The 115,343-nt window shown below is 44.1% G+C and carries 93 protein-coding genes, 1 tRNA gene and 1 pseudogene (2 of these 95 cut by a window edge); 74 read left to right on the top strand and 21 right to left on the bottom strand.

Features of this window, described 5'->3' with window-relative positions; all coding sequences use genetic code 11:
* Positions 1-1,292 carry the beginning of a leucine--tRNA ligase gene (gene leuS, locus GVO63_RS09025; RefSeq protein ID WP_159579250.1) on the bottom strand. 1,312 nt of this gene lie to the left of the window's left edge, so only the first 1,292 of its 2,604 coding nucleotides appear in the window; its start codon is at positions 1,290-1,292; its stop codon lies off the left edge, out of view.
* Positions 1,293-1,612: 320 nt separating this feature from the next.
* Positions 1,613-2,203, bottom strand: coding sequence for a hypothetical protein (locus GVO63_RS09020; RefSeq protein WP_236552101.1), 591 nt, complete (start codon positions 2,201-2,203; stop codon positions 1,613-1,615).
* A gap of 258 nt (positions 2,204-2,461) precedes the next feature.
* On the opposite strand from GVO63_RS09020, the gene GVO63_RS09015 reads away from it, so the two are divergent.
* Positions 2,462-4,858, top strand: a complete 2,397-nt coding sequence (locus GVO63_RS09015; RefSeq protein ID WP_159579248.1) for a Lon protease family protein — start codon at positions 2,462-2,464, stop codon at positions 4,856-4,858.
* Between the two features lie 27 nt (positions 4,859-4,885).
* Positions 4,886-5,269 carry a GGDEF domain-containing protein gene (locus GVO63_RS09010; protein ID WP_159579296.1) on the top strand — a complete coding sequence of 128 codons (384 nt, stop codon included), beginning with the start codon at positions 4,886-4,888 and terminating at the stop codon, positions 5,267-5,269.
* Between the two features lie 109 nt (positions 5,270-5,378).
* On the opposite strand, the gene GVO63_RS09005 is transcribed toward GVO63_RS09010, so the two are convergent.
* Both GVO63_RS09005 and yhbY read right to left on the bottom strand, forming a co-directional pair.
* Complete coding sequence (locus GVO63_RS09005) at positions 5,379-6,155, bottom strand: 3-hydroxyacyl-CoA dehydrogenase (protein ID WP_159579246.1); 777 nt, start codon at positions 6,153-6,155, stop codon at positions 5,379-5,381.
* Positions 6,156-6,259: 104 nt separating this feature from the next.
* Positions 6,260-6,553 (bottom strand): ribosome assembly RNA-binding protein YhbY, encoded by a 294-nt coding sequence (gene yhbY, locus GVO63_RS09000; protein WP_159494797.1) that lies wholly within the window; start codon positions 6,551-6,553, stop codon positions 6,260-6,262.
* A gap of 95 nt (positions 6,554-6,648) precedes the next feature.
* On the opposite strand from yhbY, the gene rlmE reads away from it, so the two are divergent.
* From rlmE to GVO63_RS08955, 9 genes are all read left to right on the top strand, one after another.
* A complete protein-coding gene (gene rlmE, locus GVO63_RS08995) occupies positions 6,649-7,278 on the top strand; it encodes a 23S rRNA (uridine(2552)-2'-O)-methyltransferase RlmE (protein ID WP_159579244.1) in 630 nt (209 codons plus the stop codon).
* Between the two features lie 101 nt (positions 7,279-7,379).
* A complete protein-coding gene (gene ftsH, locus GVO63_RS08990) occupies positions 7,380-9,326 on the top strand; it encodes an ATP-dependent zinc metalloprotease FtsH (RefSeq protein WP_159494799.1) in 1,947 nt (648 codons plus the stop codon).
* Between the two features lie 186 nt (positions 9,327-9,512).
* Complete coding sequence (gene folP, locus GVO63_RS08985) at positions 9,513-10,337, top strand: dihydropteroate synthase (RefSeq protein WP_159579242.1); 825 nt, start codon at positions 9,513-9,515, stop codon at positions 10,335-10,337.
* Between the two features lie 9 nt (positions 10,338-10,346).
* A complete protein-coding gene (glmM, locus tag GVO63_RS08980) occupies positions 10,347-11,690 on the top strand; it encodes a phosphoglucosamine mutase (protein ID WP_159579240.1) in 1,344 nt (447 codons plus the stop codon).
* A gap of 96 nt (positions 11,691-11,786) precedes the next feature.
* On the top strand, positions 11,787-12,530 hold the full coding sequence (gene tpiA / locus GVO63_RS08975; RefSeq protein ID WP_159579238.1) for a triose-phosphate isomerase: 744 nt from the start codon (positions 11,787-11,789) through the stop codon (positions 12,528-12,530).
* A 10-nt stretch (positions 12,531-12,540) separates the two neighbouring features.
* Positions 12,541-12,954, top strand: a complete 414-nt coding sequence (secG, locus tag GVO63_RS08970) for a preprotein translocase subunit SecG (protein ID WP_159579236.1) — start codon at positions 12,541-12,543, stop codon at positions 12,952-12,954.
* Between the two features lie 9 nt (positions 12,955-12,963).
* Positions 12,964-13,049, top strand: a tRNA-Leu gene (locus GVO63_RS08965).
* A gap of 226 nt (positions 13,050-13,275) precedes the next feature.
* The gene (locus GVO63_RS08960) at positions 13,276-15,570 is read left to right on the top strand and encodes a bifunctional diguanylate cyclase/phosphodiesterase (RefSeq protein WP_159579234.1); all 2,295 of its coding nucleotides are present in this window, start codon (positions 13,276-13,278) and stop codon (positions 15,568-15,570) included.
* 212 nt (positions 15,571-15,782) lie between these two features.
* Positions 15,783-15,941 (top strand): YqaE/Pmp3 family membrane protein, encoded by a 159-nt coding sequence (locus GVO63_RS08955; RefSeq protein ID WP_014949371.1) that lies wholly within the window; start codon positions 15,783-15,785, stop codon positions 15,939-15,941.
* Between the two features lie 121 nt (positions 15,942-16,062).
* Here GVO63_RS08955 and GVO63_RS08950 read toward each other — a convergent pair whose 3' ends face one another.
* The 3 genes from GVO63_RS08950 to GVO63_RS08940 form a co-directional block, all read right to left on the bottom strand.
* Positions 16,063-16,518 (bottom strand): hemerythrin domain-containing protein, encoded by a 456-nt coding sequence (locus tag GVO63_RS08950; protein WP_159494805.1) that lies wholly within the window; start codon positions 16,516-16,518, stop codon positions 16,063-16,065.
* A 245-nt stretch (positions 16,519-16,763) separates the two neighbouring features.
* Positions 16,764-18,107 (bottom strand): NADP-specific glutamate dehydrogenase, encoded by a 1,344-nt coding sequence (gdhA, locus tag GVO63_RS08945; protein ID WP_159579232.1) that lies wholly within the window; start codon positions 18,105-18,107, stop codon positions 16,764-16,766.
* Positions 18,108-18,114: 7 nt separating this feature from the next.
* Positions 18,115-19,743, bottom strand: coding sequence for a diacylglycerol kinase family protein (locus GVO63_RS08940; RefSeq protein WP_159579230.1), 1,629 nt, complete (start codon positions 19,741-19,743; stop codon positions 18,115-18,117).
* 149 nt (positions 19,744-19,892) lie between these two features.
* On the opposite strand from GVO63_RS08940, the gene GVO63_RS08935 reads away from it, so the two are divergent.
* Both GVO63_RS08935 and GVO63_RS08930 read left to right on the top strand, forming a co-directional pair.
* Positions 19,893-20,423 carry a DUF2878 domain-containing protein gene (locus tag GVO63_RS08935; RefSeq protein WP_159579228.1) on the top strand — a complete coding sequence of 177 codons (531 nt, stop codon included), beginning with the start codon at positions 19,893-19,895 and terminating at the stop codon, positions 20,421-20,423.
* A gap of 20 nt (positions 20,424-20,443) precedes the next feature.
* Positions 20,444-21,148 carry an SDR family NAD(P)-dependent oxidoreductase gene (locus tag GVO63_RS08930; RefSeq protein WP_159579226.1) on the top strand — a complete coding sequence of 235 codons (705 nt, stop codon included), beginning with the start codon at positions 20,444-20,446 and terminating at the stop codon, positions 21,146-21,148.
* 53 nt (positions 21,149-21,201) lie between these two features.
* Here GVO63_RS08930 and GVO63_RS08925 read toward each other — a convergent pair whose 3' ends face one another.
* Positions 21,202-22,032 (bottom strand): HAD family hydrolase, encoded by an 831-nt coding sequence (locus tag GVO63_RS08925; protein WP_159579224.1) that lies wholly within the window; start codon positions 22,030-22,032, stop codon positions 21,202-21,204.
* Positions 22,033-22,208: 176 nt separating this feature from the next.
* Positions 22,209-22,793: a hypothetical protein gene (locus GVO63_RS08920; protein ID WP_159579222.1), complete on the bottom strand. Its 585-nt coding sequence runs from the start codon at positions 22,791-22,793 to the stop codon at positions 22,209-22,211.
* A 624-nt stretch (positions 22,794-23,417) separates the two neighbouring features.
* Here GVO63_RS08920 and GVO63_RS08915 point away from each other — a divergent pair.
* The 5 genes from GVO63_RS08915 to GVO63_RS08895 all read left to right on the top strand — a co-directional run bounded on the left by GVO63_RS08915 (position 23,418) and on the right by GVO63_RS08895 (position 29,894).
* Positions 23,418-24,467, top strand: a complete 1,050-nt coding sequence (locus tag GVO63_RS08915; RefSeq protein WP_236552100.1) for a DNA topoisomerase IB — start codon at positions 23,418-23,420, stop codon at positions 24,465-24,467.
* Between the two features lie 461 nt (positions 24,468-24,928).
* Entirely contained in the window at positions 24,929-26,443 is a 1,515-nt protein-coding gene (gene putP, locus GVO63_RS08910) for a sodium/proline symporter PutP (protein ID WP_159579220.1), read from the top strand.
* Positions 26,444-26,459: 16 nt separating this feature from the next.
* A complete protein-coding gene (proB, locus tag GVO63_RS08905; protein WP_159579218.1) occupies positions 26,460-27,569 on the top strand; it encodes a glutamate 5-kinase in 1,110 nt (369 codons plus the stop codon).
* The gene (locus GVO63_RS08900; protein WP_159579216.1) at positions 27,566-28,813 is read left to right on the top strand and encodes a glutamate-5-semialdehyde dehydrogenase; all 1,248 of its coding nucleotides are present in this window, start codon (positions 27,566-27,568) and stop codon (positions 28,811-28,813) included. Before proB ends, GVO63_RS08900 begins: the two co-directional genes overlap by 4 nt.
* A 130-nt stretch (positions 28,814-28,943) precedes the next feature.
* Positions 28,944-29,894 (top strand): mechanosensitive ion channel family protein, encoded by a 951-nt coding sequence (locus tag GVO63_RS08895; RefSeq protein ID WP_159494818.1) that lies wholly within the window; start codon positions 28,944-28,946, stop codon positions 29,892-29,894.
* 53 nt (positions 29,895-29,947) lie between these two features.
* Here GVO63_RS08895 and GVO63_RS08890 read toward each other — a convergent pair whose 3' ends face one another.
* The gene (locus GVO63_RS08890) at positions 29,948-30,502 is read right to left on the bottom strand and encodes an HNH endonuclease (protein WP_159494819.1); all 555 of its coding nucleotides are present in this window, start codon (positions 30,500-30,502) and stop codon (positions 29,948-29,950) included.
* A gap of 338 nt (positions 30,503-30,840) precedes the next feature.
* On the opposite strand from GVO63_RS08890, the gene pnp reads away from it, so the two are divergent.
* The 5 genes from pnp to GVO63_RS08865 all read left to right on the top strand — a co-directional run bounded on the left by pnp (position 30,841) and on the right by GVO63_RS08865 (position 35,148).
* Positions 30,841-32,952, top strand: a complete 2,112-nt coding sequence (gene pnp / locus GVO63_RS08885; RefSeq protein ID WP_120959449.1) for a polyribonucleotide nucleotidyltransferase — start codon at positions 30,841-30,843, stop codon at positions 32,950-32,952.
* 173 nt (positions 32,953-33,125) lie between these two features.
* The gene (locus GVO63_RS08880) at positions 33,126-33,419 is read left to right on the top strand and encodes a DUF1244 domain-containing protein (RefSeq protein ID WP_061485818.1); all 294 of its coding nucleotides are present in this window, start codon (positions 33,126-33,128) and stop codon (positions 33,417-33,419) included.
* A gap of 200 nt (positions 33,420-33,619) precedes the next feature.
* On the top strand, positions 33,620-34,270 hold the full coding sequence (locus GVO63_RS08875) for a DUF3885 domain-containing protein (protein ID WP_236552099.1): 651 nt from the start codon (positions 33,620-33,622) through the stop codon (positions 34,268-34,270).
* Positions 34,271-34,394: 124 nt separating this feature from the next.
* Complete coding sequence (locus tag GVO63_RS08870; RefSeq protein ID WP_159579214.1) at positions 34,395-34,685, top strand: hypothetical protein; 291 nt, start codon at positions 34,395-34,397, stop codon at positions 34,683-34,685.
* Positions 34,686-34,818: 133 nt separating this feature from the next.
* Positions 34,819-35,148, top strand: coding sequence for a hypothetical protein (locus GVO63_RS08865; protein WP_159579212.1), 330 nt, complete (start codon positions 34,819-34,821; stop codon positions 35,146-35,148).
* A gap of 109 nt (positions 35,149-35,257) precedes the next feature.
* On the opposite strand, the gene GVO63_RS08860 is transcribed toward GVO63_RS08865, so the two are convergent.
* Both GVO63_RS08860 and GVO63_RS08855 read right to left on the bottom strand, forming a co-directional pair.
* On the bottom strand, positions 35,258-35,575 hold the full coding sequence (locus GVO63_RS08860) for a CcdB family protein (protein WP_159579210.1): 318 nt from the start codon (positions 35,573-35,575) through the stop codon (positions 35,258-35,260).
* Positions 35,575-35,820, bottom strand: coding sequence for a type II toxin-antitoxin system CcdA family antitoxin (locus GVO63_RS08855; RefSeq protein ID WP_039220515.1), 246 nt, complete (start codon positions 35,818-35,820; stop codon positions 35,575-35,577). Before GVO63_RS08855 ends, GVO63_RS08860 begins: the two co-directional genes overlap by 1 nt.
* Before the next feature lie 821 nt (positions 35,821-36,641).
* On the opposite strand from GVO63_RS08855, the gene GVO63_RS08850 reads away from it, so the two are divergent.
* The 15 genes from GVO63_RS08850 to GVO63_RS08785 all read left to right on the top strand — a co-directional run bounded on the left by GVO63_RS08850 (position 36,642) and on the right by GVO63_RS08785 (position 47,029).
* A complete protein-coding gene (locus GVO63_RS08850; protein ID WP_159579208.1) occupies positions 36,642-37,430 on the top strand; it encodes a PhzF family phenazine biosynthesis protein in 789 nt (262 codons plus the stop codon).
* 743 nt (positions 37,431-38,173) lie between these two features.
* Entirely contained in the window at positions 38,174-38,566 is a 393-nt protein-coding gene (locus tag GVO63_RS08845; protein WP_159579206.1) for a TonB family protein, read from the top strand.
* Positions 38,567-38,725: 159 nt separating this feature from the next.
* Positions 38,726-39,175 (top strand): MBOAT family O-acyltransferase, encoded by a 450-nt coding sequence (locus GVO63_RS08840; protein WP_159579204.1) that lies wholly within the window; start codon positions 38,726-38,728, stop codon positions 39,173-39,175.
* Between the two features lie 228 nt (positions 39,176-39,403).
* Positions 39,404-39,898, top strand: coding sequence for a shikimate kinase (locus GVO63_RS08835; protein ID WP_159579202.1), 495 nt, complete (start codon positions 39,404-39,406; stop codon positions 39,896-39,898).
* Between the two features lie 71 nt (positions 39,899-39,969).
* The gene (locus tag GVO63_RS08830; RefSeq protein ID WP_159579200.1) at positions 39,970-40,566 is read left to right on the top strand and encodes a DUF998 domain-containing protein; all 597 of its coding nucleotides are present in this window, start codon (positions 39,970-39,972) and stop codon (positions 40,564-40,566) included.
* Between the two features lie 134 nt (positions 40,567-40,700).
* The gene (locus GVO63_RS08825; protein ID WP_159579198.1) at positions 40,701-41,156 is read left to right on the top strand and encodes a nuclear transport factor 2 family protein; all 456 of its coding nucleotides are present in this window, start codon (positions 40,701-40,703) and stop codon (positions 41,154-41,156) included.
* 162 nt (positions 41,157-41,318) lie between these two features.
* Positions 41,319-41,777 carry a hypothetical protein gene (locus GVO63_RS08820; RefSeq protein ID WP_159492543.1) on the top strand — a complete coding sequence of 153 codons (459 nt, stop codon included), beginning with the start codon at positions 41,319-41,321 and terminating at the stop codon, positions 41,775-41,777.
* Between the two features lie 22 nt (positions 41,778-41,799).
* Positions 41,800-42,198, top strand: a complete 399-nt coding sequence (locus tag GVO63_RS08815) for an MAPEG family protein (protein WP_159579196.1) — start codon at positions 41,800-41,802, stop codon at positions 42,196-42,198.
* A gap of 266 nt (positions 42,199-42,464) precedes the next feature.
* The gene (locus tag GVO63_RS08810) at positions 42,465-42,722 is read left to right on the top strand and encodes a hypothetical protein (RefSeq protein WP_159492546.1); all 258 of its coding nucleotides are present in this window, start codon (positions 42,465-42,467) and stop codon (positions 42,720-42,722) included.
* A 77-nt stretch (positions 42,723-42,799) separates the two neighbouring features.
* Entirely contained in the window at positions 42,800-43,849 is a 1,050-nt protein-coding gene (locus GVO63_RS08805; protein ID WP_159579194.1) for a DUF2157 domain-containing protein, read from the top strand.
* 133 nt (positions 43,850-43,982) lie between these two features.
* The gene (locus GVO63_RS08800; protein WP_236552098.1) at positions 43,983-44,705 is read left to right on the top strand and encodes a DUF4328 domain-containing protein; all 723 of its coding nucleotides are present in this window, start codon (positions 43,983-43,985) and stop codon (positions 44,703-44,705) included.
* 90 nt (positions 44,706-44,795) lie between these two features.
* Positions 44,796-44,966, top strand: coding sequence for a hypothetical protein (locus tag GVO63_RS19510; protein ID WP_201281891.1), 171 nt, complete (start codon positions 44,796-44,798; stop codon positions 44,964-44,966).
* Between the two features lie 99 nt (positions 44,967-45,065).
* The gene (locus tag GVO63_RS08795; RefSeq protein WP_159579192.1) at positions 45,066-45,758 is read left to right on the top strand and encodes an energy transducer TonB; all 693 of its coding nucleotides are present in this window, start codon (positions 45,066-45,068) and stop codon (positions 45,756-45,758) included.
* A gap of 9 nt (positions 45,759-45,767) precedes the next feature.
* Positions 45,768-46,370 carry an RNA polymerase sigma factor gene (locus tag GVO63_RS08790; protein ID WP_159579190.1) on the top strand — a complete coding sequence of 201 codons (603 nt, stop codon included), beginning with the start codon at positions 45,768-45,770 and terminating at the stop codon, positions 46,368-46,370.
* A 2-nt stretch (positions 46,371-46,372) separates the two neighbouring features.
* Positions 46,373-47,029: a hypothetical protein gene (locus tag GVO63_RS08785; protein WP_159579188.1), complete on the top strand. Its 657-nt coding sequence runs from the start codon at positions 46,373-46,375 to the stop codon at positions 47,027-47,029.
* Positions 47,030-47,297: 268 nt separating this feature from the next.
* On the opposite strand, the gene cdd is transcribed toward GVO63_RS08785, so the two are convergent.
* Positions 47,298-47,747: a cytidine deaminase gene (cdd, locus tag GVO63_RS08780; RefSeq protein ID WP_369008761.1), complete on the bottom strand. Its 450-nt coding sequence runs from the start codon at positions 47,745-47,747 to the stop codon at positions 47,298-47,300.
* A 93-nt stretch (positions 47,748-47,840) separates the two neighbouring features.
* Between cdd and nlpI the strand changes: the two genes are divergently transcribed.
* On the top strand, positions 47,841-48,743 hold the full coding sequence (gene nlpI / locus GVO63_RS08775) for a lipoprotein NlpI (RefSeq protein WP_159579184.1): 903 nt from the start codon (positions 47,841-47,843) through the stop codon (positions 48,741-48,743).
* Positions 48,744-48,755: 12 nt separating this feature from the next.
* Positions 48,756-50,357, top strand: coding sequence for a sel1 repeat family protein (locus GVO63_RS08770; protein ID WP_159579182.1), 1,602 nt, complete (start codon positions 48,756-48,758; stop codon positions 50,355-50,357).
* A gap of 127 nt (positions 50,358-50,484) precedes the next feature.
* Here GVO63_RS08770 and cysZ read toward each other — a convergent pair whose 3' ends face one another.
* Positions 50,485-51,222 (bottom strand): sulfate transporter CysZ, encoded by a 738-nt coding sequence (gene cysZ / locus GVO63_RS08765; protein ID WP_159579180.1) that lies wholly within the window; start codon positions 51,220-51,222, stop codon positions 50,485-50,487.
* 242 nt (positions 51,223-51,464) lie between these two features.
* Between cysZ and smc the strand changes: the two genes are divergently transcribed.
* The 3 genes from smc to ligA all read left to right on the top strand — a co-directional run bounded on the left by smc (position 51,465) and on the right by ligA (position 58,866).
* Positions 51,465-55,016: a chromosome segregation protein SMC gene (gene smc, locus GVO63_RS08760; protein WP_159579178.1), complete on the top strand. Its 3,552-nt coding sequence runs from the start codon at positions 51,465-51,467 to the stop codon at positions 55,014-55,016.
* Between the two features lie 20 nt (positions 55,017-55,036).
* Positions 55,037-56,587 carry a cell division protein ZipA gene (gene zipA / locus GVO63_RS08755; RefSeq protein WP_159579176.1) on the top strand — a complete coding sequence of 517 codons (1,551 nt, stop codon included), beginning with the start codon at positions 55,037-55,039 and terminating at the stop codon, positions 56,585-56,587.
* A 245-nt stretch (positions 56,588-56,832) separates the two neighbouring features.
* Entirely contained in the window at positions 56,833-58,866 is a 2,034-nt protein-coding gene (gene ligA / locus GVO63_RS08750) for an NAD-dependent DNA ligase LigA (RefSeq protein WP_159579174.1), read from the top strand.
* Between the two features lie 188 nt (positions 58,867-59,054).
* On the opposite strand, the gene GVO63_RS08745 is transcribed toward ligA, so the two are convergent.
* Positions 59,055-59,579 carry a DUF2062 domain-containing protein gene (locus GVO63_RS08745; protein WP_159579172.1) on the bottom strand — a complete coding sequence of 175 codons (525 nt, stop codon included), beginning with the start codon at positions 59,577-59,579 and terminating at the stop codon, positions 59,055-59,057.
* Positions 59,580-59,786: 207 nt separating this feature from the next.
* On the opposite strand from GVO63_RS08745, the gene GVO63_RS08740 reads away from it, so the two are divergent.
* From GVO63_RS08740 to GVO63_RS08715, 6 genes are all read left to right on the top strand, one after another.
* Positions 59,787-62,288: a DNA internalization-related competence protein ComEC/Rec2 gene (locus GVO63_RS08740; RefSeq protein ID WP_236552097.1), complete on the top strand. Its 2,502-nt coding sequence runs from the start codon at positions 59,787-59,789 to the stop codon at positions 62,286-62,288.
* 181 nt (positions 62,289-62,469) lie between these two features.
* Positions 62,470-64,218, top strand: coding sequence for a lipid A export permease/ATP-binding protein MsbA (gene msbA / locus GVO63_RS08735; RefSeq protein WP_159579170.1), 1,749 nt, complete (start codon positions 62,470-62,472; stop codon positions 64,216-64,218).
* Positions 64,215-65,246, top strand: a complete 1,032-nt coding sequence (gene lpxK / locus GVO63_RS08730) for a tetraacyldisaccharide 4'-kinase (RefSeq protein WP_159579168.1) — start codon at positions 64,215-64,217, stop codon at positions 65,244-65,246. The genes msbA and lpxK overlap by 4 nt, the downstream gene beginning before the upstream one ends.
* A gap of 5 nt (positions 65,247-65,251) precedes the next feature.
* On the top strand, positions 65,252-65,446 hold the full coding sequence (locus GVO63_RS08725) for a Trm112 family protein (protein ID WP_159492562.1): 195 nt from the start codon (positions 65,252-65,254) through the stop codon (positions 65,444-65,446).
* 41 nt (positions 65,447-65,487) lie between these two features.
* Positions 65,488-66,237 (top strand): 3-deoxy-manno-octulosonate cytidylyltransferase, encoded by a 750-nt coding sequence (gene kdsB / locus GVO63_RS08720; protein ID WP_159579166.1) that lies wholly within the window; start codon positions 65,488-65,490, stop codon positions 66,235-66,237.
* 124 nt (positions 66,238-66,361) lie between these two features.
* The gene (locus GVO63_RS08715; protein WP_159579164.1) at positions 66,362-67,021 is read left to right on the top strand and encodes an SDR family oxidoreductase; all 660 of its coding nucleotides are present in this window, start codon (positions 66,362-66,364) and stop codon (positions 67,019-67,021) included.
* Between the two features lie 144 nt (positions 67,022-67,165).
* Here GVO63_RS08715 and rimO read toward each other — a convergent pair whose 3' ends face one another.
* A complete protein-coding gene (gene rimO / locus GVO63_RS08710; protein ID WP_159579162.1) occupies positions 67,166-68,611 on the bottom strand; it encodes a 30S ribosomal protein S12 methylthiotransferase RimO in 1,446 nt (481 codons plus the stop codon).
* A 362-nt stretch (positions 68,612-68,973) separates the two neighbouring features.
* On the opposite strand from rimO, the gene GVO63_RS08705 reads away from it, so the two are divergent.
* Positions 68,974-69,444, top strand: coding sequence for a DUF2919 family protein (locus GVO63_RS08705; protein WP_159579160.1), 471 nt, complete (start codon positions 68,974-68,976; stop codon positions 69,442-69,444).
* Positions 69,445-69,482: 38 nt separating this feature from the next.
* On the opposite strand, the gene GVO63_RS08700 is transcribed toward GVO63_RS08705, so the two are convergent.
* Together GVO63_RS08700 and tcdA are read right to left on the bottom strand one after the other, a co-directional pair.
* Complete coding sequence (locus GVO63_RS08700) at positions 69,483-69,896, bottom strand: hypothetical protein (RefSeq protein ID WP_159492567.1); 414 nt, start codon at positions 69,894-69,896, stop codon at positions 69,483-69,485.
* A 272-nt stretch (positions 69,897-70,168) separates the two neighbouring features.
* Positions 70,169-70,945, bottom strand: coding sequence for a tRNA cyclic N6-threonylcarbamoyladenosine(37) synthase TcdA (tcdA, locus tag GVO63_RS08695; RefSeq protein ID WP_159492568.1), 777 nt, complete (start codon positions 70,943-70,945; stop codon positions 70,169-70,171).
* Between the two features lie 219 nt (positions 70,946-71,164).
* Here tcdA and GVO63_RS08690 point away from each other — a divergent pair, with 219 nt between their 5' ends.
* The 3 genes and pseudogenes from GVO63_RS08690 to GVO63_RS08680 all read left to right on the top strand — a co-directional run bounded on the left by GVO63_RS08690 (position 71,165) and on the right by GVO63_RS08680 (position 75,002).
* Positions 71,165-72,130: a glutathione S-transferase family protein gene (locus tag GVO63_RS08690; RefSeq protein ID WP_159579288.1), complete on the top strand. Its 966-nt coding sequence runs from the start codon at positions 71,165-71,167 to the stop codon at positions 72,128-72,130.
* Positions 72,131-72,209: 79 nt separating this feature from the next.
* On the top strand, positions 72,210-73,073 hold the full coding sequence (locus GVO63_RS08685; protein WP_159579158.1) for a pirin family protein: 864 nt from the start codon (positions 72,210-72,212) through the stop codon (positions 73,071-73,073).
* Positions 73,074-73,503: 430 nt separating this feature from the next.
* Positions 73,504-75,002, top strand: a pseudogene (locus GVO63_RS08680) (phosphomannomutase CpsG).
* A 266-nt stretch (positions 75,003-75,268) separates the two neighbouring features.
* Here the strand turns inward: GVO63_RS08680 and GVO63_RS08675 are convergent.
* Positions 75,269-75,691 carry a DUF3429 domain-containing protein gene (locus tag GVO63_RS08675; protein ID WP_159492572.1) on the bottom strand — a complete coding sequence of 141 codons (423 nt, stop codon included), beginning with the start codon at positions 75,689-75,691 and terminating at the stop codon, positions 75,269-75,271.
* 100 nt (positions 75,692-75,791) lie between these two features.
* Positions 75,792-77,069: a citrate synthase gene (locus tag GVO63_RS08670; protein ID WP_159492573.1), complete on the bottom strand. Its 1,278-nt coding sequence runs from the start codon at positions 77,067-77,069 to the stop codon at positions 75,792-75,794.
* A 705-nt stretch (positions 77,070-77,774) separates the two neighbouring features.
* Between GVO63_RS08670 and sdhC the strand changes: the two genes are divergently transcribed.
* From sdhC to GVO63_RS08565, 21 genes are all read left to right on the top strand, one after another.
* Positions 77,775-78,149 (top strand): succinate dehydrogenase, cytochrome b556 subunit, encoded by a 375-nt coding sequence (gene sdhC / locus GVO63_RS08665; RefSeq protein ID WP_159492574.1) that lies wholly within the window; start codon positions 77,775-77,777, stop codon positions 78,147-78,149.
* Positions 78,143-78,490: a succinate dehydrogenase, hydrophobic membrane anchor protein gene (sdhD, locus tag GVO63_RS08660; protein ID WP_159579156.1), complete on the top strand. Its 348-nt coding sequence runs from the start codon at positions 78,143-78,145 to the stop codon at positions 78,488-78,490. Before sdhC ends, sdhD begins: the two co-directional genes overlap by 7 nt.
* Position 78,491: 1 nt before the next feature.
* Positions 78,492-80,264, top strand: a complete 1,773-nt coding sequence (sdhA, locus tag GVO63_RS08655) for a succinate dehydrogenase flavoprotein subunit (RefSeq protein WP_159492576.1) — start codon at positions 78,492-78,494, stop codon at positions 80,262-80,264.
* A 14-nt stretch (positions 80,265-80,278) separates the two neighbouring features.
* The gene (locus tag GVO63_RS08650) at positions 80,279-80,989 is read left to right on the top strand and encodes a succinate dehydrogenase iron-sulfur subunit (protein WP_012518362.1); all 711 of its coding nucleotides are present in this window, start codon (positions 80,279-80,281) and stop codon (positions 80,987-80,989) included.
* A 174-nt stretch (positions 80,990-81,163) separates the two neighbouring features.
* The gene (gene sucA, locus GVO63_RS08645; protein ID WP_159579154.1) at positions 81,164-83,983 is read left to right on the top strand and encodes a 2-oxoglutarate dehydrogenase E1 component; all 2,820 of its coding nucleotides are present in this window, start codon (positions 81,164-81,166) and stop codon (positions 83,981-83,983) included.
* A 9-nt stretch (positions 83,984-83,992) separates the two neighbouring features.
* Positions 83,993-85,498 (top strand): 2-oxoglutarate dehydrogenase complex dihydrolipoyllysine-residue succinyltransferase, encoded by a 1,506-nt coding sequence (gene odhB / locus GVO63_RS08640; protein ID WP_159579152.1) that lies wholly within the window; start codon positions 83,993-83,995, stop codon positions 85,496-85,498.
* A 152-nt stretch (positions 85,499-85,650) separates the two neighbouring features.
* Positions 85,651-86,817 (top strand): ADP-forming succinate--CoA ligase subunit beta, encoded by a 1,167-nt coding sequence (sucC, locus tag GVO63_RS08635; protein ID WP_159492579.1) that lies wholly within the window; start codon positions 85,651-85,653, stop codon positions 86,815-86,817.
* Positions 86,817-87,689 carry a succinate--CoA ligase subunit alpha gene (gene sucD, locus GVO63_RS08630; protein ID WP_131093261.1) on the top strand — a complete coding sequence of 291 codons (873 nt, stop codon included), beginning with the start codon at positions 86,817-86,819 and terminating at the stop codon, positions 87,687-87,689. Before sucC ends, sucD begins: the two co-directional genes overlap by 1 nt.
* Before the next feature lie 139 nt (positions 87,690-87,828).
* Positions 87,829-89,823 (top strand): methyl-accepting chemotaxis protein, encoded by a 1,995-nt coding sequence (locus GVO63_RS19785; RefSeq protein ID WP_159492580.1) that lies wholly within the window; start codon positions 87,829-87,831, stop codon positions 89,821-89,823.
* Between the two features lie 471 nt (positions 89,824-90,294).
* Positions 90,295-93,162, top strand: a complete 2,868-nt coding sequence (locus GVO63_RS08620) for a TonB-dependent receptor (protein ID WP_159579150.1) — start codon at positions 90,295-90,297, stop codon at positions 93,160-93,162.
* A 170-nt stretch (positions 93,163-93,332) separates the two neighbouring features.
* A complete protein-coding gene (locus tag GVO63_RS08615; RefSeq protein ID WP_201281894.1) occupies positions 93,333-94,820 on the top strand; it encodes a tryptophan halogenase family protein in 1,488 nt (495 codons plus the stop codon).
* 9 nt (positions 94,821-94,829) lie between these two features.
* Positions 94,830-96,326, top strand: a complete 1,497-nt coding sequence (locus GVO63_RS08610; RefSeq protein WP_159579146.1) for a tryptophan halogenase family protein — start codon at positions 94,830-94,832, stop codon at positions 96,324-96,326.
* A gap of 277 nt (positions 96,327-96,603) precedes the next feature.
* Entirely contained in the window at positions 96,604-99,654 is a 3,051-nt protein-coding gene (locus tag GVO63_RS08605) for a TonB-dependent receptor (protein ID WP_159579144.1), read from the top strand.
* 83 nt (positions 99,655-99,737) lie between these two features.
* Positions 99,738-104,069, top strand: coding sequence for an alpha-1,6-glucosidase domain-containing protein (locus GVO63_RS08600; protein WP_159579142.1), 4,332 nt, complete (start codon positions 99,738-99,740; stop codon positions 104,067-104,069).
* A gap of 167 nt (positions 104,070-104,236) precedes the next feature.
* The gene (locus GVO63_RS08595) at positions 104,237-105,097 is read left to right on the top strand and encodes a patatin family protein (protein WP_159579140.1); all 861 of its coding nucleotides are present in this window, start codon (positions 104,237-104,239) and stop codon (positions 105,095-105,097) included.
* A gap of 705 nt (positions 105,098-105,802) precedes the next feature.
* Entirely contained in the window at positions 105,803-106,312 is a 510-nt protein-coding gene (locus tag GVO63_RS08590) for an RNA methyltransferase (protein WP_159492587.1), read from the top strand.
* Positions 106,313-106,404: 92 nt separating this feature from the next.
* Positions 106,405-107,313, top strand: coding sequence for a PEP-CTERM/exosortase system-associated acyltransferase (locus GVO63_RS08585; RefSeq protein ID WP_236552096.1), 909 nt, complete (start codon positions 106,405-106,407; stop codon positions 107,311-107,313).
* Between the two features lie 124 nt (positions 107,314-107,437).
* A complete protein-coding gene (locus GVO63_RS08580) occupies positions 107,438-109,390 on the top strand; it encodes an alpha-amylase family protein (protein WP_236552095.1) in 1,953 nt (650 codons plus the stop codon).
* A 258-nt stretch (positions 109,391-109,648) separates the two neighbouring features.
* Entirely contained in the window at positions 109,649-111,493 is a 1,845-nt protein-coding gene (locus GVO63_RS08575; RefSeq protein ID WP_159579284.1) for a glycoside hydrolase family 13 protein, read from the top strand.
* A 38-nt stretch (positions 111,494-111,531) separates the two neighbouring features.
* The gene (locus GVO63_RS08570; RefSeq protein WP_159579136.1) at positions 111,532-113,013 is read left to right on the top strand and encodes an MFS transporter; all 1,482 of its coding nucleotides are present in this window, start codon (positions 111,532-111,534) and stop codon (positions 113,011-113,013) included.
* Position 113,014: 1 nt separating this feature from the next.
* Positions 113,015-114,706 (top strand): alpha-amylase family glycosyl hydrolase, encoded by a 1,692-nt coding sequence (locus tag GVO63_RS08565; RefSeq protein WP_159579134.1) that lies wholly within the window; start codon positions 113,015-113,017, stop codon positions 114,704-114,706.
* A gap of 105 nt (positions 114,707-114,811) precedes the next feature.
* Here GVO63_RS08565 and GVO63_RS08560 read toward each other — a convergent pair whose 3' ends face one another.
* Positions 114,812-115,343, bottom strand: the 3' portion of a protein-coding gene (locus GVO63_RS08560; protein WP_159579132.1) for a LacI family DNA-binding transcriptional regulator. 491 nt of this gene lie beyond the right edge of the window; the window shows 532 of its 1,023 coding nt (coding positions 492-1,023); its start codon lies beyond the right edge, outside the window; its stop codon occupies positions 114,812-114,814.

Below are 115,343 nucleotides of genomic sequence, written 5' to 3'. Positions count from 1 at the left end.
TGACGGCTTACACCCCAATCACGTAGACGATAGTTAACTTTTCGCTTACCACAGCCTTTGCGTTCAAGTTCATCAGCAATGCCATTAAATGCAGCATCAAACTCAAGACCATTGAATGTTTCTGAGTTGATCAAGCTGCCTTTTTCAGTAAAGGCAGAGGCAGAAAGGTCGCATTTGTCCTCATCACCCGGTTTCGGTGCAATGACCTGCTTAATGGGTAGGTCATATTTAGTCGCAAATTCCCAATCCCGTTGGTCGTGACCGGGAACAGCCATTACCGCGCCTGAACCATAATCCATCAATACAAAGTTGGCGACCCAAATTGGCAGCTTTTCACCTGTTAGTGGGTGAATAACTTCAAAGCCGGTAGCGAAACCTTTCTTTTCCATGGTTGCCAATTCAGCTTCTGCAACCTTAGTGTTTTTACAATCTTCGATAAAGGCCGCTAAATCAGGGTTTGACGTTGCTGCGAATTCGGCAAGCGGGTGCTGCGCTGCTACCGCAACATATGTCACCCCGTAGAATGTGTCTGGACGCGTGGTATAAACCGTTAAATCCGCAATGTCGTTAACTGCTGTCGCTAAATCAAACGTGATTTCGACACCTTCAGAACGGCCAATCCAGTTAGCCTGCATGGCGCGAACCTGATCTGGCCACTCTTCAAGCTGGTCCAAATCTCGCAGCAGTTCTTCAGCGTAGTCAGTGATTTTGATAAACCATTGTGGAATTTCTTTTTGCTCTACAAGCGCACCCGAACGCCATCCGCGACCGTCGATCACCTGCTCGTTAGCCAAAACAGTTTGGTCTACAGGGTCCCAGTTCACGGTAGAATTTTTCTTATACACAAGTCCTTTTTCGAAAAGGCGTGTGAAGAACCACTGTTCCCAGCGATAGTAATCTGATTTACATGTGGTTACTTCGCGGTCCCAATCGTAACCAAAACCCAACGAGCGAAGCTGGTTTTTCATGTAATCAATATTTGAGTACGTCCACTTTGCCGGTGCAGTGTTGTTGTTAATCGCCGCGTTTTCTGCCGGTAGACCGAAAGCATCCCATCCCATGGGCTGCAGTACATTTTTACCCTGCATGCGCTGGAAACGGCTGATAACGTCACCAATCGTGTAGTTGCGCACATGACCCATGTGAAGTCGACCACTTGGATAGGGGAACATAGACAGACAGTAGAATTTTTCTTTTTCTACGTCGTCGTTTGCTTTGAAAGATTGGTTCTCTTCCCAGTATTGTTGAACACGTTGTTCAATGTCTTTCGGATTGTACTGATTATCGGCCATGAAACTTAGGCTTCCGCATTAAAAGTTAAAACGTTTATGGGTGGGTATGATGCGCATTTTTTGCATATTTGCCACTTTGCCGCGCATGGGACGTTCCCACTTAACATACATATAGCCCAATAGAATAACCCAGCGTTAAGCCATGCCTCAATAGCTTAACACTGAACTCGTCGATATTTATTGCTGCTTGCATGAAAAGTGAGCGTTAATAGGGCAGTTTTCCTAATCTAAAAGTGTTCAACTTCCCAGTCTGATGCTCTTCCCGCGTGAAGTGTTGTTTTTTAATAAAAGCGCATAGCTTTGATGATGTAATTTGCCCTTTAGTTTTTGTCGCTAAATGCAATGAGCGCGTTAAGTTGTTGCGCTTGGACCTTATCGACTACGTTGACTAAATTAACCGCCTCTTCGTTCGACGCTTTTTTGCCATTGAAGTGGATGTTGCCAGAAGCATGGTAGGTAAGGGTAACTTTGGTCTTTGGTACACGCTTGTCATTTTCTTTATCGGCTGAAGGGGGCGCTGTTTCAATATCGCTAAATTCCCAGATGAGTGCGCCCGTAACCCCCATTTCTTGAAGGGGGCCTAAGCCACCAATCATAACCACTTTCTTATTGGGTTCAACATAGCTTACTCGCATATGAACTGCGCTCGCGGTGTCGGTGGATTCACAGAAACAGCCGCCTGCTTGCTCATCGATGCGTAGGGCACCTTCCCACCACGTATGGTCTTTCGGCCACCACATGTCTACATGCTGAATAAAGTGAGAGTACACCACTTCGATAGACGCCTGGCTTTCACTGTTATTCGTAATAGAAAACCCCGAGTTGTCTGCATAGTTTACGTCAGCAATACTGGTTGATGAGTATGCTGTGGCAAAAAGACACGTAAATAGAAGGGTTGGGCAAGTCTTCAATTTTATTCTCACTCTTTTTTGGGTTTTGCGATCGTATTTTTACGAACCGCTTCGCTATTATGTTTCAAATGTAGTGTACCTCAATGACAAATACTCGTGGTAGAGAGTGAGAGGTTAAACACAAAAATTGCTATATGTACCACAAAGGTGGTTGTTTGTTGTGCAATTAATAAGACAAAGCTGTGTTATTGAGGATAAGCGTTTGACACTAATGTTAATTAGGGTTTCACTTAAGTAAAGAAACGAAGATAGAACAACATGTCTGTAGACAGTAAATTATATGCGTTAGATGTAGACGCCCTTTCACCTACCATCAATCGCCGAGCGATAAACAGTGCCTTAAAAGATGAGGAAGCGCTTAAAGCAACCTTTATTGGGCAGGAGCGCGCGCGTGAGGCGTTGACATTTGGATTGGGCATTAACACCAAAGGCTACAACCTTTACGTGATGGGTGAGCCTGCTACTGGGCGCTTCACGTTGGTGAAAGATTACATTGAACGCCAGGTTGCTCAGCTTCCTGCGCCCGATGATTGCTGTTACATCAACAACTTCGATGAAGAGCGAGAGCCCGTTGCACTAAAATTTCCTCCCGGCGGAGGAAAAGCATTCCACAAGGATATGGCAGCGCTCATCGACGATGTTTTAGACTCTTTGCCGATTGCTTTTGACAATCCTGGATATCAGCGCCGCCGCGCTTCTATATCTAGAGAGTTTGAGCAAAAGTATGATGCCGCTATCGACGCAGTAGAGCGTTACGCACAAGCTAACGATGTAGCACTCTATGAAGAGGGGGGGGCGATTACGTTTTCGCCTATCGTTGACGGTAAGCCAATCAGTGATACTGAGTTTGCATCGTTGACTGACGAGCAACGGGAAGGGTTTTACGCTCTTATCGACGAGTTAGAAAACAGATTGAGCGAAAGCTTGTTAAGCCTGCCTGCATGGAAACGCGAAAATTCGGAGCGTTTGCGAGAGCTTGACAAAAAGACCGCTGAGCATGGGATTAAGCCGCTGCTCAAAGTGCTTGAGCATAAATATGCGTCTGAGTTTGGGGTGATGAAGTATCTCAAACAGCTTAAAACCGCTTTGGTAAATGCCATTTTGGTGATTCATAGCGAAGAGCAAAAAGAAGAAAAAAGCGATGACTTCGACAAAAAGATATTCTTAGAAGAGCAGTTTCTTCCTAATGTATTAGTATCGAACAAACTTGATGATGCGGCTCCTGTGATCTACGAGCCAAACCCAACTTATCAGAACTTGTTTGGTAAAATTGAGTACACCAACATACATGGTAGTGTGTTCACTAACTATCGAATGATACAACCCGGGGCGCTTCACCGCGCAAATGGCGGTTATCTTTTGTTGGATGTCGATCAACTAATTGAACAGCCTTTTGTGTGGGACACCCTCAAACTTGCTATTAAGTCGCAACGCCTGCGTATGGACTTGCCCCAGCAAGACGTGGGAATGGTAAATAATATTACGCTAAACCCGCAGCCAATTGATTTAAATGTGAAAATCGTGTTACTCGGCTCTCGTGACTTGTATTACACGCTACAAGATTATGATGATGAGTTCGACGAACTGTTCAGAGTGCTGGTGGATTTCGACTTGGAAATTCCCGTTACGCGACAAGCGCTTTTTGATTTTGTGGGCAAAGTACGTGCGCATCTTATACAGCTAGGACTCAAAGGTATAACCGCCAATGCTATGTGCAGGCTGGTAGAATACTCGCTGAGAATGGCCGAACACAAAGAGAAACTTTCTGCGCATTTTGCTGAAGTTATTGAACTGGTAAATGAAGCCTTTTATTTCTGTCAGAAATCTAATGCTGACACTTTAGAGCTTGATCATTTAAAGACAGCATTGAGTGCTAAGAAACGTCGTACCGGTCGAGTAAGTCAAACCCTTTTAAACGATATTAAAGAAGGGCACGTGCTTATTGCCACTGAAGGCAAAGCGGTGGGTAAAGTTAACGGGTTGACGGTACTTGATATTGGCGACACCGCCTTTGGTACGCCCGCACGCATTACCTCTACTGTATTTGCTGGGGCAAGCGGTGTTGTTGACATAGAGCGAGAAGTAGAGCTTGGTCAGCCTATTCACTCGAAAGGCGTCATGCTACTTAACGGGTATTTGGGTAACAAGTATGCTCAGCATTTCCCGTTAACGCTCTCAGCGAATATTGCGCTAGAGCAGTCGTACGGGCATATCGACGGTGACAGTGCGTCTCTTGGTGAACTGGTTGCCCTCATTTCAGCGCTTACTGAGATTCCTTGTCTACAAACCTTGGCGATAACAGGCTCAATAAACCAGTATGGTGAAGTGCAAGCCGTTGGCGGGGTGAACGAGAAGATAGAAGGCTTTTTCGACTTGTGTCAACATCGTGGCCTAACCGGTACACAGGGCGTGATTATTCCTAAATCGAATGCGATTAATTTGGTACTGGATGCGACAGTAATCGACGCTGTGAAAAAAGGGCTTTTCCATATATATACGGTTGAAACCGTTGACGACGCTCTCACTATCTTGATGGAACAGGAAGCGGGTAAGATCAGTAGTAAAGGGCGCTATCCCAAAAACTCTATTAACTACCACGCTGTCAATCGTTTATACAATATTGCGTTAATTGTGAACGGCGGGGAAGGTGAGTAAAATAAATGTTAACCTTTTTTTGAAAATATCAACGACTCCTTTGGGCACGAAGTAGGCGATAGAGTACTCATCAAACTATCAAAGGTTATCCTTGAGCATGTGCGCGAGACAGACGTCGTAGCGAGGTGGGGAGGAGAAGAGTTTTTGATCGTGCTCTACAACGCAACGATTGAATCCATTAAGTGTTTTAGTGAAAGACTGCATAGCGCAATTAGCACAATTTTACTGCCCTATGATAAGCCGATAGCGGTGAGTATAGGTGGAGCGGTGCTAGATCAGAATGGGTTAGCGCATTCTGATGTGATTGCCTCTCAACTGTTAAAAGCGGATGAGGCGCTGTATTCTGCAAAGGAAAATCAAAAAGGGCACACACGGATAATTGACGAGTCTGGCGAGTTTCTCGTTCTCTGAAACGCTGCAGCAAATTGCTTCGTCTGTGAGCGTAGAATCAAAGCATCGATTCAACAATACAATAATTAAAAAGGGAGCGATTAGCTCCCTTAACTACAAAATCTTGCGATTATTTAGGTGGCATGCGTAATCCACCATCTAACCGAATTGTTTCACCGTTTAAATAACGGTTGTTGGCCATATGAATGACCAACTGTGCAAACTCTTCTGGCAGGCCAAGACGTTTTGGGAATTGAACGTTAGCCGAAAGCGCATCCTGCACTTTTTCAGGCATGGCAAGTAACATAGGCGTTCCCATTACGCCTGGTGCAATGGTATTAACACGAATGCCTAATGGCGCTAAATCTCGTGCCATAGGAAGTGTCAGTCCGATAATACCACCTTTACTCGCTGCATAAGCGGTTTGTCCAATTTGCCCCTCGTATCCGGCAACTGATGCAGTATTAACGATAAGGCCACGTTCACCTTCATCATTCAAAGGCGGTTGTTTCGCCATAGCGGCAGCAACTAAGCGAGACACGTTAAAGCTGCCCACTAAATTGATGTCTATGGTTTTCTGGAAATCACCCAACGGCGCTGGGTTGCCTTCTTTATCGAGCAGACGCTTTGCAGGGGCAATCCCAGCACAGTTAACGACTAAGTAGATAGGGCCAAATTTAGCGGTTGTCGCGTCAATAGCGGCCTGAACCGATGCTTCATCGCGAACATCCACTTTAGTGAAAAGCGTGTTGTCTTTACCTAACTCACTAACGCGCTCTGCGCCAACTTCCTCGTTAAGGTCGAAAAGACTGACGTTGGCGCCCGCTTCACGAAGCGCTATCGCTGTCGCATGGCCAAGTCCGGAGCATCCACCAGTGACAATAGCAGTAAGATTTTTTAACGTCATAGATTTCCCTTAAATCCTGTTTTTTCACTAATATTAATGTGATGTTAACGAGAAGTAAGAAGAAAAACTACGGTGCCGAGCGAGGATCGGCACCTTATGGACAGTTATTTTGGCAACTGAATTTTACAGTCTTCACTTTGACGGTAAATAATTAGCGTATGGCCGATTACCTGAAGCTTTACTGCATTGGTTTCACGAACAATGGCGTCCATGATGAGCGCTTTTTCTTCACGATCATCAGTTGGCACCTTAACTTTAATTAATTCGTGGTGATTTAGAGCATTGTCAATTTCTGCAACCACCCCTTCAGTAAGGCCGTTTGCGCCTAGCTGCACTACGGGTTTTAACGGGTGTGCTAGGCCTTTAAGAAATTGTTTCTGTTTGTTTGAAAGTTTCATGTATTAATAATTCTTACAATTAATCTGTTAGTTTATGCTTGAAATAACGTATTCTAACGCCATCTTCTCTACAATCCTAATGACATTGTATTGGAATGACAAAAAAGAAACACTCCGCCAGCAGTAAACGCTGGCTCACAGAACACGTTAACGACCATTATGTGCAAAAAGCGCAGAAGGAAGGTTGGCGATCGCGAGCTATCTATAAATTGGAAGAAATCCATAAAAAAGATAAGCTTATTAAACCAGGAATGACACTTGTAGACCTCGGCGCGGCGCCCGGTGGCTGGTCACAATTGGCCGCACAGCTTGTCGGCGAAAATGGTCAAGTTATTGCGTGCGATATTTTGCCCATGGATCCAATAGTTGGAGTCGATTTTCTACAAGGTGATTTTAGAGAGGACGCGGTTCTTGACGCACTATTGAACAGAATCGGTGGGAACACCGTAGATATAGTGTTGTCTGATATGGCACCGAACCTTGCAGGTAATGCAGCTGTTGACCAGTCGCGCTCTATGTACCTTTGTGAATTAGCGCTCGATATGTGTCATCAAGTTTTAAAGCCTGGTGGTTCCTTTGTTATAAAGGTGTTCCAAGGCGAAGGATTTGTGGAGTTCATGAACGCACTCAAACAATCTTTCACCACTATTAAGACACGTAAACCCGACTCGTCCAGATCGCGTTCTCGTGAGGTGTATTTGGTGGCTTGTGGGTATAAAGTGTAGTACGCTTTGGCTTAAGCGGTTTTCGTTGCGGGTTGTGTCGTTTATTCAATAAACAACTTGTTGAATATACACGCAACTCGGGTTTATAGAGGTTAGTAGCATTGAGCGATATGGCAAAAAATTTAATCTTATGGTTAGTCATCGCCGTTGTTTTAATGTCGGTTTTCCAGAGCTTTTCACCGAGTGAATCGTCTCGTTCGCAAACTGACTATACAACGTTTTTGAGAGAAGCAGAGCAGGGAAATATTCGTGAAGTTCGCATTAATAATAGTGGCGAAATTCGCGGTACTAAGCGTTCAGGCGAAACTTTCCAAACTTTCGTACCTTACTTCGACGACAAGTTAGTCTCTGACTTAGTTAAGAACGATGTAAGGGTTTATGGCGAACCACCAGAAGAACAATCTCTTCTTACTTCAATCTTTATCTCATGGTTCCCCATGCTTCTACTTATTGGTGTATGGATTTTCTTCATGCGTCAAATGCAGGGTGGCGGCGGCCGTGGCGCTATGTCTTTCGGAAAAAGCAAAGCACGCTTATTGGGTGAAGACCAAATCAAGACGACATTTGCTGACGTGGCGGGCTGTGACGAAGCAAAAGAAGATGTATCTGAATTGGTAGACTTCTTACGCGACCCATCTAAGTTCCAAAAGCTAGGCGGTAAAATTCCGAAGGGCGTATTGATGGTAGGTCCTCCTGGTACGGGTAAAACGTTGCTTGCAAAAGCCATCGCGGGCGAAGCAAAAGTACCGTTCTTCACCATATCAGGTTCTGACTTCGTTGAAATGTTTGTAGGTGTTGGCGCATCCCGTGTGCGTGACATGTTCGAACAAGCGAAAAAAGCAGCGCCGTGTATCATCTTCATCGATGAGATTGATGCAGTGGGCCGTCAACGTGGCGCCGGTTTAGGCGGTGGTCACGACGAACGTGAGCAAACCCTCAACCAGATGCTTGTTGAAATGGACGGCTTTGAAGGTCATGAAGGTATCATCGTTATTGCGGCAACTAACCGCCCTGACGTACTAGATCCTGCGTTGCTTCGTCCAGGCCGTTTTGACCGCCAGGTTGTTGTTGGTCTGCCAGATATTCGCGGTCGTGAACAAATTCTTAAGGTTCACATTCGTAAAGTGCCAGTAGCTGATAACGTAGAACCGTCAGTTATTGCTCGCGGTACACCAGGCTTCTCAGGTGCTGATCTGGCCAACCTCGTAAACGAAGCTGCATTATTCGCTGCTCGCGGCAATAAGCGCCTTGTTTCGATGGAAGAGTTTGAGAAAGCGAAAGACAAAATCATGATGGGCTCTGAGCGTAAGTCAATGGTAATGTCTGAATCTGAAAAAGAGATGACGGCTTATCATGAAGCGGGCCATGCTATTGTTGGCCGCTTGGTGCCAGAGCACGATCCTGTTTACAAAGTGTCGATTATTCCGCGCGGTAGAGCGTTGGGTGTGACAATGTACTTGCCTGAACAGGACCGTGTGAGCCATTCTAAACAGCATCTAGAAAGCATGATTTCTAGCTTGTTTGGTGGACGAATTGCTGAAGCAATTATTTACGGTGACGACAAAGTAACAACGGGCGCGTCTAACGACATCGAACGTGCTACTGAAATTGCACGCAAGATGGTGACACAGTGGGGCTTGTCGAGCAAAATGGGCCCGATGCTCTATGCTGAAGACGAAGGTGAAGTGTTCTTGGGCAAATCGATGTCGAAGGCGACAAATATGTCTGACGACACAGCACGAGCAATTGATGCCGAAATCAAGTCACTGATCGACCGCAACTATGAGCGCGCTCAGAAAATTCTTGAAGAAAACATCGATATATTGCATTCGATGAAGGATGCGTTGATGAAGTACGAGACCATTGATGCCAAGCAAATCGATGATCTGATGAATCGCACTGACGTTCGTCCTCCTGCCGATTGGGATGACAGCAAACCGTCTGGTGGTGACAAGCCGAGTGGTGGTGCCCCAGTTCGTGAGGGCGAAATTAAGAACGACGGTGTAGATAAGCCGTCTGTCGGCAAGCCGGGCGATATCCCGAGCTAAGCGCATAGCCTGATTTAAAAAACGCCAGTAAACCTGGCGTTTTTTTTATTGCAGCGCAGCGATTTAAATTCAAAAAATTTAGTTAGTGTAAAGTCTCACTATACTGCTCAATTTTAAAAATCGAGTAAGGTACATATCAGTACGCTCTAACGCTTTAAATAAGTAAAACGATAACGCAGGTAACTCATGCAGTTTGGTAACCAATTTATTGATCTTTCACAGCCCCATGTGATGGGTATTTTAAATGTCACGCCGGATTCTTTTTCCGATGGAGGAAAGCATGCAGATGTAAATCAGGCACTCGAACATGCTCTGCGGATGGTGGACGAAGGTGCGAGCTTTATTGACATTGGTGGCGAATCTACGCGGCCTGGAGCGCCTGAAGTCTCATTACAGGAAGAGTTAGATCGCACAATACCGGTTATAGAGGCGGTAGCAAAGAGGGCGAAATGCGTTATTTCAATTGATACCAGTAAAGCTGATGTTATGCGAGAAGCAGTAAACGCAGGTGCAGCTTTAATAAATGATGTTCGAGCCTTACAAGAGCCTGGTGCGTTAGATGCAGCAACTAAAGCTGGCGTGCCTGTATGTCTTATGCATATGCAAGGTCAACCACGCACAATGCAAAACAACCCTCACTATAACAATGTGGTCGAAGATGTTGCGCAGTTTTTGTTAGAAAGGGCAGCAGTATGTGAAGCGTCAGGCATTTCAAAAGGAAAGATACTGTTCGACCCAGGATATGGTTTTGGGAAGTCACTAGAACACAACTTTGCGTTGGTGAAGTATTTACCTGAACTGATGGCCCTTGGTTATCCTGTACTGGTTGGCATGTCACGTAAATCCATGATTGGCAATTTACTCAACAGAAAAGTGGATGAGCGCTTGGCGGGAAGCATAAGCCTCGCTACAATTGTCGCACAAATGGGCGCACAGATTATTCGGGTTCACGACGTGAGAGAAACAGCAGATGCTGTCAACATTGTGAAAATGCTGAATACAATAAAATAAGGAATAATAATGACTCAGCGCAAGTATTTTGGAACAGATGGCATTCGCGGAAAGGTGGGTGAGAGTAATATTAACCCTGAATTTGTTATCAAGTTAGGATGGGCTGCTGGTAAAGTCTTGGCGGGTCGTGGCACCAACAAAGTACTTATAGGCAAAGACACGCGTATTTCAGGCTATATGCTTGAGTCTTCGCTTGAGGCAGGTTTGTCTGCGGCTGGCATCGATATCGGTTTACTTGGCCCAATGCCTACGCCAGCAATCGCTTATCTGACTAAAACGTTTCGTTCTGAAGCGGGTATTGTGATTAGTGCGTCGCACAACCCCTTTTACGATAACGGTATTAAGTTTTTCTCTGCGCAAGGGTTTAAACTTGACGATGACATTGAACTAGCCATTGAGCATATGCTAGAGCAACCAATGACGTGCGTAGCTTCAGACAAGCTAGGAAAGGCAACCAGAATCAATGATGCAGCAGGCCGTTACATTGAATTTTGTAAAGGAACGTTCCCCTCTGAGCTGTCGCTTACCGGTTTGAAAATTGTTGTCGACTGTGCACACGGTGCAACCTATCACATTGCGCCTAATGTCCTGCGTGAACTCGGGGCTACAGTCATCGAACTTGGAACTGCGCCGAATGGGTTAAATATCAACGACGGTGTTGGTGCTACTTCCATGAATGCAATTGTTGAAAAAGTGAAGGAAGTGGGTGCAGACCTTGGCTTCGCGTTGGACGGCGATGGCGACCGATTAATGATGGTCGACCACCTCGGTAATGTGCTTGATGGCGATCAAATTGTCTATATTATTGCGCGCGACGCGCTGAAAAATGGCAAAATGCAGGGTGGGGTTGTTGGTACATTAATGAGTAACCTTGGTCTGGAAAACGCATTGTCTAAGTTGGGTGTTCCTTTTGCACGAAGTAACGTAGGCGACAGATATGTGATGGAGCTATTGCAGCAGAAAGGCTGGTCTATTGGTGGCGAGAACTCCGGGCACGTGCTGAACTTGAACATGAGTTCAACTGGCGACGGCATTGTCGCTGGCTTACAAGTGTTGGCCGCGATGCTGCGTTCTCACATGGACCTGCACGATTTAGCAAGTGGTTTTGACATGTACCCACAAACCTTAATCAATGTTCGCTATGCTAACCAAGATGTTGAATATCTTGCACACAGTGATGTGCAAGACGCGAAAAAAGAAGCCGAGGCAGCGTTAGGAAAAACGGGGAGAGTGCTGTTACGAAAAAGCGGTACCGAACCACTCATTCGTGTAATGGTTGAGTCTAATGATGAAGGCCAATCGCATAAATGGGCAGAGCATATCGCTGAAACTGTTCGTAAACTCGCCAATTAGTTGGCATAGCAGGAAATTTTGCTTTTTGTGCTTGTATCTTTTTAATTAAATAGTTAATATCACGCCCGCTTTGAAGACAGGGCTAAGGTCTACGTTGTGAGTGATAATCTAAGAAAGCCTCTTGTGGCTGGTAATTGGAAAATGAACGGTAATTTGGCGCTTGTCGCTGAATTTAACCATGCGTTAGCAAGCTTAAATGTTAATGCTGAGGTCGTAGTTTGCGCACCTTCTTCGCTGTTACATGGGTTTGAAACGGGTTCATTTTCGATCGGCGCTCAAAACGTAAGTCACCTTGATAATGGTGCACATACCGGTGAATTATCGGTTGACCTACTCAAAGAAGCGGGCTGTGGCTATGCGATTGTTGGGCACTCAGAAAGACGCGAAGACCAAAACGAGTCGAGCGAACTTGTAGCCCTTAAGGCAAAAAAATGTGTTTCTGCTGGTATCGTTCCTATCATTTGCGTGGGCGAGCCTCTCGAGGTAAGAGAAGCAGATAGCGTTGAAGCATTCGTAAGCAAGCAGTTAGCCGCGCTTGTCGATACGTTGTCGGTTGATGAGCTGAGCAAAACAGTAATTGCCTATGAGCCAATTTGGGCGATAGGAACTGGGAAAACGGCTAGCCCAGAACAAGCGCAAGACGTGCATGAATTTATTCGCAGCTACTTTTCAAAAGTTGATGCGCAGCTGGCTCAGGGCCTTCGTATTTTGTACGGTGGTAGTGTGAAGCCGGATAACGCCGAAACATTGTTTGCTCAGAAAGATGTAGACGGTGGCTTAATCGGCGGGGCCAGTTTAAAAGCTGAAGATTTTATTTCAATTTGCCAAGCGGCAAACTGACGAGGTATTTATGATTTACGAAGTGCTTTTAGTAGCATACCTAATTGTTGCCCTTTTATTGATTGGATTTGTTTTAATCCAGCAAGGTAAAGGTGCGGATATGGGCGCTTCATTCGGTTCAGGTGGTTCAAATACCGTGTTTGGTTCATCAGGTTCTGGTAACTTTATGACGCGTACCACAGGCATTTTAGCTGGACTATTTTTTGTTATCAGCTTAACGTTAGGCGCAATTACTGCGAATCGTGAAAGTGCAGATGACGAGTGGAACAATTTAGACGTTCCAGCTGCCGTAGATCAGCAAGTTGAGCGTCCAGCGGATCAGGATGTACCTGTAGTTGAGAATGCAGCGGGTAGCGATGTACCAGCAGCTGTTGTCGAAGGTACAGATGTACCAGCGTCAGATGAAGGCGAAGGTTCAAATTAAACAAGTTTTGCGGAAGTGGTGGAATTGGTAGACACGCCATCTTGAGGGGGTGGTGAGCATTGCTCGTGCGGGTTCAAGTCCCGCTTTCCGCACCAATTAGTTGAAAAGCCAGCATTATGCTGGCTTTTTTGCTTTAACGGTTGGAGATATTTTGAGACCAAGGGTCTTTTTAATAAATTCTGCATTCAATTGTAACAATGCGTTAAATTCTAAAATATACAGCGTGTTAACCCTGTTCCTCGCTCTCTTCTTCGGCTATTCTTTCACTCTGCGGTTGTACGCGCCGCCACTTAATCACAGACACCATCACGGGGCACCCTAGTGCAAAAAACACTGAGTCAGAGTTTATTTCAAACCTTGTTTATAGGAATTGTAATAGCATCACTTCTGATAGTTGGCGCTGTTTGGCGGTCAGCCAGTTCGCTTGTTGTGCAAAATATTGACCATGATGTTTCTCTTGCTGAAAAAGTATTCGATAAGGTGGTTGCCGATAGGCAAACTGTCATTTTAAGTGTTTCTAAGGTGTTATCTCGGTCTTTTGATTTTAGACGTGCGGTTGGAACCAAAAACATCCCCTCTATTGAAGCGGCATTTAGCAGTTATGCAGAGAGACTCAATACTGACATAATTGCATTAGTAAGCTTGGATCATAAAGTTCTCGCTTCACATAGTGCGTTGTTTGAGGTCGGCCAACATCTTGAAAGTAGCGTGGCATTAGCGGCGAATCAGCGTGATAGCGGCTTGTTTGTGGTAAATGATTATCTAGTCCAGCTCAGTCTGATTCGCGTAGAAATTCCCACTCTCAGATATTACATGATAATAGGCATTGAGTTCGACGATGCGCTTTTACATGAGTTAAAGCAACTTGTTGATGCTGAAATTATTATTTCGAAAACTGGTTCAAATGAAATTCTCACAACAACCCTCAATCCTAACGATGCGCAGGAAATTTTAAATGCTGAGCAAGACCCATCGTGGTTTGATGTTACGTTTAAAAATGAGCTGACGTACTTTACTCGCCAAGTAAACATAGGGGCGACGGATAGACTTCCAGTGACGATTACTTTGGCGGTTGATACGACTTCCGCATTCAAGGCTTTTTCCAGAATTCAGATTACTATTCTAGCGTTTTGTCTAGTGGCAATATTTATCGCGCTAGCGTTTTCTTTAATGTTGGCTCGAAATGTAACCAGGCCTGTTTCTAACCTAGTGAAAGCGGTAAATAGAGTAGCGTCGGGCTCTTATGGTGCGACATTAAATGAGCCGTCAAAACTACGAGAAATTGCTGAACTGGCTAATGCAGTTGATAGCATGCAAGCAAATATAAAAAACCGTGAGTTAGATATTCGCTATCAAGCTGAACATGATGTGCTTACCGGGCTTTTCAATCGCAATTACGTCGAGGGATATTTTGAGTCTGAGTTAGAAGCGGGGCGAACATTACAGGTAGTGGCTATCACTGTTATTGGCTTTAGAACCATAAATGATCTGTACGGATATTCTAACGGTGATAATACGTTAAAGGCTCTTGCATACAGGTTGCAGCGCTGGCCCGGCATTTCGGCGCGACTCGCTGGCGGAGAGGTGCTTTACATCTCACATGAGCCTCTCAATGATGACCAGCTTGAAACGCTAAAGCATATACTAGAGCAACCCGTTGAAAGTAATTTAATTGCAATACCGGTTAAGGTCGCAATGGCAGTGATCGAATGCCCGCAAGATGCGTTTACCTCAGAAGAATTGTTTAGAAAGATGAATATCGTTACCGATGAAGCCATTCATAGCGATAACTGGTGTGTACGATATCGTGCTGAGCTAGAGGATAAGTATAATCGTAGGTTAGCGATAACCACGGAGCTTAAGCGCGCGCTAGTGAGTCAGCAAAATGAACTCTCTATGGTGTATCAGCCTAAAATTGACCTGGTAACGATGAAAGTATGCAGTATGGAAGCGCTGATACGGTGGAACAGCAGCGTACTAGGTTTTGTACCTCCGGATGAGTTTATCACTATTGCTGAACAAGCGGGATTGATCGAGCAGGTGACGTCATGGGTAATGAAACAAACCATTTCAGATTTGGCCTATTTTCGTGAAAAAGGCTATGGATTTACTGTAGCCATGAACCTGTCTACTCAAGATATCCAGAACAAAGTGCTGTTGAGCAACTTAGTGTCGCTTCTTACAGAGAAAGGGCTCTCTCCCGATGCACTCGAACTTGAAATCACGGAAAGTGATTTAGTTGCCGATGCATCATTAGCAATTGAAAATCTGAACGAGTTAACCGCGCGTGGCTTCCATTTTGCTATTGATGATTTTGGTACGGGTTATTCTTCCCTCGCATATTTAAAGAATTTGCCGGTGAAAACCATCAAAATTGACAAAAGCTTTATTCTTTCTCTCGCGACTGATGAAAACGACCAGCAAATTGTCCATACCGTTCTTAGCCTTGCCGCAGTCTTTAATTTAAAAGTGGTCGCTGAAGGGGTGGAAGATGTCGTCTCACTGAATATCCTAAAAGATTGGGGGTGCGACGTTGCGCAAGGATATTATATAAGTCGCCCTCTTAACCGTGGTACTTTAGAGGAATGGCTACAAAATACGCCTTTCGGAGAATAGCTATTTCATTAGATAATATTTATTGTTTCTTTGAGTTTATTAAATAGCAATACTCGCTGTCTCGAGATTGCACTGTAAATGCAAGATGGCACCGTAAATGCACGTACATACGGTGAAGCGTGTAAGGCCCTCTTTGGGAACGTTTATCACGACAAGACGTGAGATTTTTACCCATTGAGATGTGAAATTACTTCAATAACAAGGAATTTATTATGGATATTATTCGTATACTACTGTCAATTTTGTTACCACCACTGGGCGTATTTCTACAAGTAGGTATTGGCGCACACTTTTGGATAAATATTCTATTGACTATTTTGGGCTATTTCCCGGGCGTTATTCACGCTGTTTATATTATTGCTAAAAAGTAGGTCAGTACAAAGCGTTTACAGTAATAGAACGTTTTACTACAAAAATAAGCCAGCTAAGTAAGCTGGCTTTTTATTGGTTGTAGCGCAATTGAAATTTGTTTGCCCGCAAATCTCCATGACATTACACCGTTAGTTTCTCGGCCTTCAGTTCTTTATTCATCTCTTCTCGATATTCGTTGGCTAGTTTAGTTTTTTGACTGTCATTCAGTACATTTCCCGCAACTTGAAAAAACTCTTGTTCCTCATCGGCTAGGTGATGTTCAACTTTTTCTTGTAAGTTCTTCAAGTGACGCAACCACGCGGGCGAACTCATATCTGTATCATCAAGTTTAGCGAGAAGTTCATCAATTTCGTGGTGCTCTGCTATTCCATGACGAGTGAGATCGACAGTGGCGTCTTTTTCTAAAAGGTGGGTGTAGAAATGTCGTTCTTCCGCTATTGCATGACTTTCAAGCTGTGTTTTAAGCTCTTGATAGTATTCTCTTCTCGCTGCCGTATTACCGCTCGTTTCTGCAAGAATTTTTAATAGAAGACGTTGTTTCTCGTGATCTTGGCGAAGTGCTTCGAAAATTTTCATGGATATTTCCCTAGATAGTTAATTACTAACTGAAGTAATGCTATTTTTATTCCATGAATTATTCGTTCGTTAGATTATGATTTTTATCAATTTTTTTGTTCTGATTAGGCGGTGACGTGATACTTAACCCGTTGCGAGCGAAAATTTTACACAAAATTTGCCTATAAATTCACGTCGTCGGGCAGTAAGCAAAGCCGATAAAATCACATAGCAAGCAAGGTGAAATCATCGGCTAAATTAGTAAGCTAAACGCCTTGCGCAACCATTGCATCGGCGAGACGACGAAACGACGCTATGTTTGCTCCCTTCATATAGTTTACGAAGCCGCTCTCTATTTTTCCTTCAGAGACGCAGCGTTCGTGAATATTCGCCATAATGGTGTAGAGTTGCTCGTCTAATACACTGGCTTCGCGTTGGTTAAACATGGCATTTTGTCCCATTTCTAAACCCGATAGGGCAACGCCACCGGCGTTAGATGCTTTTCCAGGCACATAGGTAATCTTTTCATCTATAAACATCGCTTGCGCTTTGTTTGTGCATGGCATATTCGCGCCTTCTAGCACCATGCGGCATCCGTTGTTCAGCAATGTACGTGCATCTTTTTCTCCCAGTTCATTTTGCGTTGCACAGGGGAGGGCGATATCACATTCGATGTGCCAAGGCGTCTTATTTTCTTCCCAGGTTCCCATGTCATCTTTCGCCATTTCTTCAAGTATGTTACCGCTAGATGAACGGTTCTCAATTGCCCATTTAATCGCTGTGTCGGTCAGCCCGGAAGCGTTGTAAAGCAATCCACGACTGTTTGACAGCGTTACCACTTTGCCTCCTTTTTCTACGGCTTTTAGTGCAGCATGGAGTGCTACGTTGCCCGCGCCCGACACAACAATTGTTTTACCGTCAATCTGTGTGTTTTGGTGTTGACACACGGCCTGTAAAAAATAGATGAGCCCGAACCCCGTTGCTTCGGTGCGCACGTAGCTTCCCCCGAACTCTAATCCTTTACCGGTCAATACGCCTTCAAATCTATTATTTAAACGTCGATATTCACCATACAGATAGCCGATCTCTCTTGCCCCGACGTTAATGTCGCCGGCGGGAACGTCGGTATTAGCGCCTATATGCCTCTGTAATTCGCGCATGAAGGATTGACAGAACAGCATAATGTCTCGGTCTGAACGACCTTTAGGGTCAAAGTCAGAACCGCCTTTACCTCCTCCCATAGGGAGGCCGGTCAGTGCATTCTTAAAGCACTGCTCAAACGCTAAAAACTTTAACACGGAGAGGTTTACGGTTGGGTGAAAACGCAATCCACCCTTGTAAGGCCCCATTGCAGAATTATGTTGAACACGCCATCCTTGGTTAACCTCAATTTCACCGCTGCTGTTCATCCATGAAACAGTAAAATAAATAATTCGCTCAGGTAAGCATAGCCGCCTAACGATATCGAAGGCTTTGTAATCACTATTGGCGTTATAGATAGGGATAATGTCTTCAAGTACTTCATGTACGGCTTGAAGGTACTCACTTTCATTTTCAAATTTTTCGTTGAGAAATGAGTATATCTCGTCGAAATTGCTTTGTTGTGCCATTTACTACTCAATCCTTTTGTTGACTATTTACCAGCACAGTAAGACTGCGGGGAATTGTTTTGATGAAGAGGGATTCACTCTCATAAATTTCGCCATCGACTGCGTAAGCGATAGGTTTGTCGAATGTTAATGTAAGGCTAGATACGCGCGCGTGTCGGATAGTGTCAGAGTTTTTCTTTGACGATACCGGACTGAAAACAAGTTCTGCGAGAGATTGAAATTGTTTATCTGATGAGGCTTGTGGTGACAACCAGGTTATATCTAATTGTCCGTCTGTGATATCAGGTTGCTCCCCGCCTTGGGCGAGCGCTGTTGTCATAGGCGCGGCGTTGGCAATGACAAAGCTCGGCGTCTCCAAACGCTCTGTCTCGTTGTCCCCAAATGCAACATCAAAGCTCATGTTTTCATTATTTGAAATTGCATTCCATAATCCCTTCAAGTAGGCGAACTGCCCACCCACATTTTTTTCTTCTCTATCGGCAGCTGAAATCATCTTTTCTTCAAACCCGACAGCAGCAACTAAAAGCATGACATTGTCGTTGCAGGTAGCCGTGTCTATTTTCAACGTGGCCCCTTCAATGATGATGTCGCACGCGGTGCTTATGGGCATCATTTTACTTATGTAGCCGTGGAGCACTTGGCTGAGTGCATTTGCAGTCCCAAATGGAATAATCCCCATGGTAACAGGCGTGTTGATCAAAGCAGATGCAACCTCCGTTAGTGTGCCGTCACCTCCGCAAGCCACGATAATATCTACACCACTGTCTCTCGCTTCTTCCGCCAATGCCCTCCCACTAATCTCGGGCGTTGTTTCTTTAACGGTAACGCGGAATTTCTCATTGAGGCGAGACAATACATCTTCTTTGTATTGAGACCATTTTCCTCCGCCAGCGACAGGGTTTACGATCAGCGTTAGCCTTTTTTGAAGCGAAAGCATTCCCCCATCCCTAATCTGTTGTAAAGAACCTAGTTGACGTTTGTTGAGGCGAGCGGTTTGACGTATGTTGTTTATTTTTTTGAGTGCTTCATCGACGCTCAGCTTAGGGTCTTTAGCTAGCAAGTAGGCTGCGACGACTAATACAGAACGGCCCCGACCTAGGGCGCAGTGGACGACTACGTTTTTGTCCTCAGAAATCTGCTGGTTGAGCCAATTTATAGCGAGCACTAATTGCTCGGAAGTGGGACTGGTGTGGTCTAGCACGGGTACATTCAGATACCGATAGTCTTCTTGGTATGCAGTCCAATCGAGACCGTCAAATTCGGCAGTGACATCACAAATCGCGTCAATGTTGTTCTCGTTAAGCAGAGCAACATGCTTATTTGACATGCGGCATCCCAAAAATAAATGAGGTTCGATTTTTTGGAGTGGCGGGACGGTATCATTCCTACGCGCGTATTCATTGTAGAGCCATGAACCAAAAAGGAAAGGTACAAAAATCCAGCGTATATAGAATGGAATCGAGCCGTCTTCCCGCTTGCGAAATAAACTGGGGTAGTTAAGTAGGTAAGCGCTACTTACCGCGATGAGTGAAAATGCTGTCCATCCGAACAGGAGTTTCAATAAGATGAAAGGCACACTTACCGCTAACACCAACGCGATAATTGCTCCAAGCACGTAATACTTTACCATTTTCACGGTTAACACATCCTTTGCAGTTAGAAAAAGCGAATAATCTATGCATCTATACTTACAGCGGTTTGTTTTCGTTTACTTTTACGAATGCAAATTGAACTTACACGTAACGGACCACGTATGTTTTTTCATAGAAACGATGAGCATAAGTAATGAAAAACAGTGCAGTATTGAAAGTTGTTAATTTTGCGTGGTTTCAAGGAATTTGGTGGTTAGTGATATTGTTTCAAAACCAGGCTGTTATTCCTGTACTGGGCTTAATTATAGTGTGGTTTTTCCTTTCGCCAAGGCGTGTAGAGGACGCAAAGCTAATGGGAACCGTATTTCTGCTGGGAACGTTAGTAGATGCAGCGCTAACGCAAAGCGGCTTGTTTATTTTCAATGAGTCAGAGTCATTAATTAGCTTTTGGCCCATTCCGATTTGGCTAAGTTTACTTTGGGCCGCTTTTGCAGGAACTCTATACCACAGTATGACCGTGTTCAAAGGTAAAATGTTACTTGCAGCGGGCGCAGGCGCCGTCTTCGCGCCGCTCAGCTATATTGCGGGCGCTAAGTTCGGGGCTGTAGAGTTTGGCGTTGATCTGCTTCCAGCTTATATTTTCATCGCAATAGTATGGTGCATGGTGTTTCCACTATGCTTTTATTTATCAAACCGTTTTGAGGCACCACAGACTGAAGCGTAAATGCAAGGAGTGAATTGGTCATGACTAAGAATGTACTAGTTACCGGCGGTAATCGTGGCATTGGTTTTGAAATAGTAAAAGGAATGTTGGCTAAAGGGTATAAAGTATTGATGGGCTGCCGTGATGAAGAATCTGGGCTGGACGCTAAAAAAGAGCTTGTTGGTGGAGATTTACATGTTATCGAGATGCCACTTGATAATGAAGCAGCCATTATAGATGCTTATGTCCGTGCTGAGGCCGTATTTGGGCCGATTGATATTCTGATTAACAATGCCGGCGTATTGGATGATACGTCATGGCAAGAGGTCAATGCCGAGTCGATGGCGAAGTCAATGCAAGTAAATGTCTACGCACCGTTGACGCTTATTCAGCAAGCGCTACCGCAAATGATCGAACGCGGTTATGGACGGATCATTAACGTGAGTTCAAGCTACGGTAGCTTTGCCGAAGAGCTAAAGGGCCCATTCAGCTACGCAATTTCTAAAGCAGCGCTTAACGCGCTTACGGTTAAGATGGCGGCTGTGGTCGATGAAGCTGCAACTGACAAAGCTATAGACGTTACCATCAACAGTATGACACCAGGTTGGGTTCATACCAGGATGGGAGGGAGTGATGCGCCAAAAACACCGGAAGAAGGGGCCGACACGGCTATCTGGCTGGCAACTATGGAAGAAGGCGGCCCTCATGGACAGTTTTTGAAAGATAGAAAGTCTATTGCTTGGTAGGTGACTTAATCACAAAGATGAGGCTACAGCACGTAGCCTCGTTGTTTTTCAGGCTAAAGCGAAAAGCGTTCTCGTAGAAATTTAGCAATGCCGTCTTCGTCGTGGTGGCCGATAACAGAAGTGGCTGCCTCTTTGACGTAAGATTTTGCGTTTGAAGGCGCATAGGCTTCATCGGCCAGCTCGAACATACTCAGATCATTATCACTGTCACCGAAACAAATGACATTACTCGCGCCTAATTGGTTGCGTAAAAGCTCAACTGCGCTTCCTTTGCTAGCGAGTTTATGGTGGACGTCCATCCAACGGTACTCGTCCCCTTCGATTGCCGGGCCGGAATATGCGATGAGTTCATCGTGAACATTCAATTGTTGGTAGATATCGTAAACTAGGGAGGCATCGCCAATCATACTAATATTGGTAATGTGGGCTGCAGCGGGCAGTGCTTCAATAGGAGCAAGTTTGGCTTTTGTTCTAGAGAAGTATTTGTCGATTAAGTTTCGTTCTATTTGATGTTTCGGCGTTGAATAATAAATGACATGTTCGTGCTCAGGGCTGTCCATATTAACCGTATTAATGAACGGCGTGATGTTATTTTTGACAGCATGCTCCACGATAAGATTAACTTCACTCGGCGCAAGGAGATTCTCTAAGGTCAAAGCATTTCCCGTCGGATCCCATATCGCCACCCCGTTGTTGTATATGTGAGGGAGAACGAACGATTGGCCATTAAGTACAAATTGCGCTGAATGCATAGTACGTCCAGTCGCCACAGTAAACGCAATGTCGTTCTTACGAAGTAAATCTAAGGTGTCTCTGGTAAATGATGAGATTTGGGAAGACTTATCGAGAAGCGTCCCATCCAAATCAAAAAAAATTAAGTCCATACAATTTGTACTCGGTGTCTTAAAACAATAAGGTGAATACGAAACGCGAAAGGGCAATACACATAAAACTATGTCTATTGCCTCTCAGAATGGTTTGCTGACCACGTTCGTTTTAATGCTCAGTAAACTATCATACTCTAAGTATCTACACCTGCTTATTACAGGTATTTTACTTTCTAACGAATTGACTCGACAACTTTGTCAGAGTGTTGATTAAGTAGTTGTGACAGGTTAGCGGCAGACTGCGATTCTTTTAAGTTGATAATCAGCGCTACTTTTCCATATCTCACAGCATGCCTAACGGTTTGTACAACTTCGTTTCGGTCAGGGCGTAAGCCTATTAAACCAGCGACAAACAAACCGATGAAAAGACCCGGGCTGATAAGAGCAATGTAAGTAAACAAAGGGTTTTGCTTTGTTAAAGCCGGTCCAAACTGAGTGAGTAAGAAGGCGGTTAGCAAGCCTACCGCGAGACCAACAGAACCTAAAAGTAAGTGAGACGTCCACATGCTCTTACCAATAGACTCGCTATTGCGCTCCAGCTTCTTACTCATATCGGGATCACTTGCTTCTATTACTTCAATCTGAGACCCCTCTATGTTCGTATTATCTGTAACAATCTGAATGACTTCTTGCACTTTTTGGTTTGAAGAGAAAATCGCGGCGACTTGAAGCTCTTTGTCAGGAACAACGCGAGTTCTAAAATTTTCGTTGCTGTTAGCGTTATCTGAGTTGCTTTTTGCTGAATTTTCGATAGCCATTTTATCATCCTCTTATTCAGTTAATGGACACACAAGGCACTCGTGCTGTCCTACCGCATAACTTAAAGACTCAATGCTGTGTTCGTTTCAATTTGAAGCACAAATTTGTCATATGTTTTGAGAATAATTATTCAAATAGTATTCCGGGTGATTTAAAACCGGTCGTATTCTTCGGCTTTCGAGCCTTTCTTGAGTTACTATCCCTTTGAAAAGGCTATAGTTTTACGGAGTATTACAAGCGTGTTAGGTAAGGTTAAATCAACCTTTTACCCTTTATTTTGCTGCGTAACTTATCGTTCCCGTCTGCCATTTACAGTTAAACATACCGAGAGTGTGACAATCTTACACAGTAGTGAAAAAACGTTACATGACGACCCCCTCGGGCAGCGCTTGTGCGCCATTTACACTGCGTTGACTGTTTTTGATTTAGGCCCACTACACCTTTAAACAGTCGCCTTGCCTTATTGGCGTACAAACTGCTGCAAAAGTGCACAGCAAAGATCAACACGCCCTAGGGTGAGGTGATCATTTGTTTTGTTTTTTCTGTAGTTTTAATCATCTAGGCGATAAACGCTTCAAATTTTTGAATGTTGTGAGTCTTGGAAAAACAAGATGGAGAGTGATTTGACAATACGGACCAGCGGTTACTGCAATGTTTATTCAGATGATCGTCACCTGTCTATCAGGCGAGTTGCGTGTGGTAACAAGCGCTTTTACTACCGATATGCAAGTGGAAGAAAGGTATCGGGTAAACGCGTTTTGAAAAGAATTAAAAAGCTGGTAATTCCACCTAATTGGCGCGACACCTTCGTGAGTCGAGACAGCAAAGCGAGTGTTCAGGCTACCGGCTATGATGAAAAAGGGCGAAAGCAATATATTTACCACGAGAAATGGCACGAACAACAACAAATCGTGAAATTTAATAGATTAGTTGAGTTTGGAAACGCGTTGCCCATGTTTCGAGAACATTGTTTAACCTTGGTTGAACAACCTTCGTGGACATTGGAAAGAGCTTGTGCGCTCGTTTGTTTGCTACTGGACTATACAGGGGCCAGGGTGGGGAACAGTCAATACAGTAAAGAGAACAACACATATGGCTTAACAACGTTAAGACGAAAACACATACAAGCGCAGTGCGATGATAGCGTAGAGCTTGCCTATGTGGGAAAGCATGGCAAACCACGAACATTAAAAGTCAATGACCCTGAACTGGCCTCGTTAGTTTGTGACTGTGCGCAACAACAAGGTTACTGTCTATTCCGCTATCAGAGTTCAGATCAACAATGGCACGATGTCTCCAGCGAAGATGTTAATGCGTTTATTCATCGCGAGTTAGGTGAACAATTTAGTTGTAAAGATTTCAGAACTTGGGCATCCAGTCGTTTCGCGCTAACAGCAATGCCAGCCGTATTTGAACAAACAGCAAATTCGAAAACTAAGAAGTGGGAAAGTACATTAAGTAAAACGGTGTCTAAAGAACTTGGGAACACGCCTGCGGTTTGCAGGAAATATTATATTCACCCGAAGCTATTTACCGTACATGACGACCCTCACATGCTTCAAAAACTCCTGAAACAAGTCAACGCGCTTTACAACGAAAATTGTAATCAGCTTGCTCACCTACTGCCCATAGAGAAGCTTCTTTTGAATGTTATTTCTACTGATAGCGTTTAGTGGTGGGTTTTTAGTAAAAATGTTTTAGTTGGAACTAAAGTAGGTTGAATATCGTCATATAGCGACAAGGTTAAATTGTTTCATGTTTTTTGTGTCGCATTTAACTAGTTGATAAATAGACTTTAAATGTGATTTAATTTTTTATCCTTCCTGTGAAACATAATTCGTTTAAAAAAGGTGATAAGTGCGTCTTAAATCAATTTGTTTAAAATTCAAACTTGATATTTTTCTATAAATCCTTATATTATTTGAACTCTAATGATTACTGATCTATTTAAATTGCAATTGTTTGTGTTCGTTAAAGACAGCAACATTTTTTTGATAGACACCTTGAAGCGCGCGAAAGCTATCGTTCAAACCGTAGTGACATCAGCTATTTGAAGCTTGTTCTACCGCTGTCTACAAATTAGTTCTAAATCATTAAAGATTTTTCGTAAGTAAAAGAGGAAACAACATACATTATGCCAATGGAAAGTTACCTGTCGCTAGCCGTTTATTTTCTGGCGATGTTGGGAATTGGGCTATTCGCCTACCGACAATCCACGAGTGATATATCAGGTTATATTTTGGGTGGTCGACAAGTGAGCCCCCAGGTTACTGCACTTTCAGCGGGTGCGTCTGATATGTCAGGTTGGATGTTAATGGGTTTGCCAGGTGCCATGTATTTAACGGGCTTTGATGCGGTGTACATAGCAATCGGTTTGGTCGCTGGTGCACTTGCTAATTATTTACTGGTCGCGCCCAAGCTTCGTGTTTACACCGAGGTTGCGGACGATTCGCTTACCGTGCCTGAATTTTTTGCTAAGCGTTTCAATACGCCAAATTCGAGTTTGCGCATTGTTTCTGCGGTCATCATTGTGTTGTTTTTTACACTGTATACGTCTGCCGGCTTGGTAGCAGGTGGGAAACTTTTTGAAAGTGCTTTTTCGGTTGACTATCAGTTGGGGTTATTTATTACGCTAGGCGTAGTAGTGTCTTATACCCTGTTGGGCGGCTTTTTAGCAGTAAGTCTCACGGATTTTGTGCAAGGGTGCATTATGTTCGTGGCTTTAATTCTGGTGCCAATTGTCGCGTTCACTGAGTTCGATAGTGTATCGCAAATGACAAATGCGGCTTATCAATCCGTACCTAATTTTTCGGAATCGTTGGAAACACTAACGATTGTAGGCTTGTTATCAAGTTTAGGGTGGGGCTTAGGTTACTTTGGTCAGCCACATATTATCGTACGTTTTATGGCGATCCGGTCTGTCAAAGCTATCGGGGCCGCGAGAAATATTGGTATGTCGTGGATGACAGTGACCATTATTGGCGCCCTAGCAACGGGTTTTGTGGGTATTGCCTATGCTAATCAATTTGGTTTGGCGGTAGACGACCCTGAAACGATATTTATTATTTTTTCTCAATTGCTGTTTCACCCACTCGTCAGTGGTTTTTTAATGGCCGCTATTTTAGCCGCTATTATGAGTACTATTTCGTCACAATTACTGGTGAGCGCAAGCTCACTAACTGAAGATATCTACCGCGTGATAGTGAATAAGCGGTCACCGGATAAATCGTTAAGCGAAAAACAAACGGTCACAATTGGTCGTTATGGTGTAGCAGGTGTGGCTGTGGTAGCACTACTGTTAGCCATGGACGCGTCGAATACAATTTTGTCTTTAGTAAGTAACGCATGGGCAGGTTTTGGTGCTGCTTTTGGTCCGTTAGTCCTGTTTTGTCTGTATAAAAAGGACCTAACAGCGAGAGCGGCAATGGCAGGCATGATAAGCGGTGCGATAACCGTACTGTTTTGGATTTATGTTCCGGTCCTCGCTGATGGTCAAACGTTAAGCAGCGTTATTTACGAAATTATTCCAGGGTTTGCGGTAAGTACGCTAACACTCTTTTTGGTCAGTCACTTTGGTGAAGACCCATCTAGAAGCGTACAGTCTGCATTTGCGCAAGCCGGTGAAGAATTAGCAAATCAACAATCTTAAGGTTAAAAAGTTTATTATGAGTCATCCTAATTGGAAACGCGTAGTCATAAAAGTAGGTAGTGCATTAATATCGCCCAACCAGCAGGGTTGTAGCAGTCACTACTTACTGAGCATTGCACAATTCATCGTGCGATGCCGAGCTAACGGAACACAAGTTGTGCTTGTGTCTTCTGGTTCAGTGGCAGCGGGTTCACATCTGTTTCCAGAACAAGAAAAGTCGAATATTGCGGTTAAGAAAGCCATGGCAGCGGCAGGTCAGACAGAAATGATTGCCACGTGGGATAGGTTGTTTGATTTTCCCTCTGCCCAAATGCTTCTTACGCACGCTGACCTCAGAGACAGAGAGCGTTATGTAAGCATTCGCGAAACAATCTTCAGTTTATTGGAAAACAATATTCTGCCGATAGTAAACGAAAACGACACCGTTACCACTGATAAGCTTAAAGTAGGTGATAACGACAACTTATCGGCCATGGTAGCGTCTGCGGCTGAAGCTGATGCATTGATCATTTGTTCAGATATCGATGGGTTGTACGATAAAAACCCACATGAATTTGACGATGCAAAGTTGCTGAAGTCTGTTGAAACGATTGATCAAAGCATTTATGACATGGCGGGCGGTGCAGTTAAAGGCGGTGTAGGTACCGGCGGTATGCGCACTAAAATAGAGGCGGCAGAAAAAGCAGTTTCGCATGGTATAGATACATATATTATTAACGGCTTTACTGAGCTGTCATTTAATATGCTATTGGCCGGTGAAAACCCTGGTACGCATTTTAAACCACACGCCAAACCAATGCAGGAAAACGTGCATTGGATGCGTCATACGTCTAACGCGCAAGGCGAGGTAATTGTGGAAGGGGACTTTGACGCCTCTTTAGCTGGCGACGCTGAGCAACTTACCAGCAGCGAAATCATCGATGTAAAAGGTGAATTTTCTGTAGGCGATACAATTTTAGTGCGTAAAGAGGACGGCACTAAGCTGGTAAAAGCAAAATCGAATTACAGCAGTTGTTTATTGAATTTTATTGCTAATCAGGAAAATGAAGACTTCGCCCACGAATTTGAAGAGAAAACTGGGCCTATCATTTCTGATCAGCACATAGCAAATTTGGAGAAAGAATGAGTATTATTACAGAGTTAGCACAACAGGCTAAAAAAGCTGCACGTACATTGGCTATTCTAAGTGAGAGTCAAAAGAACGCAGTACTAACAGACATGGCCGCAGCAATTCGTGCGAACAAAAGCAAGATTATTGACGTAAACGAAAAGGAAGTGGCGCGCGCCAAGGAGAATAATTTGGATGCCGCAATGGTAGATCGCTTAATTCTGAACGATGAGCGTATTGAGGCCATGGCTGAAGGTATCGAAGTTATCGTTGAACTCGATGACCCTGTAGGAAAAGAGCGCATTATCGGTACACGTCCTAACGGCATCGAGATTAAGAAAATGCGTATTCCGTTGGGTGTTGTGTGCATGATCTATGAAGCACGACCTAATGTTACTGCCGATGCAGGTGCACTTTGCTTTAAATCGGGCAATGCAGTGATATTACGTGGTGGTAAAGAAGCACTTGATACAAGTTTAGCCATTGCAGAGCTTATGCAGGATGTGTTGGAAAAGCATAATCTTCCCAAAGCGTTGGTGACGGTTGTGCCAAACCCTGACCGTGCCCTTATGCAAGAGTTAATGGAACAGCGTGACTATATTGACGTCATTATCCCTCGCGGTGGCGAAGGGCTGATTAATTATGTGACAGATAACTCAAAAGTACCGGTTATTCAGCACTTTAAAGGCGTGTGTCACCTATATGTTGATAAGGATGCTGATCTAGATAAAGCGTTAGCAATCCTCTTAAACGGCAAGACACAGCGTACAGGTGTATGTAATGCGCTAGAAGGCCTAGTGGTTCATCAAGCTGTTGCAGGCGATTTTTTACCCCAAGTTGCTCATGCTTTTAAAGAGAAAGGCGTTAAGGTTCATGTGAATGAAGCTGGCAGTCAGTATTTTGAGGGAGCCGACGTAATCGCTGAAGATGCGTATGGCGAAGAATATCTTGGTTTAGAAATTGCCATTCGCGTAGTTGATGATTTCGACGCTGCAATTGAGCACATCGCCCAGTTTGGTAGTAATCACACTGAGGTTATTGTTACCGAGGACGCTGAGAAAGGTAAGCTTTTCCAGCGTGCCGTAGACGCCAGTGTTGTGATGGTAAATGCCTCTTCGCGCTTCTCAGACGGCAGTCAGTTAGGTTTAGGTGCAGAAATTGGTATTGCAACAACTAAGCTCCACGCTTACGGTCCAATGGGCTTGGAATCTCTGACATCTGAGAAATATCTTGTGAATGGCGAAGGCCAGATTCGCGAATAATAGAGATAAGCAATAACTGGTCGGCATTGTGCCACGAGTTTACATGCTTCATAATGACAAGCGCTGACATTCGTCGGCGCTTTTTTTCGCCTATTCAAAGATTTACCTTCACAGTACAAATGGAGCTTACATGGAGATAGTGATAGACCCAGCGCAGATATGGCAACAACTTATCGTTTTTGCGAGCGATTACAAGCTGCTGACGTCTTTAGTGCTCTTAATCGTACTGCACTTCATTAAGAAGGGGTTATTGCTACTCATTAGACGGATCAGCTCTCAACGTGGAGAAGACCGTCGAAATCAAATAAATATCTTAGAGCAGCTAGGCAATGCGTTCATCATCATTGTACTGATGATGGTGTGGAGTTCAGAGATACAGACCCTGGCGATCTCTATCGCTGCCTTCATGGTTGCCATTGTGCTAGCCACCCGTGAGTTTATTCAGTGTTTTATGGGGTTTATTTACTACCTTGGCGCGAGGCCATTCAGAGTAGGTGACTGGATCCAAATGAATAATATCATTGGTGAAGTGGTAGAGATGGACTGGGCAAAAACCGCCTTGCTCGAAGTAGATCCAGAAAGTTTTAATTACACCGGTAAGCACGTATATGTGCCGAACAGCCAGTTAGTTACTCAGACAGTACGTAACTTAAACTTTATGCGTCGTTACCGTTTACATTCTTTTGAGATTGTTAATGAGCCCACTGTGAACGCTTATAGCTTGCTGCCTGCTTTTCATGCTAGAGCGCAAGCACATTGCGAATATTTCCGCGATGTTGCAGAGCGTTACAAGGGGTTAATTGAACGGCATCTTGACCAAGAGTTTATTCGCATTGACCCAGAAGTTGAGATAAAAACCAACGAACTTGCAAAAGTTGTGGTTAAAGTGAGTTTGTTTTGCCCCACGGCAGAAGCGCATGAATTAGAGCATAAAATGTGTTCAGACTGGCTGAGTTTGTGGTTTAGAGCGCAAAAAGAAGAGCAGGCGTCGCTTATGCAACAGCAAAGTGATTTAAATGCCAACAGCACGCAACATGCGGTCAATACAGATCAACAAACGTCGACAAGCACCGGACTGTAGTAAGAGATAATAGAGCACGACGTAGCCAACGTTTTACAAACGTGGGGGCTGTGCTAATCCAGACACGTCCAATTTCTTTTATGCGAAAAATGTCCTTTAAGAAAAGCCATCTGATCTGACAATATACGCCGATTCATCAAATAAAAGCGTTCATAAATATTTGGCCTAAAAGGAACGGCTAAAAGGGGCATATTAGCCTCTTCCGGCGTTTTCGCTGCCTTTGCATGATTACATCGTTGACACGCGGTCGCGACGTTTGTCCAAGTGTCTTTACCGCCGCGTGAGCGGGGAATGATATGGTCGCGGGTGAGTTGCTTTGGCGAAAATTTTTGACCGCAGTATAAACACAAGTAGCTATCGCGCCGGAACAAGAAGCGGTTCGTTAGGGCGACTTTACCGGACATGTCAGTGACCTTGCCGTCACAAGCAATGATGCTTGAAAGAGTAAGTTGACTTTGGAGCCCTTCATGATTCCAGCCTCCTTTCAGCGTAATGGCATCGCTGCCTAGTTCAAAAAGGACCTTTTCTTGACTGTAAAGCTTTGCGGCGTGTTCAACATCTATCCACTCTTGTGGCATGCCTGCTTTGTTAAGTCGAAGTACCAACATGGTGATCTCCTCTAGCGCACGTAAATCGGTCGTTCTTGTTTTAATAAGCGCCAAATTTTCTGTCAGCGCTTAAGGTGGGCGTGAATAGTAAGGTTTAGGTTGTTTTCTGTTCTAGCATACGCTGTTTTATGTCAATATGATGAAAATATAGTCAATAATTGAAGTTTCACAGATATTTCATATAGTCATGGTGTGATGAAAGTCGACGAATACACAAAAAATAACGAGACAAATTCCTCATGGCGCTGAATTTGGGAATGGTATTAACGCCACTTCAAAGCTATACTATGCGCCGCGTTTAAAAGCGATAAATAAAGATTGAAATTAAAGGACAAATAGTGACTCCTATTACTAAATCATTTCAGTATGGACAGCATACTGTAACTCTAGAGACGGGTGTAATTGCTCGTCAGGCAACAGCTGCGGTTCTTGCGAGCATGGACGATACGTCTGTACTGGTAACAGTAGTTGGTAAAAAAGAAGCCAAGCCAGATCAAGACTTCTTCCCTCTAACAGTTAATTACCAAGAAAAAGCATACGCTGCGGGTAAAATCCCAGGTGGTTTCTTCAAGCGTGAAGGCCGTCCATCTGAAGGCGAAACATTGACTGCGCGTCTTATCGACCGCCCAATTCGCCCATTATTCCCAGAAGGTTTCAAAAACGAAGTACAGGTTGTTGTTACTGTAATGTCTGCTAACCCAGATATCCCTACAGACATCATCTCTATGATTGGTACTTCAGCAGCCCTTGCTATCTCTGGTATTCCTTTCAACGGCCCAATTGGTGCGGCTCGTGTAGGTTATAGCAACGGTGAATACATTCTAAATACACGCGCAGAAGAGCAAGCTGAAAGCCAGCTTGACCTTGTTGTTGCGGGTACTGAAGGTGCAGTACTTATGGTTGAATCAGAAGCTGACGTGCTTTCTGAAGATACTATGCTAGGTGCGGTAATGTTCGGTCACGAGCAACTTCAAACGGTTGTTAAAGCGGTGAACGAATTTGCTGCTGAAGTTGGCACTGAGAAGTGGGACTGGGCACCAGAAGCAGAAAACACGGCACTTAAAGATAAAGTCAAAGCACTTGCTGAAGCTGAAATGACAGCGGCTTACCAGATTTCTGACAAGTTAGAGCGTAAAGACGCGGTAACTGCAGCAACTGAAAAAGCGCTAGAAGCTATCCTGGCTGAAGACGAAGAACAAGATAAAAAAGAAGTACTAGATCTTCTTCACGAACTTGAGTCTGACGTTGTACGTTCACGCATCCTTTCTGGCGCGCCACGTATCGACGGTCGTGAGCCTGCAATGATTCGTGCGCTAGACGTAGCAACAGGTATTCTTCCTCGTACTCACGGTTCTGCACTATTCACCCGTGGTGAAACGCAGGCAATTGTTGCTGCTACTTTAGGTACAGAGCGTGACGCACAGATGATTGACGAGCTTCAAGGTAAGCGCGACAGCCGTTTCATGCTTCACTACAACTTCCCTCCATACTGTGTTGGTGAAACTGGTATGATTGGTTCGCCTAAGCGTCGTGAAATTGGTCACGGTCGTCTAGCGAAGCGTGGTATTCAAGCAGTAATGCCAAGTGAAGAAGAATTCCCGTACGTAGTACGTGTGGTTTCTGAAATCACAGAATCAAACGGTTCATCTTCAATGGCGTCGGTATGTGGTACTTCACTAGCGCTTATGGATGCAGGTGTTCCAATTAAAGCGTCTGTTGCGGGTATCGCAATGGGTCTAGTTAAGAGTGACGACAACTTTGTTGTACTTTCAGACATCCTTGGTGACGAAGACCACCTTGGCGACATGGACTTTAAAGTAGCGGGTACTACCGACGGTATTACTGCACTTCAAATGGACATTAAGATTGAAGGTATTACTAAAGAAATCATGCAAATTGCGCTTAAACAAGCAAAAGAAGCACGTTTGCACATTCTTAAGGTAATGGACGAAGCCATTGGCGGTCACCGTGAAGAGCTAAGTGAATTTGCTCCACGCATCTACACAATGAAGATTGACCAAGACAAGATCCGTGACGTTATCGGTAAAGGCGGCGCAATGATCCGTCAAATTACTGAAGAGTCTGACACTAACATTGAGATTGAAGACGACGGTACTATCAAAATCTTCGCGACAGAGCGTGCGAAAGCAGACATCGCTATTAGCAAGATTGAGCAAGTAACGGCTGAAATTGAAGTGGGTAAGACTTACAACGGTAAGATTACACGTATTGTAGACTTCGGTGCGTTTGTAGAAGTACTTCCAGGTAAAGAAGGTCTTGTTCACATTTCACAAATCGCTCACGAGCGTGTGAACAAGGTTACTGACTACCTTAAAGAAGGTGAAATGGTTGACGTTAAGGTTATGGAAATCGACCGCCAGAACCGTGTACGTTTAAGCATTAAAGAGCTTCTAGAAAAGCCTGCGCCTAAGTCTGACGACGCAGAGTAATACCAGCTAGGTTTTAAACTTAGTTAGTTATGTTTAAGTAAAAAGGGAGCTTGGCTCCCTTTTTTCGTTTTAGGTTTTAAAAGTAATAACGGGTTGGGTTTTACCCGATAACCCACACATTTAAGCCATACATTTAGGCCATAACGAAAAGCGCTTTTTAGAGGTATTTGATAATGGATAAGCAAACGCAAACTGAAGTAGAAGCAGCGGTATTCCGCCGCTTAGTAGAACACCTAGACGCGAACAAAGACGTTCAGAACATTGACCTGATGATTTTGGCGGATTTCTGCCGTAACTGCTTAGCTAAATGGTATTCGGCTGCTGCAAGCGAGCAGGGCGCTGATATCGACTATGAAGCCGCACGCGAAGTGGTTTATAAAATGCCGTATTCAGAGTGGAAAGAGAAGCATCAGCTTCCAGCTACCGATGAGCAGTTGGAAAAGCTGGCTGCTAGACAGAAAAAGTAACAGTTGAAATGTGTTTAAGAAGCCAGCGAAAGCTGGCTTTTTTGTTTTTGGTTTGAATGAAATGCACTAAAAGCACTTGCACGCTGATTTAGTGTTTTTAATAAATGAACGAAAAGCGACATTACGGTTTTTTCTTTATTTCTCTGTTGGTTGTGGTTTAGAGTAGTAAGGAGAAAAAAGGAGAACTGCCCCAAAGTGGTGTGGAAAAGCATGACGGTATGGGGACGAGTAAATTGTTAGAGAGCACAGGAATGATCGAGGAAGCTTTTAAAACCTTTGGAAAACATTCATTCCAACATGCCATATTTTATTCAAACCAAGATTGCTTGAGATTTGAGCTTTCAGAAGGTGCAGAATTTGATTCTAGAATCTCGATGTTTCAGACGGCTTTAACTAGAACAACTGATGTTCTTAATACTGTTTTTGAAAAATCTGACGAAGTATCAATATGTTTTGCATTTGCAGGAGATTCGTTCATTGAAAACTTATCTCAGTTCAAAGAAATCAAAAGCCTTGGGTTCAATATACCCAAGAAGCGTTACGTATTCAGTGAATGGGACGAAGACGAAGAGTGGCATCGCAACTATATCTTCTTCACTATCGACAAATCAGAACTGCACAAACTACTGTTTGGCTGCCTTGCGAATGAATTAGGTATAAGTCCGTCATTTTGGTTCAGTATGTATGTTTTCGATGTCAAACTTGGTGTCTTAGCTCATCCATATGACGATAGAGGTATGGATTTGGTAGGGCCCAATAAATTTATCTTACGAAGAATTTATAAGCATTATAATAGTTGGCTTCTAAACTACGATTTGCCTGTTATGCGTCAGTGGTTTGGTGCTCTCTAACAAAACACTAAAGGCGCTCGCGCTGCTCGCTGGGACGCTAACACATGGGCTGCGTCACTTCGTTCCTAATTTTAGCCCATGTATTATCGCCCCTTAGTGGGGTGTTATACGCAAAAGGAAACCTGTGAGTAAAAAGGAATTTATTGGTCTTGTTGTATTAGTTTGCCTACTCAATTTTTTACTTCAAATTTGGTATGTAGGTAATGCAGGTGATTTCATTGCAAATTATGTTGGTTATCCAATAAGCGTTTTCATCATTCCTATTTTCTTATCACAATTGCTCCCTTATATTGCTCTTTCAGCTAGCTCAAAGTCTCTGGCGCTAAAACAAAAACTGCAGTTATTTGGTATTCCTTGCTTTGTTTCGGTATGTTTAGTTTGTGGCTTTTACTTAGTAATGCAATATGGCGGTTGATTTTGGCTATTGCGTATAACAAATTATGTCACTCGCTGCCGCTCGCTGGGACGCAAACACGTGCGCGGCTTCGCCATTATGCCCCACGTGTCTGCGTCCCTTATTTAAAAGTTAGGTACTCAAAAGGAATACTATGAAAACTTTTGTTGTTTCATTCTTGTCTTTTATCGCAGGCATCGCGGTTATGTTTATACTTCACTTAGAAGACACAGTAAGAGATTCAAAAATCAAAGTAACTCAAGACCTTGAGTCATTTACTTACATTACTGAAAACCTAAACCAAAATGACTTAGAGGCCGTTTCTAGGTTAAGTTGTAATAGGCTAAATGGTGCAATGTTAGCAGCAAATACGATTACAGAAACACCTCATAGAAGCCTTGGCGACTTTGACGAAAAAAGGTTTATTTCTTTCCAAGAAAAGGCTCAGAAGCTCCTAAAAACAAGGGTGTGTGCACGTACCTAAAATTAACAAGCGGTTCCTTGGAGAGGACTAAACAAGACAGGCTCATTTGTGCACTTCTCTAGGCACATTACGTCGTCATTCCCACCTGTCTGAGTCTCTTATAGAAAGGCTATATTCCAGTAATAGCAAAGTCTATTGCACTTAGTAGCAATTCCCGGGATTGCGCTAAAGAACCGATGCAGTCCTTGAGCACATCTTCGGGTATGGAGCTAAGTTGTTGAGTCAGGAATAGGTATGTCTCGCCTTCAAATTCTATCTCCGGCGTAAGGTTTTTCATATAAAGACTATTTTTAGTCTTACTCTTTGTCAGCGGTACAACTAGCCTTGTTACTAATTGGTCAATTACAGAGTTTTGAACATCTACAAGAAAGGGGTAAGCTTTATTTGTTTTTGAGCTTGGGTTTCTGTAAACATCAAACTGTGCCATTAGAAGTTCCTGTACTCATCACCTATACAGCCGTTCTCAGCAACAAACTCATTGTACGCAGCTATGGCAGCTTTGTTTTCTTTTTTCCACCTTTCTTCTTCAACACTTTTCAACTTGTCTTTAAGTGCCTGTTCTAAGGTTGCAGACAGGTTAACTTTTAAGTCTCTAGCTTTTTGTAATAAGTCGCTGTTTAAGCTTAAATTAGTCGCTTTTTTTGGGGCATGGATGTCATATAAATCTTGCATGCTATCACTCCAAATTGTTCTACATGTTAAGTATACGCATAGGGATGCGCATTGCAAAAAATAGGTTCTTAACAAACCCGGAATTGTTATGTAGAGATGTATACATATAGTGCCTGTCTTACTATCTATTAAAATGCAAAGTTAACCGAGTAATCGCATCGCAATGTGTCGTCCTTGAACCCGCTACTGATGTTGATTCTGCGCGTATTGCTCTAGGTGAGTTACTTTGCCGGCGGCGTGCTTAAAGCAGGTTTCAAACTGCGTGGTTAAAGTTATCCAATGTTCTTGTTCAATATTGAGGCGCTCTAAAATAGAGGGTAGGTTATGCTCAACCATGCCGCTCTAGTTTTTGTGAATATATCGGCTGGTTATATCTACAAGCTGTAAGTAGTCTGGAAGAGTAAAAGGTAAACCGTGTGGTATCTCTAGTCTTGGGTTGTCTGCAAAAGGCATAAGTCGTTTAGGTGTTTTACCTAACTTAGCAGCGTTAATACGGTATTGAATACTGGTATAAATGAAACAAGACAGGCATCCTTGTGCCTATTGCCCGTTGTGTCATGCATTTAAAAGGAGAGTTTAAATGAAAGGTATTTATCGAATTCTTATGGCTCTGGCTCTTCTAGTCGCAGCTATAACATCTTACAGTATGGGAGTTCATTCAGGTGTGTTCCTGTTCATCATTTTGGGCTTTGTTCTAGAAGGAGCATTTTGGTTCGGCTTGTTTTCAATTAAAAGACGAAAAGAGGCCTAGCGATATGTACCAGCACTTGAATAGCCGTAACTGCTTCGCGTTGGGTTTTCAGCATACATAAGGAAGATAGATGAAGCTTAAGATGTTTCAGGTTGATGCTTTTGCAAATCATGTTTTTGAAGGTAATCCCGCTGCAGTATGTCCATTAGAAGCTTGGCTTGATGATAGTTTGTTACAAGCCATTGCCGAAGAGAACAACCTCTCTGAAACCGCATTTTTTGTTCCGGCGGGGAATGCTTATGAGTTGAGATGGTTTACACCAGCTGAGGAAGTTGACCTTTGTGGGCATGCGACTCTTGCTGCGGCTCATGTACTCTATACCCATTTACACTACACCAAACAGGATATAGTGTTCCTTACCCGCAGTGGGCCTCTCTCTGTCACGCGCAGAGGCCCTGGTTTTTGTATGGATTTTCCGGCTGCATCACTAGTCGTCACTGAAGCACCATTAGCGCTAGCTAAAGCGCTCGGCAAAACTCCTAAAGAAGTACTATCCGGGTTTGACTATATAGTTGTTTTTGATTCTGAAGAAGAAATCAAATCGCTAAAGCCGGATTTTGAAAAGCTCAAAGAACTTGGGTTACGAGGCGTGGTTGTTACTGCGCCAGGACAAGAGGTCGATTTTGTTAGCCGCTGTTTCTTTCCTAAACTTCGAGTGAACGAGGATCCAGTCACAGGTTCTGCTCACTGTGAACTTGCACCATATTGGGCTAGCCGTTTCGGTCGCAACAAGCTTAGTGCTCGACAGCTGTCTAAGCGGTCGGGCAGCGTGGAATGTGAAGTCAAAGATGATCGAGTATTCCTATCGGGGAACAACGTGGACTATATGAGCGCAGAGATTAATATCCCGCAAAACTAACTAAAGAAGACAGGCACTTTATATTCCATAAATAGTAATGGACTTGCCGTCGTATTATTGGCCTTTTTCTGTGCATGGTGGCAAAAACAAGCGGCGGCTAACACGTAAGCTCCCGTCATCTCGTTCCTTATTTTAGTCTACGTGTTATTGCCCCTGCTTTGAGGTGTTAGCTATTTTGGTAAACATGCTATTTTCATTCGCTATTTTCTTACTCTATTTGTCACCAATTGCCTTTGTATTCTTATACTCTAAATATGAATATCAGCATTCATTAGCAGACAGTTTTAAGAGATGGAGAAACTCCAAAATAATCGGCATTGTATATTTCGCTGTGTTGACTTTTTTCATAGTTACGACTGAAGGTAGGAGTTGGAGACTATCAACTTATTGGTATTTGCTATGGGAACCGGGTTTAAGTGTCAGCCTTATCGTATTCTCAAAACCTGCCAGTGAGATTATAGAAGGCTTCTCCTCACTAGATCATTTCGGTGAGGACTTTGGACATATTTTAGGGTGGTTCGGCTTGTTGTACGTATCATATATACTCGGGGTTGAAGTTTTAAGACATAGCTAACACTCGCTCCGCGGGCTGAGACGCTAATATTTAAGCGACTCGCTTAGTTCGTGGGAGCAAAAAATACGTAGGCTCCTAGCGGTTCACTTGTTATGGTAGTTTATGTATCTCTGCCCGTCCTTCGGGTAAGGCTAACACTCAGTAAAATTAACTACAAAAAGGGAAATTTATGAAAAACGGAATTCTCACAGCACTTATTTTCACGATAGTCGGTTGCTCTGCAAACGCGACGATTTCTCCTCATCTCTCATCAGAGCCTATTGAAGTTACAAATGACGAGCTTGTTCAATATTGGACAATGAAATTTAATTCGTTTTCTTTTAATTCTGAACCCAAGGGCAAAGTTGCTTCTATGCCAAAAGGCTATGTAAAAATCCGCTATTTGATTGATTCAGACGGAAATACATTTAATGCTAGTGTAGTGGAATCAAAGCCGGTAGGTGTGTGGGACGAGCAAGGTTTGCTTGCTATTAAGCAAATGCAATTTGCTCCAACCACCAATAATGATGCTCGTGTACCTGTTTATGCGACTACTGTTTTTAAATTTGAGCAGGGCAACTGATGCAAGTCAACGCTATAAGCGCGCCTAAAAAAATACGATTGTCATTGGTAGACGCTCACCGGAGAGCAAACACGCGGGCTAAAATATGAGTAGTAGGCTAGGTTGTTCAGTTAACTTTAATTACCCCTATTATTTGTGTGTTCGTTACACGGAATCATTATGAAAAGTACTGTGTCACTTGCACAATTTGTTAAAAAACGAAATGGGGTTCCATTAGGGGCAAGTGGCTCCATGAGAAACATGCTTTTCCGTGCTTTCGGAGCAAGGTCCTTTCAGGTGTTTTGGCGGCATTGGAATCCTATTTGGGGTTACTATTTATCGCGCGATATCATGCGACCGCTTGCGAATTTTCTACCCATTTCTTTAGCTACACTTATTACATTTCTTGTGAGCGGTGCACTTCATGATATTGCAGTATCAATTGTCAAATGGAAAACCGTTCTATTTTTCACGCCTTGGTTTGGGTTAATGGGCTTGATAGTTATCGTTTCGCAAGGGGCGGGGATATCGTACGGGAAGGTGAGTTGGCCTGCTCGTGCATTGATAAATGCATCGTTTATTTTAGTCTCGTTAGGCCTAACGTACTTCGTGGAAACGATGTATTCTTAACAGAAAACAAACAGGCATACATGGAAAGTAAAATGTGGTTTAAAGACGCAGAGTTAGATTTAGAGACTATAAATTTCACGCCGTTAATAATGGAACATGCAGACGCTTTAGTGAATGCGCAAACGATACTCAATACTTCGATGTGCTAATAAAAGAAAAGTATGGGGAATAAATACTCGCTAACTTTCTACTAGCGAGTGCTAAAGGGCTTTAAGAAGGGACAAAGATTTGACTAAAATTTTAATATTCGGAAATTCCGGTTCAGGCAAATCTACGCTAGCGCGCCGCTTGTGCGATACTCACGGTTTAGCACATTTAGATCTCGATACCCTTGCATGGAAACCCACAAGCCCGCCAGAAAGAAAGCCGGTTAAAGACTCTCTTGAGGACATACAGGCATTTATTTCTTCTCATGAGAATTGGGCCATTGAAGGGTGTTACACGGACCTGCTTAAGCTTGTAGAGGCGCAGTCTACTGAAATAGTATTTATGAATTTACCCATTGAGTTGTGTATCGCTAACGCGAAATCAAGACCTTGGGAGCCACATAAATACAAGACCAAACAAGCCCAAGATGATAATTTACCCATGTTGATAGACTGGATTGGCCAATATTCAAAAAGAAACGATACGTTTTCTTATACTGCACACAAGCAGTTCTATGAAAAATATAGCGGCAGTAAAAAAATAATTACTCAAAATATCCCGCATCAATTCATTTAAAACGTTATCGGGCTTGAAATAGGCCTTCGAATAATTATTGTAAGCACCGCACAATCAAGGAGGACATTAATTTGGATAGCTTTATATCTTTTACAGGGATAGCTGCGTCAGTTTGGATAGTTTTCGGCATTTACATCGCTTCTCGTTTCTATCCAAATTATAGCCATACGAAGCAGTTTTGTAGTGAACTTGGTGCATTTGGTAGCCCAACACAGAAACTCTCTCCTGCAATCAATAATTACCCGTTGGGCTTATTATTCACTCTGTTTGGGTATTACCTCATTAACTCACATCCAGACCATATGCCAACAATGGTTATCGGTGCAATGACAATAATACATGGCATCTGTACTTGGGTTTGTGGCTATTTCCCAATGGACGCCGACCCTTATACAACAACTCCTTCGAAAAGTTGCAAAATCCACACGTGGTCAGGGCTAATAATGTTAGTGTCGTTTATCGTAGCACCGCTGATTGTTACTTTTTCTAGCTATTATAATTTGCCACTACGTTTTTTCTCTACACTGAGCGTTGTTGGCTGTATTTACTTTTCTTATAAACTAGCAAAGTCTCTTGAACGAAAAACTGTTCCAGGACTTTATCAACGCCTTAGTTACGGCTGCCAAATTCTATGGTTGCTTATCTACTCAATATTCATGGTTTTATAGTGCCCAGGGTAATGTTAATTATGCTATTTTCAACTAACGTTTACGAGCTATCGAAGCTTTGAAACTCAAATGTTAGCAAGGCGATAAGTGAAACCTAGCTTAGCGTTTATGCAAAAATCAACAGGGAGGTTTTCATGAAAATCGTTTTACTTTCAGCGCTTATTTATTTGTGGTCGATACAAGTATTTGCACAAACTGATTTAGAAGAACTTGGTAGAAAATATTTTACGGCGTGGTCAGCAACGCAATCTCCAAAAGCTACAGAGCATGATTTAGATAAATATCTGTCGCTGCTTAGTAGTGATGTTGCACATCAGCATTTACCGTACGATTCTGACGATTCCCGCATGCCAGATGGTAAAGCGCGCATTCGCGAGGGGATGCTTTATTACTTGGGTGCACACGTCTCTTATACCGCCCAACTCAACCATATAATACCTGCACACAATGCCATTGCTATTTCATACACTGCAACGAGTAAGGGCATTCACCCGCAAACCAAAGAACTTATTGAACTAGAGTACCAAACATTAGAGGTGCTAGAGATTGAAGATGGTAAAGTAGCTGTGATAAGAAAATACGAAGAGTAATGGTAACCCATCAATCATAGTGTTATTTTTTACTTTAACGAGATGTTGGCCTAGTGCGCATTCATGAGGAGGTTAGGTTTGCGCTAATCTTCGATAATTTGTGGGTTAATTGCGAACCTATTGATGTTTAGGCTATTCAATACCGTGCTTATATGGAAAATTATGTTTAAGAAAATTTTAAAGGGATTTGGAATCGCGATACTCTCCCTTGTTGTTTTGTTTACCCTAGTCGCTGTATGGTCAGGCTATAAATCGTCTCAGTATGAAGAAACTGCCATTCCCTATATGGATACTGCAATAGCAGATATTTCTACGTGGGAATTAGAAACGTTTAAAAGATATCTTACTGAATCTGAGCTTGAAAATATTAATGAGAGCGATCTAGAAAGGCTCATAAGGGCTTTATCAAAAATGGGTAAGTTAGTTGAAATTGGTGAGTATCAGTTCAACACGGTGACATCACGAGCGCTTGTAGGGGGAGGTTCGGGAACCTTTGTTACCTATACAGTACCTACTGTATATGAGAATGGAGACGCTATGCTAACTATAACTCTAAAAGAAGAAGATACTTCCTTTTCTGTTTATCACTTCAAATTAAATTCGCTGGCGCTGTTTGACTAACGAGTATGTGTAGCTCATTAATATGTCCAGTTTAATACTTCCACTGTTTACGCATGTACTCCTTTGTACTGTGCTTTACGCATTACTCACTTTAGCTCGCGCACCGGTTGTGTGGGGAGTGGGGCAAAACAAAGATGGTTCAAACCCGTTCAGCAATATTCAGCCTAAAATTAGCGCAAACCTAAGTAATCAGTTCGAGTGGCCAATATTCTTTTACATTGCCTGCGTGTTGCTAATCGCAATGGATGAGCCAATAGACAGTGTGCAAATCTACTTGGCTTGGGTATTTGTAATTGGCAGAGTGTTGCACAGCATTGTTCAAATATTTACCGACAATATCAGATTGCGTGGTATGGTGTTTACCATCAATTTTGTTGCTGTTTTGACAATGTGGGTGTTACTTGTAATTGAGCATCTATAAGAATTCAGGGCATTAAAGTTATGGAAGACGTTTTAGAACCTCTGGGCCGGTTTATACTTCGAATACTTAAGTGGATAGTCGTAGAAGTTATCATTGAATTGGTTTTAAAAAGTACAGGCCATATGGTGCTTAAGCTCTTAACCTTTGGCAAATATCCGCGAGCGGGTAGAGATGAGGGAAGAACTTTCGCTGTTGGTTTTGTTAGCTTAATAGTTATTTTTGTTTGCCTTGTATTGATTGCTTAATATTGAAAAAGGGTATTTACAATGAACATGGATAAGTGGGCCAAAATACGGGAGAAGGGCAAACAGCGCTTCGTTTTAGTTAACGGTGTTTTAGGGTGGGGCGTACCTACAGCCATCCTCTGGGCCGTACTAATGGAACTTCTTGATCCATCAGAAAATATTTGGGTGCGTCCAATCATTGCTTTGATCATCTTTCCCATTGCAGGTATCGCTTTTGGTCACTCAATGTGGAACAAATCTGAGAAAGCTTTCGAAAAACAGACAAGTAATAATCTGTAACTTATCCGGGCTGGCTTTTTACCTATAAACCAGTAGAGTAAAAGCTCTAACCCCTACAAGCGAATTCAGAGAAGTACATGGAAGTAACGAAAGCAAGTATTCAAAAAGCAGTAGCAAAGAGTATCATCTCTGAACAGCAGGGCGTTGAACTTTACAATTTCTTTCAAGCAGAAAGCCAGCATTCTCCCGCTTTCACCTTTACCCATATTCTTTATTACCTAGGCGGCCTTATTGCCATAGGCGCCATGACCTTGTTTATGAATTTGGGGTGGGAACAGTTTGGCGGGCTAGGGATTATCTTCATATCATTGCTCTACGCAGGTGTAGGGTTAAAGCTAGCGAACTCTTTAGCAAGCAAAAACTTAATTATTCCCGCGGGTATTTGCGCGACCTTTGTCGTATGTCTAACGCCGCTTGCTATCTATGGTTTTCAGCAATGGCTTGGCCTTTGGCCTGAAGAGGATACCGTCTATCGTCAGTTTCATACACGCGTTAAATGGCTGTGGTTGTATATGGAACTTGGCACATTGGCGACCGGCTTGATCGTAGCTTGGCGCTATAAGTATCCGTTCTTGATAATGCCCATTGCAGTAACACTGTGGTACATCAGTATGGATGCTGTCGAGCTCATCATTGACCAAGACGATATGTGGAATTCATACACATGGGAATTTCGGGCACAAGTGTCCATGTACTTTGGCCTAGTTATGACCTTGCTGGCTTTTTGGGTTGATTTGCGGTCAAGGCACACCGCTGACTACGCATTTTGGTTGTATTTATTCGGCGTTATTGCTTTTTGGGGTGGGCTTACCAGCCAACACTCTGACAGTGAACTCTCAAAGTTTTTCTATTTCTGTATAAACCTTGTCATGGTCGGGCTAGGCGCATTATTGGTTCGAAAAGTATTTGTAATATTTGGTGCGCTGGGCAGTTGTTTCTATTTAGGCCACTTAGCCTCTAATGTGTTTAAAGACAGTTGGCTTTTCCCTGTTGCGTTAACGGCTATTGGTTTGGGCGTGGTGTATCTAGGTATATGGTGGCAAAAAAATGAAGTTAAGATTACGCGCAAAACCCGTAACGTTATGCCAAAGCCGTTTCAAGAGCTCTTGGAGAATAAGCTCAGGTAAAAGCCAGGTAGTGAATAAACCCGCTTTGGGCATGATAAAAGAAGCTCTCGAATAATAAACATAAACAACAGCCTCGATAAAAGCACAGAGATAAGCTTGGCAGCGCGGCAAAGATGTAAGGTAGTAAATAGAAATGTCAGACAAACAAGTAGAGTTCAAAGACCCCAGTCGCCTTATGCCATGGATAAAGTATTTTCTGAGTTTTCAGGTTCTTCTGGCATTCGTCGCTATCGGCTCTAATTTAATGGAATATCAGCTTTTAACCGATTTTCAAAACGGTGTTTACTTTAGCCAAGAAATGGCGGTGGCCGATGCAGAAGCTAATGACATGAGGCAAGCCGTTATTGCTTTTTCTTACCTTGGCGTGTTTATCGTTTCTGGCGTATTAATTTTAAGATGGATTTATCAATCAAATCAAAATGTGCGGTATTTAGGCGCTAAAGACATGGCTTTCACGCCAGCGTGGTCGATAGGTTTTTATTTTATTCCCATTCTATCGCTATTTAAGCCCTACCAAGCGATGAAAGAAATTTGGCAGGCTAGCCAAGACCCAACGAATTGGCAGACAGAAAAAGTCAGTGTAATTTTAGGCATTTGGTGGTTTTTCTGGATTGCAAACAGCATGCTTGGCCAGGCCGTTTTTCGGATGTCCAGAAAGGCTGAAGAAATATCAGAAATAATGAATGTAAACTTAGTCTCACAGGCCTCAGAAGTTATTTCCATTCCTTTGGCTCTGGTCACATGGTTATTAATTAAAAATGTATCTAATGCTCAGATCACATTACAAGAACACAAAATATCGCTTCACGAAATGAGTGAAGAAACAGAAATAAAGGCTGCAGATGCAACGGCTTAATTATATGGGTGACTGACTTGTTGATCCATTTAGTTTGCTTCATCAAATAAATGTTACAGTTATTTCACGAAAATGTGATTAGGGAATGATATGGACTTTCTTTTTAATGTTTTGATTTGGGTTGGCGTGGTTATTTTCGCCATTTTTATTATTGGCTTTATGGCAGCAGCCAAATTAAATAAACGTCAGGACGATAGCAACAAACACACTTCTGCCAAACATGTGCGAGAAGGCGAAAAACCGAGTAATCAAAATAGATAGACGTTTTTGCTACCACTATTGATGGAAAGCGTAAAACGTCGAATTTTTTTCACCCCTTTCTCTGAGTTCGCCCGTTTAGTAGAAAAAAGGGGGAACATTATGTCAACAGTAATTCTACCAAGCTCACGTCCACAGGACCTGGTTCAACAGGTTGCGCTACCATTTGAGAAAGCGCCCATACTACAACGCGCTATTAACGCTGCCACCATTGCTATCGCAGGTGGCGTCGTTACGGTGGGGCTGTTCGTATTGATGGCTGCGCTTATCAAGCAAGACAGGGTATTGATAAGTGATGCACCGCCGGTACTCTTCGACCCCATTATTTACCAGCCTGAAGATGAGCGAACCATCACTAAAAAGCCCATCGAGCCGATAAAGCAGGTAATTAAAACGCCTCCTCAAAAGGTTGTCGATATTGACCCCGAGCCCAACGATGGCCCGGGTGATTTCAACATTCAAAACCACGTCCCTAACACGGCACTCAACCTGTCTATTAACCTTAATGGTGCGCAAGGTGACATGCAGGCAACACCGCAGTTCCGGGTTGACCCCACGTATCCTCCTGAAGCAAGTCGCGATGGCGTAGAGGGATGGGTGAAACTTGGATTCACGGTAAGTGCAAGTGGGGCGGTATCCGATGTTACAATTCTTGATTCAGAGCCTAAACGGGTGTTTGATAGAGCTGCCCGCAAAGCACTTAAAAAGTGGAAGTACAAACCAAAGCTTGACGGCGGTAAACCTGTTAGTCAACCAGGTATGGTTGTAGTATTAGATTTCAAACTAGAACAATAAGGACAGCCTATGAGTATAGGCGCAAGCTTGCAAAGCCTGATTCAAGGGAAGCGCACAACTGCGTTAGGCGTGAGTGAGAGACTAATGCTGCAGTACGGTAAAAAGGGTGATGACGCATCGTTAGCCGCGCTCTTTGATTTACACAGCAACAAGCTCTTTTATTTTTTGAGAATGTTAAGCGATAGCACTATGGCGGAAGATGTATGCCAGCGTACATGGATTAAGGTTATTGAAAGGCGCCATTTATTCAAAAGTGGCGAGAATTTTCAGGCATGGCTGTTTACTATTGCTAGGCGAACGCTCATTGATGAATGTCGTAAAAATAGCAAAATTGAATATAACAGCGAAGCAGTAGAAGCGTTATCGTTATCTGAACAACTCAAACACGTACAGATTTCAGTAGAAAACGATGTAGCAAAAGGATTAGAAAAAGACGCGTTTAAAGCCTGTATGCAGTTGTTGCCCTACAAGCAAAAAGAGGCGCTCTCTCTTCAATTTGAGGGTTTTACTGTTGAGCAAATAGCCAACATCTGTAGCGCTGAAAAAGAAACGGTGAAAACACGCATACGTTACGCGAAAGACGCTCTTAGAACGATGCTGGAGAAATTGTAATTATGTCTATAACAGATAAAGAACTACAAGAGGCGTTTAGGCGCAGCCAGCAGGTCCAAAAGCAAAATGACATTATGGCCGAACAGGTCAATAGTAAGCTACGTGCAGCCGTGCTTGCGCACAATAACGGGATAGCGAAGAGCAGTGCAACCGAACGAGCATTTACATCAGCGACTTCACACATTCGCGCCTATTTCGCTTCGTCAACATTGAGGCTAACGGCAGTGGCGTTTTCTCTTGTTGCAATGTTAGGGGTATATCACATTGGATTGCGCCACGAATATAACCCAGGGGCGGCACACCAAATAGATATTGTGCACTACCATGGTTTCGTGGGCGAAGACAAACTGTTGGCTAACAAGACTGGTTATGATTATAACGCGCGTTTTAATGCCTATACTCAACAGTATATTGAAAGCAATTTAGTGGCTAGAGCGGTATCGTTAGAACCAGCAACCCTTAAAGCGCAAGACGGATACTGGCTTTTGGTAAACTGTAGTAATCAGCAGGTCGTGGTTTCTGAAAACCTAATAGCATCGCTAAACACTCACGGTCGCATTGAAGGAGATATTGATATCGGCACTCGCGTTGCGCTAGCCTTCGATGCACAAGGGAGAATACTCGCGATTAAACAATCCGCAAAAGCATTGATGTGTTGATGCGCTCATTTTTAATAATACTGAACTAGGACGTGTTGATCTTTGCTGTGCACTTTTGCAGCGAATAGTGCATAGCGAATAGCGCGCCATTTAGGCAAGGCGACTGTTTACGGGTCTAGTGGGTCTAAATCAAAAACAGTCAACGCCGTATAAATGGCGGCCCCTTCGGGCAGCTAATTTCGACAAGCCCTAAGATAAATGTCTAAACGAGGCAAGTACAACTAACGTTTGCATTAGCCTCATTTACGAACGGTTTTCCATTGAAGATTTATTTATCTAAATCGTGCGCCCTGAAGGCATGTGGGAGTAATTCACCAATCGTGGTTGCGAACGTGTTGCCGCTTTGACTCACCATGGTTACAGGGGTTTCATCCGGCGCGAATTCAGCAATCTTTTGCCTACATCCACCGCATGGAAAACAAAACTCGTCATTTGGACTTGCGATAACGATATGTGCGATACGATTATGGCCTTGTGTAACCATATTGCCGATAGCGGTGGCCTCTGCGCATTGGCCTAGCGGGAATGCAGCACTTTCTACATTACAACCTGAATAGGTTTCTCCGCTGGGGGTAAGCACTGCAGCGCCAACTTTAAAGTTGGAGTAAGGTGAGTGAGAGTTTTTCTGTGCGTCAAAAGCAAGTTGTGATAGTTGTTCTAAATTATTTTTCTTCATAGCTACCTGTGTTAACCACCCATTACGCTTTACTTTTATCATCAAATGCGAGAAGGTTGGCGGCATTAACGCCGCAACAAGCGTATACTTAATGCGCAGGCGGTTTTTTCTTTTTTTATAGAATGCTTTTTTACCATGTGCAGAAACGTTAGTCTCATCTTTTTTTCTTTATTCGTTGCTATTTTAAGCGGTTGTGCGCAAACAACATCGGTTTCAGAAAGACCTCAAATGGGAAACTTGCTCTTAGCCGAGCCAGCACCGATAAACCCGCGTTCTGAAATGGCTATTGCGCGCTATAACCAAGTCTTAACAAGTCCAGCGCTTTCAGATGAAGACAAAGCCGAGCTTCACTTTCAACGAGGTATGCTTTACGACAGCGTTGGTTTAGGAGGCCTTGCCCAATTTGATTATTCTCAGGCAATTAATTTAAAACCTGACTTAGCTGAGGCCCATAACTCGATGGGTATTCACTATATTCAGCAAAACGATTTCATTCAAGCGTATGACGCTTTCGACTCTACCTTAGAGATCAACCCTGATTACGATTTTGCATTTTTAAATCGAGGGATCGCGCTGTACTACGGTGGAAGAGCTGAACTGGCTATCACTGATCTAAATCGCTTTTTTGAAAAAGACGACAGCGACCCGTTCCGAGCACTGTGGGCTTATTTTGCTCACCATGACCTATCACAGGCTGACGGGCAAACATACCTCGCTTCAATTCGACCTAACTTAAACAATGACCACTGGGCAACCACGCTGGTGGATTTATTCTTAGGTACGGTGAGTGAAAACGCGGTGCTGAACTCGTTACTAGATGGAGTGAAAAGTCAAAAAGAACTGACAGACAGGCTGTGCGAGGCATATTTCTACCTAGGCAAGTTTCATAGTCATCGAGGAAACAGCGGCGTAGCGTCTAACTATTTTAAGCTAGCATTAAGCACTAATGTATTTGATTACGTTGAACACCGATACGCTAGAATGGAATTAAACCGTTTGCGCGAACAGGCCGCTAGCACGCCAGTAAACGAAGAGTAACCGACTTACGTTATGCGAGGCTTATTTCTAGCAGTGTTCGCACTGCTCATTGTTGCGGGCGACAGCGGGCGTTATATTCCTCAACTCATCGCTAACGCGCAAAGGGTTCTTCAGTTTCACTCTGAAAATGTTCCATTAACAGAGAAGGCAAGCAAGCTGAATGATGAGTTGTCTTCTTCATCTTATTCGCCACATACTGATATTGACGAGGCGCTGGCTTTTTTGTGGTTAGCGTCTAAACAAGGCAGTGAAGTGGCGCAATCTATACTTTTAGAGCAATTTGAGTCTGCTTACGAAAAGCAGTTTCTCGCCATTGGCGCTATCGATAAATCAAACACGGTCCACTACCTCGAAAAGCTCGTTAATCTTGAAAACGCAGATGCAGCATGGTTGCTTTACCAAATTCTTGGAGAAGAGGGCGCTTCTAAGCGCTTTATGCGTTTGGCAGCATTAGGCAACGTTGCAGAGGCACAGCTCGCTTTTGCTATGTCAACGGACTCGCCAGAAAAGCGTGAAAAGTGGTTGGTGCGGGCAGCCTCTCAAGACTATTTACCTGCTCAAGCTGCGCTGGCAGATTGGTATTTGCTGCATGGCCAGCAGGCGCTAGCAAAGCCTCTATTAGCGAAAACTGCCACGCTAGATATGCAAAGCGCGTTTAAATATGGCCGATTGCTGTGGGGTGAAGGAGAGCATGCGAAAGCGAGAGAGCACTTTAAAGTAGCTGCTGAAAAAGGCCATGCGCAAGCAAAACAAGCGCTGGACGCTACCGAACGATACACGTCATATTCAGAGCAGCAAGCGATAAAGTACTCGGGTTCATTTGATTGGGAAAAGGAAAAAGATTGCCTTCAACGAATACAGCCGTTTGCGACAAGTTTAGCTACCATCATGCGTGCGCATACCCTTTATGAAACGTTTAAAAATGATGACCGGTTGCAAGGGCTGTCTATATGCTTAGCCCCTCCAATCTGGTTAAACGCCGAAGTATTAAGCTGTGAGTCAAACTTCAAAAATACCGGGGTTTTGGGGTGCGGGATCGCGCCGTTGGCGAGTATTGCGAAAAAGCGCAAGTTTAGTCATGCGATTGTTGTGGCAGAACAAGGTAAAGCGAATGTCCAAAACGGGGTGATGTATTTAGATATCAGTGATGCATACTCGGTTTTTGTTCATGAGTTGGCCCACTTTTCTGGCTTTGCAGATGAATATCCCATGGGCAAAGGCATGGCGAACAAACTATGTGATGAAAATGGCATCGGTGATTTTTTACCGCCCAATCTTATTGTCGATACTGATTATTGGTATGCGCCACACACGACCGTTAGTAATTGGCTAGATATAGATCCATCGACCATTATTGCTCGCGCAAAGACCTGCGCCGTATTAGGCGTGAACAGTTATAAGCCTAGCCGCAGGATTACCTTTATGGAACATCACGATAGCGGGGTAATTCCTCCTTTGTATCTGGTACTTTGGGAGCAACAGCTAAAAAAACAGAATGCGCAGCGACCCATATCGATGAATTTCTTTCAAGTGTTCCACAATAATGGCAATCAAAAAGAAGCCGCACATTGGCTAGCAGAATATGAAGCCTTCGCGAGCGCGCAAGGCCAATAATAAGGTCTGAGTCTTTAAGCAGATAGAGTTTTATACTCGCTTTACCAAGTGAGTATAAAACGGAAAATTGCTCATTAACGAGTTATGTCGTTTCTCCTGTGACTGTCTTGCAGGTGAGTAGTGCGCCTTAATCATGAAGTGTATGTTTGAGCTCGCGAACCCACATTGACGTCGCGCCGCAAATTGCTACCGGCATAACAATGAAGTTAACCACGGGGATAAGAGAAAATACGTTAACCATCATTCCAAACGTCATAGCTTTGCCTTTATGTTCACCTAGATGCAAACGCATACGAGTAAAATCTATTTTGTGGTTATCATAAGGGTAATCGCAATATTGAATAGCCATCATCCAAGCGTTGAATAAAAACCAAAGCACTTGACCGATAACAGGAAGAAAGAAAAACAATAGTAAAAAGCCGATGGCGCGAGGCACATACCAAATGAGTTTAGTGAGTTCACGGCTAATCGTGCGTGGAATGTCTTTGACCAAAGACATGACGCCTTCATCGCCTAAGTCCTGCCCCGTTAAGTGACGCTCTACTTTTTCTGATAGCACGCCATTGAAAGGCGCGGCTATCCAATTAGCTAAAGTACCGAAAATAAGGGCGAAAATTAACAGTACGCTAATCACCGCCAAGGGCCACAAGAAAAAGCTTATAGCGGTTTTTATCCAACCTAACCATTCAGGGACGAGATCGATAACATACGCAATGCCCATCTCTATCTGTCCAAAAAGGAAATAAAAAGCCACGGAAAAAAGCACCACGTTGATGGTTAGCGGCACAAACACAAAACGCTTTAACCCTTTGGTTTTGATAAGCGAAAAGCCTTCGAAAAAATAATGCACACCACCTGAACTCATTCGTACTCCTTTTGCGTGTTTAACGCCATGTTTACTGACTCTAAGCTTTATCATACGCGTAAGTGGCATTCTCTGCCTAACTCACTGAAATGGTAATTGTTACAAGCTGTTAGATTTGGTAGAGTCGAAATATAATAACAAAAGAATCTTCCGTGTGATTGTATCATTCCTAATTCGTCAGCTTGTTCAGTCGTCCTACTCGCGCTATAGGTCGCTGACTCTGTATTGCAGAGAGACGAAACATGCGGCTTAAAAAGATAAAACTTGCCGGTTTTAAATCCTTCGTTGAGCCCACTTCCATTCCTTTTCCCGGCGAGATGACGGCTATAGTAGGGCCTAACGGCTGCGGAAAATCGAATGTCATTGATGCTATTCGCTGGGTCTTAGGAGAAAGTTCCGCAAAAAACTTACGCGGTGACGCTATGACGGATGTCATCTTCAACGGTTCATCTTCTCGTAAGCCTGTTGGGCAGTGCAGTGTCGAATTAGTTTTTGATAATAGTTCGGGGCGTATAGCGGGTGAGTTTGCCAATTATAATGAATTGTCTGTAAAGCGTTTGGTCACCCGCGATGCTACATCGACGTATTTTCTCAATGGAACCAAGTGTCGCAGACGCGATGTTACCGATTTGTTTTTGGGAACAGGATTAGGCCCGCGCTCTTATGCCATTATAGAGCAGGGAATGATCTCACGGCTAATTGAATCAAAGCCACAAGAACTTCGCGTTTTTATAGAAGAAGCGGCGGGCATTTCAAAATACAAAGAGCGTCGAAGAGAAACTGAAAACCGCATTAGGCATACACAAGACAATCTTGAACGCCTGAATGATGTTCGCGATGAGCTAGGAAAGCAGATAGAAAAGTTACAGCGGCAAGCCGCTGCAGCAACTCGTTATAAAACCTTAAGAGCACAAGTTAGAGAGTTAAAAGGTCAGCTGGCAGCCATTCGGTTTCTTAAAAATAGCGAGCACATAGAAGCCTTGCAAAAGCAGCAGCAAGCGCTTCAGCTAGAAGTAGACGACTTAGCAGCAAGGCTACAGGGTGATGAGGCCGGGCTTGAATCGTATAAAACTAAGCAAGTGGAAACTAAACAGCATATTGACGACTTACAGCAACAGCTTTTCACTATCAGTAACGCAATAACGCGACTAGAGCAAAACGCGCTCCATGCTAAACAGCGTAAAGGGCAGGTTGAGCAAGAGTTAGCCCGAATGAGTGAGCAGCTCGAGGTACTCAACCATTCAATCGAAGAAGCACAAGAGGCACTCGCAATATCAAGCGGCGCGCTTGACGATATTGAGCCAGCAATCGCGTTGAAAGAAGCGGAACTAGACAGCACGAAAGAACGCTTCGAAGATGCTGAACAAACGCTGAGAGAATTTAACGCAAAAGCGCGGGAACAAGAACAGACCTATAATCAACTTCGCCATAATGTACAGCAGTGCCACAGCCAAATTCAGTCGACGATGAGTATGCAGTTACGCACGTCGCAGCGAATTAGTGAAATAAATGATGAGCTTGCACAACTGAGTAACGAAGATTATACGGGCCAGATAGCGATGCTAAACGGCCAGTGCGAAGAGATTGACTTTGAAATTAGTGAAATTCAAGACGCGCTTACCGCTGTAAATGATTCGGCCACAAATCAAGAACATCAGGTAAAAGCTTTAGAGATCAAGCTTCGCGAGGCCCAAGGGAGCTTGCAAGCTAAGCGCTCTACCATGGCTGCGCTTGAAGCGCTGCAACAAGACGCCACTAACAATGATGAAACAAGCCTTGAGAATATCGAAAAGCTTTGGCAGCAATTTCAATCGAAAGAGGCGCTAGCGCCCTGTGTTGAAGCTCTGTTACAACACATAAAAGACCCCGTTGTTGCGAAAAGCCATAGCATCGACGCGCTAATCGGGCAGAAAGAAAACTTACCCAACGGAATAAAGGTCTTTTCGAGCACAGCGTTTATAACTGAAGCTAGGTCAGGATCACTGGCAGCGGCATTGCTTGTTGACGCGAGTGATTCCGGCTCGCACTCTCAAGAAAATGCGCCCACTAACGCGCGCGTGCCCGCATTTTTTAACGACATCTACTTATGCGAAGACGATAATGAGCTTGCCTATCTCATCGAAAACCGCACACATAACACTGAAACGATGCATGCATATCACGCGGCGGGGTTTACCAGTTTAATATCGCCGTCAGGGCTATGGGCGAGCGAACAGTGGGTAGTGAAACCAGGTGAAGTCAGCGATGGTGCATTACAGCGAGCGAATAAAATACATGCGCTCAGTGAGTCGATTACCGTTGCCGAGCATGATATTGCAGAAGTCGATGTTTCATTGGCAAATGCTCAACAGGCACTTGCTGAAATTGATGCAAAAAAGCAATCACTAGTAGGCAAACTTAGCGACAAAGAAAATCAACGGACACAATTAAAAAACAAGTTGTCACTGCTTGAAATGCAGCAAGAGCAGCAGTCTTCACGCACGTCTAAACTCAACGATGAACTCGCCAAGCAAGAAAGTATGTTAGGTAAAGAAGAGGAGCAACTTGCGCAACTTTCTGAAAAGTTGGAAGTGTATGAGGCACAAATTCTCGAGCATGAAGTGCATATAGATGAAGTGAATTTAAAACGTGATGCTAACGAGCGGAATGTGTCAGATTTGCGGGCGTTGGTTGACGCTTTAACTTCGCAAAATCATGAACTTGCGCTTAAAAAACAGCAGTTGGAAAATCATCAGAATTTGTATAGTCAGCAGGTTACGCGTAATCTGCAGCAGCGTGAAGAATACGTCCGGAATAAAGAGAGACTCATACAAGAACTGACCCAACTCACTTCTCCACAGGAAGTGCAAGAGGCTGAACTACAGTCACTGTTGGAAAACAAGTCGGAACTCGAGCAATTAAAGCGTGAAAAACAAGCGGCCCTTGAAGATATAGAGCAATGGTTACGAGAAGCTGAAAAAGGTCACCAAGCGCTAAGTAAAGATATTCACGCTCGCCAAACCAATATCGATAAGCTCAGCATCGACATTGAAGGGTATCGTGTTCGCGCAAACACTATTTTAGAGCAGCTTAACGATACACAACAATCACTGAAAAGCATCATAGAAACCCTGCCAGACGATGCAGAAGAAAAGCGTTGGCAAGAAGACCTTGAAAAAACACAGGCAAATTTGCAGCGTTTGGGTGCGGTCAATTTAGCGGCAGTTGAAGAGTACGAAACGCAGTTTGAAAGGAAGTCTCATTTAGATACGCAGCATAACGACTTAGTCGAAGCATTAGAGACCTTGCAGTCAGCCATTCGAAAAATTGATAAAGAAACACGGAGCCGTTTCTCCACTACGTTTGAACAAGTCAACGAAGACTTAAAATTGCTTTTCCCGAAAGTATTTGGGGGAGGTTCGGCTTATCTTGCGCTTACCGATGACGACTTACTTGAAACTGGCGTTACTATTATGGCTCGCCCACCCGGTAAGAAAAATAGTACGATTCACCTTTTAAGCGGTGGAGAAAAAGCATTAACCGCTTTATCATTGGTGTTTGCTATTTTTAGATTAAATCCAGCACCATTTTGTTTGTTGGATGAAGTAGATGCACCATTGGATGATGCAAATGTAGGGCGCTTTTGTAATCTAGTGTCAGAAATGTCGCAAACAGTGCAGTTTATTTATATCACCCATAATAAAATAGCGATGGAAATGGCAAGTCACCTTACCGGTGTTACTATGGCGGAACCAGGCGTTTCTCGCATGGTAGCGGTAGATATCGACGAAGCTGTAGCCTTCGCAGAAGCATAACAAAGGGCGAAAGAAATTAAATGGAAGATCAATTACGTCTATTTTTACTCCTAGGGGGCACGGTATTTATCATCGCGGTGCTTGCCCACGGCATTTGGAAAATTCGTAAGAACGGTAAACCTTCAGAAAAAGAGCGTTTGGAACCTCGACAATGGCAGGACACCGACGAAAACGATGGTGACGTAGAGAGTCAGGAAGGGTTTGATGAGCTAGGTATCGGTGCAGTACGGATTGTTGGAGCATCGCAAAATGCCAATGAAGGAGCACCTGACACAAATGTAGACCGCGAAGGTTTAGACGAAGAAGTTGACTCTAATGTTGTTGGTGACGGCACGAGAATACCGCAGTCTGGAGCATCAGCCGCCCATACGGCAGACAACATTGGCGAATCCTCCGTAAAAGTGCCGAGTTCGGATGATGAGGACGAACGCACAAACAGCAGTAAAAAAGCGTCTCAGCCAACTGAACCCAAGCTGTATGGATCGGTGGTGTCTAACCCTAAACCGCACATGAAAGGTCATTCTCGTTCAGTAGATACGGCGTCCGGTAGTGGTAATAGTATTGACGCTGCATTTCCAGAACCTCCAGGCTTTTTGCTTCGAGAGGGCGCTGATGAAGAGGTGTCGACACCTTCCCAAGAAGAGACATTGGCAGTACGAGATCAAAATCAAGTGCAATCAGGCCAAGTTTCTAAAACTTCAGGCAACGAATATCAGCATAGACAGGATAACGCTGCTTCGTCAGCGAAACACTATGATGCGAACGCTGAAATAACGGGTGAAGAACCAAAGAGACCAGCGCAAAAATTCTACATTGACCCTACGTTTGAAGAAAACTCAGGAGAATCTGAGCCGCTGGCTAAAGACGAAAGGGAAGTCGCTGACTTCAGTTTAGATGCACCTAAAGAGCCTTTTGCGTCGAATGAGCCGTCGGATGAAAATGAACAACCAAGACGTTTCTCTCGCGGAAAGCGCAGTAAAACGCCAATAAGAAGGCGAGAAGAACCAAACTTTGGTGACGATCAGATGCGAATAGATTTCGATACCAGCGATGCCAATGTAGCGGGATACGAAGAAGAAAGCTTCAGTGCGAATGGCACTGAAAAGGTAGGTAGCAAGCAAGAAAAATCATCGAATATGGATCCTGAAGTGCTGGTGTTGAATGTTAGAACGCCAGAGGGAGAGCCTATCTCTGGTGCTGCGCTACTGCCTATGCTTCTTACCCTTGGATTTAAATTTGGTGACCAAGATATATTCCATCGACACGTCAATTCTAATGGCAAGGGGCCAGTATTGTTCAGTTTAGCGAATATGTTTAAACCCGGCGTATTTGATATTGATAATCTTGAAACCTTTGAAACGCAAGGCGTCTCGTTATTCATGATTTTGCCTATTGAAGGTGATCCGCATCAAGTGTTCAATATGATGCATAATGCGGCACGTAAATTAGCCGATGAGTTTGGTGCTCAAGTGCTAGATGGGCGGAGAAGCGTCTTGACTAAGCAAGGATTGCAGCAGTACGTAGAGAAAATTCGCGAGTTTGAACGCAAACGTATGATATCGCGTAATTAACAAGGCTAAGTGCTCATAAGGGTTACGGACTGAGCACGCGTCACCAACATTCTTAAGGACTTGGCTGATACCCAAGTCCTTTTCTATTACATTGCGCAGTGAATTAGTGAAACGATCCGTTTTTTGCTGAATTGCGCTTAACGATATTTTTAATAGTTATTTTGATATTTATAGTTGCCTGCAGCGATGCTCTTGTGGCAACACTCTGTGAAACCTTCAATTTTTAATGCGTGACAACAATTTCCATGTCTGACACTTTAGAAAAAGCAAAACAAGAGGTTGCGAAACTGCGTGACACCTTGAACGAATATAATTATCAGTACTATGTACTTGATAACCCTTCCGTTCCAGATGCGGTTTACGACCGTGATATGCAAGCGCTAATTGCGCTCGAAAAGCAATATCCAACACTTCAAAGTCCAAATTCGCCTAGCCAGAAAGTGGGGGGCGCGGCGCTCTCATCCTTCGAGCAGGTTGTTCATGATGTGCCTATGTTGTCGTTAGACAATGCATTTGATGAGGAATCATTACTGGCTTTTGAAAAGCGTCTGAAAGACCGTTTAAAGGACTCATCAAGTTTAGGCTTTAGCTGTGAGCCTAAGTTAGACGGTCTTGCTGTGAGCATTCTGTACGAAAATGGTGAACTAGTGCGCGCAGCAACACGAGGAGACGGTCAGGTAGGCGAGAATATTACTGCAAATGTTCGCACTATCTCTAATGTCCCTTTAACGCTCCGTGTTGATCAATATCCTGCGCGTGTTGAGGTGCGTGGTGAGGTATTCATGCCAAGGGAAGGCTTCGCAAAGCTGAATGAGCATCAAAAAGAAACTGGTGGAAAGGTTTTCGCTAATCCCCGTAATGCTGCGGCGGGAAGTCTGCGTCAGCTCGATTCAAAAATTACGGCTAAGCGACCACTCATGTTTTACGCCTATTCATTGGGTGTAGTGCAGCCAGAGAGTTTTACTTTGCCCTCTACACATAGCGAACGCCTTGAACAACTTGGAAAATGGGGACTCCCCCTTTGCCCTGACATTGATACTGCCGAAGGCGGTAAGGGATGCCTTGATTACTACAATCATATCTTAGCAAAGCGGGATAACTTGCCCTATGACATTGATGGCGTGGTTTTTAAAGTTAACCGCATCGAACTCCAAGTTGCCTTAGGCTTTGTGGCGAGAGCACCGCGCTGGGCCATAGCACAGAAGTTCCCTGCACAAGAAGAAGTAACGACGCTGATTGATGTTGAATTTCAGGTGGGTAGAACAGGTGCAATTACGCCCGTTGCGCGACTAGAGCCTGTGTTTGTCGGCGGAGTAACGGTATCTAACGCGACGCTTCACAATCAAGATGAGATAGCGCGTTTAGGCGTGAAAATTGGTGATACTGTTGTCATCCGTCGAGCGGGTGATGTTATCCCGCAAGTGGTCTCCGTGGTGCAAGCGAATCGAACCGGTAATGAAACCGACATCATTTTTCCTGATCAATGCCCTGTGTGCAACTCACAGGTGGAAAAGCTAGCAGATGAGGCAGTCGCCCGCTGCACGGGTGGTTTAATCTGTGCAGCGCAGCGCAAACAAGCACTCAAGCACTTTGCATCGCGCAAGGCATTCGATATCGACGGCTTGGGCGATAAGTTGGTTGATCAGCTGGTTGACGCCGATCTTGTCCATAGCCCCGCGGATTTTTTCACACTTTCATTAGGTGATGTAATTGGCCTTGAGAGAATGGCTGAGAAGTCAGCCAGCAAGTTACTATCATCGTTGGAAGCGTCTAAAAAAACCACCCTCGCTAAATTTCTTTATGCATTAGGCATACGGGAAGTTGGCGAGGCAACGGCCGCTAACCTGGCTACACATTTTGAAACCTTTGACGCAATTCGTGCTGCATCCCTAGAAGCGCTCGTTGAAGTGCAGGATGTGGGTGAGGTAGTCGCTACGCACATTTATAATTTCTTTAATGAGTCTCACAACATGGATGTGATTGACGCATTGTTAAAAGAAGGCGTGCACTGGCCAGCTATAGAAAAGCCTGATGCTGACAACCTGCCTTTGGAAGGAAAGACCTGTGTGATTACTGGTACACTTAGCGAGATGGGGCGCTCTGATGCGAAAGCGCGACTTCAGTTATTAGGTGCTAAGGTAGCGGGTTCAGTGAGTAAGAACACTGACTTTTTGGTGGCTGGAGAAAAAGCAGGCTCTAAGCTAACGAAAGCACAGGAATTAGATATTGAGGTTTGGGATGAAGCTGCGCTTATTGCCTTTCTATCTGAGCACGAATAGTGCAGCTTGTTTCCTTTAGACTTTTTCTTCTGCTTGCGTAAAGAAAATAGGGCCATTCAAAGTCTGGTCAATTATGCTGACTTGATAAAAAATGCCACTTCAAGTGAAGTGGCATTTTTATCTAACCTTTTCTGAAGTAAAACGCTTAACGCTTAAACGCAATAGCGCTTCATAAGGGGGCGCATCTGTTAAGCTTTCTGATTGCGCATTTGTCGGCGTCTTTCCCAGGCTTTTTTAACTTGAAAACGCCACACCCAATTTAACGAAAAGTACCCAGCCAATCCAAATACCACCGAGCAAATACCGCAGCCGACAAGAAACGCAGGGCCTATGGTATTAATACTCTCAACGACCCAGTGCCAGCTAAACTGAAATTCGAAGTGCTCAGGTTTAGTCCCTAGTACAGTAGTGCCGACTTTGTAAGCGCCGTAAAATATAGGAGGAATAGTAAATGGGTTAGTCACCCAAACGGTTGCCACGGAGAGCGGCAAGTTAACGCGGCAAGGTATGGCTAAACCAGCAGATAACCACATCTGAAAGGGCACAGGCCAAAATGCAAAGAAAAGTCCTATACCAAACGCACCAGCCGCTGAACGGCGGTTTAAGTGCCATAAATTAGGTTCGTGTAAAACGCTTCCGAATATTCGTAAGGCTTTGTTTTGCTTGATGCTTTGATGGCTTGGCAAAAAACGTCGAATAAATTTCTTAGGCATAAATATCAATGCATCTCGAAAAAAAAATCAAAAGTGACAGAACATGGACCAAAACAGCATGCTTTTTTGCTAACCACATCCCTGAGCTTAACGTTCCTACGTAAAAACATGGTCAATAGTATCACAATTTGGCTAAGCTGTTTTTGCGTTAGCGCAACAAGTGCTGTTTTTTGGCAAAAACTTCCTGCTCAACAAAGTATGGCAGTAATGCTTGCCATAGTTCTTATTGCTAACGTAGTGATCGTGCTTTTCTGGTTCCACTGTCGCACTAATAAACAAACACTCATAGAGGCCCAGTTGTGTTTGGCATTAAGTGGTTTGCTTGTGGGTGTGCTATGGGTGGCGAGTTTAGGGCATTTTTACCATGCTTGGCAACTGCCCCCGGACAAAATTCAACAAGATGTCACAATTTTAGGGCGCGTCATTTCTGGTGGATGTGTATCAAAGAGCGCGACCGATGCGAACGCACATCGACACTATATTGTGGCTATTCAAGCTATAGATGAACAACGCGCCAATGATTTTTTAAACCCGTCTGCGTTCAACAGCTTGCTTTCTTTTGGCTTTGAGTTCAGGGCCAGACTCAGTCAAACGCAGGTCGAGTTTGCAAATACTAAGGCATTCGGCCACTCAGACACGCCTTATGAATACAACAGTACTTCTCTATCATATACAACACCTTTGGAAGGTGTTGTTTGTTTGCATGATGGCGACGTATTTACTGCCCTAGTTAAGCTCAAGCCCGCTTATGGCTTTGCAAATCCTGTTGGCTTCAATCGACAGCAGCATCTGGTGAGCCAGTTTATTCAGACCACCGGTTACATTAAGCAGGTAGACGCGAAAACTATTAACCACCACCATAACCATCGCTATGCACTCGGGGCTTGGCTGTCCAGTTTGGAACTATTTCATCATTCTTGGTGGAGTGCATTGTTGCTCGGCAACAAAACCCTCTTTACTGATGACGACTGGACGATTTTGCAACGAACGGGTACCGGGCATTTGTTTAGTATCTCTGGCATGCACCTTTCAATAGTGGCTGGCGTTTGCTTTCTTTTGCTTATGCCTTTTATCTTTGTCTTCGGACAGGGAATAATCTTATTGAGCCCGCTAAAGCGTTTCACCTTATCTTACTCTACATTTATGTCGCAGCAAAAAGGGCTACGCTTTCGCTTTACACACGCACGTCTACGCATATTGGTTTTGTTAAGCGTTATTATTGCTTGCTGCTTTTATGCGTTGCTAAGTGGCATGGCACTCCCCGTGGTCCGTGCCTTACTTTTGCTCGCTATTGCTTCTTGGGTCACGATATCCAAGGTGGCGTGGAGGCCAGTTAATATCGGTTTGGCCATGTTAGCCTTATGCTTAGTGCTCTTTCCTTTCTCTATTTTAAACGCAAGTTTTTATTTAAGTATTGGGGCCGTAATTTGCATCTGGTTTTTTGTCAGTACGCTGAGCATACAACACGGGCGATGGTATTTCGCAGCGGCAAAGCTTCAAATCGCGCTGACATTTATCATGATGCCGCTGACGACTATCTGGTTTAGTAATGTTAGCGTTATATCGCTTGTTGCCAATTTAGCGGCAATGCCTATCGTTACAGTGTTGTTGCCGATTTGTTTGATATCGCTACTGATCAGCTACTTTTTTAGCCACGCTGCGATTGGCCAGATTGGTACCGAAATTATTAAATACAGCGATCATCTTTTTGGTTATTTGCTCTCACTTTTAACGTTTCTAAGCGAGTTGAATTACAGTGCTTTTAATCTCTTTGTCAGCACATCAAGTGCTCTGTGTTTTTTAGGCGCCATCATTTTGTTTTGCCTGCCTAAATGGCGCTTTAAATACTTTTGTATCCTATTACTCTTGCTGCCTTTGGTGACTTCGCTTGGAAAATGGCTCCCCCCAAATGATGAACACTGGGCGCTTCATGTGCTTGATGCCGGTCAAGCAAGTGCCATTGCCGTTTCCAAAGGCGACAGAGCAATCATAATCGACTCAGGTGCAATTTATCGTGGCAATGCGACAACTGCTACACAGGCGTTATTCCCACTGCTTGACAGTATCAAAGTGCAGCACGTTGACCACGTTATTCATACGCATAGTGACAACGACCATGCCGGAGGACTTGCTGCAGTAATGGCACACCCTTTTGCTAAGAACGCTAAATTTTACTCGCCAACGTTGGGTTGCGAGAGAAATGCGTACGTCGATTGGCAGGGCTTAAGCATTCGTTTTTTGTGGCCCCTCAAGGGTAATGAGCAAGACAATAATGCCATGTCATGCGTGGTGAAAATTTCCGGTCGCTCAGGTAGTGTGCTTATACCCGGCGATATAGAGAAGGAAAGTGAGTACGCCTTGATTACCAAAACGCTGAATGAAGAAACTTCAACGCTAAAGGCGGATATATTGATTGCGCCACACCATGGTAGTGATACCTCATCTACTGATATATTTATAAAACATGTATCACCGAAGGCCGTGATTTATACCCAAGGGTATGAAAATAGATGGAAATTCCCGGCAGTAAATGTGGTTGAGAGATACAAACGCAATAAAGTAGTACAGTTTTTCACAAGCTATGACGGCTATACAATTGTGAGCTTCGAGAAGGATGACTACCATGTTAATACGCAACGAGGCGGTCTAAAAAAACGATGGTATTTGAAGGCGAGGGCACCACGCCATCTTGAGTGGCCGATACAATAACTAGGTGAGTTGTCTTTTTATAAAAGAAGCAAAACCTTTTAATAGGGTATATCTGGCCACACATTATTCATTTAGTAGGTAGAGTAATCAATTTTATCGCTATATTAGTGAATTAAAGCGAGAACGAGTACAATAGTGAGTGCGCGTTTTGCTAACGTTTCAAACAGGTTAAGATAACTACATGCAACAAACCGACAATTCGGATTATCAAATCAAACGCTTTTTACAGTATTTAAAAGCGTACAAAGTGCCTTTCGTTTTTGCCATTATCGGTATGATTGGCTATTCCGCGGTAGACACCTTTGTGTTCTCTCAGCTTCAGCCGATGATTGATGAATCACTTGGAAAAAACGACCACGACTATCTTCGCTTAGCGGCCTTCGCAATTGTGCCACTGTTTTTGCTTCGTGGAGTGTTCAATTTTTTAGGAAGCTACACGCTGAGCTGGATCGGAGCGCAAGTTGTGATGCGTATGCGCCAACAATTGTTTGAAAAATACATTCATTTACCTGTTGCTTTTCATGACCATCACGCAGTTGGTGGATTGATCAGCAAAGTTACCTACGATACCGAGCAGGTCGCGAACGCTTCTGGTAAAGCGCTCTTAACGCTAGTGCGAGAAGGAGCACTAGTGATAGGCCTACTCTGTGTTATGTTTTATTACTCGTGGCAGTTATCGCTAATTTTTCTTCTTATCGGTCCAGTAGTTGCGATTATAGTGTCCATCGTTAGCAAACGTTTCCGTGTTGTAAGTAAGAACATTCAGCAATCTATGGGAAATCTTACCTCCTCTGTAGAGCAGGCGGTAAAAGGACACAAGGTTGTGATCATGTTTGGCGGGCAAGAAATTGAGCAAGAGCGCTTCAAACAGAAAAACAACCACAATCGTCAGCAATCAATGAAGCTAAACGTTACGTCTATTTTAAGTGTATCGTCCATTCAAGTTATTGCATCCATTGCTCTTGCTGTCGTTTTGTTTATTGCCAGCACACCAGGCATGCTAGAAAAACTCACAGCAGGCGTTTTCATTAACGTTGTGTTTTGTATGGTCATGCTGCTTAAGCCGCTTAAACAGCTAACCACGATAAACAATCAATTTCAAAAAGGTATGGCTGCGTGTGCGAGTATCTTCGAGATTCTCGATGAAGCTGATGAAGAAGATAAAGGCCAAACAAAAATCAAGCGCGCTACGGGAAAAATAGAATTTGACGACGTTACGTTTTACTACCCAGGAAAGCAGACTCCAGCGTTGTCTAACGTAAGTTTTACCGCTAACCCCGGTCAGTCGATAGCGTTGGTAGGGCGTTCTGGCAGTGGTAAATCTACTATATCTTCCTTACTTACTCGGTTTTATGTCCCTCAAGAAGGTCAGATTCGTTTAGATGATGTCGGGCTTAATGATATTGATTTGAAAGACTTACGTGCACAATTTGCCGTGGTTTCACAAAATGTCACATTATTTAACGACACCATTGCAAACAATATCGCCTATGGCGCTCGCCAGAATGTTTCTCGCAAAGAAATCGAAAACGCCGCCCAAATTGCACATGTCGAAGAGTTTTTAGCAAATCTACCTGACGGCTTGGATACGGTGATAGGCGAAAATGGTCTTATGCTCTCGGGCGGACAACGTCAGCGTATCGCTATTGCACGGGCAATACTGGCTGATGCCCCTATCCTTATTCTCGATGAAGCAACGTCTGCACTTGATACTGAGTCAGAGCGTTTGATTCAAGATGCGTTAGAGACATTGCAAAAGCGTTGCACCAGTATAGTAGTGGCACACCGGTTATCGACCATAGAAAATGCCGACAGCATTATGGTAGTGGAGCAGGGCCAAATTATTGAAAAAGGCAAGCATGATGAGTTGCTTGAAAAAAGCGGTCACTATGCGCAATTGCATGCTTTGCAGTTTGGTGAGACCAAGTGAGCCAAAGGCAGAACGTAACACTCCATGATAAGTGGTATTCTGGCCATGGTTTTGTGTGGTTGCTGGCTCCGTTCGCACTCATATTCTATTTCGTTAGCGCTATTCGTCGACTGCTCTTCAAAGTGGGGATTAAAAAGGCATTTAAAGCTGATGTGCCCGTCATCGTAGTTGGAAACATTTCTGTTGGCGGAAACGGCAAAACGCCTGTGGTGCTCGCCCTAGCAAGTTATTATCAAGCGCGAGGCATAAAAGTGGGTATTCTTAGTCGCGGTTATGGCGCAAAGTCTCAGGTTTACCCAAGATTAGTCTGCGGTGATGACAATGCAGACGAGGTCGGGGACGAACCTAGACTGTTAGCTATCAGAAGTCAGTGTGATGTGGTTATCGACCCTGTCAGGGCGAGGGGCGCTGCTTATCTCACTAACGAATTAAAGTGTGAGTTAATCATTTGCGATGATGGCCTGCAGCATTATGCGCTGCATCGAGATGTCGAAATTGTTGTAATGGACGACAGAAAACTGGGCAGCGGATACTTGCTTCCTATGGGGCCGTTGCGCGAAGGGCAGTGGCGACTAGAAACGGTAGATGCGCTCGTTCACAACAGTCGCTCTATGCCGACGTTTGACAGTGCCGTATCGCCACAATTTCTAATGACTTTGGTTCCAGGGGAATTCACGTCTGTTTTAAACAGAATGAAAACCACAACGCTTGAAGAGATTAAAGCGTTGCCCTGCAGCGCCATAGCTGGAATAGGTGCGCCACAGCGCTTTTTTAATCAGCTTAAAGGTATGGGGATAAATGTGTCTCATACTTATCCTCTGAATGACCACCACGCTATTTCATCGTCTGATATTCCCGATGGAAGGGTTCTAATGACAGAAAAAGACGCGGTAAAAGCTGCGCCGTTCGCGCATCATGACTGTTGGTTTTTACCTGTAAGCGCGCACATGGCCCCAGACTTTTTTAATTTAATTAACGTGAAACTTGCTAATGCAGGTTTAACCATTCACCAAAACGGACAGGAATAATAACAATGGCGTTCGACAAAAAGCTTTTAGAAGTTTTAGCTTGCCCAGTATGTAAAGGAAAACTGGTGCTAAACGAGGATAACACTCGCTTAGTGTGTCGGTTTGATCGGTTAGCTTACGAAATTAAAGATGGAATTCCTGTATTAATTGAGAGTAAAGCAACATCACTGTCGCTGGACGAAGTTGACGCTACGCGGTAATAAAGTAGTAGCTCAGTTGTTAGTAAAACCAAGAGAAGAGTATGTCATTTACAGTTGTGATACCCGCACGATACGGCTCTAGCCGCTTCCCCGGTAAACCACTCGCGCTTATCGGTGGAAAACCCATGATAAAGCATGTGGTCGAACGCGCTCAAGAAGCTGGCGCCGATAACATTATTGTAGCTACAGATGATGAAAGGATTAAAAATGTTGTTGTTGGTTTCGCCCAAGTTTGCATGACTTCTGAGGCTCATCAGTCTGGTACCGAGCGTATTGCTGAGGTTGTAGAAAAATTGGGGATTGCGAGCGAGACTATTGTCGTCAATGTTCAGGGTGATGAGCCCTTTATTCCTGCTGAAAATATCAATCAGGTTGCTACCAATTTAGCGAATGCGCCGCAATGTCAGATGGCGACGTTATCAACGCCCATTACGCGAGTAGAGGATGTTTTTAACCCGAATATCGTCAAAGTGTTGGTTAATCAAAAAGGCGAGTCGATTTACTTTTCACGCTCGGCTATCCCATTTGAGCGGGACTTCATGATGGCCAACCCTACATCTGCAAATACTGCACTGTATAACCGTCATATCGGTATCTATGCCTATCGAGCTGATTACATTAAGCAGTACGTTGGCTATTCACCGAGCGCTCTTGAACAAATTGAGTCATTAGAGCAGCTTCGCGCACTTTGGTATGGCGATAAAATTCATTGTGAAGTTGCATCTGCGCCTCCTCCAGTTGGAATTGATACCCCTGAAGATCTAGAGCGCCTTTTAAAGACTATAAATTAATGAAATGACGTGTTCAGTCGAAAAGCGTTGCTTCCATTTATTCTTGGCAATGCGCTTAGTGACACAGGCATTTTTTCAATCATAAGACCGAGTGAAGCACAAAGAAAATAACAAGGGACGCGTTATGAACGTAGTTATTACTGGTGGTAACCGAGGCATAGGTCTCGCGCTTACTAAGCAATATAAAGCAAGAGGCGCGAAGGTTTATGCAACGTGCCGCAATAGTTGCGACGAGTTAAACAGTGCCGGCGTCAACATTATTAGTGGTGTAGATGTATCACAGCCTGACATGCTGGCTGAAAAACTGGCACCGCTAATGGATATAAAAATTGACGTGCTTATTAATAACGCTGGCGTGCTTGGTCGCGAAAGCATTGATGATTGGGATCCAAACACCATTGACTATCAGTTTCGCGTCAACGCATTAGGGCCGCTGTTAGTTTCTCAAACGCTGTTACCCGCAATGGCTGAGAACGCAAAAATCGCATTGATAACCAGTCGCATGGGATCTATGTCTGACAATGGGTCTGGTGGATACTATGGCTACCGTATGTCCAAGGCCGCCTTGAATGCAGCTGGCGTGTCGATGGCACATGATCTTAGACTCAAGGGCATTGCCGTGGGCATTTTTCATCCGGGGTTTGTGCAGACTGAGATGGTTAATGGGGCGGGTGATATTGACGCTGACACCTGTGCAGAACGCTTGGCCAATCGTATTGATGAACTCAACGTAGATAATGCGGGACGCTTTATCCACTCAAATGGTGACGAATTGCCCTGGTAGGTAATCAAGTGCTTTACAAAAAAACCTATTGACCGATAACAGCCAATAGGTTTTTTTATTCAAAGTTTTTGAAGGCAAGTGATAACTTTGCCTTATACCAGACCTTATGAGTGGGCAATTATCTATGCGGATTGGTACAAATTTTTATTCTGTGAAATCGAGGTCTTCGTCCTGATCTTCAGATAGCACTGCCCACACATCGTGCTCGTTAGCGTGGATGACTTCCGCCCACACTCTATCGCCAGGTTTTACATCATAAACGCCGTTCAAATGAACTAAACCATCAACTTCAGGGGCATCTGCGTACGTGCGGCCCACAGCGCCTTCGGCATCGACACTATCAATAACGACTTGATATTCGTTTCCAATCCTTGCTTGTAATCGTGCAGCACTTATCTCGCCCTGTACTTCCATAAAGCGGGCAAGGCGAGCTTGTTTCACATCTTCTGGAATCGGGTCAGGTAAGTCATTTGCCCGCGCACCTTCAACCGGTGAATAGGCAAATGCGCCAACACGGTCCAGCTGAGCTTCTCGCAAAAAGTCGAGTAATTCTTCAAATTCTTCTTCGGTTTCGCCAGGGAATCCGACAATGAAGGTTGAACGAATAACTAACGACGGACATTGCTCACGCCACTTCTTAACACGCTCCAGCACGCGTTCAGCACTACCTGGACGCTTCATTAATTTTAGAATACGTCTGTTTGCGTGCTGGAATGGAATATCTAAATAAGGAAGAATTTTACCCTCATTCATTAGCGGAATAAGGTCGTCTACATGAGGATAAGGATATACGTAATGAAGACGTACCCAAATGCCCATTTCGCCTAGTTTTTCACAGAGCTGTTGCATATGCGCTTTCACCGGCATGCCGTTCCAGAAGCCGGTTCTGTGCTTAACATCTACACCATAGGCGCTGGTGTCTTGAGAAATAACCAGCAGCTCCTTAACACCTGCATCTTTTAAACGCTTGGCTTCATCAAGTATGTTGCCGACCGGGCGGCTCACTAGGTCACCTCGCATTGAAGGAATTATGCAAAAGGTACAGCGGTGATTGCAGCCTTCTGATATTTTCAAATAAGCGTAGTGACGAGGGGTTAATTTAACGCCGTGATCGGGAATTAAATCTGCAAAAGGATTATGCTGAGGCTTAGGCAGATGGTCGTGCACTTGTTCAACAACGGTTTCGTACGCATGAGGACCAGTAATGGCGAGTACGTTTGGATGAAGCTCTCGAATTTCATCTTCCTTAACGCCCAGACAGCCTGTTACGATCACTTTACCGTTTTCTTTGAGTGCTTCTCCAATCGTGTCTAAAGACTCTTCAACGGCCGCGTCGATAAAACCGCAGGTGTTAACGATAACTAAGTCGGCATCGTTGTAGGATGGAACAACATCATATCCTTCGGTACGCAGTTGAGTAAGAATACGCTCAGAATCAACCAAGTTCTTAGGGCAACCTAAGCTAACAAAACCAATTCTGCTGCCTGTACTTTGATCTGAAGGCTTATTTTCGCTAAGCACCTTCACTGGCGTTTCTAACGTTGTGGTCTTGTTTACTACTTTGTTTGGATCAAACGTTTCTACTGTCATCTAAAATATCACCTGGAAAATGACTGTGTCTAAAATGGCCGCGGATTATACAGTAAGTCTTACTGGTACGCAGTAGTTTTAACCTACTAATCGTCGCTTGTTAATCATTTAGCGTTACCCATCACTGTTCAGCCACCCGTTTTTGCATGGTATTGCCTGTGGTGTTTCTTCGCAGTTCTTTACAAAGAGCACGTTGTAAACCGTGCTATAAAGATAATAGCTAACGTGAAAGATGTTTTTGAAAAAAAATAATGCTTTAAAAATATGGGTTCAGCCCCACTTTCAAAGATTCGGAATATGAATTCCGTTTATGTAGGACCTAAACGACAAAGGCTTAATGTTGCAATGGTAAAAGAAAACGCATGCTAAGGCTCCCACTTTCCTGTTACGATGAATCAGGACGAATATTACCGCCTCGTTGGCTATACGCAGTGTTTATTCTTTTATGCAGTGACTGGCTGGCGTTCATTTTCTCTCTTGCTTCTCGCACACAAACCGATGGTTTACTCACGTTTTTCTACCCACAGATAGAAACTTTAGCTCTTGGCCTGGCCGCAAGTTTCCCCGTGTTTTTATCACTTTTATTGGTTAGCCAAAGAGATAGGTTGTGGAAAAAAGGGGTTCTGGGTTGGCGCCGTGCAGTTATTCCTTTGGCACAGTTTGGCGTATTACTGCTGCTGAGCGTGCAGCTTTACTATGCTATGCATCATCATTGGGACTTTGAAGTCATTACCGGCGTTAAGATAGTTTTCTACAGCATAGCGCTCTACGCTATATCCAAAAGCCGACATTTAAAGTGGATGGTAGAAGATTGGGAAGCGCCCAACCCTTGAGGGCGCTCTAATGAGCCGTATCGGCGAGTTAAATAGGCTTAATGATTTAACTTGTGATTAGAAAGTGCTTGTTCGTAATAAGCAAACACGCTGACTTGACTATCGTTCACTAGACGCTCGTAACAAATACCCGCTAATGCGTAAGTGTTTTCGCCGACTTTTAAAAACACGGTGGGTGCTTGAGGATTTGACTGGTCATATATCCATTCACCGTCTAATTGTACTCTTAGAATTTCGCCAATATATGCACCAAAGATATTGCATATTGTGAATACTGCTTCGTCTTCTAACGCTAAATCATGATATTTGTCGACAAAGCTAAGCAAGACGTCGTCGACCAGCGCGACACTCTCGGGGGATTTGTCCAGTACAATATTGAACTCATCGGCTGCGGTTACTACTGCGTCATTCGCGCAATCGGACATTAATTTACTGAGTTCATCAGGTGACATATTGTTCTCCTTCTCACCGAGAATGGCATTGGCATAAATACCAATATGATATTTTTCAAACAGTATTGTGTTGCTAGAGCCTGTTTACCTTGGATGTACAAAAAAGAACGACAGGCCCTAGACCCCAGAGTGGTTAATCATATTGTTCAAATCATTTTCTAGTTAAATGTTACTGAGTATGATTAACGACCGAACTATCAATGTTATTAAAAGTATATTAAGTCGGCAGGGTATCGCTTACACACTATTGTGCGTAAGTTATCGGCCAAAGTCTATTTTTGTCCAGTTAATCTGTTAATGACACTAGCGGCAGCGAACATGCCAAAGGTAGCTGTTACGGTCACCACTGCGCCAAAACCGCCTGCACAATCAAGTCGGGTGCCACCTTCCATTGCTGATTTGTTGTAACAAACCGAGCCGTCTGGTTGTGGATAGCGCAATTGTTCTGTTGAATAGATACATTCAACACCGAAGCGGCGTTTGGGGTTTTTGCTGAAGTTGTAGTTACGTCTAAGCTCACTGCGTAGCTTAGCAGCAAGGGGATCCTGCGTTGTTTTGGATAAATCACCTTTCGTAACTTGTGTTGGGTCTATCTGACCGCCCGCACCGCCAACCGTAACGATGGGAATTTTATTGCGTTTGCAGTGTGCAATCATTGCCGCTTTAGCTCGTATACTGTCGGTGGCATCGACCACAGCGTGCATTTCTCGAGTTAACAGCGTGGCAGTATTTTCGGGCGTAACGAAATCTTCAATACAGTTAACTTTGCAAGCTGGGTTTATCAAGTTGATTCGCGCTGCAATAGCGTCGACTTTTGCTTCGCCTATGGTATTTGAAAGCGCGTGTATTTGGCGGTTTGTATTAGTTACGCAGACATCGTCTAAATCAATCAGCGTAATTGTGCCAATGCCCGAGCGCGCCAGTGCTTCAGCTGTCCAACTGCCTACACCGCCAATGCCCACAACGGCCACATGACTGTTGGCTAAATTATTGGTTTGCTGTGCACCGTACAAACGCACGATACCGCCTAAACGAGGGTCATCAGACATGCTTTACTTCACTTATCAAATAAACTTACAAAGGTGTACGTTAGCGTTAAAACTCATAATCACGCTAGCGGGGCGCGCATCATCTCAAAATTGAACACTAAAGATCAATACACGCCAGTTTTTTCGAATAATAAATCCGTTTTTAACCAACATACGTTCTACCCAATACATGTTTAAATGCAATCATTATTGAATGAAGTATCGAAAAGGGGCGAACCTATGGGGTTACTTGTTGATGGAAAGTGGCAGGACAAGTGGTACGACACTAGCAAGAATGGTGGTAAATTTGAGCGACAAGCGTCTAAATTTCGCGACACGATCAGTAATCAAGTAGATGCCACTTTTCCTGCTCAATCTGGCCGTTATCATCTATATGTTTCCTTAGCCTGTCCATGGGCACACAGGGCGCTAATTTTCAGAAAACTTAAGGGACTGGAGGCGCACATTGATGTGTCAGTCGTTCACCCAGAAATGCTTGATCATGGCTGGGAGTTTAAAGACTACCCTGGGTCTACCGGAGATAAAATCTACGGCTTCGATTATGCGCATCAAATTTACACGAAGGCGAAACCTGACATAACAACCCGCGTTACGGTTCCAATACTTTGGGATAAACAAACCGAAACCATCGTCAATAACGAATCAGCTGAAATTATTCGTATTTTTAACAGCGGCTTTAATGCACTGACTGATAATAACGACGATTTCTACCCAGAGGCTCAACAGGAAGAAATTGATACCATAAACAATATGGTGTATCACGATATAAATAATGGTGTGTATAAAGCTGGATTCGCTACAACACAAGAGGCCTATGAAGAGGCGGTAACTGCGTTATTCTGTGCGTTAGATAGAGTTGAAGAAAGATTGAGTAAACAACGTTATTTGGTAGGGAATAAAATAACAGAGGCTGACTGGCGTTTATTTACCACGCTGATACGGTTTGATCCGGTTTATCACGGGCACTTCAAGTGTAATAAAAAGCAAATTGCCGACTATCCAAATATTTATGGTTACATGAAAGAACTTTATCAGGTGCCGGGCGTTGCTGAAACGGTAAACTTCGATCACATCAAAAGGCATTATTACTATAGCCACACGATGATAAACCCAACCCAAGTAATCCCCGTCGGGCCAGAGCAAGATCTCATGTCGCCCCACGGTCGCGATAAAATGAGACGTTAAATAATTTCCGTCAATTAAAAAGTTAAACGTGAAGTTTGTTAAAGATATTGAAAGCTAAGGTTTAAGGTAGAAATACACTATGTCAGTGGAAGTGAGTGAACAAAAATCGATAGAGAAAGTGGTTACAGGTATGCCTACCAGCGATGGTGCTGGCGTGTCGCTTACTCGTATTATTGGGCAACCTGATCTACCTCGCCTCGATCCCTTCTTAATGTTGGATTTTTTTGGTTCAGATAATCCAGGTGAATACATTGCTGGTTTTCCACCACATCCTCACCGAGGCTTTCAGACAGTTACCTATATGCTCGCAGGTAAAATGCGCCATAAAGACTCTGTGGGCAATGAGGGGGTTATTGATGCTGGTGGCATTCAATGGATGAATGCGGGCCGAGGCATCATACACGAAGAAATGCCAGAGCAGGAGGAGGGCTTATTGCAAGGTTTTCAGCTGTGGGTGAACCTTCCAGCCATAGAGAAAATGTCAGCGCCAAACTATCAAGACATACAGCCAGATAGTGTACCTACGGTACACATTCAAGACGCAGTAATCAAAGTGTTAGCAGGAGAGCTTGATGGCGTGAAAGGGCCCGTGAAGACAACAGCGGTTGCGCCTACATTTTTAGACGTTGCGCTACGAAGCGGGAGTGCTGAAATTGCACTAAGCTCGGATGAAACTGCTTTCATCTACGTCTACGACGGTACCTTAGTTATTAATAAAAGCGAGCAAAGCAAACGGTCAATGGTGGCAAAAGGAGAGTTGGGTGTTTTGTCGCAAAATGGAAACCAGCTATGTGTATCTGCTGACACGGAATGTAAATTTATCGTGGTCTCAGGGAAACCGATTAAGGAGCCTGTGGTCCAGTATGGGCCTTTTGTAATGAATACTCAGCAGGAAATTATTCAGGCATTTAATGATTACCAAAGCGGCTTATTAGCGAAGTAGAGACAAGGTTTGTCTGTTTTGATTCGACTATGGGTAATTATCTATGCGGACTGGTATTAGACTGGGCGTTTAATCAATACTTTTTCATTGGGTTCTGCAAGGAGCAACATTGTTAACGTATTTTGAAAGCGTAGCCGAAAAACACGTGCTATCACTTTTAGACTTTGAGTGTAGTATCAAAGCAGTTTTTGAAACACGTGCTATCACTTTTAGACTTTGAGTGTAGTATCAAAGCAGTTTTTGAAACATTTGCTTCGCCAACTTCTGCGCGATATAAATTGAATTAGTAATTCACTCCCTCTAATGATTTAATATCAACTTGTTTTATTCACTTTTACGGTTTTGATAAAAAGGCGATCTGCGCTTTTAAGTCGTAAAAGGCGGTATAGTGTAATCATAAATAGTTAAAACACAGGGAATTTCGATCCAAATGGCAACCCCAATTACCTGCTTTAAAGCGTACGATATTCGTGGCGAATTAAACTCACAGCTAACTGAAGATGTAGCGTACAGAATTGGCTATGCTTTTGCTCAAGAATTAAATGCAAAGACTGTTGTTGTTGGTAGTGATGTACGTCTTACATCAACACCATTAAAATTAGCGTTAAGCGCTGGTCTTATTGACGCTGGTGCAACAGTGACCGATATTGGCATGGCAGGAACGCTGGTGCAACAGTGACCGATATTGGCATGGCAGGAACAGAAGAAATTTACTTCGCGACCAAACACCTTGGCGTTGATGGCGGTATTGAAGTCACGGCAAGTCATAACCCCATTAATTATAACGGCATGAAACTGGTGAAGTCAGGCTCTGTTCCAATTAGTGGCGATACGGGCTTAAACGCGATAAAAGAAAAAGCAGAAGCATTACAAGAAAGCTTCGTGTCAGAGCGATTAGCACATTACACAAACGGTGCGACAATTGACGCCGATGCGTTTTTCAATGGTACGGCTCATGTAAAAGAAGAAAAGCTTTCTGAAACCGATAAATATACGGTCAAGTCGTGTATGTCTGACTATGTTTCTCACATGCTTTCATACGTTGACCTAAATAATTTTACACCGTTAAAAGTAGTCGTAAACGCAGGTAATGGGGCAGCAGGCCCAGCGCTTGACGCTATTGAAAACGAAATGAAGGCGCGAGGTGTGCCGATTGAGTTTATTAAAGTGCATCACAATGCAGACGGCACTTTTCCAAATGGTATACCTAACCCACTATTGCCAGAAAACCGTGCAGATACAGCTGATGCTGTAAAGGCATCTGGTGCCGACTTTGGTATCGCGTGGGATGGTGACTTTGACCGCTGTTTCTTGTTTGATGCAGAGGGTGAATTCATTGAAGGGTATTACATCGTGGGTTTGCTAGCAGAAGCCTTTATCGAGAAGAATACCGATAGCAAAATCATTTATGACCCACGCGTATACTGGAATACAGAAGATATCGTTGCGAATGCAGGCGGCACACCTATCAAATCGAAAACAGGCCATGCGTTTATTAAGGAGCGTATGCGCAAAGAAGATGCGGTTTATGGCGGTGAAATGAGCGCGCACCATTACTTTAGAGATTTTGCCTACTGTGATTCAGGCATGATTCCTTGGTTGCTAATTGCAGAATTGGTGTGTGTGAAAAAGCAAACCCTTGCAAGTATGGTAAAAGCGCGAATTGAAGCGTTCCCATCTTCTGGTGAAATTAACAGTAAATTGAAAGATGCTGACGCTGCGCTAGAACGCGTTACAAGTAAATATCAGCCACTCGCCAGCGTAATTGATACTACTGATGGTTTGGGCCTTGAATTTGACACGTGGCGCTTTAATTTACGTAAATCAAATACTGAGCCTGTTATTCGTCTAAACGTTGAAAGTAAGGGTGACATTGCGTTGATGGAGCAAAAAACAGAAGAGCTTCTTTCGCTTATTCGCGCTGAATAGTGCCGGTACTTTTCATTAATAAACTCATGCCAGTCTGCACAGATTGTTAAAAAATAAAGGCGATAATATAGTGACATTATCGCCTTTTCTTTTGACTAGGGTCTAGCATGAAATGTTATATGTATCAATAGTTTAAACGAGTTACGCGTAACGTTGATTCGTAAGGTACACTTATATCGTGGCTACAAAGCCGCCTTATGTCTCTGCTACTTTCTCAAACACAGTGTTCTCCTCACGGCCATAAAACACAAGCCGACGTACTCATACTAGACAAGCAAATAAATCATCCAGGCGTGGCAGATAACGACTACACTAGTCAATCCCATTCGCAGGCTGACGTAGCTGACAATCTGCTCTTTAGGAAGGCTAAGGGTAAACTTGTCATAAATAAGTACAGCCACATAGCTTAGTGATAAAACACCAAACACTTTAACATCGTGTGAGAACACCAAACATAACCACCCAATAATGGTGGGTAGCATAGCTAATAGCATTTGCTTGTCGTAACGCTGGTTACTTATCGCGTCCCACCAGTGTATACCGCCAAAGAATGATAACAGCACGGCAGAATACTGGATGAAGTAAACCGCACTCTGTGTGAGTGACAACAGGCTAAGCTGATAAGCAATTGGCATAGCAATAAAAGGAATAAGACCGGCAATACCTAGAAAGACCGCAGAATAGGGCATTGATGTTCCTTGTTAAAATAATGGTATAAACAAAAATAGCGCCATACAGGCGCTATTTTTACTATTAAGCATAAAACTTAGTTCAGTCTCAACCGTTCTATTACTTGATCGGAGTGTACTTACGCTGGTTGTGACCAGTGTAAAGCTGACGAGGACGACCGATTTTTTGTTTAGGGTCGCTCATCATTTCATGCCAGTGAGAAATCCAGCCTACTGTACGAGACAATGCAAAGATACACGTGAACATGTTAGTTGGAATACCAATCGCTTTAAGCACGATACCAGAATAGAAGTCTACGTTCGGGAACAACTTCTTCTCTGCGAAGTACGGGTCGCTAAGCGCAATTTTCTCTAGTTCCATCGCTACTTCTAGCAGTGGATCTTTTACGTTTAGTTCGCTTAATACTTCGTGACAGCTTTCACGCATTACGGTTGCACGAGGATCGTGGTTTTTGTAAACGCGGTGACCGAAGCCCATTAGACGGAACGGGTCGTTCTTGTCTTTAGCGCGAGCGATAAACTCTGGTATACGGTCAACTGTGCCAATTTCTTCTAGCATGTTTAAGCATGCTTCGTTTGCACCGCCGTGAGCAGGGCCCCAAAGCGATGCAACACCTGCTGCGATACAAGCATAAGGGTTAGCACCCGAAGAACCTGCAAGGCGTACTGTCGATGTTGATGCATTTTGCTCGTGGTCTGCATGCAAGGTAAAGATGCGATCCATTGCACGCTCAACAGCAGCACTGATTTGATACTCTTCTGCAGGTACAGAGAACATCATATTCAGAAAGTTAGCTGCATAGCTTAGGTCGTTACGTGGGTATACAAACGGCTGGCCGATGTTGTATTTGTAGCACATAGCAACAAGCGTAGGCATCTTAGCGATTAAACGATGAGCACTGCGAACACGCTGTTCCTCGTTAGATACATCTAAATCGCTATGGTAGAACGAAGACATTGCGCCAACGGTACCGCACAGCATAGCCATGGGGTGTGCATCATTGCGGAAGCCGTGGAAGAACATGTTGATTTGTTCATGTACCATGGTGTGACGCGTGATTGTCTCTTTAAATTCTTCGTACTGTTCTTTTGTCGGTGCATCACCGTGAAGTAACATGTGGCAAACTTCTAAGTAGTCTGCATCACGTGCTAATTCTTCAATAGGGAAACCGCGGTGTAATAACACACCTTGAGCGCCGTCAATATATGTAATTGAAGACTCGCAAGATCCTGTCGCCATAAAACCAGGGTCGTACGTAAAATAACCGTGCTGGCCTAACGTACGGACATCGATTACATCTTGTCCTTCGGTACCGGACAAGATAGGAAGCTCGATTTCCTTACCGCCGGCTTTAAGAATGGCTTTCTGATCTGCCATAAAATGCTCTCCTCAGAATGGTTCTGTTTGCAGCGAAAACGGACGAAAATGTCCGCTTCGGTGGGAAAAGTGGGCGTATTTGTACTTTATTATGTACCAATAAGTCAATTTAATTGCATATTTGCACAATAAATATTCCGAATTGCGTAAAAAAATTCTAGCAATTCGATAACGGATAATTAACTTTATCAGGTCTTACTTTTGCCCCATACCTTGCAATTATCAATGGCTTTTCGAAAAAGGTAAACCACCAATCGATAGTTATATTAACAGCTTAGATTAAAAAGTAACCTTTCAACGTTGAATAAATACGCATTCAGATTAAATGTGCGTAATTTGTCATTGATATACATAGTTATTGCAGAACGCCGCTGATAAACTACCTAGCAATGTAATTGCGCTCGTTTAAACGCGTTGCACCCAATTTTGATCTCTTTTTATTCTAAATAATTATCATAAAAGTGTGTATAGCGACTAAAGTATTACTACGGCACAAAAAATTGTAATTATATACTACGCTGGATATACTCAGCGGTGCTTGAACTTCAGAATATTTATTCTGTTACAAGCATTAAAGAATAATTCACAAATTGTTAACAACTCAATGGATGAGGCAATTAACAGGTTAAAAATCGAATTTACTTACTCAGGACATAAAAAAGGTAAGAAATTCATTATCCCCTACGGATTAAACAGGCATACATTGTGAAAAAGCAAAGACCAGTAAATTTAGAACTCAATACTATTAAATTTCCGCCCTCTGCTATTTCGTCAATTCTCCATCGTGTTACCGGTGTTGCAATGTTTTTCGCGCTACTTTTTGTTATCTGGGCATGGGCAGTTTCTGTTCACTCGCCTGAAGGTTTTGCGAACGTACAAGCAATCATGGACGGTTTCCTTGGAAAATTTGTCGCAATTGGCACAGCCTCAGCGCTGACGTATCACATTCTAGGCGGCCTAAGACACGTTGTTATGGATTTAGGTCACTGGGAAGAATTAGAGTCGGGCAACATGAGTGCAAAAGCAGTAATCGCACTTTGGGTTGTACTGACCGTAGTATTGGGAGTTGCACTATGGTAACCAACCAAGCAAGCATTAAGCGTGACGGTGTACAAGATTACGTATCTCTTCGCGCAACAGCAGCAATAATTTTCGCGTACTCGGTTTTCATGGCGTGGTTTTTTATCACCACCGATAATTTAACATTTATTGAATGGCGAGGGTTATTCTCTGGCCTGGCTATGAAAGTTTTCACATTGGCAGCACTAGTAGCAGTGATGATCCACGTGCGCATCGGCCTTTGGCAGGTGCTTACAGACTATGTTAAAGCAACAGGTCTGCGCGCAGGACTACAATATATACTAAATATCATCGCATTCGGCTATGTAGCTGTTGGCCTATTCGTATTGTGGGGAGTGTAAAATGAGTTTACCCGTTCACGAGTTTGATGCAGTAGTAATTGGCGCTGGCGGAGCAGGTATGCGCGCAGCACTACAGATTTCACAGTCTGGTAAATCATGCGCACTGCTATCTAAAGTATTTCCAACCCGTTCTCACACTGTATCTGCACAAGGTGGTATTACCGTAGCATTAGGTAATTCACACGAAGATAACTGGGAATGGCACATGTACGATACCGTAAAAGGTTCTGATTATATCGGCGACCAAGACGCTATCGAATACATGTGTAAAACGGGCCCAGAAGCCATTATCGAAATGGAAAACATGGGTCTACCGTTCTCTCGTTTCGAAAACGGTAAAATTTACCAGCGTCCTTTCGGTGGCCAGTCAAAGAACTTTGGCGGCGAGCAGGGTGCTCGTACGGCAGCTGCGGCTGACCGTACAGGTCACGCACTTCTTCACCTTCTTTATCAGCAAAACGTAAAGAACAAGACTAAGGTGTTTTCTGAGTGGTACGCGCTAGATTTAGTTAAAAACCAAGACGGTGACGTGGTTGGTTGTACTGCAATTGATATCGAGTCTGGTGAAGTGGTTTACTTCAAGTCTCGTGCAGTTGTTCTTGCAACGGGTGGTGCGGGTCGTATTTACGCGTCAACCACAAACGCACACATTAATACCGGTGACGGTGTTGGTATGGCGCTACGCGCAGGTGTTGCTGTACAAGACATGGAAATGTGGCAGTTCCACCCAACGGGTATAGCTGGTGCGGGTACACTGGTTACAGAAGGCTGTCGTGGTGAAGGTGGTTACCTTCTGAACAAAGACGGCGAGCGCTTCATGGAACGTTATGCTCCTAACGCAAAAGACCTAGCGGGTCGTGACGTTGTTGCACGTTCAATGATGACAGAAATTCGTGAAGGCCGCGGTTGTGAAGGTCCATGGGGCACTCACATCAAGCTTAAGCTTGATCACCTTGGCAAAGACGTACTTGAATCGCGTCTACCGGGTATCCTTGAACTATCACGTACGTTTGCACACGTTGACCCAGTGAAAGAGCCAATTCCAGTAATTCCGACTTGTCACTATATGATGGGTGGTATTCCTACAAATGTTGATGGCCAATGTCTAACCGTTGATGAAAACGGTAACGATAAAGTCGTTAACGGTCTATTTGCTTGTGGTGAGATTGCGTGTGTATCGGTACACGGTGCAAACCGCCTAGGCGGTAACTCACTACTTGACCTTGTTGTATTCGGTCGTGCGACTGGTTTACACCTTGGTAAGACATTGTCTGAAATGGCACCAACACGTGACGCATCAGAATCTGATCTTGAAGCTTCAATGACGCGTTTCAATCGTTGGGAAAATTCAGAGAAAGGTAAGGGCGAAGACCCAGTACAAATTAAGAAAGACTTGCAGAAATGCATGCAGCTTAACTTCTCAGTATTCCGTGAAGGTGAAGCAATGGCGGAAGGTCTTAAAGAGCTTAGCGAAATTCGCGAGCGTCTTAAGCATGCACGCCTTGACGACAAGAGCGCAGACTTCAATACTCAGCGTATTGAGTGTCTAGAGCTAGATAACCTTATGGAAACCGCGTACAGCACAGCAGTAGCAGCGAACTTCAGAACGGAAAGCCGTGGCGCACATAGCCGCTTCGACTTCCCAGATCGTGACGATGAGAACTGGTTATGCCACAGCATCTACGATCCGAACACTGATAAAATGCTTAAACGTGAAGTAAATATGGCGCCTAAGCTTAGGGAAGCATTCCCACCTAAAGTGCGTTCATATTAAGAGAGGCAACGATCATGCAATTAACTTTTTCGATTTATCGTTACAACCCAGAAGTAGATGCGAAGCCTCGCATGCAAGACTACACTCTAGAAGTAGAGGAAGGTCAGGACATGATGGTGCTAGATGCGCTACTTGCACTTAAAGAGCAAGATCCGACGCTATCTTTCCGTCGCTCGTGCCGTGAAGGTGTGTGTGGTTCAGACGGTGTGAACATGAACGGCAAAAACGGCCTAGCGTGTATCACTCCGCTTTCTGCACTGGGCAAAGGTAAAATAGTAGTTCGTCCACTTCCAGGTCTACCAGTAGTACGTGACCTTGTTGTTGATATGACGCAGTTCTACACACAGTACGAGAAGATTAAGCCATTCTTAATCAACGATAGCAAACAACCGCCAGCGCGCGAGCACCTTCAGTCACCTGAAGAGCGCGCTAAGCTAGACGGTCTGTACGAATGTATTCTGTGTGCGTGCTGCTCAACGTCATGTCCATCGTTCTGGTGGAACCCAGATAAGTTCATTGGACCTGCGGGATTACTGCACGCATACCGTTTCTTAATCGACAGCCGTGATACTGCAACAGAAGAGCGTCTTAACGACCTCGATGATGCGTTTAGCGTTTTCCGCTGTCATGGTATTATGAACTGTGTAAGTGTGTGTCCAAAAGGCTTAAACCCGACAAAAGCGATAGGCCAGATTAAGTCTATGCTTTTACAACGGGCTGTTTAGTACTATAGTCTGATAACGAAATCAGATGTAGATGCGATACGCTAAATAGCCATCCACTTTGGGTGGCTATTTTTTTATATATTCTCCGTTATAACACTTGGTTATGCTGAGAATAACCTTATAATACCTTAAGATTGTTAACTAGATTTTATAAAACGTAGCAAGGCAAATTAAATGCAAGAAAGCGTGATGAAAGCGTGGTGGGATTCCTCGCACATGGCAGGTGCCAACGCTGCCTATGTTGAAGAGTTGTATGAAACCTATTTGGATGACCCGCAAAGTGTCTCTGAAAGCTGGCGACAAATCTTCGATAACCTCCCTAAAGTCGATGGCGTAGAGTTAGAAACCAATCATACAACGATTAAAAATCAATTCAGGCAACTTGCTGCGTTAGGGCCTACAGCCCGTATGTCTAGCCCGTCAGTGCCTTCTGCTAGTGTGTCAGATGACAGGCAAGTTAAGGTTCTTCAGTTAATCAATGCATTCCGCTTCCGCGGTCATCAGCACGCAAATCTAGATCCACTCGGTCTATGGAAACAGGAGCGTGTACGCGATCTTGAACTTTCTCACCACAGTCTTTCTGAGCAAGATTTCGATACGGTATTTAACGTGGGCTCTTATGCTATTGGCAAAGACTCAATGCCGCTGGGTGAACTGTTTAAGTCGCTTAACCGCACGTACTGCGGCTCTATCGGTGCAGAGTACATGCATATTACCGATACGGAGCAGAAGCGTTGGTTACAGCAAAAAATTGAATCTGTTCAAGCCAAGCCTGAAATTTCTCGCGATGAGAAGTTAGGCATTCTTAAAGGGCTAACTGCAGCTGACGGCATGGAAAAGTATTTGGGTTCTAAATTCCCAGGTGCAAAGCGTTTCTCACTAGAAGGTGGTGATGCATTAATTCCAATGCTTAAAGGTCTAATTACTAAGGCCGGAACCGCGGGCACCAAAGAAGTGGTTATCGGTATGGCCCACCGTGGCCGTTTGAACGTGTTAGTTAACGTTCTCGGTAAAAACCCATCAGTACTGTTTGACGAGTTCTCTGGTAAACACGATGACTCGCTGGGCGCGGGTGACGTAAAATACCACGCAGGCTTCTCGTCAGACTTCGCGACGCCAGGCGGTAATGTTCACCTAGCGCTAGCATTTAACCCGTCTCACCTTGAGATTGTTAATCCAGTGGTGATGGGGTCAGTACGTGCGCGTCTAGCTCGACGTAATAACGACACCAATACAGTACTTCCAATTACTATTCACGGTGACTCGGCAATCGCTGGTCAAGGTGTGGTACAAGAAACCTTCAACATGTCGCAAACTCGTGGCTTTGCTGTGGGTGGTACAGTTCGCATCGTGGTAAACAACCAAGTTGGTTTCACTACGTCAAAAACTGAAGATACGCGTTCTACACAATACTGTACTGACATTGCTAAAATGGTACAGGCGCCAATTTTTCACGTGAACTCTGACGATCCTGAAGCAGTTGCCTTTGTGACACAGCTTGCGCTTGAGTATCGCAATAAGTTTAAGAAAGACGTGGTCATTGACCTAGTTTGTTACCGTCGTCATGGTCACAACGAAGCGGATGAGCCAAATGCAACGCAGCCGTTGATGTACCAAAAAATTAAAAAGCATCCAGTTCCACGCGTAATCTATGCTGATCAGCTAGTAGCCGAAGGCGTGATTGAGCAACGTGATGCAGATCGTTACGTTGAAGAATACCGCGAAGCGCTAGATCACGGCGCATGCGTTGTTGAAGAGTGGCGCCCAATGACAGAGCACAGTGTTGACTGGTCTCCTTATCTGGGTCACGACTGGGATACGCCTTACGATGGTTCGCTTCCGGTTGAAAAGCTAAAAGAATTAGGCGAGTCAATCACAACTATCCCTGAAGAGCATAAGCTCCAGTCTCGTGTAAACAAGCTTTACCAAGACCGTAAAGCGATGGTTGCGGGCGAAAAGCTTCTTGATTGGGGTATGGCAGAAAACTTAGCATATGCCACTATCGTAGATGCAGGTGAAGATATTCGTATTACGGGTCAGGATTCTGGCCGAGGTACTTTCTTCCACCGTCACGCGGTATTGCACAATCAAAAAGACGCGTCGACGTATATGCCGCTCCAGCATATTCGCGAGGGTCAGGGTGAAATTGAAATTTACGACTCTGTACTTTCAGAAGAAGCCGTAATGGCATTCGAATATGGTTATGCGACAGCAGAGCCAACGTGTTTGACCATTTGGGAAGCGCAATTTGGTGACTTCGCTAACGGCGCACAAGTTGTATTTGATCAGTTCTTAAGTTCAGGTGAAGCAAAGTGGGGCCGTTTGTGTGGTCTAACCGTTTTACTTCCACATGGTTACGAAGGTCAGGGCCCAGAGCATAGTTCTGCGCGTCTTGAACGTTTCCTACAGATGTGTGCTGACCACAACTGGCAAGTGTGTGTACCATCAACACCTGCACAGGTGTACAACATGCTTCGTCGTCAAGTGGTGCGCCCTATGCGTAAGCCACTTATCGTAATGTCACCTAAGTCACTATTACGTCATCCTCTTGCAGTATCTTCACTTGAAGAACTTGCGGAAGGTAAATTCCATAACGTAATCGGTGAAATCGACGATATCGATCCGAAGGATGTTAAGCGCGTTGTTATGTGCTCTGGCAAGGTTTATTACGATTTGTTAGACCAGCGCCGCAAAAATGAGCAAACAGACGTTGCAATTATCCGTTTGGAGCAACTTTATCCATTCCCGCAAGAAGAATGCGCAAAAGTTGTGGCACAATACAGCCACGTAAAAGATTGGGTTTGGTGTCAAGAAGAGCCTCAAAACCAAGGCGCTTGGTACTGTAGCCAACACCACTTCTGGCAAGCAATTCCAGATGGTGCAAAATTAACATATGCAGGCCGTGATGCATCCTCGTCACCTGCAGTAGGTTATGTATCCGTTCACAACCAGCAACAGAAAGCCCTGGTTGAAAACGCACTCACAATTAAATAAGGAACAGTAATGACAATTGAGATAAAAGTTCCGGTTCTACCTGAGTCAGTTGCCGATGCCACCATTGCAACCTGGCACGTAAAGGCCGGTGACGCAGTTAAACGAGACCAGAACCTGGTTGATATTGAAACTGATAAAGTAGTATTAGAAGTTGTGGCGCCAGCGGACGGTACAATGGGTGAGATCCTAAACGAAGAGGGTGCAACAGTTTTAGGCGAGCAAGTAATTGCTAAATTAGAAAAAGGCGGCGCTGCTGCTGAGCCAAAGGCTGAAAAAGAGTCTAAAGAAGAAACTAAATCAGACGCAGCACCTGCAGCATCTGGTAAAACTTCAGACGTCAAAGTGCCTGTGCTTCCAGAATCAGTTGCTGACGCAACGATTGCCACATGGCATGTAGCTGTGGGTGAAGCGGTATCTCGCGACCAAAACTTGGTTGATATTGAAACCGATAAAGTTGTACTTGAAGTTGTTGCTCCTGCGGATGGCTCACTTTCAGAAATTCTTGCAGAAGAAGGTGCAACGGTTACTGCTGAAGAAGTGATTGCTAAGTTCGTTGAGGGCGCAGCGAGTGGTGCATCTGCACCTGCGGCATCTGCAGAGTCTGACGACAGCGACGACAGCAGTGACGCACTAAGTCCTTCAGTTCGCCGTCTACTTGCTGAAAAAGGCGTAGATGCTGCAAAGGTGAAAGGTACAGGTAAAAATGGCCGAATCACTAAAGAAGACGTTGAGAAATACCTGAAAGGTGGCGACAGTTCAGCGAAGGCTGCACCTGCTGCTTCAGAATCTGTATCAGCAGATTTGCCAACGGGTAACCGTACTGAGAAGCGCGTTCCAATGACTCGTCTTCGTAAGACGATTGCTAACCGTCTTTTAGAAGCCAAGAACTCTACGGCTATGTTAACCACGTTTAACGAAGTTAACATGAAGCCTATTATGGATCTGCGCAAGCAATATCAAGACAGCTTTGAAAAGCGTCATGGTATTCGCCTTGGTTTCATGTCTTTCTATGTGAAGGCAGTAACCGAAGCTCTTAAGCGTTTCCCTGAAGTAAACGCGTCTATCGACGGTGATGACATCGTTTATCACAACTACTTCGATGTATCTATTGCTGTTTCTACACCACGCGGCCTTGTGACGCCAGTACTTAAAGATACTGATACACTAGGCATGGCAGGTGTTGAAAAAGGAATTAAGGAACTAGCACTTAAAGGCCGTGACGGTAAGCTGTCATTGGCTGAGCTACAAGGTGGTAATTTCACAATCACCAACGGTGGTGTGTTTGGTTCACTAATGTCTACACCAATCATTAACCCGCCACAGAGCGCTATCTTGGGTATGCACAAAATCCAAGATCGCCCAATGGCGGTTAATGGCAAAGTAGAAATTCTACCAATGATGTACCTAGCGCTTTCTTACGACCACCGCATTATCGATGGTAAAGAATCAGTAGGTTTCTTGGTAACCGTTAAAGAGATGCTAGAAGATCCAACACGTCTACTTCTAGACGTATAAGACTTTCGTCTCACGGAATTGTGGTTAGGCGCAAAGCTTGTGTACGCTTGTTTTGCGCTTAACGCAACGCTGATATTTACCCTATAATATCAGTCAAACTAATCAAGTCGCATTTGCGGCTTTTGTCTTACTAAAAATCGGATAGAAACACCATGAATTTGCATGAATACCAAGGTAAGCAGCTATTCAAAGAATACGGTTTGCCTGTTTCTGAAGGATACGCAGCAGACACTGCTCAAGGTGCTGTAGAAGCCGCTGACCGAATCGGCGGAGAAGAGTGGGTAGTTAAGTGTCAGGTACACGCGGGCGGTCGCGGTAAAGCTGGCGGTGTAAAGCTAGTTAAAAACAAAGACGACATTCGCGCTTTCGCTGAAAACTGGCTTGGCAAAAATTTGGTGACTTTCCAGACTGACGAAAATGGTCAGCCTGTGAGCAAAATCCTTGTTGAATCTTGCACAGATATCGCTAATGAGCTTTACCTTGGTGCAGTAGTTGACCGTACAACCCGTCGCGTTGTATTTATGGCATCTACTGAAGGTGGCGTTGAGATTGAAACTGTTGCAGAAGAAACGCCAGAAAAAATCCTTAAAGCTGAAATCGACCCAATTGTAGGTCCTCAGCCTTACCAAGCACGCGAAATGGCGTTTGCTCTTGGTCTTTCTGGCGTTCAAATTAAGCAATTTACTCAAATCTTCCTTGGCCTAGCTAAGATGTTTGAAGAGCTTGACGTCGCGCTTATCGAAATTAACCCGCTAGTGATCAAAACTGACGGTAACCTACACTGCCTAGATGCAAAAGTAGCTATTGACGGCAACGCACTATATCGTCAGCCTAAGCTGAAAGATATGCAAGATCCTTCACAAGAAGACGCGCGTGAAGCACACGCGGCTCAGTGGGAGCTTAACTATGTTGCGCTAGACGGTAACGTAGGTTGTATGGTTAACGGTGCAGGCCTAGCGATGGGTACTATGGACATCGTAAACCTACACGGCGGCAAGCCAGCTAACTTCCTAGACGTTGGTGGCGGCGCGACTAAAGAGCGTGTAGCTGAAGCGTTCAAGATCATCCTTTCTGACGACAACGTTAAAGCGGTATTGGTTAACATCTTCGGTGGTATCGTACGCTGTGACATGATTGCAGAAGGTATCATCGGTGCGGTTAAAGAAGTAGGCGTAAAAGTGCCAGTTGTTGTACGTCTTGAAGGTACCAATGCAGAGCTTGGCCGTGAAGTTCTAGCGAACTCTGGTCTTGATATCATCGCTGCTGAATCGCTAACTGATGCAGCACAGAAAGTTGTTGCTGCAGCGGAGGGCAAATAATGTCTGTATTAATTAATAAAGATACTAAAGTAATTTGTCAGGGTTTCACTGGCGGTCAGGGTACATTCCACTCTGAACAAGCAATTGCGTACGGTACGCAGATGGTTGGTGGTGTTACACCAGGCAAAGGCGGTACTGAGCACCTAGGTCTTCCAGTATTCAATACGGTACGTGAAGCGGTAGAAGCAACTGGCGCAACTGCAACAGTTATCTACGTACCAGCACCTTTCTGTAAAGATTCAATTGTTGAAGCTGCAGATGCGGGTATCGAGCTAATCGTATGTATCACTGAAGGTATCCCAACGCTAGATATGCTTTACGTTAAAGAATACGTAAATGCTAAAGGCGTTCGCATGATTGGTCCAAACTGCCCGGGTGTTATTACGCCTGGAGAGTGTAAGATCGGTATCATGCCTGGTCACATCCACAAGCCTGGTAAAGTAGGTATTGTTTCTCGTTCTGGTACACTTACGTACGAAGCGGTTAAGCAAACTACTGACGAAGGTTTTGGCCAGTCTACGTGTGTTGGTATCGGTGGTGACCCAATTCCAGGTTCAAACTTCATTGACATCCTTCAGATGTTCCAAGACGACCCACAGACTGAAGCTATCGTAATGATCGGTGAGATCGGCGGTACTGCTGAAGAAGAAGCAGCTGCGTTCATCAAAGCGAACGTAACTAAGCCTGTTGTTTCTTACATCGCAGGTGTTACTGCTCCTCCAGGCAAACGTATGGGTCACGCAGGTGCAATCATCGCAGGCGGTAAAGGTACTGCTGATGAGAAGTTCAAAGCTCTAGAAGATGCTGGCGTTAAAACAGTACGCTCTCTAGCTGACATTGGCAAAGCACTACGCGAAACAACGGGTTGGTAAGCTAACGCTTATAAATCATGTTAAAGGCCCGCTTTATGCGGGCTTTTTATTAAATTAAAAGGCTCAACTTCCACTCAAATCGGAGTAGTCTATACTTAAAAGCAGACTTAGTTTGATAATAAATCGTCAAAGGAAGCTTATGCTTTTTAAGAGAAAAATAAACACCAAACGCCATGTTACTCCATCGTCGCTAACCTGCTCAAAAAGTATAAAAAGCAATCAAATAAACGAATCATTTCTTAGCCAGTTTGCTTTTGATGAGGGGACGGCGCTACTAATTGCATTTATCTCTCCCCACCTTAATTTTTCTTCCATCAGCAGAGAAATCAAACAATGTGCTCGTTTTTGTCAACATGTGATTACTATAATGACTTCAGGCGAACTTGGAGGAGGGGATGCACTCTATCATTCAACGCCAGAAAAGTGGGATAACATTGTCGTCCATAGTTTTTCGTCTGCATTAATAGACCAAATTTGTGTACACAGTGTTCCTTTATACAGTGAGGATATCAAACAGGCAAAGCCAGTGATGTCGCCGGAACAGAGGGTAGAGCGTATTGTTTCGGAACTGAAAAAAGTAAACGTACCTTTCGATATCGACAGCAGGGACACTTTCTCTCTAACATATTTTGATGGTGTAACTGCAAGTGAAGATTTTTTCACACAAGCGTTATACAAAGTTAAACGCTTTCCGTGCTTCTTTATTGGGGGCAGTGCTGGCGGAAAGTTAGATTTCAAAGAAGCAGACATTGCATACAACGGCGAAATTAAATCAAATCAAGTTCTATTGGCATTCTGTAAATTGTCTCGCAACTATCGTTACGGCGTGATGAAAAGTCACAATTTCCAAGCAACAGGTACGGGTTTCACAGTTGCCAAATTTGATCCACTTACCCGGGTTCTGCATTCAGTTCTCGATAAAAATATGACGCTATGTTCTCCAGTGGATGCACTTAGTCGACATTTCAACTGCTCTCCTAAGGAATTAGAGGCCAAACTGGTCAGCCACTCTTTCGGTATTGATATCGACAATAGTATCTATATTAAATCCGTCGCAGCCATAAATGATGACGGCACTATTCGTTTCTTCAGTGACATGGCGTTCGGAGAATACTTACAGCTGGTCAAGGCTACCGACTTTAAGCAGTCTTTACAGCGTGATTTTGATACTTTTATCCGTGGGAAGAGCGGTAAGCCTGTAGCAGTCATTGCTAATGACTGTATTTTACGGCGGCTAAATAACCCTCATAACCTCACAGGAATAGGAACCTTTGATCAGGTTGTAGTTTCTGGATTTTCTACGTTTGGAGAGTATCTAGGCTTACACCAGAATCAAACTGTTACGGCCATCGGTTTCTTCAAAAATGACGAAAACCAAGCTTTCTTTGACGAGTATGTGACTAATTTTCCATTTCACCTCGCTGCTTTTTCAAACTATCACCTACGAGCTAGACTTATAAGCACCAATAATATCAATGCATTACAGAGTAAATTGATTGAGCAAACCGATAAATTTTATCCATTACTTAAAGAGTCTACGGAACAACTGAAGTATGTGGCAACTCAGGCAAGTGATTCAGCTCAACGTCAATTAGAACTCGGGAAACAATTTAATTTCTTTATGCAACAAATAGCGCGTCAGGAACATGAGCGCGCAGAGTTATCTACCGGCATGGAGAGGCTGCGAGAAAGTGCAGAAAAAATTGTCAATATCATTCAATCTATAAGCGGCATCGCTGAGCAAACTAACCTGTTAGCTTTAAATGCGGCTATTGAAGCCGCGCGAGCTGGTGAGGCTGGTCGTGGGTTTGCTGTGGTCGCTGATGAGGTGAGGGCCTTGAGTCAAAGAACCCAATCTAGTCTCAGAGAAACCGGTGAAACTATCAATGGTGTATCTGCCTCGATTGATGGAATATCTTTGGCTGTAGAAAGCATTAATAAGTTGCTCGAAGAAATCGAATCGGGCTCTGTCAGTTTAAGCTCTGAGCTGGAGACTCTATCCGAATCGTCATTAGACGCTAGTCTGCGTGCTGAGGAAGGGATTAATAAAGCAAATTCTGCAGATATTCAGATGCAAGAAATTGAATCTGAATCCCTTCTGATAGAAAAATTAAATAAGATTGCTAATTCCTAGGTAAATAGAAAACTATTCTGAATAGCACTTGCCAGTATGCTGTCCTACTCTCATTAAGGCGAAAGTAGGGCAGTGGCGTTCCTCTTCACGAATGAAGCTCCCACAAATACTGCTTCACATATTGCCCACCAATATTACGTTATTAACTCTCTTTTAGCATCAGAGCTCAGCAGGAATCTTTAAACAGCGCTTATTTACGATGGTTTTTAACATTTGCAACGTGATATTTGTAAAAATATTTCAACAAACTCACTGTTTATGCGCGCTCGACGTGATTTTTGTTGTTAAATTACATGTCAATTAAAACGAGTATTGTTAACGGCGTGTTGCACAAATTTTATTGAATACGTATGCAGGCAATTGTGCAAGACGAGTGTCCTCTATAGGATTAGCCCCCATGATGTATTGTCATTTATGTGTCATAAGAACAACAAATAGACAGCAACTATAACCGTATGGGACACCCGTTTTATGAAACAATTTAAACCCAACCTAATCAAAGCTGCGCTTATTTCAGGCGGTATGGCATTTGGTAGTGCACCTGCACTAGCACAAGAAGCAAACACTGATTCTGTTGATGAAGCTAATCTAGAAGTTATTCAAGTAAGCGGTATTCGCGGCAGTCTACAGCGTGCACAAGCAATTAAAATGGACAACACGTCAATTGTTGAAGCGTTATCTGCTGAAGATATCGGTAAACTTCCAGACACCAGTATTGCAGAGTCAATTGCACGTCTTCCTGGCTTAGCGGGTGAACGCCGCAACGGTCGTACAAGCGGTATATCTGTTCGTGGTTTCAACGAAAACTATGTAGGTACAATGCTTAACGGTCGTGAACTTCTAGGTATGGGCGATAACCGTGGGGTAGAGTTCGATCTTTACCCAACAGAAATTGTTTCAAATATCCTTGTTTACAAAACGCCTGAAGCTGGGCTAATGACACAAGGTATTGGTGGTACAGTCGATATACAGACTGTGAGTCCATTAAGTGCTGAACGAACTTTTGCGTTTAACGGTACTTATGAAGCAAACGAATATGACGCTGGTAACCCTGACTTTGATAATAAAGGGCATCGCCTGTCATTTAACTATGTAGACCAATTTGCTGATGACAAGTTAGGTGTAGCGTTAGCCATAGCTGATATGGAATCGCCTCGTCAGGAGGAGTACTTCAGAGGCTGGGGTTATGCAACAGCAAATGCTGAGAACGCGGTTGAGGGTGTTGAAGTTCCAGAAGGCACAGTAATACTTGGTGGGCACGATTCTTTCACGCGTTCAGCGATGCTTGAACGTACCTCAATAGCTGGTGTTATTGAATACGCTCCTACAGACGATCTTAGAATTCAATTCGATGCGCTTTACATTGATTTTGAAGAGAATGATGCCCGTCGCGGTGTAGAGGAAGGCGGTGCCGAATGGGGTACTAGTGCTTACACTATTACTGGCGTAGAAGATGGTTTGGTTACATCAGGTTTTTATGACGGCTTCCTTTCAGTAATTCGAAATGATTCGCGTCAACAGAAAGCTGAGCTAACTACATTTGGCTTGAACATAGAATATGCGTTAAACGATAACTGGACAGCTACGGTTGATCTTTCAATGGGTGAAGTTGATAAGACGATCACTGATATTGAGAGTTATTCGGGTGTTGGTCGTGCAGGCGTGGATGGCAGACCCCTTACACCACGTTCATGGCAGATGACTTCTTCAGGCGCAGTATACAGCGCGCATCCAACGCTAGACAGCGTAGACCTTACTGATCCGAATGCAATCTTCCTTGCAGGCCCACAAGCTTGGGGTGGCTCGTTAGCGCCAGTGGAGCGTTTCCAAGGCGTTGAAGGTTTCGGGCCTGAAACGGCGCAGGATGGTTTTGTTAACGAACCTGATTTTGATGAGACGCTTGATGCAGCTCGTATTGATATCGAAGGTTTTGTTGAGTGGGGCATTTTCTCGAAGTTCAGTGCAGGTGTGAACTACCAAGATCGTGAAAAGACAAAAGATAATAACGGTGCGTTCTTAACAGCGCCAACATGGCCTAATGCAGAGCTAGTACCAGATCCAATTGGTGTAGCCGATCTAAGCCACATTGGCATCGATGGTGTTCTTGCCTACGATTCACTTGGTTTATACCGTAGCGGCTTCTATATCGAAACAGAAGCTGAACTATTTGAAAATGGCCGTTTCGGTGATTCATACACAATCAGTGAAGAGCTATTAACCATTTACGCCAAGCTTGATATTGATACAGAACTTAACGGCGTTTACATTTTAGGTAATGTTGGTGTTCAGGTTATTGACGTTGACCAGCAGGGCAGTGGGTTTAATACGGTTACTGGACCAACTGGCTTTACAGAAATCGCTCCTGTTTCGGACGGTGCTTCATATTACGATATTTTGCCAACAATCAATTTAAGCTTTGAGATTGCAGAAAATCAGTTTATCCGTACTGCAATGGGTAAGGTAATCAGTCGCCCACGTATGGATGACATGAGACCTAATAACACAGTTAGTTTCACATTTAACGACCAGCAGATTATTTCTACAAATCCAAATAATGGTCCTTGGTCAGCAGGTGCGGGTAATGCGCGTCTTAAACCGCTAGAAGCTAATCAGTTTGATATCGCGTACGAGAATTACTTTGCTGATACCGGATATTTCGCAGCAAGTTTCTTCTACAAGGATCTAACTAACTGGCATGTTGCGGGTCGCTCGTTCAATGACTTCTCTAACGTATATATCGAAGGTTTCCACCAAACATCTGGAAATACGGATATTAATGGCGACGGTCTTACCAATGATGCTGATATTGTCGCACCAGGTACTTTTATCGGGCCGGTAGACTTTAGAGAAGATGGTCTAGAAGGTTTTGTTCGTGGATGGGAGCTTCAAGGTAGCTTACCTCTTGAATTGGTTCATGATTCATTAGAAGGTTTTGGCTTGTTTGCGAGCGCGACCTTCTTGGACGGTGAGCTTGACAATGGTGATCAAGTACCAGGTTTGTCTGATGAAACATACTCATTAACAGCTTTCTACGAAAGCAATGGTTTTGAAGTACGTGTTTCGGCAACCAAGCGCGATGAGTTTGCAACCGAAACCCGTGCGCAGAGCTTGTCACTTGCTCAAATTCAGGACAACGGTGTTAAACAAGTTGACGCGCAGATTGGTTATGATTTCAGCGAATCAGGTATTGAATATCTGCAAGGTCTTCGCGTTACGCTTCAGGGTCAGAACTTGACAGATGAACCAACAGTACGTGTTAACCCTGGTGATAGCCGCCAGATTATTGAACACCAAAGCTTTGGTCGTAACTTCCTACTTGGCTTCAACTACACATTCTAAGTGGTTGTTGAAACAGCGCTTGTTACGTGCGAGCGCTTAAACAAGTAATATTAAAAGAGCCCCAATTTACGTAATGTGTTGGGGCTTTTTGTTGTATAGCAGTACATGTCATGATAAGTAAGATTGATAGCAATGTGGCCTCATAAGAAATGGTGACGGCAAGAAATATGATGAATAAAGCGGTAAAAAATGTAGTTATTGTAGGTGGGGGAACAGCGGGCTGGATTTCAGCTGCTGTTATAAAACGTCTTATCGGTGCTGGCGTGAATGTAACGCTCATCGAGTCTGAAGAAATCGGTACCGTTGGCGTTGGGGAAGCCACTATTCCGCCTATCATTACCCTTAACAACGTAATGGGTATAGACGAAAAAGAGTTCTTACGCGAAACAAACGCAACCATGAAGTTGGCGATTAAGTTTGAAAACTGGCGTGTAGAAGGGGAAAGCTATTTCCACACTTTTGGCGCACCAGGTAAAAGCTATGCATTTTGTCACTTTCATCATTATTTTAAACGCGCACAAGCGTTAGGTCTTGCAGACTCAATTTGGGAATACGATTTAAACTACCTTGCCTGTAAAGCAGGAAAGTTTGCCCATATCAAGTCTCCTGACCCCATAATTGAAATGCCGTACGCCTATCATTTCGACGCGTCGCTGTATGCGCGATTCTTACGTAAAAAGTGTGAAGCAATGGGCGTTACGCGTAAAGAAGGCATCATTACTGATGTTAAACAAGACGCAGATAGTGGCTTCATCACCGGGGTAATGCTTAAAGACGGTGCTCATATAGAAGGCGACTTATTTATTGATTGTTCAGGCTTTAAAGGCCTTCTCACTCAGCAAACGCTAAATACGGGCTACGAGGATTGGTCACATTGGCTACCTTGTGATCGCGCAGTGGCTATGCCTTCAGAGCGCCACGAACGCACCCGTCCTTATACGCGTTCTATTGCGCACTCTGCGGGCTGGCAATGGCGTATTCCGCTTCAGCACCGCAATGGCAATGGCTTGGTGTACTGTAGTAATTATTACTCTGACGAGCAAGCACTTGACATACTGTCAAGTAACCTAGATACCAAACCACTCGCCGATCCTAATTTTATTCGCTTTAAAACAGGGCGAAGACGCAAGCAGTGGAATAAAAATGTGGTGGCCGTTGGGCTTTCTAGTGGGTTTTTGGAGCCTCTTGAGTCAACCAGTATTCATCTTATTCAGTCTGCAGTAGTTCGACTCATTCATTTATTCCCACACGAAGGGTTTAAGCAATATCAGATAGATGAGTACAACAAGCAGTCTCAGCTTGAATATGAACAAATACGTGATTTCATTATTTTGCACTATCACGTCAATGAAAGAACTGACTCGCATTTTTGGAAAGACTTACGAGAAATGGATGTGCCAGACAGCCTAACGCATAAAGTAGAGCTGTTTAGAGAATCAGGAAACTTGTTCAGAGAGCAAAATGATTTGTTCTTAGAAAGCTCTTGGCTGCAAGTACTGATGGGACAGGGGGTAGCGCAAAAAGACTACCATCCACTTGCTAATGCATTGTCTGAACAAAAGCTGCAAGAGTTGATGCAAAACATTAAACGCATTAAGAATGAACCTATTGGAAAAATTGCGACTCACGATGACTTCTTAAAACAGTTCTGTGGTTAAAAGCGCATCATGAACAAACCAATACATATTGTTATTGCGGGGGGCGGTACCGCCGGCTGGATGGCAGCAAATTACTTTGCACACAAATGGCCATCAGACAAAATCAAGGTAACCCTTGTGGAGTCTCCTGAGATTGGCATCATAGGTGTGGGCGAAGGCTCTACCCCTACACTTAAGCGTTTCTTTGAAGAACTGGCAATAGCCGAAAGCGACTGGATGCCTAAGTGCAACGCAACATACAAGGTAAGCATTCAGTTTAACGGTTGGAGTCCGAGTTCCGGAGTCAAACAGTATCGCCATCCATTTATCTCTCAAACTGATACCTTTACTCAGCGCGCCTTTGAGGTCAATTGTCGGACCCGTAGATTAGGGCTTGATACGCATGTTAAGCCAGAAGACTTTTTGATAAATGGCGTATTGGCAAAGCAAAACAAAGCGCCGCTTACACCTGAAAATTTTCCATTTAGAATGGAGTACGGCTATCACTTTGACAGCGCTTTGCTTGGTAACTATCTACGTGATGTGGCGGTTGGAAAAGGCGTTAATCACGTTAGCGGCATTATTAGCGATGTAGCGCTTCATCCTAGTGGCGATATTAGCCATCTCGTAACGGATAAAGGCAATATTGAAGGGGATTTTTTCGTTGACTGTACAGGCTTTTCTTCAAACTTACTGCAGCAAGCTTTAGGCGTTACATTTCATTCTTATTCTGAAAACTTATTTAACGATTCTGCCGTGGTTTTGCCTACGCAAGCACAAGAGAATATTCAAGTAGAGACCCAGTCTACAGCACTTTCTAGTGGCTGGTGCTGGACTATACCGTTACAAAACCGCACAGGTAATGGTTATGTTTACAGTGCTGCTCATTTGTCGAAGGATAAGGCCGAAGAAGAGTTACGACGACACCTAGGTCTTGAAAACAGTGATGTGGAAGCTAGACATCTTAAGATGAAGGTAGGGCAAGTTGATCAGCACTGGCAGAAAAACTGTTTGGCATTAGGGTTATCCCAAGGGTTTATAGAGCCGCTAGAAGCAACGGCGCTCCACCTTGTTCAAATTTGTATTGAGTACTTTACGGACATGTTTGAGAAGGGTGGTTTCTCTAACAAAGAGAGAACCACTTATAATGCGTTTGCTAAAGCGCGTTTTGACAGGGTGAGAGACTACATTGTCGCGCACTATAAACTTAATACCCGTGATGATAGTGATTATTGGCGAGCGAACAGGAATAACATGGTGCTGTCAGACTCACTTAAGTCAATTATTAACACATGGTTCCAACGTGAAGACCTTGCCAATGAGATAAAGCGTCAGAATATAGGAATGCACTGGGACTCGGTATCATGGCATTGTTTATTTGCGGGCTATGGTGCTTTTCCCACGCTGGCGCAAAATCAACCCGGTCGAGGCGACTTATACAAAGAGCAAGACATCGAACGTTTTGTACAGGGTTGTGCTTTGAATTTTAAACAACATGATGTCGTGCTTAAAACGCAACAAAGCTAAAAGTGACAACCTTGAAAGTCAGGAATAATTTTCAAGGTTGGTATAATTCCTCATAAGTAACCACACTAATCTCTCAAATCTCTCCACGCAAATGCGATAGAAAACAATAGCTTTTACGGTTTGTTTCATAAATGTTTATCATTTGTAAATGAATACGTATGCATAGCATTGCTCCCTTTTTATACAAACCAGTAGTATTTGGTGTTGAACCATAAGAGGCATTTTTGGGTGTGGTAGTCCTAAAGGTGTCGATAATAAAACAAGGAATGGGACACCAATGAAAACATTCAAACCCAGCACTATTATGGCGGCCTTGATCAGTAGTGGGGTCGCGTTTAGTGCGTTGCCGCTCTATGCCCAAGAGTCACCAGACACACCCGTAGACGAAGTTGAGCGACCACAGGAAGATACTTTAGAACGTATCGAAGTACGTGGTTTTAGTACAAGCTTAATCCAATCACTAAACCAGAAGCGTTTCTCTGATACGGTTTCTGAACAAATATCTGCAGATGATTTAGGTGGGCTTCCGGATGTATCTATGGCAGATGCACTGACACGCTTACCGGGTATTTCGGCAGTACGTACTGGTGGGCAAGCTGCTCAAATTAACATTCGTGGTTTATCTGGCGACTTTGTATTTTCTACATTAAACGGCAGAGAGCAGGTCTCCACCAGCGGAAGCCGCGCTATTGAATTTGACCAATATCCTTCAGAGCTGATTAGTGAGGCAGCGGTATATAAATCACCCAAGGCATCGCTTATCGAAGGTGGTATAGCAGGTACGGTAGAACTCAAAACAGCATCGCCTCTCGCCATTGAAGAGCAACATAAGTTCAGTGCTAACATGCGTGGAATGTACAATGACCGGGCGTCAGAGATAAGTGACGCTACAGAATATGGCCACAGATTGAGTTTCTCTTATCAGGGAAAATTCCTTGATGATACGCTCGGTGTTTCATTGGGCTACGCCCGTTTATTCCAGCCAAGCGTTTCTACTCAGTTCATCGGTTTAGCGTACAATGGACAGGTTGATGTTGATGGAGTAGCGGGTGATACTGACGGTCCTTCAGAATGCCCCAGTTGTGAACTTATTTCAGAAGGTTTTGAAATGCAGCACAAAGGCGGGGAAGAGACCCGTGACGGTTATGTTGCTGCGTTTGAATGGGCACCTATCGATACGTTTACACTAAAAGCTGATGCATTTATCTCTAAATTTGATTCTGAGGCGTTTGCTCGCGGTTTTCGCGTGAAACTAGGCGGTATTAATGCCGGGATCACAAATCCAGTTGTAGTTAACAACAGTGTCATTGGCGGTACTTTCTCTCGTACGGACAATAGCTTTACCCGTGTTGAACTGGTAAACGACGACAATCAAGATTTTGACAGCGTGACTAATTTAGGCGTAAACGCCAGCTGGGAGATTTCACCTGATTTGGCTGTTCAGTTCGACGTATCTCGTTCTAGCGCTGAAAGTGACTTCAGAAACGGGCTTTTATGGTCGCTAGTGGGCGAAGACGCAAGAGCAGCAAATCCAGTATTTGACGAAAACGTTCAAATATCCTATTTGCTTAACGGCTTAAATCTACCTGATATTGGCTTTAACCAAATTGATGCCTTCACTGATTTAGATCGCGTTATGGTCAGTAAATACGGTATCTACCCATTTGAAAACAAAGACGAGCTAGACGCGTATCGTGTTGATTTTCAGTATTACGTTGATGTGCCCATCATTTCGGGGTTTGAATTCGGTTATCGTTACTCTGATCGAGAATACAATAATGATCGATCTGTCTTCGAATATGGAAACGACAGTGCTTTTTCAGTGAGCGAGCCGCCGCTTCGTTTAACGTCAGACATGGTTGAAGAGGTAAATTGGAGTGGTGATTTCGGTTACTTTCCCAGTTATCTTTCAGTTGACTTAAACAGTGCACTGAATGCGTGGTTCCCTGGCGGTAGACCACAGCCAATTCAAACCTGGGGACCCGGTGCCGCAGGTGTGATCAATGGCCCGGGTACAGGACCCGCGACAGCATGGACGTTACAAGAAAGCGGCGATGTTTTTGAAACTGTGAATTCTGCTTATTTGATGGCAAAGATTAATACTGAAATTGGCAGTATCCCAGTGACGGGTAATATCGGTGTTCGTTATGTCAAAAGTAAGCAGAGTTCAACGGCGCTGCAGCGTGCGACACAGTTAATCGAAGACCTAGAGACAGGCACATCGATTGAAGTAAGCGACCCTACTGCTGGAGCACAAAACATCACTGACGAAGCGGGACTTATCAACAACTTCTATCGCCCAGCGTTAATAAGTCACGAGTACTCTGATGTCCTGCCATCCATTAACCTGAACTTTAAACTAACCGATGACACGCAGCTTCGCGTGGCAGCAGCAAAAGTCATGGGTAGAGCGCCGATCAACCGTTTTGCCGCTAATGCATCAACCACAATTGAAACAGTTACCGCTTTTCAAGACAGGGACTCGGGTGAAATCACGCTCTCTAACCCTACGGCGAGAGTCAGTGGTAATGCGCGTAACAGTCCTTATTTGGAGCCGTTTTACGCAACGCAATACGACGTGTCTTGGGAATATTACTTCTCAGATACGGAAGGCGCGCTGGTTGTCGCCGGATTCTATAAGGATATTGAATCATTCGTAGAAGATATCGAGATAGAGCCTTACGATTTTGAAGCGAACGGCATTGTCATCCCTGACAATGTAAGCGTGCCGGTTTACTTAACGCCAGAGTTCACTGGGCAAGAAGCAGAACTGGCTCGTGACGCAAATGGCGATCCTATCTTTATCACTGTTCCCACTGAAAATGGTAGCTACAGTACCGCAGTAAATAACGCAGAAGGTGGCTATATTCGCGGTTTAGAAATCGCCTATACACAAATTTACAGCATGCTGCCTGGCATGTGGTCAGGTCTGGGTGTGAGCGCTAGTTACTCTTACACAGAAAGTGAAATTCAGCGCACGCTAGGAGATAACGTTTATGCTGCTAATTTACCGGGGCTTTCTGAAAACGTGGCCACACTAACCGTTTTCTGGGAATACGAAGGCTTCGAAACCCGATTGTCTAGCCGTTACCGCGACGCGTTTGTTTCACAGCAGGTCGCGGTGAACGATCAAGTGGTTAACTTCGATGAAGAACTCGTTATCGACTACCAGGCGTCTTACGAAATCAACGATAACTGGAGCGTATTGTTTCAAGTTAATAACCTCACTGACGAGCCAACGAAGAGTTATTTCGCATCAGAAGAGCAAACCGGCACTATTCAATACTTTGGCACGCAATATTACTTAGGGATGACATATCAACTATGAAAAACAGCATCTTAGGTAATTTTTTTAGCAACGCGAAGGAACACTCGGTTGCCAAAAGCAGCAAAAATATTCAGGAGAATTCTATGTTTACTAAAAAAAGAGTAGTGCGCGCCGCGTTACTCCTAGTAGGCGCTTATACACTTGCTGGTTGTGGAGGCTCGGAGGTTGAGCCTGGCACAAATGACTTGTTGACCTGCGAGGTGCCTAATGTACCTAACGCAGCAGGTACAGCTTGTGAACCACCACCACCCATTCAATGCGATGCGCCGCTTGTCCCTAATGAAGCAAACGACGCATGTGAGGCTGGTGCAAACCCTAACTTACCTGCTCCAGTATTCACCCCCTCAGCTAATCAAGCTGTGTTGTACTATAACCGTGCGGCAGTGGACGCGGATAATTCAAGCAACGATGCGGCTTATGAAGGCTGGAGACTACATACTTGGAACAATGATGCATGTGATGCTTATGCCGATGCAGACACGGATTGGGCAAACGGGCGTATTCACAGCGGCATCGATCCAAACTACGGTGCATATTGGATTTTAGAGCTCAAAGAAGGGTACGGTAGCTGTCATAACTTTATCATTCACAAAGGCACCGATGACGCCGGTAAAGAAATGGGGGGCGGTGATTTCAAAGGTTCGCTAGTACAAGACGATGAAACCTTTGTACGCATGAACTTTACCCTTTCTGGTGAGCCAACAATATTTGAGTTCCCCATAATGTCGCTTGGTCCTCAGCCTGTGGATATAGAGGGCTTTGGTGCACATTGGTTAGACGCCAACACCATTTTATGGGACGTACCTGAAACGGTTTCAGAGGTAAAGCTTCACTATTCAGCGGCTGCTGATTTAGAGAGCACACTCGATGAGGGGATTAACGGTACTCAAGTAACTTTAATGAGTACAACGCTTACCGAGGAGCAATCTACCCGCGCGCCGCATTTGTCTTCTATGCAAGCATGGGAAGGTGACTGGTCGGTAGAAGATGCCAAAACGGTATTGACGACACAAGCGGTTGTTGGCGGATATGATGCTGACGGGACGCTTGTAGCAGCAACAGGTATCCAATTAGCAAATGCTATTGATGCCCTGTACACCTTGGGGGAAGACGATGCTGACGAAGCTCAACTTGGCGGAATCTACACTGACGCAGGTATAACTGCTGCACTGTGGGCACCTACTGCTTCAAATGTTGACCTTTTACTTTATAACGACAACAAGACATTAAACCAACGTATTGAAATGGTTCGTGACGATACCTCAGGTGTGTGGCGCCATGAAGGTGATATGTCGCTTGACCGTCAGCTTTACCGTTATGAAGTCACTGTTTATCACCCGATAACGGGCAAAGTAGAGACACTGCTTGTAACAGACCCATATTCTGTATCACTAAGCACAAACGGCCGTTTCTCGCGCTTTGTAAATCTAGCGGATGATGATTTAAAACCTGAAGGGTGGGATTCTCACACCATCCCTACGGTTGAAAATTACGAAGACGCAGTTATTTACGAAGGTCACATTCGTGATTTCAGTGTGCGTGATATGTCGACTTCTGAAGAAAATCGAGGTAAATACCTTGCCTTCACGGAAGACGGTACAGCGCCGGTCGAACACCTTAAAAAGCTAATTGAGGCGGGGCTTACTTACTTTCATATCCTTCCAGCGAATGACATCGCAACCATTGACGAAGACCCAACTAAAACTGTTGATTTGTACGATACGGTAGGCAAATTGTGTCGCTTAAACAGCAGTGCAGCCGTGTGTGAAGAAGAAAGCCCAAACGCACTGCTAATCGATGTTTACAATTCTTATGATCCACTCTCTGAAGCGGGCAAGGCACAACAGCTTACGAATGATTTGCGGAATCTAGATACGTTTAACTGGGGATATGACCCTCATCACTTCAACGCGCCGGAGGGTAGTTACGCGTCAAGTGCAGAAGGTGTTGAACGCATAGTAGAAATGCGCGCAATGATTCAGGCTCTTCACGAGATGGGACTTCGTGTTGCATTAGACGTTGTATACAACCATACCAATGCATCGGGTGTTTTCAGCAAGTCAGTTTTAGACAAAGCGGTACCGGGCTACTACCACCGTTACGAAGTGGATACGGGGGCGATTGTTCGTGAAACATGCTGTGATGACACCGAACCTCGTAATGTCATGATGGAAAAATTCATGAAAGACTCACTGCTTATGTGGACTGAACACTATAAGTATGACTCTTTCCGTTTTGATATTATGAGCCAAGCCACAAAAGACACCATGGTGCGCTTGCGTGATGCTGTTCATTCTATTGACGAAGATAATTACTTTTATGGAGAAGGTTGGACCAAAATAGACCGTGGTTACGAGCAGGCAAGCCAGCTCAATATGGCCGGTACACAGATTGGTACCTATAACGACCGTATTCGTGAAGCCATTCGTCAAGGCGCTATTTTCAGACCAGAGGATGAAGGGTTATTAAGCGCACAAGACCGCGTGAAAATGGGCATGATAGGCACATTGAAAGACTATGTATTAGAAACGTCTTCAGGCAGTGCTGGTGCAACAAGTAATTTGGGTGGCTATGCTGAAGATCCAGCAGATATCATTAACTACGTGTCAAAGCATGATAATGAAACACTATGGGATCAGTTAAACTACACGCTCCCACAAGATATCACGCTCGCTGAACGGGTACGTGCACAAAACGTAGCTATGGGTATCAACCTTGTATCTCAAGGCATTCCATTCCTGCAAATGGGTGGCGACATGCTTCGTTCCAAATCAATGGATAGAAACACTTATGATGCAGGAGATTGGTTTAACTATGTGGATTTCACTTATGAGACCAACAACTGGAATGTAGGCTTACCGCTAGCACAGGACAATGAAGCCCGCTGGGAAGAAATGGGTGAGTTTATTTATAGTCCGAACCGCGCTGCGTCGATGGCCGATATTATATTCGCTTCCGACGTGTTTGCAGAGTTGCTAAACATTCGTATGACAAGCCCATTGTTTAGATTGACCACCGCTGAAGACATTATCGATCGTATTGGTTTTCACAATATCGGTGAGCGCCAGCAGCGTGGCCTCATCGCGATGAGCATTGATGACGGCATATCGGAAAACAGCGATGTGTCTCGTCAAGACCTAGACATGATGAATGATGCGATTATGGTGCTAGTGAATACGGGATATGAAGAGAAGTCTATCACCGTTAACACTGCAACGGGCTTTTCGCTCCATGCCACACAAATGAATTCCGTTGATGCCACGGTACGCGGCGCCACCTTTGTCGAGGGCGAAGACGGTAACGGTACCTTTACCGTTCCTGCGCTTACCATTGCCGTGTTTGTTAAACCACAATCTGGCGCCCAAGGTTATGGTCTTTCAGCGTTTGCTACGTCTGGTGCGCCTGACGTTGTCCCTTACGGTGACACCATTGCTTACCTTCGTGGAGACATGAATGGTTGGTCAACTAATGATGCGTTTACGTATCAAGGTGATGGTAAATACACGGTTACTGCTGTGCTAGAAGGCGGTGTAACCTACGGGTTTAAGTTCGCGTCTGAAGATTGGAGTACGGTAAACTTTGGTGCTGCAGATGGTGAAGACGGTACTGTAATGGCGGGTGAAGAAAAGGTACTTGCACGCACTAATACGAACTTGTCCTTTACACCTACCATCAGTGCGACATACCTGTTTACCGTCGATGCGACGGACAGTGAAGCACCAATTATTACTGTTGAAAATGAAGAGCCCTATGTTGGCACACCGGTGTATCTTCGTGGTGCAATGAACGGTTGGGGTACAGATGAGGAATTTACATATCAGGGTGGGCGGATATACACCTTCGCGCGTAATCTTGAGCCTGGCACTTACGAGTTTAAAGTGGCTTCTGAAGATTGGAGTACCGTGAACTTTGGTGCATTCTCAGCAGATGACGCCGACCGCAATCTAGCGCCGGGTCAAACCTTAGGGCTTGCTGCCACTAACGATAACCTTATCCTAAACATTGAAACCGCAGACCGATATGTTTTCGTCTTTAACGTGACTGATTTAGATGGACCGACTATTGGTGTATTTAAAGAAGCGTTTTGGGGTGATACGCAAGTTTACATCCGTGGTGGTATGAACGGCTGGGGAGCGGTAGATATGTTTGAATATCAAGGAGAAAGTGTTTACACCGCTGACATCGAGTTGAGTGCGGGTAGCATTGAATTTAAAGTTGCCTCGGAAGATTGGGCTACGGTCAATCTTGGCAACCCGAACGATGCTGCAAGTAATGTAGTAACACCGAGCGAGCCGAAAATATTAGGTGAGAGTAACAACAACCTTATGATTGAAATTGCTGAATCGGGGCTTTACGAGTTTATGGTATCGGGACCTGATGGTAATGCGCCTACATTAACGGTCACGAAAAAATAAGTGCGTCATAAGTATTAACGTCGATGTAAAAAGTCGAAGAAACCTTGAAAGCCGCGACGATGTTCGCGGTTTTTTTGTTTTTGGCATATCTCTTGATTATTTTTTAATATGAATCAAAATGAAGTGGTCATACCAGAGCGCTTAAATGAATTCAAAAGGAGAGGAAAATGAAAAGTGCACTTGTTGTAGAAGGTGGCGCAATGCGCGGAGTATTTGCAGCAGGCGTGCTAGACAAATTTATGGAGCATGATTTTCATTCGTTCGACTTCGCGATTGGGGTTTCAGCAGGAGCTACTAATCTTTCAACGTACGTGTCGAAAATGCATGGATTGAGTAAAACCATAATCACTCAATACGCAACGAAGCGAGAGTTCTTCAGTCCGCTTCGATTCATCAAGGGGGGCCATATGACCGATGTTCATTGGTTATGGCACCATTCAAAGCAGTCTATGAATATTCCTGCCCCCGGTGAGAAGAGTAGTATGCCGCTTTTTGTGGGGATCACAAATGCCGAGTCGGGAGAATGCGAATACATCCAGGCAACAAAAGACAATGTAGACGATTTAATGGTGGCTTCGTGTGCGCTGCCTACGGCCTATCGGGATGAGATTTCGATAAACGGTATACGGTATCTGGATGGGGGCGTTGCAGACGCGATACCTGCTATCCAAGCATATAGAATGGGCGCACGAGATATTACAGTGATTCTTTCACAGCCATTAGGCTTTACTAAGCCAGAGGTAAAGTCGGTGTGGCTCATGCAAAAAATGTATGGTAACCAACCAGCCCTTCTTGAAAAAATGCTCAAGCGAGCCGCTATTTACAATGAAACGCTCGATTTCCTTAATAATCCACCTGCAGATTGTATGATACGTGTGATAGCGCCAGATGAAGCATTTTGTGTTAAGCGGTTAACGATGGATAAGAAAAAGTTGTTAAAAGGGTATGCGCAGGGAAGACGTATGGCTAGACGTTATTTAAAAAGGGAAAACCCTGCCATCAATCTTGATACGCGGAAGTCTGCGTAAGAGCACCACATTAAAGTTTCACTATGCGTCGAGGCATATACGCCAGTGTATGCTTTTCGCAACAACTGCAGTGAGCGGTTAAGACATTATCGACATTTTTCTCTTGGGATCTGAGAATTTCCTATAATTCAGTTGTTTAAAGTGTTTCAAATCGGCTACATCCTGCTTTTTCATTCCCTTTATTTTTACCATTCTTTTTTAATTTTCATTTTTATAAAAATATTAATAATCACGCTATCGTTTGCTAGGTAAGAAAGTACCGACTATTACTCGATGGCATTTTTGATCTAACTAACTGAAATGCGGTTACTTTAAGCTGTTTTGAAAAATCCATCTGTAAACATTTCAAAGGTTGTGCAATATTTTCACGGTATTGGTCTGTATATTGCTGTGTTTAAAAAGATCTTAGTTATGATAAAAAATACACAAACGGCGAGCGGTATCTTCTTGGCAATACACTAGAAATGACGCCTCTCACAGAAAAATAATACTGAAAAAGCCGCATTATTTGACATTGATCAGGCCGAATTAGCGAAAAAGATAGACTCTGTCGATTTTAAAATAGCGTCATTCTGCGAATGATAAGATACGTCGACATATGTATATTAAATAATACTTAAGGCTACTTTTCGCTGCCGCGTATAGCCGCATTCGCTTGTTCGTGTCAGTATGCAAAAATTAATATAAAAACAATCTCGATAAAACGTGCAAATAGCAAAACAAAAAATATCAATCGGTTTAGTCAACCCAAAAAATCCCGTCAATGTTGCGTCTATATTGCGGGCGGCAGGTTGTTATGGCGTAGCCAGTGTTTTTTACACGGGTCAACGCTATCGATTCGCTAAAGATTTCAACGCAGACACGAAGGCGTTTCATAAGGTTATTCCCACAGTTGGTGTAGACAGCTTGAGGGAAGTGGTACCTGAGGGAGCATCTGTGGTTGCAGTAGAGTTGGTTGAAGGTGCGACACCACTACCTGCATTCGAGCACCCGGATAATGCGTTTTATATCCTAGGTCCAGAAGACGGAAGCGTCGGTGCAGATATTTTATCGTGGTGCGACAGCGTAGTATACGTGCCTACTTATTCATGTATGAATTTAGCGGCGACGGCTAATGTTTTGCTGTATGACCGCCTATCAAAGTCTGATTATAAAAGTGGGGATGCACTTATCAGACAAAGCAGAGATACCAATAATAAAGCGAAGATTAATTAGAAATCCAAATATATAAACCTAAGGCTGTTGCTGCGAACAGGAAGTTACCCACAAGCCGAATAATAAATTAAAATCAGGGGAGCTTTGCGTTAATGATGAGAACACTGAGCGCAGTCCGCGCGCTGAATGGCGCTGTGTCTAACAAGTTAAGTCAATTTCCGCGACAATGGCTAAAAGCATTTCCACGTCGATTGTCGCTTGAAGAAAGTATTTCTCACTTTTTCTTTAGCCGTTATGAACTCGTGATAGCTAACGAAGAAGACGAAAAACAAGTGAGTTACAAAACCCGCCACAAAGTGTATTGTGAGGAGATGAAGTTTGAGCAGAAAAACGCGTCCGCACTTGAAAAAGACAAGTACGATGACCGCGCCATCAATTGTTATATAAAACATCTTCCAACAGGGGAGTGTGCTGGAACTATTCGCTTGGTTTTACCTACTGAAGCAGGGTTGTCTCTACCTTTAGAAGAAAAATGCGCAGATGCGTTTGAAGATGAAAGCTTACTTCCTTCTAGCTGCAATCCTTCGAGCGTTTGTGAAATATCACGTTTAGCAATTCCCAGGGAATTCAGAGTTCGTCAGATGCGCTCAAAGATCCTCCCTTCTGATAAGCTTGAAAAGATTAAACAAAAAAAGAACACTCCGTTTAATATTGAGCACTTTCCCTATCTCTCGATAGCACTTTATTTGATGGCAACCAGTATCTGCCAACATTTGAATGTAAAACATGCATACGTGTTGATGGAACCTAAGCTTGCAAGAAGAATGAAGGCATTTGGTATTCATTTCAATCCTGTAGGCGAAGCGGTTGATTTTAACGGAAAACGCATGCCATATAGGTTATCACCACACGTTTTGATAGAAGACTTAGCCAAACCTCTTAAGGGATTTCATAAGAAGATCCACGCCGAGCTAGACGATGCGTTACAGGCTATTGGTGACATAGTCGTTCCTTCCTTCGACCCGTCACAGAAACCGCTAAAAGTCGCACAGGCTGCATAGCCCGCTTTTTGTCGTCAGAACAAGGGCCGCCGGATGAAGCGGCTTTTTCATTTTTGAATACGTATGCATGTTTTTTAACATACATTTAACGCGTATCCTATTGGCATCATTTACGTTTTTAAACATGAATACTATGCCAAATATAAAGTTAGGGTTTTGCCTCAAGCCTCTATCAGTTGCTATGCTTTCTTTAGGTTTGATGGCGTGCTCGGGGCCGACACCGTCAGTGAATAATCAGAAACTAGAGAATACAGGTCAGCAGTCATCAATATCTCGTCAAAGTGGTGACATATCACCAGCAATGGACGTAGACAAAAGACAGGGCAAGCCCGTCGTATATCAGGTGTTCACGAGACTTTTCGGTAACACGAATTCAAATAATCAGCCTTGGGGCACAATAGAGGAAAACGGCGTAGGGAAGTTCAGCGATTTTACGCCTGAAGCACTCAAGTACATAAAATCGTTGGGCACTAGCCATATTTGGTATACGGGTGTGCCGCATCATGCGGTTATTAACGACTACACTGGTTACGGCATATCAAACGACGATCCAGATGTGGTTAAAGGGCGAGCGGGCTCTCCCTATGCTGTGAAAGATTACTATAACGTTAATCCAGACCTGGCTGACGACCCTGCAAAGCGGCTTGAAGAGTTCGAGGCATTAATAGCCAGAACTCATGCTGCGGGAATGAAAGTGATTATCGACATCGTGCCTAATCATGTTGCCCGTGACTACCGTTCGCTTTCAGCGCCTGAAGGCGTCAGTGATTTTGGCGCGCAAGACGATACGTCTGTTGAATATGCCCGTGATAACAACTTTTACTATGTGGTAGGTGAGGGGTTTCAAGTACCCACGGACGATAACTATCAACCCTTAGGTGGCGAAGCTCACCCGTTAGCAGACGGCAAGTTTGATGAGTATCCAGCAAAATGGACGGGTAACGGTGCAAAAGCGGCGCAGCCAGATATAAACGATTGGTACGAAACCGTAAAAGTGAATTATGGCGTTAAACCCAATGGCACGTATGATTTCCCTGTTTTACCTGAAGCCTACAGTGAAAAATCTTTTGAAGAACATGCCGCTTTTTGGGAAGGCAAAGACCTTCCAGATTCGTGGTACAAGTTCAGAGACATCGTCCATTATTGGCTCGACAAAGGGGTTGATGGTTTTCGTTATGATATGGCCGAGATGGTCCCCGTTGAGTTTTGGTCGTTTCTTAACAGTAGTATTAAGCAAAAAACGCCCAATGCGTTCTTGCTAGCGGAAGTCTATCAGCCAGATAAATATCGCGCGTACATACACAAAGGTAAGATGGATTACCTGTACGACAAGGTAGGGTTTTACGATACGTTAAAAGCTATCGTGCAGGGTAAAGGGGAAGTTAGCGAATTGGTTGCGATCCATAACGACGTCAGTGATATCGCTCCGCATATGCTGCATTTTCTTGAGAACCACGATGAGCAACGTATCGCCAGCCCGGACTTCGCCGGTAACGCGCAAAAAGGCAAGCCCGCATTAGCAGTAAGTGCGCTTGTCAGCAGTTCGCCCACGCTGCTTTACTTTGGTCAAGATGTGGGTGAAGACGGTAGCGAAGAGGCGGGATTTGGCGATCCTACACGCACGTCAATTTTTGACTATGTCGGCGTTCCTGCCCATCAGCGTTTTATGAACGACGGCAAATTTGATGCAGGGAAATCTACCGATGAAGAAAAGGAACTTCATCAATTTTACAAAAACATAATGGCAATCGCAGCCACACATCCTGCTACTACAGGTGAATATAAAAGCCTTCATGCGCTTAATCTTGATATTGAAGGTTCAGTTTATTCTGAGAAACAGTTCGCTTTCGCACGAGTAAAAGGCGACCGCGGCTTTGTGGTCATTACCAACTTCAGTGATGCGTCTGTGAGCCCAATACAGTTAACCCTTCCTTCAGCGCTTTTACGCAACACTAGCGAGAACGTAACGTTAAATCCTTTGCTTTCCCATGAGAGCTTAGTGTTAGAAAAAGAGGGTATTAACTACAAAGCCTCATTGTCACTAGATGGACTTGAAACAAAGGTTTTTGCCTTTTAACTCATGTCTTGCATTCAAACCAGCGAGTTAACGCGAAACATCATGTTTTTTACATGGTGTTTCGTGAATACGTATGCATAGCATTGGTTAGATAGACTGAGCAAGGTAGTATCTCACTTCATCTTAATCTTTACGTATTTTTAACATGGGGTTGAAGTGCTTAAACGTAACAGTGTAATCAATGCCAGAAGTCGATTAAAACGACTCAAGCGGAAGCGCGTAACTCCGCTGCTTGTGAGCTTTCTCGTAACACTGCCAATGTTTTCAGTTCAGTCATCAGTATCCAACAGTATTGACGTTTATCCGCCAAATTGGTGGGTTGGTATGCAAGAAAGCGATGTTGAGCTAATGGTTCATGGCGATAATGTTGCCGATGATACCGTCTCCATAGTGAAAGGCGATATAGTAATAAAACATAGCCAAGCCCTTGATAGTGAGAACTATCTATTTGTAACAATCGATACATCACAGTCTAGTGCACAGGAAATAGTGATAAGACTTACTGACAGTGATGGAACGACCCGTGATTTTACTTATGCACTGAAGGACAGAGTACAAGGCGCTGCATCACGCGAAGGCTTTGGGCCTCACGATGCTATTTATCTTATTGCTCCTGACCGGTTTGCCAATGGTAACAAGGAAAATGATAACGTCGAAGGGTATGGCGACCCTGTTGATCGCTCACTTAAAGGTGGTCGTCACGGCGGCGATATTCAAGGTATTGTCGATAACCTAGACTACATTCGGGATATGGGCTTTACGCAAATTTGGACTATGCCCATGCTCGAAAATGCCATGGAGCAATATAGCTACCATGGTTATTCCACCACGGATTACTACAAAATAGACCCCAGATTTGGCAACAATGATGATTTTATTGCCTTAAGCGATGAAGCAAAATCCAAGGGTGTCGGTATTATAATGGATATGGTACTCAACCATATTGGCAGTAACCATTTATGGATGAAAGATACGCCTGCACACGACTGGATCAATAATAACGGAAAGTTTGTAGGAACGACCCACAGGCGTGAAGCGCTTCACGATCCCCATGCGATTGATAGCGATGTTAAAGGGTTTAGTGACGGATGGTTTGTTCCCACCATGCCTGATTTAAATCAACGCAATCCAAAACTGGCCAAATATCTTATTCAAAACGCGATCTGGTGGGTTGAAACAGCAAATCTAAGTGGCATTCGCGTCGATACCTATTCTTACCCCGATAAGGCGTTTTTGAGTCAATGGACAAACCGCATAATGGACGAATACCCAAATTTCAATATTGTAGGGGAAGAATGGTCGGTAAATCCTGCAATCACGGCATATTGGCAAGCAGGTAGCCACCGTCATGACGATTACGACAGCGCGTTACCTTCGGTGATGGACTTTCCATTGCAAGCGGCAGTGGTAAAAGCGTTGAACAGTGATGAAAGTTGGAATTCTGGTTTTATATCTATTTATGAAACCTTGGCTACAGACTTCTTGTATGGCGACCCTAAAAATCTAGTGATTTTTCCTGATAATCACGACATGAGCCGTATTTTTACTCAACTCGGTCACGATAAAGACAAGTGGAATATGGCAATGACCCTACTACTGACTACGCGCGGCATACCGCAAGTCTTTTACGGTACAGAAATATTGATGAGCAATAAAGGGAGTGATGACCACGGTATTATTCGCGCTGACTTTCCTGGCGGGTGGCCTGCAGATAGTGAGAAAAATGCATTGAATGGACAGGGTCTAACGCCTGATGAGCGCTGGGCACAGCAGCGCATTAAAGCGTTACTCCAATTGCGTCAATCGCACCCTTCACAGTTTAAAGGGCCGTTAAAGCATTATGCACCGGAAAGTGGGGTATATGCCTATATCCGTGAAACCGATAACAATGAAACAGGCACTATCGCAAAGGTAAATACCACGCAGTCTGATAAAATCATGGTTATCTTAAACAAAAAGGCTGTCGAACTGCATTTAAGCAAGTATGCAGAAGTATTGAGCACACATCAGACATTGACGAGACTGAGCGATGGTAAGTCTTTTAAGGCGACGGATACCTTGAGCTTACCCGCTATGTCGGCCAGTGTTTTCATCGTTCAATAAACGTATTAATAACAGTACAACAATAAATAGAGCAAAATATGCAAGCAACTCAACCACGCCTTTCTTTCTGGCAAATATGGAACGTCAGCTTCGGCTTTCTGGGTGTTCAATTTGGTTTTGCACTGCAAAACGCAAACGTAAGTCGTATCCTTTCAGACTTAGGCGCAGATCTTCATTCGCTATCTTTATTTTGGCTTGTAGCGCCAATCATGGGGTTAATCGTACAGCCAATTGTTGGTTCAGCATCTGATAGAACATGGAATCGATTGGGCCGCCGTCGTCCGTTCATTCTCGCCGGTGCGATTGCAGCGGTGATGGGCATGATTTTACTGCCCAATGCACCAATATTTGTTGCCTTCTTAGCTCCTATGCTCATGGGAGCGTTAATGGTTGCGCTGATGGACGCATCGTTTAACGTATGCTTCCAGCCATTTCGTTCATTGGTGTCCGACATGGTGCCGCCATCACAACGTAACGTTGGTTATTCTATTCAGTCGCTACTGATTAATATCGGTGCGGTGATTGGCTCTATTTTACCGTTTGTATTAACCAACGTTATCGGACTTGAAAATACGGCACAGATGGGCGAAGTTGCCCCTTCCGTTGTGTGGGCATTCTATATCGGCGCTACGGTGCTGTTAGGTACGGTGATTTGGACGGTGATTCGCACCAAAGAATATGCGCCGGAAGAATACAATCGCTATAAAGGACTTACCGACGAGGCGCCGACAACTGTCAACGCGCCTAAGGCGTCGCTAGTACAGCGCTTGAGCGATTTCTTCACATTAGTCAAAGATATGCCAAAGACGATGAAACAGCTGGCGGTTGTTCAGTTTTTTTCGTGGTTTGCGCTCTTTATCATGTGGGTGTACACCACGCCAGCGATTACCCAACACATTTGGAATGTTGACAAGCAATGGTTTGACCCAGCTTATATTGCTGCAGCGCCCATGGTGCCTGAAACCATAATTATGGCTAAAGGTGCCGCGGGTGACTGGGTAGGCATCTTATTCGCAGCATATTCAGTATTCGCCGCTATTTTCTCTATTTTTTTGGCAAAACTTGCTGATAAGTTTGGTCGCAAAACGGTTTACGCCTCATCGTTAGCGCTAGGAGGCTTAAGCTATGTAAGCTTCTTGTTATTCCAAGACCTAACAATGGTCAATGTGAACTTATTGATTACCGAAGTGACGGTTCCGTTGGGCGCGGTCAAGCTTCTTATACCCATGATTGGTGTTGGTATTGCGTGGGCAGCAATCCTTGCTATGCCCTACGCTATGTTAGCTGGCGCGTTGCCTGCGAATAAAACTGGCGTTTACATGGGAATTTTTAACTTCACCGTTGCTGCGCCACAAATTGTGTCTGGCCTAACTGCGGGTTGGATTTTAAGTAGCGTTTTCGATAACGACGCAAAGTACATCATTGTCGTTGCTGGTGTTTCTATGTTAATTGGTGCAGCGTCGGTGTTCTTCGTTAAAGAAACAGAGAAACAAGAACTTGACGTTGCAGAGGGAGCTTAATATGCCATTTAATCGTACGGTTGTTGCTTTAAGTTTGGCTGGTGTGTTTTGCGCGGCCTGCACCAATACTTCCCCCAATAGCGATAAATATTTAAACAACGACGCGCTTGTAGGTACAAGCATTCCCTTTGCCAGCGAAGCGGTTTATTTCGTTGTTACCGATAGGTTTGTTGACGGTGACCCAACAAATAATCACGAAGATCAGGGGGGTGATCATCCCACTTGGCAATTGCCCCTAGAGGGACCCGAGGGTAAAAAGGCCTATGTGGGTTACATGGGCGGTGATTTGCAGGGGATCTTAAATAATGCAGATTACATCAAAGACATGGGCTTCACTGCGGTATGGATGACGCCAGTTCACGATAACCCTGACTATGCGTTTAATGGCGATGAACCCATTACTTATGGCGGCGCATTTAAAGACGGCGGTAAAACGGGATATCACGGTTACTGGGCTACAAACTTCTATCAGGCTGACGAGCATTTGGTTAGCGACAATTTAAGCGTGAGTGACTACACCGCAAAAATGCGTAAACACGGCCTAAAATCTGTATTTGATATAGTGGCAAATCACGGTACACCAAGCTTCACCATGGAAAAGGACTTACCGGGTTATGGTGAAATATATGATAAAGAGGGGAACCTTGTTGCTGATCATCAAAACCTTGCGCCTGAAGATTTAGATCCAAAAAATAATCCTCTTCATCGCTTTTTCCACAACTATCCGGACTTGGTCAAGCTTTCTAATCTCGATGATGAGAATCCAGCCGTACGCGATTATCTCATCAACAGTTACTTGTACTGGATTTCTCAGGGTGCTGATGCGTTCAGAATAGATACAATCAGGCATGTACCTCATGCATTTTGGCGTGAAGCGTCTGATCGAATACGCGAGCAAAACCCCGACTTTTTTATGTTTGGCGAGGCCTTTGACTACCAAGCGAACAATATTGCACAGCATACGTTACCTAAAAACGGGGGCGTTAGCGTATTAGATTTTCCTATGCAAAAAGCCATGATAAGCGTTTTTGAAAAGCCGCTAGAGAGTGACTTTGCTGACCTAGAGAATGTGCTTTATCTAACGCATGGCCCTTATAATAATCCGTATGAATTAACCACGTTCTATGATAACCATGATATGGCGCGAATTAATGCCACTGACAATGGCTTTATTAACGCGCACAACTGGCTGTTTACCGTAAGAGGGATTCCGGTTGTCTATATGGGGTCTGAAATTGGCTTTATGCGCGGCACGGCAGAGCATGCAGGTAATCGTAACTACTTAGGTCAAAAACGCTTAGACCAAGCGAAAACTCATCCTATTCAGCAAGCGCTAACAAACATTGCTAATGTGCGTAAAACTACAGTAGCGTTACAGCGCGGTGTTCAAGTGAATCTTGAGCTTAATGGTCATCGTGCGGCGTTTTATCGGGTTGTTGATACCGATGGCGCAGCGCAGACTGCACTTGTATTACTTAACAAGGGTGAGTCGGCGGAATCATTTGTGATTAACGACTTCATGCAATCGGGCGAATGGGTAGAGCAATTGTCTGGTCAATCGAAAACGGTAGACCAAGACGATGCGTTAACCACAACCGTTGAGCCAAATGGTGTTCAGGTATGGGTACGAGAAGGAAAAGTTACCAGTCGAGCGTTACGTGACCAAATTAAGTACCAGTTGGCTCGTCAATAAGACAGAATAAAGCTTATACAGTACAAAAAAAGCCCCGGTTGCTTATCACCCGGGGCTTTTTATTGAAGGTAATTATAACGGTTTAGGCATACTTTCTGTAGACGCCTATTCGCTTCCACAAGATTGACGAATAATGATATCTGCGGGCATCAGATAATCCTGAACTTCTTCGTTATTTATGGCTTTTAATAAGGTGTTCACCAGCAACTCACCGGCTAGTTTGGTATTTTGCTGAACAGTCGTAAGCGAAGGTGTGGTGTAGGCAGACACAGCAATGTTGTCGTAACCGACAACAGCAACGTCTTCAGGTACATTTATGTTTGCCTGTCGCAACGCTCGCAGTACACCCATTGCGATAAGGTCCGAAGCACAGACGATCGCTTGAGGTAGCTCACCGCTTTGCAGCAAAGACTTAATCGCTTCAGAGCCCGCATCCTCGGTAGATATAGCGTTGCGCTGCACACTTGCGTGAGCAAGACCATGAGCTTGAAGTGTCTCAAAATAGCCATTGAAGCGCGCTTTAAATTCCGGCGCGTGGTCGCCGTTGTCACCGATGAAGGCAAACGACGTTTTGCCCAAGCCTATTAAATGTGAGGTAATACTTTGACCACCTTGATAATTGTCACAGCCTATACTT

This window comes from Alteromonas sp. KUL106 (genome assembly GCF_009811415.1).
Taxonomy (GTDB): Bacteria; Pseudomonadota; Gammaproteobacteria; order Enterobacterales; family Alteromonadaceae; genus Alteromonas.
Note: the sequence above shows the minus strand (reverse complement) of the source record. Positions and strands in the feature narration are given on the sequence as shown.

Coding starts and splice junctions, on each gene's coding strand:
- GVO63_RS09015 (WP_159579248.1), top strand. CDS start 2,462: ATGTCTGTAGACAGTAAATTATATGCGTTAGATGTAGACGCCCTTTCA.
- GVO63_RS09005 (WP_159579246.1), bottom strand. CDS start 6,155: ATGACGTTAAAAAATCTTACTGCTATTGTCACTGGTGGATGCTCCGGA.
- yhbY (WP_159494797.1), bottom strand. CDS start 6,553: ATGAAACTTTCAAACAAACAGAAACAATTTCTTAAAGGCCTAGCACAC.
- rlmE (WP_159579244.1), top strand. CDS start 6,649: ATGACAAAAAAGAAACACTCCGCCAGCAGTAAACGCTGGCTCACAGAA.
- folP (WP_159579242.1), top strand. CDS start 9,513: ATGCAGTTTGGTAACCAATTTATTGATCTTTCACAGCCCCATGTGATG.
- glmM (WP_159579240.1), top strand. CDS start 10,347: ATGACTCAGCGCAAGTATTTTGGAACAGATGGCATTCGCGGAAAGGTG.
- secG (WP_159579236.1), top strand. CDS start 12,541: ATGATTTACGAAGTGCTTTTAGTAGCATACCTAATTGTTGCCCTTTTA.
- GVO63_RS08955 (WP_014949371.1), top strand. CDS start 15,783: ATGGATATTATTCGTATACTACTGTCAATTTTGTTACCACCACTGGGC.
- GVO63_RS08950 (WP_159494805.1), bottom strand. CDS start 16,518: ATGAAAATTTTCGAAGCACTTCGCCAAGATCACGAGAAACAACGTCTT.
- gdhA (WP_159579232.1), bottom strand. CDS start 18,107: ATGGCACAACAAAGCAATTTCGACGAGATATACTCATTTCTCAACGAA.
- GVO63_RS08935 (WP_159579228.1), top strand. CDS start 19,893: ATGAAAAACAGTGCAGTATTGAAAGTTGTTAATTTTGCGTGGTTTCAA.
- GVO63_RS08930 (WP_159579226.1), top strand. CDS start 20,444: ATGACTAAGAATGTACTAGTTACCGGCGGTAATCGTGGCATTGGTTTT.
- GVO63_RS08925 (WP_159579224.1), bottom strand. CDS start 22,032: ATGGACTTAATTTTTTTTGATTTGGATGGGACGCTTCTCGATAAGTCT.
- GVO63_RS08920 (WP_159579222.1), bottom strand. CDS start 22,793: ATGGCTATCGAAAATTCAGCAAAAAGCAACTCAGATAACGCTAACAGC.
- putP (WP_159579220.1), top strand. CDS start 24,929: ATGCCAATGGAAAGTTACCTGTCGCTAGCCGTTTATTTTCTGGCGATG.
- proB (WP_159579218.1), top strand. CDS start 26,460: ATGAGTCATCCTAATTGGAAACGCGTAGTCATAAAAGTAGGTAGTGCA.
- GVO63_RS08900 (WP_159579216.1), top strand. CDS start 27,566: ATGAGTATTATTACAGAGTTAGCACAACAGGCTAAAAAAGCTGCACGT.
- GVO63_RS08895 (WP_159494818.1), top strand. CDS start 28,944: ATGGAGATAGTGATAGACCCAGCGCAGATATGGCAACAACTTATCGTT.
- GVO63_RS08890 (WP_159494819.1), bottom strand. CDS start 30,502: ATGTTGGTACTTCGACTTAACAAAGCAGGCATGCCACAAGAGTGGATA.
- GVO63_RS08880 (WP_061485818.1), top strand. CDS start 33,126: ATGGATAAGCAAACGCAAACTGAAGTAGAAGCAGCGGTATTCCGCCGC.
- GVO63_RS08865 (WP_159579212.1), top strand. CDS start 34,819: ATGAAAACTTTTGTTGTTTCATTCTTGTCTTTTATCGCAGGCATCGCG.
- GVO63_RS08860 (WP_159579210.1), bottom strand. CDS start 35,575: ATGGCACAGTTTGATGTTTACAGAAACCCAAGCTCAAAAACAAATAAA.
- GVO63_RS08855 (WP_039220515.1), bottom strand. CDS start 35,820: ATGCAAGATTTATATGACATCCATGCCCCAAAAAAAGCGACTAATTTA.
- GVO63_RS08850 (WP_159579208.1), top strand. CDS start 36,642: ATGAAGCTTAAGATGTTTCAGGTTGATGCTTTTGCAAATCATGTTTTT.
- GVO63_RS08845 (WP_159579206.1), top strand. CDS start 38,174: ATGAAAAACGGAATTCTCACAGCACTTATTTTCACGATAGTCGGTTGC.
- GVO63_RS08840 (WP_159579204.1), top strand. CDS start 38,726: ATGAAAAGTACTGTGTCACTTGCACAATTTGTTAAAAAACGAAATGGG.
- GVO63_RS08825 (WP_159579198.1), top strand. CDS start 40,701: ATGAAAATCGTTTTACTTTCAGCGCTTATTTATTTGTGGTCGATACAA.
- GVO63_RS08820 (WP_159492543.1), top strand. CDS start 41,319: ATGTTTAAGAAAATTTTAAAGGGATTTGGAATCGCGATACTCTCCCTT.
- GVO63_RS08815 (WP_159579196.1), top strand. CDS start 41,800: ATGTCCAGTTTAATACTTCCACTGTTTACGCATGTACTCCTTTGTACT.
- GVO63_RS08810 (WP_159492546.1), top strand. CDS start 42,465: ATGAACATGGATAAGTGGGCCAAAATACGGGAGAAGGGCAAACAGCGC.
- GVO63_RS08805 (WP_159579194.1), top strand. CDS start 42,800: ATGGAAGTAACGAAAGCAAGTATTCAAAAAGCAGTAGCAAAGAGTATC.
- GVO63_RS08800 (WP_236552098.1), top strand. CDS start 43,983: ATGTCAGACAAACAAGTAGAGTTCAAAGACCCCAGTCGCCTTATGCCA.
- GVO63_RS19510 (WP_201281891.1), top strand. CDS start 44,796: ATGGACTTTCTTTTTAATGTTTTGATTTGGGTTGGCGTGGTTATTTTC.
- GVO63_RS08795 (WP_159579192.1), top strand. CDS start 45,066: ATGTCAACAGTAATTCTACCAAGCTCACGTCCACAGGACCTGGTTCAA.
- GVO63_RS08790 (WP_159579190.1), top strand. CDS start 45,768: ATGAGTATAGGCGCAAGCTTGCAAAGCCTGATTCAAGGGAAGCGCACA.
- GVO63_RS08785 (WP_159579188.1), top strand. CDS start 46,373: ATGTCTATAACAGATAAAGAACTACAAGAGGCGTTTAGGCGCAGCCAG.
- cdd (WP_369008761.1), bottom strand. CDS start 47,747: ATGATAAAAGTAAAGCGTAATGGGTGGTTAACACAGGTAGCTATGAAG.
- nlpI (WP_159579184.1), top strand. CDS start 47,841: ATGTGCAGAAACGTTAGTCTCATCTTTTTTTCTTTATTCGTTGCTATT.
- GVO63_RS08770 (WP_159579182.1), top strand. CDS start 48,756: ATGCGAGGCTTATTTCTAGCAGTGTTCGCACTGCTCATTGTTGCGGGC.
- cysZ (WP_159579180.1), bottom strand. CDS start 51,222: ATGAGTTCAGGTGGTGTGCATTATTTTTTCGAAGGCTTTTCGCTTATC.
- smc (WP_159579178.1), top strand. CDS start 51,465: ATGCGGCTTAAAAAGATAAAACTTGCCGGTTTTAAATCCTTCGTTGAG.
- zipA (WP_159579176.1), top strand. CDS start 55,037: ATGGAAGATCAATTACGTCTATTTTTACTCCTAGGGGGCACGGTATTT.
- ligA (WP_159579174.1), top strand. CDS start 56,833: ATGTCTGACACTTTAGAAAAAGCAAAACAAGAGGTTGCGAAACTGCGT.
- GVO63_RS08745 (WP_159579172.1), bottom strand. CDS start 59,579: ATGCCTAAGAAATTTATTCGACGTTTTTTGCCAAGCCATCAAAGCATC.
- GVO63_RS08740 (WP_236552097.1), top strand. CDS start 59,787: ATGCTTGCCATAGTTCTTATTGCTAACGTAGTGATCGTGCTTTTCTGG.
- msbA (WP_159579170.1), top strand. CDS start 62,470: ATGCAACAAACCGACAATTCGGATTATCAAATCAAACGCTTTTTACAG.
- GVO63_RS08725 (WP_159492562.1), top strand. CDS start 65,252: ATGGCGTTCGACAAAAAGCTTTTAGAAGTTTTAGCTTGCCCAGTATGT.
- kdsB (WP_159579166.1), top strand. CDS start 65,488: ATGTCATTTACAGTTGTGATACCCGCACGATACGGCTCTAGCCGCTTC.
- GVO63_RS08715 (WP_159579164.1), top strand. CDS start 66,362: ATGAACGTAGTTATTACTGGTGGTAACCGAGGCATAGGTCTCGCGCTT.
- rimO (WP_159579162.1), bottom strand. CDS start 68,611: ATGACAGTAGAAACGTTTGATCCAAACAAAGTAGTAAACAAGACCACA.
- GVO63_RS08705 (WP_159579160.1), top strand. CDS start 68,974: ATGCTAAGGCTCCCACTTTCCTGTTACGATGAATCAGGACGAATATTA.
- GVO63_RS08700 (WP_159492567.1), bottom strand. CDS start 69,896: ATGTCACCTGATGAACTCAGTAAATTAATGTCCGATTGCGCGAATGAC.
- tcdA (WP_159492568.1), bottom strand. CDS start 70,945: ATGTCTGATGACCCTCGTTTAGGCGGTATCGTGCGTTTGTACGGTGCA.
- GVO63_RS08690 (WP_159579288.1), top strand. CDS start 71,165: ATGGGGTTACTTGTTGATGGAAAGTGGCAGGACAAGTGGTACGACACT.
- GVO63_RS08685 (WP_159579158.1), top strand. CDS start 72,210: ATGTCAGTGGAAGTGAGTGAACAAAAATCGATAGAGAAAGTGGTTACA.
- GVO63_RS08675 (WP_159492572.1), bottom strand. CDS start 75,691: ATGCCCTATTCTGCGGTCTTTCTAGGTATTGCCGGTCTTATTCCTTTT.
- GVO63_RS08670 (WP_159492573.1), bottom strand. CDS start 77,069: ATGGCAGATCAGAAAGCCATTCTTAAAGCCGGCGGTAAGGAAATCGAG.
- sdhD (WP_159579156.1), top strand. CDS start 78,143: ATGGTAACCAACCAAGCAAGCATTAAGCGTGACGGTGTACAAGATTAC.
- sdhA (WP_159492576.1), top strand. CDS start 78,492: ATGAGTTTACCCGTTCACGAGTTTGATGCAGTAGTAATTGGCGCTGGC.
- GVO63_RS08650 (WP_012518362.1), top strand. CDS start 80,279: ATGCAATTAACTTTTTCGATTTATCGTTACAACCCAGAAGTAGATGCG.
- sucA (WP_159579154.1), top strand. CDS start 81,164: ATGCAAGAAAGCGTGATGAAAGCGTGGTGGGATTCCTCGCACATGGCA.
- odhB (WP_159579152.1), top strand. CDS start 83,993: ATGACAATTGAGATAAAAGTTCCGGTTCTACCTGAGTCAGTTGCCGAT.
- sucC (WP_159492579.1), top strand. CDS start 85,651: ATGAATTTGCATGAATACCAAGGTAAGCAGCTATTCAAAGAATACGGT.
- sucD (WP_131093261.1), top strand. CDS start 86,817: ATGTCTGTATTAATTAATAAAGATACTAAAGTAATTTGTCAGGGTTTC.
- GVO63_RS19785 (WP_159492580.1), top strand. CDS start 87,829: ATGCTTTTTAAGAGAAAAATAAACACCAAACGCCATGTTACTCCATCG.
- GVO63_RS08620 (WP_159579150.1), top strand. CDS start 90,295: ATGAAACAATTTAAACCCAACCTAATCAAAGCTGCGCTTATTTCAGGC.
- GVO63_RS08615 (WP_201281894.1), top strand. CDS start 93,333: ATGAATAAAGCGGTAAAAAATGTAGTTATTGTAGGTGGGGGAACAGCG.
- GVO63_RS08610 (WP_159579146.1), top strand. CDS start 94,830: ATGAACAAACCAATACATATTGTTATTGCGGGGGGCGGTACCGCCGGC.
- GVO63_RS08605 (WP_159579144.1), top strand. CDS start 96,604: ATGAAAACATTCAAACCCAGCACTATTATGGCGGCCTTGATCAGTAGT.
- GVO63_RS08600 (WP_159579142.1), top strand. CDS start 99,738: ATGTTTACTAAAAAAAGAGTAGTGCGCGCCGCGTTACTCCTAGTAGGC.
- GVO63_RS08595 (WP_159579140.1), top strand. CDS start 104,237: ATGAAAAGTGCACTTGTTGTAGAAGGTGGCGCAATGCGCGGAGTATTT.
- GVO63_RS08585 (WP_236552096.1), top strand. CDS start 106,405: ATGATGAGAACACTGAGCGCAGTCCGCGCGCTGAATGGCGCTGTGTCT.
- GVO63_RS08580 (WP_236552095.1), top strand. CDS start 107,438: ATGAATACTATGCCAAATATAAAGTTAGGGTTTTGCCTCAAGCCTCTA.
- GVO63_RS08575 (WP_159579284.1), top strand. CDS start 109,649: ATGTTTTCAGTTCAGTCATCAGTATCCAACAGTATTGACGTTTATCCG.
- GVO63_RS08570 (WP_159579136.1), top strand. CDS start 111,532: ATGCAAGCAACTCAACCACGCCTTTCTTTCTGGCAAATATGGAACGTC.
- GVO63_RS08565 (WP_159579134.1), top strand. CDS start 113,015: ATGCCATTTAATCGTACGGTTGTTGCTTTAAGTTTGGCTGGTGTGTTT.